Source organism: Streptomyces prunicolor, from assembly GCF_045162825.1.
In the GTDB taxonomy this organism is placed as follows: domain Bacteria; phylum Actinomycetota; class Actinomycetes; order Streptomycetales; family Streptomycetaceae; genus Streptomyces; species Streptomyces prunicolor.
Map to the genome: position 1 here is coordinate 2126537 of NZ_CP108676.1, position 114611 is coordinate 2241147.

Consider the following 114611-nt stretch of genomic DNA (forward strand, 5'->3'; position numbering starts at 1 on the left):
TTGAGGATGCGGGCGGACTTGCCGAGCGAGCGGGCCATGTCCGGAAGCTTCTTCGCGCCGAACAGGAGCACGATGACGACGAGGATGAGAATGATCTCGGGAGCTCCGAGCCTTCCGAACATAAGTCTTTACCTTCTCACCGAGGCGGCTGGGGTGGGGTGCTGTCCGATCGGTCGGACATCTGTCCGACCTTCGTGCTGCCAGCGATCGTAACGCTCAGGGGTAAACGTGAGGCAATCCCCGTGCGTACTCCCGGTCCGCGCTCCGGGCCTCGTTATCCGGACCGCGATCAGCAGACTACCCGCCCCCACGGACAACGTGACAGGGCAAAGTGACGCGAAGCGCATGCGGCGCGCAACTCACACCCCACGCATACGTGACTCACAGTGCGTCGGCGGAACGGGCCGTCGCCACGGCCGCGCGCTCCAGGTCCTCGGCCGCCCGGTTGATGCGGTGCGCGGCGTCCGTGACCTGGAGTCCGAGCCGCCGCGCCTCCAGGAAGACCCGGACGGCGAGCACGCCGAGCACGGCAAGACCCAGAAAACCCACAGCTACCGCGACCATCGCCCAGAACATGGGGCGAGCCTAGACCCTGCTACCCGACGGAGGTCAGCCGCAGGGTCCTGACCCCGCCGCCGGTGAGCAGCTCGACGATCCGCTCGCCCGCGGGCTTGCGTACGGCCGCGCCGCAGTCGGGGCAGGTGAAGGAGTAGAAGGTGGTGCGGCTGGTGGCGCCGATGGCGAGGCGCAGGGCACTCGCCGCCAGTTCGAAGTTGCCCCGGCAGTCCGGGCAGCCCGCTCTGAACATCACGGGGACCACGCTCTTCATCCCGGCGAACGCGGCGGCCACCGTCATCTCCGGACCAGCGGAGACACCCTGGTCACCGGAGACGCCTGGGACACCAGTCATCGTCGACTCGCTCACAGCCCCTGCTCCTGCCTCTCGTCAACACCGTGCACTGCGTCAACAACACCCTGCGGACCGTCGTACGCCGCCAACGCCTCGCGGGCGGCCCGGCGGGCGCTGTCGGCGAGGTCGCTCGGGGAGACGATCCGGCCGTCCCGCCCGAGCCGTAGGGCCAGGCGTCTCAGGGACGTCGGGTCGGGGGTGCGCAAGGTAATACGCAGCCCGCCGTCGGGAAGCTCATCGGCACTGTCGTGCGGGTAGTACTCGGCGACCCAGCGCCCGCCCGGGCCGACCTCCACGACGACCTCGGGGTCCTCGGCGGCGGGCTGCACCAGCGCCTCCGACAGGTCCCGCAGTTCGATCTCGGGGGGTGCGGACGGCTCGTCGAGGATCTTGATCTCGGCGACCCGGTCGAGGCGGAAGGTCCGGCGCGCCTCGGAGCGGCGGCACCAGGCCTCCACGTACGTGTGCCCGACGCTGACCAGGCGGATGGGGTCGATCTCGCGCTCGCTCAACTCGTCGCGGGCGGGCGAGTAGTAGCGGATCCACAGGCGGCGGCGCTCCGAGATCGCGCGGTCGACGTCGGCGAAGACCCCGCCCTCGGACTCGAAGGTCACCGACAGCCGTGCGCTGGCCCCGGCCGCCTCACCGGCCGCCGCCTCCAGCTTGGCGTTGGCCCGCAGCAGCGCCTGCCGGTCGCTCTCGCGCAGACCCGGGAGGGTCGATACGGCGCGGGCGGCCACCAGGAGGGCGGTCGCCTCGTCGGCGGCGAGCCGGAGCGGTTCGGCGACGTCGTCCGGGTTGTGCCACCAGATGCGGTCGCCGTCGGTGTCGATGTCGAGCAGGTCTCCGCCCCGGAAGCTGGTCCCGCACATGGGCAGCACGTCGAGGTCGGAGACCAGCTCGTCCTCGGTGATCCCGAAGGCACGGGCCACGTCCTCGATACGTGCCCCGGGGCGCTCCTTCAGATAGGTCACCAGGGAGAGCATCCGCCGGGTCTGGTCGATGGCGTTGACGGGCCTGACCGGTTTACCTGCCACAGTTCTCTTCCGCTCCCCCTCAGCCCTTGGCCACGGCGCGCAGCCGGTCCACCACGTCGGCCCGCAGCTCGGCGGGCTCCAGGACGACGACGTCGGGCCCGAACTCCACCAGCCAGGCGTCCAGCCCGTGGCCGTACGGAATCTCCAACTCGTCCCAGCCGTCCCCGAGTTCCCGAACCGCCGAGGCTTTCGCCCGCAAGGGGTACCCGGAGCCCGTGCGCAGCCGGATCAGCGCGGAGCGGTCGGCGGTCTCCCCCGCCCAGCTCGCGACGGTCTCGCGCACGGTGACGACGTCGGGGATGTCCGCGGTGAACAGCCCGTTGCGCGAGCGCACCTTGCCGGTGATCCGGGACAGCCGGAAGACCCGCTCGGCCCCGCGGTCCCGGTCCCAGCCGGCGAGGTACCAGTGGCCGCGCCAGCACTCCAGCGCCCACGGCTCGACGCTTCGCGTCTCGGGGCGGGAGGCGGTGGCCTTGCGGTACTCGAAGACGACAGGCCGGCGGTCGCGGCAGGCCAGCATCAGCGGTTCGAACGACGCCTCGTGCACCGGAATGCGCGGTTCCAGGGCGCCATGCGGCTCGTACGGGTCGAGGTCCTCGGGCATCCCGGCCGCGCGCAGCTTCTGCAGCGCGCCGCTGGCCGCGCCGGCGAGCCGGGCCTGCTGCCACACCTTGGCGGCGAGACCGAGCGCGGCCGCCTCTTCGGCGTCGAGGGTGATGGGCGGGAGGCGGTTGCTGTCGCGGCGGGCGAGATAGCCGACCTCGCCGTCCAGGTTCTCCACCGTCTCGATGACGAGCCCGAGTTCGCGCAGATCGTCCTTGTCGCGCTCGAACATCCGGTTGAAGGAGTCGTCGGACCCGGCTTCGAGGTAGGCCTCGATGGATTCCCTCAGCTCACGCTTGCTGAGCGGCCGCCGTGTCCCGAGCAGACACAGCGCGAGGTTCATCAGCCGCTCGGCCTTGGCAATGGCCATCGACGCCCTTCGCCTTTCTGATGATGCTTCCGACCGATGACCGTACCGCTCCGCGGTGCCGTGGCAAAAGCCGGACCAAAAGGTGAAGGCCCATGCGGACAGCATGGGCCCTCGTTCGACCAGGAACGATCAGCGCTTGCCGACGCCCACCAGGTCACACACGAAGATCAGCGTCTCGCCGGGACCGATCCGGCCACCGGCTCCGCGGTCGCCGTAGGCGAGGTGCGCGGGGATGACCAGCTGGCGGCGACCGCCGACCTTCATGCCCTGCACGCCCTGGTCCCAGCCCTGGATGACCTGCTTGACACCGAGCTGGAAGTCCAGCGGGGTACCGCGGTTCCAGGAGGCGTCGAACTCCTCGCCGGTGGAGAACGCCACGCCCACGTAGTGGACCTTGACGAAGTCTCCGGCCTTGGCGACCTCGCCGTCGCCCTCCCAAAGGTCCTTGATCTCGAGGTCCGCCGGGGGCTCGCCGCCCGGGAAGTCGATCTCGGGCTTCTCGATGCTCACGTCTCTAGCTCCTGCTTGTGTACGACAAGGCAACTCGGACAGTCTTGCATCCCGGCCGGGGTGGCGCTCCGGCCAGGCCGACCCCCGCAGGGGTCACATGGCCGCCAGGATGTCCACGGAGAACACCAGGGTGTCGCCCTTCTTGATGGCACCGCCGGTCGGCGGGGTGTCGCCGTAGGCCAGGTCCGCGGGCGCGACGATCATCACGCGGCTGCCGATCTTCTTGCCGACGAGGCCCTGGGCCAGGCCCTTGACGACCGACTCCATGTCCTTGATCGCGAACTGGCTCAACCGGCCCTGGGAGTACGTCGATTCGAACTCCTTGCCGGTGCGCCAGATCACGCCCTTGAACTGGCAGAGGATCGACTGGGCCTCCTTGACGACGGCTCCGTCGCTCTCCAGAACGTAGTTCGACACCAGCTTCTTCGGCGGGTCCGCCTTGGGGATCGTGACCGAGGGGGCCTTGCCGTCGGTGTTCGTGCCGACCTTGGGCAGATCGGCGTCGGACTGCGCGACGACCGTGCCCTTGACGGAGCTCTTGGCGTTGAAGGCGCCCTGGATGTCGATCACGAACACCAGCGTGTCGGTGCCCTTGATGCCCGCCTGGGCGCTGCCCGCCGTGCCGTATCCCCAGGTCGGCGGGATGGCCATCTGGACGCGGCTGCCGACCTTCTTGCCCGCGAGGCCGTAGCGCCAGCCGTCGATGATGCCGCCCTGCGCGAGCTGGATGACCAACGAGGTGTTGCGGTCGTAGGAGTTGTCGAAGACCTTCGCCGTCGACCAGATCTGGCCCAGGTAGTTGACCTGGATGAAGTCGCCCTCCGCCACGGCCTTCCCGCCGCCCGCGATCACCGTCTTCACCGCGAGGTCCTTCGACGGAGTGCCGGTGCCCTTGGCGACGGTCGGCTTCTCGTCGAACTTCGTGCCCGCGGTGATCGCCGGCAGCGGACCGTCCACGAGCTTCGGCGGCGGCACGGCCGAGGCCGAGGAGGACGGCGAGGGCGTGGGCGACGGCGACGCGCTGGCCTTGCTTGAGGAGGAATCGCTGTCACCACACCCCGCGAGCGTCACAAGTCCTGCGGGAACAGCGATGAGAACGGAGCGTCGGCGCACGATGAAGGCCTCGTATCGGTCGATCTTGTTGATGGCGTGCGCGCAACTCTACGGCGTGGCACGGGCCCCGTACGTGAAACGTACGGGGCCCGTGTGGCGTACCGAATATGCATCCGGAGGTGGATATCCGGATACTTTCGCCTACATTCCGGCGATCAGTTTCTCCACCCTGTCGTCCACGGAACGGAACGGGTCCTTGCACAACACCGTGCGCTGGGCCTGGTCGTTGAGCTTGAGATGGACCCAGTCGACGGTGAAGTCCCGCCGCTGTTCCTGGGCCCTGCGGATGAAGTCGCCGCGCAGCCGTGCCCGAGTGGTCTGCGGCGGAACGGACTTGCCCTCGAAGATCTTCAAGTCGTTGCAGATCCGGGCGGCTTGGCCCTTCCTCTCCAGGAGGTAGTAGAGCCCTCGGCGACGGTGGATGTCGTGGTAGGCGAGGTCGATCTGCGCGACCCGCGGGTGGGACATCGTCATGTTGTGCTTGGCCCGGTACCGCTCGATCAGCTGGTACTTCATGACCCAGTCGATCTCGGTGCCGATCCGGTCGAGGTCCTCGGCCTCGATCGAGTCCAGCACCCGGCCCCAGAGTTCGAGGACCTGCTCGACGGTGCCGGTGCGGATGCCGCGGCGCTCGACGAAGTCCACGGCCTTCTCGTAGTACTCGCGCTGCACCTCGATCGCGGAGGCCTCGCGTCCGCTGGCCAGACGCACCTTGCGCCGGCCCGTGAGGTCGTGGCTGACCTCGCGGATCGCCCGGATCGGGTTCTCCAGGGTCAGGTCGCGCATCACCGTGCCCGCCTCGATCATGCGCAGCACCAGGTCGGTGGCGCCGACCTTGAGCAGCATGGTCGTCTCGGACATGTTCGAGTCGCCCACGATGACGTGGAGACGGCGGTAGCGCTCGGCGTCCGCGTGCGGTTCGTCCCGGGTGTTGATGATGGGCCGGGAACGCGTCGTCGCCGAGGAGACGCCCTCCCAGATGTGTTCGGCGCGCTGGCTGACGCAGTACACGGCGCCGCGCGGAGTCTGAAGCACCTTGCCCGCGCCGCACAGAAGCTGACGCGTGACCAGGAACGGGATGAGGATGTCCGCGAGCCGGGAGAACTCGCCGTGCCGTGCCACCAGGTAGTTCTCGTGGCAGCCGTACGAGTTGCCCGCCGAGTCGGTGTTGTTCTTGAAGAGGTAGACGTCGCCCGCGATTCCCTCCTCGTGCAGGCGTCGTTCGGCGTCCACCAGGAGTCCTTCGAGAATGCGCTCGCCGGCTTTGTCGTGGGTGACCAGTTCGGTCACGTTGTCACATTCGGGGGTCGCGTATTCCGGATGTGAGCCCACGTCGAGATAGAGCCGGGCGCCGTTTCGCAGAAAGACATTGCTGCTGCGGCCCCATGACACGACACGGCGGAAGAGGTACCGAGCCACTTCGTCGGGAGACAGACGCCGCTGTCCCCTGAACGTACACGTGACGCCGTACTCGTTCTCCAGCCCGAAAATGCGGCGGTCCATGACTGAACATTACGCCCGATCGCCTGTGCTGAAACGGGGTTCGGCAGCACGGTTTGGATCATTTTCCGATGAAGCCGCAACGACCGCACCCACGGCGGGAGCTGCGAGGACCCGCCCGGTGGTCAGCAGAACCAGCAACGACACGGCCCCCGCGACCCCCGGCACGGCAAACCCCCACAGCGCCCCACCGGCCTCTACGACCGGCCCCGCGACGCCCGTTCCGACCGACGCCCCCACGGTGAACGTGGTCACAAGCCATGAGAAAGCCTCGGTGACCGTCCCCTTGGGCGCGTGTCGGTCGACGATGATGAACGCGCAGGCGAGGGCGGGCGCGAGGAACACCCCGGCGAGCACGGTCAGCAGCACCATGGCGACCGCGCCCGGCATGAGCATCAGCGGCAGGTAACACACCGCCAGCAGCCCCACCAGGACCCGCAGTCGCCGCTCCGGCACCCCGCTCCACTGCCGCGCCCCGTAGACCGTGCCGCCCAGCAGCGCGCCCAACCCGATCGCCGCCATCAGCCAGCCGTAGACCACATCACCGCCGTGCCCGTCGGCGTACGGCACGGACGCGACCGTGATGGACCCGAGCGCCATCCCGACGAACAGGAACGCGCCGAGGAGCGCCAGCAGCCCCTGCGAACGCAACGCGCCCAGCCAGTGCGCCTCGCGCGGCGCAGAGCGCCACGCGCGCGAGGGCGGCGACACGACTACGGAGAGGGCGCCCAGCACCCCGATGACGTTCAGTACGAGCAGCGCCACGGGGGCGGACCACAGCGACACGAACACCGTCACGAGCAGCGGCCCCACGGTGAACATGACTTCCTGGGCGACCGCGTCCATGGCGTACGCCGTGTGCACCTGGTCCTCCCGACGCAGCACCGCCGGCCACAGCGCCCGCAGACCGCCCTCCAGGGGCGGCGCGAACAGCCCGGCGGCCGCTACGGCGACGTAGGCGAGGGGCAGCGGATCGGTGCCCCAGAAGGCGAAGACGGCCATCGAGAGCGCCGACAGGACCGCGGCGGGCAGTTGCACACGCGGCTGTCCGCGGACGTCCACCAACCGTCCCAGGAGGGGCTGTCCGACCGCGTTGGCGATGCCGTAGATGGCCGCCAGCGCCCCCGCGAGGCTGTAGGTGCCGCCCTCCGCGCGGATGAACAGCACGATCGCGATCGCGGCGGTGGCGTTCGGCAACCGCCCCACCAGCGTGCCCACCAGCAGCCGGGTGGCGTGCCTCGCCCTGAGGATCTCCAGATATCCCACGGCCTCGTACCGCCCTCCCCCTCACCGTCGAGCATGAGGTTTTACGTATAACGTCTGCTGTCATACGTACCATGTGCGCTGTTCGCGAGTCCATACCGAGTCCCTACGGGGTCCTCATCAAGGAGTAGTCCGACCGTGGCACCAGCCGGCACCCGCCCCACGAGCCGTGACGTCGCGCAGGCCGCCGGCGTCTCCCAGGCCGCGGTCTCCCTGGTGCTCGGCGACAAGTGGCGCGGCCGGGTCTCGGCCACGACCGCCGAACGCGTCCGCGAGGCCGCCCGCGACCTGGGCTACCGCCCCAACCTCGCCGCCCGCAACCTCCGCCTCGGCCGCACCCGCACCGTCCTGCTCGTGGTCCCGGTGCTGACGACGGAGTTCTTCGCCGGCGTCTACACGGGCGCCGCCCGGGTCGCCGCCGAACACGGCTTCGGCGTCGTCCTCTACCCCTCCCCCGAGGGCATCGGCCCCGCCCGGGACCCCTTCGCCTCCGCCCAGGCCGCTCTGGACGGCGTGATCGCCTCCTCCATGGCCGCCGACGCCCTCACCGCGATCCGCGGCGACCAGCTCCCCCTGGTGATGCTCGACAGCGACCCCGAGGGCAGCCGCGGCGCGGCCACGGTCAACCTGGACATCGCCGACGGCGTCCGCCAGGTCGCCGAGCACCTGCTGGGCCTGGGCCACCGCGACTTCCTGCACCTGGCCGCCGACGTCCCGTCCTGGACCTTCGAGGTACGCGCGCGTGAACTGGCCGCACGGGTGGGCTCCGTGGCAGGCACCTCGGTCCGTACGGCCCGCGCCCCCATCTCGATCGAGGGCGCCCAGGCCGCCGCCGAGGCCGCCCTCGCGGCCCCCGGCTCCCGGCCCACCGCCCTGGTCTGCGACGACGACAAACTCGCCGCCGGCGCCTACAAGGCGGCCCGCCGCCTGGGCCTGCGCATCCCGGACGACCTCTCCATCACCGGCCTCGACGACCTCGCCCTCGCCACCGCCATCGACCCGGAACTGACCACCGTCCGCCTCGACGCCGAACTCTTCGGAGAACACGGCATGCGCGCCCTCCTGGCGGTCCTGGACGGCCGCGTACCGGAGGAGGGGGACATCCCGGTGGAACTGGTCGTACGAGGGTCTACGGGGCCACCAGGCGCCGCCTGAGGCGGCTGCTACGACGTGTGCCCCGGCCGATCACCGGCCGGGGCACACGAGGAACCTGATTGCTGCCGACTCACTTCTCGTCGTCGGGCTCGTCGTCGCCGTCCGACGAGGTGTCCGGGTTCTCGCCCTCCAGCAGGCGGGACAGCTGACGGCCGACGATCCGCTTGAACTTGCGGGCCTGCGGACGCGTACGGTCCAGCACCGCGACCTCAAGGCGCTCGGCGGGGATCTCCCGTTCGCTGCCGTTCGTGTCACGGGACAGGGCCTGCACGGCCAGCTTGAGCGCCTCCGCGAGGGTCATGCCGTCGCGATGGCGCTGGTCCAGATAGCTGCTGATCGTCTCGGCGTTGCCGCCGACCGCGACCGAGCCGTGCTCGTCCACGATCGAACCGTCGTGCGGCAGCCGATAGATCTGGTCGCCGTCCGTCGTGTCCCCGACCTCCGCGACGACCAGCTCCACCTCGTACGGCTTCTCGGCCGCGCTGGAGAAGATCGTGCCGAGCGTCTGGGCGTAGACGTTGGCGAGACCGCGCGCGGTCACATCCGCACGGTCGTAGGTGTAACCGCGCATGTCGGCGTACCTGACGCCGCCGATCCGCAGGTTCTCGTACTCGTTGTATTTTCCGGCGGCCGCGAACCCGATCCGGTCGTAGATCTCGCTGAACTTGTGCAGCGCGCGGGACGGGTTCTCGCCGACGAAGACAATGCCGTCGGCGAACTGCAGCACGACCAGGCTGCGGCCACGGGCGATGCCCTTGCGGGCGTACTCCGCCCGGTCGGCCATCGCCTGCTGGGGTGAGACATAGAACGGCGTCGACACCGGTATCCGTCCCTCTCTTTAAAGTTCCGTCGAAGTCACTGGATCACCTTGGATGAGAACGGGCCCTCGGTCAGAGCAGCGCGGCGCGCGGGCCGTCGGGCTGCTGCAGTCGCCGTTCCAGGATCGAGCGGGCGATCTCGGAGGACTCGTCGTCGGTGAGCCGGCGGAAGCCGTCCTCGGTGATCACGGTGACGATCGGGTAGATCCGGCGGGCGACATCGGGACCACCGGTCGCCGAGTCGTCGTCAGCCGCGTCGTAGAGGGCTTGGACCACGAGGGTCGTGGCCTCGCTCTCGGTCAGTCCGTCGTGGAAGAGCTTCTTCATGGCGCCCCGCGCGAACACCGAACCGGAGCCGGTGGCCGCGTAGCCGAGCTCCTGGGAACGGCCGCCCGTCACGTCGTAGGAGAAGATGCGGCCGATGCCGCGGTCCACGTCGAAGCCGGCGAAGAGCGGGACCACGGCGAGGCCCTGCATGGCCATGCCGAGGTTGGAACGGATCATGGTGGACAGTCGGTTCGCCTTGCCCTCCAGGGAGAGTTGGGCGCCTTCGACCTTCTCGAAGTGCTCCAGCTCCAACTGGAAGAGCTTGACCATCTCGACGGCGAGTCCGGCGGTGCCGGCGATGCCCACAGCCGAGTACTCGTCCGCGGGGAACACCTTCTCGATGTCCCGCTGCGCGATGACATTGCCCATGGTCGCTCGCCGGTCACCGGCGAGCACCACGCCACCGGGGAACGTGACAGCGACGATCGTCGTGCCGTGCGGAGCCTCGATGACGCCCTGGGTGGGCGGCAGTTGCCGGTTGCCCGGGAGCATCTCCGGCTGGTGGTCGGAGAGGAAGTCCATGAAGGACGACGACCCAGGCGTCAGGAAGGCAGCTGGTAGACGCCCGGTGCTACGAGTGTTGGCTTCCACGCGTTTCCTTCCAGGTAGTCGGCAGCTCGGTACACAGCTGCGGGGTCATCCCTCAACAGGCCGATGCCGGAATTGCAGTTGAAGCACGTTACGCCTCGGACCCTACCCGTCTCGTGGCAGTGATCCACATGAACCGCAGGAGCTTTCGAACAGATCGCGCAGAGCCCCATTCGCGAGGCGATCATCTCGCCCCGCTCGGCCAGGGTGATGCCGTACTTGCGCTTGAAGTAACTTTGCTCCGAGTGGGCCTTGATCTCCCCGCACTGAGGACAGCGCTTGTGTCCGCGCGGCGCCGGCACCTTGGCTCGGACCGTCTTGCCCCTCGCCTCCTGGCGCTGCCGGTAGTACTCCGCAGAGCACTCTCGGCAGTACGCCTGAAGACCGTCACGCATAGCCTTGTTCTTGGCGAAGGCCGCCCGCGGCAAGATCCGATTGCAACGCGGGCAGCCTCTCCCGTCCGCCAATTCGAACATTGCGCCCTATTCGCCACCCTTCTGGACAAATGACCTCACGAAGTCCTCGGCGTTCTCCTCGAGGACATCGTCGATCTCGTCCAGAACCGAGTCGACATCGTCGCTCAGCTTCTCGTGGCGCTCCTTGAGGTCGTCGGTCGCCTGTGCTTCTTCGACCTGCTCCTCGACCTCCTCGGTAGAGCGCGTCGCCTTCTGCTGTCCGCCGCCGGTGTCCTTGGTCGCCATAACCCTCACCCCGCTCGGTTCGACGTTCTTGATCAGACCCTACTTGCAGGGACTGACATCGGCCCCGCAGTTCCTACAACGTACGGCGGCCATCTCGATGATTCCCGGCCACCGGACATTCCACCCTGCCCGGCGCCCGGAACCCGAGAGTCCTGTCAGCCGCCCGACAGGACCCTGACCAGGTCTTCCGCGGTTCGACAGCGGTCAAGGAGCTCCTTGACGTGATTACGCGTTCCGCGAAGCGGTTCCAGGGTTGGGACGCGCTGGAGCGAGTCCCGGCCCGGGAGATCGAAGATCACGGAGTCCCAGGAGGCCGCCGCGACGTCGTCGGCGTACTGCTCCAGGCAGCGTCCGCGGAAGTATGCGCGCGTGTCCTCCGGAGGCGTCGTACGCGCCCGCTCGACCGTGTCCTCGTCCAGCAGGCGCTTGATGCGACCGCGGGCCACCAGGCGGTTGTAGAGCCCCTTCTCGGCCCGTACGTCCGCGTACTGGAGGTCGACCAGTTGCAGCCGGGCCGCGTCCCAGTCGAGGCCGTCGCGGCGTCGGTAGCCCTCCATGAGCTCGCGCTTGGCGACCCAGTCCAGTTCGCCGGCCAGGCTCATCGGGTCGTTCTCCAGCCGGTTGAGCGTGTCCTCCCAGCGGGCCAGGACGTCCTTGGTCTGGTCGTCCGCGTCGGAGCCGTAGCGCTCCTCGACGTATTTGCGGGAGAGCTCGAAGTACTCCATCTGGAGCTGGACCGCGGTGAGGGTCCGGCCGCTGCGGAGGGTGACCAGGCGCTTGAGTGTGGGGTCGTGGGAGACCTGGTGGAGGGTGCGGACGGGCTGGTCCACGGCCAGGTCGACGGCGATGAAGCCGTCCTCGATCATGGAGAGGACCAGGGCCGTGGTGCCGAGCTTCAGATACGTCGAGATCTCGGAGAGGTTCGCGTCGCCGATGATCACGTGCAGGCGGCGGTACTTCTCGGCGTCCGCGTGCGGTTCGTCGCGGGTGTTGATGATCGGGCGCTTGAGGGTGGTCTCCAGACCGACCTCGACCTCGAAGTAGTCCGCGCGCTGGCTGAGTTGGAAGCCGTGCTCGTGCCCGTCCTGGCCGATGCCGACGCGGCCCGCTCCGGTGACGACCTGGCGGGAGACGAAGAAGGGCGTCAGGTGGCGCACGATGTCCGAGAAGGGGGTTTCCCGCTTCATCAGGTAGTTCTCGTGCGTGCCGTAGGAGGCGCCCTTGTTGTCGGTGTTGTTCTTGTAGAGGTGGATCGGCTGGGCGCCCGGGAGTTGGGCCGCGCGCTCGGCGGCCTCCGCCATGATGCGCTCGCCGGCCTTGTCCCACAGGACGGCGTCCATGGGGTTGGTGACTTCGGGAGAGCTGTACTCCGGGTGCGCGTGGTCGACGTAGAGCCGTGCGCCGTTGGTGAGGATGACATTGGCCAGGCCGATGTCCTCGTCGGTGAGCTGGCTGGAGTCGGCGGCCTCCCGGGCGAGGTCGAAGCCTCGCGCGTCCCGCAGCGGATTCTCCTCCTCGAAGTCCCAGCGGGCCCGCCTGGCCCGGTGCATCGCCGCCGCGTAGGCGTTGACGATCTGGGACGAGGTGAGCATGGCATTGGCGTTGGGGTGGCCGGGGACGGAGATCCCGTACTCCGTCTCGATGCCCATTACTCGCCGTACGGTCATGCGGCCCTCCTTGCCCGGCGGCGCCCTCGGTCGGGGGCACCGCTCAAGTACCGCTGGCGCTCCGGTGCGTGTGCGGTGCCCGTCCCCGCACTGCGCGACTCGGCGGTACCGAAGAGCCTAGAACGGCTTTGCGCTGGTGGGGAGATCATTTGCGTCATTGCCTCGCGCGCCCCTTGTTCGGTCATGGCCTGAAAAACAGTCGGCTGCGGGTACCCGCCGAGGGCACCCGCAGCCGCCCTGTTCTTACAGGTACTGACCGGTGTTCGCCACCGTGTCGATGGAGCGTCCGGTGTCGGCGCCCTGCTTCCCGGTAATGAGCGTACGGATGTAGACGATCCGTTCGCCCTTCTTTCCGGAGATCCGGGCCCAGTCGTCGGGGTTGGTGGTGTTGGGCAGGTCCTCGTTCTCCTTGAACTCGTCCACGCACGCCTGGAGGAGGTGCGAGACGCGGATGCCCTTCTGCTTCTGGTCGAGGAAGTCCTTGATGGCCATCTTCTTGGCCCGGCCCACGATGTTCTCGATCATGGCGCCGGAGTTGAAGTCCTTGAAGTAGAGGACTTCCTTGTCACCGTTGGCGTAGGTGACCTCCAGGAAGCGGTTTTCCTCGGATTCCGTGTACATGTGCTCCACGGCCGTCTGGATCATGCTCTGGACGGTGGTGGTCTTGTCGCCGCTGTGCTCTCCGACGTCGTCGGGGTGGAGCGGGAGGCGCTCGGTGAGGTACTTGGCGAAGATGTCCTTGGCGGCCTCGGCGTCGGGACGTTCGATCTTGATCTTCACGTCCAGGCGGCCGGGGCGCAGGATGGCGGGGTCGATCATGTCCTCGCGGTTCGAGGCGCCGATGACGACCACGTTCTGCAGGCCCTCCACGCCGTCGATCTCTGCGAGCAGCTGGGGGACGATGGTGTTCTCCACGTCTGAGCTGACACCGGAACCACGGGTGCGGAAGAGGGACTCCATCTCGTCGAAGAAGACGATGACGGGAGTTCCTTCGCTGGCCTTCTCACGTGCACGCTGGAAGACGAGGCGGATCTGCCGCTCGGTCTCACCGACGTACTTGTTGAGGAGCTCGGGGCCCTTGATGTTGAGGAAGAAGCTCTTGCCGGTGGCCTGGCCGGTGACCTCGGCGACCTTTTTGGCCAGCGAGTTGGCGACGGCCTTGGCGATGAGCGTCTTGCCGCATCCAGGAGGCCCGTACAGCAGGACGCCCTTGGGCGGCCGCAGTTCGTGCTCCTTGAAGAGTTCGGGATAGAGGTACGGCAGTTCGACCGCGTCGCGGATCATCTCGATCTGGCCGCCCAGACCGCCGATCTGCTCGTAGCCGATGTCGGGGACCTCTTCGAGGACGAGTTCCTCGACCTCGCTCTTCGGTACGACCTCGTAGACATAGCCGGACCGAGGTTCCAGCAGAAGGGCGTCGCCGGGGCGGATGACGACGTCCAGGAGCGGCTCGGCGAGCCGTACCACCCGTTCCTCGTCGGTGTGCCCCTGCACGAGGGCGCGTTCGCCGTCCTCAAGGATCTCCTTGAGGGTGACGATGTCGCCGACGCGCTCGTATTCCATGGCCTCGACCACGTTGAGCGCTTCGTTGAGCATTACTTCCTGGCCGCGGCGGAGCTCTTCGAGTTCCACGCTTGGGCTGACGTTCACCCGGAGTTTGCGGCCACCGGTGAAGATGTCCGCTGTGCCGTCCTCGTTGGCCACGAGGAAGACACCGAAGCCGGCCGGCGGCTGTGCGAGCCGGTCGACTTCTTCCTTGAGGGCCACGATCTGGTCGCGGGCCTCACGGAGCGTGTTGGCGAGTCGCTCGTTCTGGGCGGACACCCCGGCCAGATTGGTCTGCAGCTCGACGATCCGCTCTTCGAGAATCCTCGTGTGTCGCGGAGAGTCGGCGAGCTTACGTCGCAGGACGGCGATCTCCTGCTCAAGGTAGGCAATCTGCCCGGACGGGTCGTCGGACCCTCGTCCCGGGCGGATGCCGCGGTTCATGTCGTCGTCGTGGGCTGCCACGGTCCTCACCTCCTCCAAGGGGAGCTGGACGCTTCCAGACCCTACCTGGGTGGGTGTCGATTGAAACCCCTAGATCACAAAGACTGTCAAGGTGTGTCGTCGGTCACCCAGCGCTCTCCCTCACGCCGTGTGGATACCCACTCAACGTGATTCAGAAGCGGACTGTTCCAAGGCCGGGTTGGTCAAAAACCTTCACGGCGGACGTGAGTTGCCGTGCGGGCGGGTTCGACGCCCGGTGGAAACCGGCCATGGTGCTCCTGACGGAGAGTGTCCATGCGGACAGTGTCCGTCATGGGGTGGCGTAAAACCTGAGATCGCGGAGAAAGGTCGTTCGGGCGGTCGGAGGTAGGGTCGAAGATGTTCAACACCCGGCGGAAACAGGAGACATCACCGTGCAGGACGAGGCCGCGGCCGACGGCGAGGCGCTGGAGGTCTGGATCGACCAGGACCTCTGTACCGGCGACGGGATCTGCGTCCAGTACGCCCCCGAGGTCTTCGAGCTGGACATCGACGGTCTGGCCTATGTGAAGAGCCCGGACGACGAGCTGTTGCAGGACAAGGGCGCCACCACGCTCGTACCGCTGCCGCTGTTGGTCGATGTCGTGGACTCCGCCAAGGAGTGCCCCGGTGACTGCATCCATGTGCGCCGGGTCGCGGACCGGGTCGAGGTGTACGGGCCCGACGCGGCCTGAGGTTCAGCAGGTCGTCGTCAGACGTTCTGGGCGTTGCCGGGGGTGGAGCGGACGAACTTGCCGCTCTGCCACTGCCACTTGGCGGTTTCTTTCACGTCGGGGCAGCAACTGGGCACGTCCGCCGTCGAGTAGCCGAGCAGTGTCGCGAGGACCGCGCCGTCGCGTACGGCGAAGGTGGTGACGGTCTCGCGGGCCTTCGGGGCGACCAGGGTGGCGACGACGCGCGGCTTGGCGGCTCCGGCCCCCTGGGTGAGGACGTAGACGCCGTCGGGCGGGGTGCCCATGCCCGCGTCGCAGTGGACCACGGCGACCGTCTCCGGCCGGCCGTCGCCGTCGAGGTCTCCGGATGCCTTCTTCTGTACGACGGCCTTCACGGGGCCGCAGTCGAGGGGGAAGGCGACTCCTGTGGTCGCGGGGGCCGCGGCGGCGGGCGCGGACTTGGTCTGCGGGCCGGCGGCCTGGGCGGCGTGCGCGGAGTCGGGCTGCAGGCCCGAGGAGAGAGCCACGACACCGGCGAGAGCCGTGGCGGTGGCGACCCAGTGGATGGGGCGGGTGTTCGTGTGTGCCAGTTCCAGTTCCGGGACGGCGGAGTGCTGCACTAGGAGTGTCTCCTGTGAGGGCTGTGCCGGTGGGGGTGGCCTGCATGTTGCCACACGGCACGGTGCGGGGGAACGGCGGGGTCGACAGTTCGTTCGCCCGGTCACACGGGAGGGTTCGGTGGGGTGTCGGTACGTCAGAACGAAGACGCCGTGGCTGAGTTCCCGAAGACTTTCGGGAACTCAGCCACGGCGTTCGTGCGTTGAGTGCGGCACAGGGCCGCCCTTGCGTGCGGCTCAGCGGCCGGTGGCGCCGCCACCGTCGGCGTTCGGGCCGGTGTAGTCGTCGCCGTAGGCGCCTTTGGAAGGGCGGCGTCGGCGCATCGGCGGCTCGACGCCGTCCGCGAGGCGGCGGGCGGTGAGGAGGAAGCCGGTGTGGCCGATCATCCGGTGGTCGGGGCGGACGGCCAGGCCCTCGACATGCCAGTTGCGGAGCATCGTCTCCCAGGCGGTCGGCTCGTTGAAGGAGCCGATCTCGCGGATGGACTCGACGGTCCGCGCGAGCTGGGTGGTGGTCGCGACGTAGCAGCACAGGATGCCGCCGGGCACGAGCGCCTTGGAGACGGCCTCCAGGCACTCCCAGGGGGCCAGCATGTCGAGGATGACGCGGTCGACGTCCAGGTCGGACAGGTTGTCCTGGAGGTCGCCGACGGTGAGCTGCCAGGCCGGGTGCGGGCCGCCGAAGTAGCGCTCCACGTTCTGCTGGGCGATCTCGGCGAAGTCCTCGCGGCGCTCGTAGGAGTGCAGCATGCCCTGGTCGCCGATGGCGCGCAGCAGGAAGCTGCTGAGCGAGCCGGAGCCCACGCCCGCTTCCACGACGCGGGCGCCGGGGAAGATGTCGGCGAAAGCCAGGATCTGCCCCGCGTCCTTGGGGTAGACCACGGCGGCGCCGCGGGGCATGGACAGGACGTAGTCGGGGAGCAGGGGGCGCAGCGCGAGGTAGGCGACGTTGCCGGTGGTGCGGACAACGCTGCCCTCGGGAGCACCGATCAGTTCGTCGTGCGGGAAGGAACCCTTGTGGGTGTGGAAATTCTTCCCGGCTTCGAGCGTGAACGTGTAGTGGCGGCCCTTGGGGTCGGTCAGCTGAACCTGGTCCCCGACCTTGAAGGGCCCGCGCCTGCGGGCGGCACCGGTCGGTTCGGACATGTGACCAGCCTACCGGCGTTTGCGGGGGCCGCCGACCACGCGCGCGTGCCTCAGTTGGGGCGGGCCATGGCCTTAACGAAGGCGCGCTCGACGTCGGCGGCGGACAGGACGCCGTAGATCTCGCCGGTCTCCTCGACCACGAGGTACTCGGTGGCGGGGGTGGCGCGCAGGGCGTCCAGGAGGTCCTCTCCGGCGAGTTCGGCGGAGACGCGCATGCCGTCCGTGAGGTCCTGGGCGAGGCCGCTGACGACGACCCAGGGGCGCCGGTGTTCGGGGACACCGACGATGGCTGCCTCGCGGACGAGGGAGAGGGGCTGGCCGTCGGCGTCGACGACGACCAGGGCGCGGGCGCCGGCGGCATTGGCGCGGCGCAGGGCCTCGGAGAGCGGGGTGTTGGTCTCGACGGGGACCGCGCGGCGGGTGAGGTTGCGAGCGCGGAGTTCCGGGAGGTGTTCGCGCAGTCGGGCCATACGAAGGCTGTTGCCGGCGCCGGTCCAGATGATCGCGGCGAGGATCGCGGCGAGCAGGGCGTCGGTGACCGTGTCCATGCCGCTGATGTCCTCGGTGTTGGTACCGAGGGCGCCGGTCTGGGTGAGCAGCGGCAGGCCGATCAGGACGGAGACGGCGAGGGCACGGCCGACCCAGGCGGCGGCGATGGTGCCGCTCATGGGCCTGCCGGTGATCTTCCAGACGACCGCGCGGAGCATACGTCCGCCGTCGAGGGGCAGGCCCGGCAGCAGGTTGAAGGCGGCCACGATGAGGTTGGAGACCATCAGGCCGGCCAGCAGGACGCCCGGGACGGTGCCGGGTTCGACGGGCAGCATGGCCAGGTAGAAGATGCCCGAGAGGATCAGCGAGAGCAGCGGGCCGACGAAGGCCAGCACGAACTCCCTGCCGGGGGTCTCGGCCTCCTTCTCGATCTCGGAGACTCCCCCGAAGAACTGCAACTGGATGCGGCGGACCGGGAGTTTGAAGCGGAGCGCGGCGACGGTGTGGGCGAGTTCGTGCACCAGGACCGAGCCGTAGAAGGCGACCGCGAAGAAGAGGGCCACGAGGTAGCGGGCGGCGCCGAGTTCGGGCAGCACGCGGTCGAGTTGGCCGCCGAACACCCAGGTGATGAGCGCGGCTACGAGGAACCAGCTGGGGGCCACGTAGACCGGCACTCCGAAGGGCCGTCCCATCAGCAGGCCGCCGCCGGGCTCCTTGGGGCGCTGCGGGGGGCGGCCCTTGGCGATGGGGCTGGGGGTGGTTTCGGGTCGGGCGTGGGGGTCGGTGTGGGCGTAGGGGAGGTTGGGGTGGCTCGGCTGGTCGGCGCCGTGCTCGTTGCCCGTGGGCGTGCCGTCACGTTTCGGCTCGCCGTTCAGGTGAGCGTGCGGCGTGTTGGGCCGGCTGTGGTCCTGTGCGGTCGCCTCGGGCTCCGTGCGGTGGTGCGTGGTGGAGCCGGTGGACCCTGAGGACGTCGGCGTCTCGGCAGCGCTGTGATCGGCGGACTCGGCGGACTCGGACGGTGATCCCGGCTCCGTACTGGGCCCTGCTGCGGGCGCCGGCGGCGTGATCTGCTCCGAGCTGTCGTCCCGATCGGCGTGCTCGATCGACGTGCTCGCCTCCTCGCGCTCCCCGGACGATGTCTTCGCGTTCCCTTGTTCCTGGCGCGATGTGTCGGGGCTCTGGTGGGCGGAGTCGTCCGGTTTCGGTTCGGGAGTGCCGGGGTCGGTGGTCGGGGTCGTGGCACCCGGGGCGTGTTCGGTCGGCTCGTTGGTGCCGGACCGCGGCTGCCCGCTCCCGCCGCTCTCGTCCACGGTGTCCCCTCGTTCGAAGCATCCTCCGCGCCAGCCGGGCGGAGGGGTCTCGGGTCGATGGTATGCGGCGGTCGCGACGCGTTCCGCCCCGGCACCCCCCGCGTTTCCCCGGCCGTCGCGGGTGCGTCGGCCGGGATCGGGTCACTGTCAGTGGCGGGCCGTAAGGTTCGTGGGCATGGAGACCAGTGCGGAGGGCGTCGCGGGGACAGTCGGCGACGAGGGCGCGGCGGCGGGGCCGACCGCGGCGGTGACGGTGGAGACGGGGACGGTGGGCGTGGTCGAGCGCGTGGCCATAGCGCCCGCCTCGTTGTCGCCCTCGCGTGCCAGTGACTTCATGCAGTGCCCGTTGCTGTACCGATTCCGGGTCATCGACCGGCTGCCCGAGAAGCCCAGCGAGGCGGCGACCAGGGGAACCCTGGTGCACTCGGTGCTGGAGCGGCTCTTCGACGCACCGGCGGCCGAGCGTACGGCGCCGCGGGCCAAGTCGCTGATCCCGGGGCAGTGGGACCGGTTGCGGGAGTCCCGGCCGGAGGTCGTGGAGCTGTTCGCCGATGATCCGGAGGGTGAGCGGCTGGCGCGCTGGCTCGGGGAGGCGGAGCGGCTGGTCGAGCGGTGGTTCTCCCTGGAGGATCCGACACGGCTGGAGCCCGCCGAACGGGAGATGTTCGTCGAGGCCGAGCTGGATTCGGGACTGAAGCTGCGCGGGATCATCGACCGGGTCGATGTGGCGCCCACGGGTGATGTGCGGATCGTCGACTACAAGACGGGCAAGGCGCCGCGGCCGGAGTATGCCGAGGGTGCGTTGTTCCAGATGAAGTTCTACGCCCTGGTGGTCTGGCGGCTGAAGCAGGTCGTCCCGCGGCGGCTCCAGCTGGTGTATCTGGGCAGTGGGGACGTCGTGACGTACGACCCCGTCATCGCCGACCTGGAGCGGGTGGAGCGCAAGCTGCTGGCCCTGTGGGAGGCGATCCGGCTGGCCACGGAGACCGGCGAGTGGCGCCCACGCCCGACCAAGCTGTGCGGCTGGTGCGACCACCAGGCGGTGTGCCCGGAGTTCGGCGGCACTCCCCCGCCTTATCCGTTGCCGGTACGGAGGGCTGATGGGGGTGCGGAGGCGGGTGTTTCCGCTGAGGTTGTGGAGGTGGTCGGCGGTGCTTCCGCTGCGGGTTCGGAGGTGGTGGACGGTGTTTCTGCCGGGGAGCCCAAGGGCGTAGTTGGCGTTCCCGCCAGCGGTCCAGGTGCTGCGGAGAGCCTCTCCGGCACGGGGTCTTAGGCGACGGTCAGACTCCTTCACCAGGTGTCTGTACGGAGGGGACTGCGTCTCGGTCAGAGGCACCCGGCGGTCTCTTCCAGGGGCCGGTGACTGCGGACAATCCCTCAAGGCGCGGGGCTGGTTTGCCAACCGTGTCACCGCCCTGGGCCGGGGAGCCACGGGGCGGACGGGGGGTGCCAGGGCGGCGGGCGGTACTTCCGTTGGAGGTCCGGAGATCGCGGTCGGTATTTCCGGACCTCCGGCACGGGTGTGAAGCGCCAGGGGGTTTCCGCCACGCGTCCAGAGACGCAGGACCGTGTTTCCGCCGGAGGGTCGGAGGCGCCGCGCATATCCCCTGGCGGGGAGCCCGAGGCGTCGCACGCCGTCCCCATCAGGGAGTTGAAGGCTTCGGACGATCTCTCCGCCGGGGAGTCACGGGCGACGGACGAACCTCGCGCCGGGGCCCGCAAAAGGCGCCGGTCCCTCCGCTCACCAACCGCAAGCAGACCGACGCTCCTCCCGGCCGGAACCCAAACGACCGGCACTCCTCCCGCCCAGAGCCCGAAGCCAACCGAACGTCCCTCCCGCCCCAAACCCGAAGCCGGCCGACGCCCCTCCCGCCCCAAACCCAAACGACCGACACCCCTCCCGCCCAGAGCCCGAAGCCAACCGAACGTCCCTCCTACCCCAAACCCGACGCCGACCGAGGCTCTTTCCGCCCCAAACCCAAAGCCAACCGACACCCTTCCCGCCCGCAACCCAAAACCAACCGACACTCCTCCCGCCCTGAACTCCAAGTCGGCCGACGCTCTTTCCAGCGAACGCCCAGGCCAGGCGGCAGACGGCGTTCCCGCCAGCGCCCCGGAGCAGGCGAACGGCGTTCCACCCGGAGAACCGGACGTAGTAGACCGTGTCCCCTTCAGGAGCCCTGACACCGCACACGGCGCTCCATCCCGAGGCCGGCCCCCTCCCCCCACCCCCACCCCCACCACCAGGCCACCCCGTAGCCGCCCGCAAGGCCGGTCGAGTCGGGTGGCGGTGCGCAGGGCAGAATGGGGCCGGGCTAGCGAAGGAGATTCACGTGGCCATCCGCGTCCTACTGGTTGATGACCAGCCGCTGCTGCGAACCGGGTTCCGGATGATTCTGGAGGCGGAGCAGGATCTCGCGGTCGTCGGCGAGGCCGGTGACGGACTGCAAGCGCTCGACCAGGTGCGGGCTCTGCAGCCCGATGTGGTGCTGATGGACATCCGTATGCCGCGGATGGACGGGGTGGAGGCGACCCGGCAGATCACCGGTCCCGGGCGGGACGGTCCGGCGAAGGTGCTGGTGCTGACCACGTTCGACCTCGACGAGTACGTCGTGGAGGCGTTGCGGGCCGGTGCCAGTGGCTTCCTGCTCAAGGACGCGCCGGCGAACGAACTCGTGCAGGCGATCCGGGTGGTGGCCTCCGGCGAGGCCATGCTCGCGCCCAGCATCACGCGGCGGCTGCTCGACAAGTACGCCAGCCATCTGCCGTCGGGTGACGAGCCCGTCCCGGACGCCCTGCACACGTTGACCGAGCGTGAGGTCGAGGTGCTGAAGCTGGTGGCGCGCGGGCTGTCGAACGCCGAGATCGCCGCCGATCTCTTCGTCAGCGAGACCACCGTCAAGACGCATGTGGGGCACGTCCTCACCAAGCTGGGCCTGCGGGACCGGGTGCAGGCCGCGGTGTACGCGTACGAGAGCGGTCTGGTGCGTCCCGGCGCGCAGTAGCCGTCGTAGTCGCAGCAGGCAGCCGTACGACGAAGAGGGCGCCCCTTCCTGACAGGGGCGCCCTCTTCTGTGTGCGGGCTCGGGTCAGCGGCTGCCGTGTCCGGTCCACAGGCCGGTGGCCAGTCCCGCCGGAGTCGGCGGGGCTGGCCACTGGTCGAGCTTGAGTACTGCGTGTGCGGGTCGGAGCGTCAGTTGCCCACGCCTCGGCCCAGCTCCCAGAGCTGGAGGGTCGAGGAGGAGTTGAGCACGTACGCGGTGCCCGTGACGTCGTCGCGGGCGGCGACGTACTGCTTGCCCTGCCACAGCGGGATCAGCGGGACGTCGGTGGCGACGATGTCCTGGATGGCGGTGAGGCTCTTGGAGGCGGCGAGCCGGTCGGCCTCGCGACGGGACTCCGGGATCAGGGTGCTCCTGATCTTGGTGCTGACGTACGGCGAGCCGAGGGTGTTGTCCTTGTCGAGGAACGGCGCGAGGTAGTTGTCGGCGTCGGGGAAGTCCGGGAACCAGCCCATCCCGTAGACGTCGTACTTGCCCTTCTGCTCGGCCGGGCGGAACGTCGCCCAGGGGGTGCCCTTGATGCTGACGTCGAACAGGCCGCTGTCGTTGAGCTGCTTCTGGAGCTGCTCGAACTCTTCCTTGGTGGCCGAGCCGTAGTGGTCGGTCGTGTAGTTCAGGGTCAGCTTCACCGGAGTGGTGATGTTGGCCGCTTCCATCATCAGCTTGGCCTTGGAGACGCTCGGGTCGCCGTACTTGTTGAAGAACGAGTTCGAGTGGCCCGTGATGGTCGCCGGGACCATGGAGTAGAGCGGCTCGGCCTCGGTGCCGTAGACCTTGGAGACGAGTTCGCCGCGGTCGATGATCTGGGCCATCGCCTCGCGTACGGCCTTCGTCTTCACGGTCGGGGCGTTGGTGTTGAAGCCCAGGTAGCGGATTTCGAGGCCGGGCATCTCGACGAGGTCGACGTCGCCGTCCGTGTCGTCGCTGAGCTTCTGGATCTGCTCCGGCGTCATGGTGCGCGTCATGACGTCGATGTCGCCCTTGTTGATGGCGCTGCCCATGGCGTCGGCGTCCGCGAAAGTACGCATCTCGACCTTGGTGTTGTTCACCTTCAAAGCACCCTTGTAATTGGGGTTCTTGGTGAACGTGGCCGTGGTGATCGCGTCGTCCTTCTCGGAGACCGAGAGGGTGTACGGGCCGGAGCCGTCGATACCGAAACCGTCGCGCAGCTTGTCCTTCTGGTAGTCGTCCGGATTCACGATGCCGGCGACGGGAGTGGACAGCTTGTACGGGAACGTGGCGTCGGCCGTCTTCAGGTGGAAGATGACTTCGCGGTCGCCCTGGGTCTCGACGGTGTCGACGGTGGACAGCAGGGCGAACACACCGCTGTCGGCCTTGATGCGCATCGCGCGGTCGATGGAGTACTTCACATCTTCCGCGGTGATCTTGTCGCCGTTGGCGAACTTCAGACCCTCGCGCAGGGTGCAGGCGTAGCGCTCGTTGCCGGTGTCGGTGAAGCCGCACTTCTCGGCGGCCTCGGGCACCGGGTCGCCCTCGCCCTTGGGCTGGATCATCAGGGTCTGCACGGTCTGGCGCAGGATGTTCCAGGTGCCGACGTCGTAGGCGTAGGCGGGGTCGAGCGGCGCCGGAGCGTCCTTCGTCGCCTCGAACCGGTCCGTGGTGCCGACGACTATCGCATCGTCGCTGGAACTCCCGCTGCCGGAGCCGCCACACGCGGCGAGCACCGGCGCGAGCAGGCCGACGACGGCCGACAGCACCAAAGTCTTGCGGTTCATGCTCGAGTTTCTCCAGAGCTGTTCGAGTCCGTGTACCCGGCATACATGGGGTGGCGATGCCGATCACGGGGATTAGGGCGATGTTCTCGCGTTGAGATTAGTCCGGACCCGCACGGGGGTTCGCGGCCACCGTAGTTGAGTTCCCATCACGCAGCGGAACCGGCTGTGGACAGACCGAAAACCCGCCGAGGGAAGGATTAGTGCAGGGTTTCACCAATCGGGACACAAGGGTGCGTGATCGGCCTCAGAAATGGGGTGAACAGCACAGGGTGACCACGATGTCGACCCCCCTGCACGTGGGGAACCTCACACACATCAACTCAGTTGGAGAGCAACGGAATTCGGCCGGTCGGCCGAGTCCGAATTCTTTTCCCATTGGCACCATTGGACTTTGCACGCTCGGTGAACGGCTGACGCATTTCCGTCATCAGTCGACCATCAGCCCGCGGAGAAATGCCAGGTCGACGACTTCCAGCGAGGTCACGACGGTGCGCCGGGCGGCCGGGGCGATGGGCGCCACGGACGGCACGGCCACCACCAGGCAGCCCGCCGCCTCCGCGGCCGCGACACCGGTCGCGGTGTCCTCCACGACGGCGCAGCGGGCCGGGTCGACGCCGAGTCCGGCGGCGGCCAGCAGATACGGGTCGGGGTACGGCTTGGTGCGCGCCACCTCGTCGCCGGCCACCGTCAGCGCGAAGTGCTGGGGGCCGAGCGCGGTCAGGACGCGGTCGATGATGCGCCGGTGCGAGGCGGAGACCAGGGCCGTGGGGATCTCGTACTCCGCCAGCTCGGCCAGGAGTCTGGCGGCGCCCGGCATCAACGGCAGGGCCCGCCCGATGCGGTCCTCGAAGCCCTCGTTGAGCAGGACGGACAGTTCGGCGAGGGTGATGTCGGCGCCGGTGGCCTCGATCAGGAAGCCGGCGCTGCGGGTCATGGGGCCGCCGACCACGACATGGCGCCAGGAGTCGTCGAGGGTGTGCCCGAGGGCGGCGAAGACCTCGACCTCGACGTCCCACCAGAAGCCCTCGGTGTCCACCAGGGTGCCGTCCATGTCGAGGAGTACGGCCTGCAGTGCTGAGCCTTCGGCCGTACGGGTTCCGAGCGCGGGGACCGTGCTGGTCATCCTGGCGCACCTCCTTGAGGGACGATCAGGCCGGCCGCCCCTGATACCAACAAGGGCGACCGGCCTGCGGTGGACCGACCAGTGTACGACTTATCCGATCAGTGCGCTCGTCCGTTCCGGGCGCCTGTGGATTCAGCGCTCGGAGGTCGCTCAGCGCGCGTTGAAGTACTTCGCCTCCGGGTGGTGGATGACGATCGCGTCCGTGGACTGCTCCGGGTGCAGCTGGAACTCCTCCGAGAGGTGGACGCCGATGCGCTCCGGCTCCAGCATGGCGGCGATCTTCGCTCGGTCCTCCAGGTCGGGGCAGGCGCCGTAGCCGAGGGAGAAGCGGGCGCCCCGGTACTTGAGGGCGAACATGTCCTCGACGTCGGTGGGGTCCTCGCCGGCGAAGCCGAGTTCGGACCGCACGCGCGCGTGCCAGTACTCGGCGAGCGCCTCGGCCAACTGGACGGACAGGCCGTGCAGTTCGAGGTAGTCGCGGTAGGAGTTCGCCTCGAAGAGCTTCGCGGTCTCCTCGCCGATGCGGTTGCCCATGGTGACGATCTGGAAGCCGACGACGTCGGTCTCGCCGGACTCCTCCGGGCGGAAGAAGTCGGCCAGGCAGAGACGGCGGCCGCGGCGCTGGCGCGGGAAGCTGAAGCGGGTGCGCTCGTTGCCCTCGTCGTCCAGGATGATCAGGTCGTCGTCCTTGGACACGCAGGGGAAGTAGCCGTAGACGACGGCCGCTTCGAGGAGGTTGTCGGTCTGGAGCTTGTCCAGCAGGCCGCGCAGGCGGGGGCGGCCCTCGGTCTCGACGAGTTCCTCGTACGTCGGTCCGTCGCCCGTGCGGGCCTGCTTGAGGCCCCACTGGCCCTTGAAGAGGGCGCCCTCGTCCAGCCAGGACGCGTACTCCTTGAGCTGGATGCCCTTGATGACCCGGGTGCCGCGGAACGGCGCCTCGGGGATCGGGTTGTCGATGGACACGTCGGAGCGGACGTGGCCCTCCTCGGGGCGCTCCTCGACCTCTGTGACGGCCGCCGTCGCCCGCACCCTGCGCTGCTTGAGCTCGGGCAGCTTCGCGCCGGGCACGCCCCGCTTGACGCCGATCAGGGCGTCCATCAGGCGCAGGCCCTCGAACGCGTCGCGGGCGTAACGGACTTCGCCCTCGTAGATCTCGTGCAGGTCCTGCTCGACGTACGCCCGGGTCAGCGCGGCGCCGCCCAGGATGACCGGGTAGTCGGCGGCCATCTTGCGCTGGTTGAGCTCCTGGAGGTTCTCCTTCATGATCACCGTGGACTTGACCAGGAGGCCGGACATGCCGATGACGTCCGCGCGGTGCTCCTCGGCGGCTTCCAGGATCGCGGAGACCGGCTGCTTGATGCCGAGATTGACGACGTTGTAGCCGTTGTTGGACAGGATGATGTCGACGAGGTTCTTGCCGATGTCGTGGACGTCGCCGCGCACCGTGGCGAGCACGATGGTGCCCTTGCCCTCGGCGTCCGACTTCTCCATGTGCGGTTCGAGATAGGCGACCGCGGTCTTCATGACCTCGGCGGACTGGAGCACGAACGGCAGCTGCATCTGGCCGGAGCCGAACAGTTCGCCGACGACCTTCATGCCGTCCAGGAGTGTCGCGTTGACGATGTCGAGGGCGGGACGGGTCTCCAACGCCTCGGCCAGGTCGGTCTCCAGGCCGTTCTTCTCGCCGTCGATGATCCGCCGCTTGAGCCGCTCGTCCAGCGGGAGGGCGGCCAACTCCTCGGCGCGGCCCGCCGTCCGGGACTTGGTGGTGGCGCCTTCGAAGAGGGCCATCAGCTTCTGGAGCGGGTCGTAGCCCTCCGCGCGGCGGTCGTAGACCAGGTCGAGGGCCGTCTGCACCTCTTCCTCGGTGAACCGGGCGATCGGGAGGATCTTCGAGGCGTGCACGATCGCCGAGTCGAGGCCTGCCTTGACGCATTCGTCGAGGAAGACGGAGTTGAGCAGGACGCGGGCGGCCGGGTTGAGGCCGAAGGAGATGTTGGAGAGGCCCAGCGTGGTCTGGACGTCGGGGTGGCGGGCCTTGAGGCGGCGGATCGCCTCGATGGTGGCGATGCCGTCGCCGCGGGACTCCTCCTGGCCGGTGCAGATGGTGAAGGTCAGGGTGTCGATGAGGATGTCCGACTCGTGGATGCCCCAGTTGCCGGTCAGGTCGTCGATCAGCCGCTCGGCGATGGCGACCTTGTGCTCCGGAGTGCGGGCCTGGCCCTCCTCGTCGATGGTCAGCGCGATGAGGGCGGCGCCGTGTTCCTGCGCCAGCCTGGTGACCTTCGCGAAGCGGGACTCGGGGCCGTCGCCGTCCTCGTAGTTGACGGAGTTGATGACCGCGCGGCCACCGATCTTCTCCAACCCGGCCCGGATGACCGGGACTTCGGTGGAGTCCAGGACGATCGGCAGGGTGGAGGCGGTGGCGAAGCGGCCAGCCAGTTCCTCCATGTCGGCGACGCCGTCGCGGCCGACGTAGTCCACGCAGAGGTCCAACATGTGGGCGCCTTCGCGGATCTGGTCGCGGGCCATCTCCACGCAGTCGTCCCAGCGGCCGTCGAGCATGGCCTCGCGGAACTTCTTCGAGCCGTTGGCGTTCGTACGCTCGCCGATCGCCATGTAGGCGGTGTCCTGGCGGAACGGGACCGTCTGGTAGAGCGAGGCGGCGCCAGGCTCGGGCTGGGGGTGGCGCTCGACGGGCGCCAACTCGCGGACCCGCTCGACGAGTTGACGCAGGTGCTCGGGGGTGGTGCCGCAGCAGCCGCCGACCAGGTTCAGGCCGTAGTCGTGGACGAAGTGGTCCTGCGCGTCGGCCAGGCCCTCGGGGTCGAGCGGGAAGTGGGCGCCGTCCTTGGTGAGGATGGGCAGGCCCGCGTTCGGCATGCAGAGCAGCGGGGTGCGGGAGTGGCGGGCGAGATAGCGCAGGTGCTCGCTCATCTCGGCGGGGCCCGTCGAGCAGTTCAGGCCGATCATGTCGATGCCGAGGGGTTCGAGCGCGGTCAGCGCGGCGCCGATCTCGGAGCCCAGGAGCATGGTGCCGGTGGTCTCGAAGGCCATGGAGACCAGCAGGGGTACGTCGACGCCGGTCGCCTCCATGGCGCGGCGGGCGCCCAGGATCGACGACTTGGTCTGGAGGAGGTCCTGGGTGGTCTCGACGATCAGGGCGTCGGCACCGCCGGCGAGCAGGCCCTCGGCGTTCGCCTGGAAGCCGTCGCGGAGGGTGGCGTAGCCGATGTGGCCGAGGGTGGGCAGCTTGGTGCCGGGGCCGATGGAGCCGAGGACCCAGCGCTGGCGGCCGTCGCGGGCGGTGAAGTCGTCGGCGGTCTCGCGGGCGATGCGGGCGCCGGACTCGGAGAGTTCGTGGACGCGCTCGGGGATGTCGTACTCGGCCATGGCGGAGTGGTTCGCGCCGAAGGTGTTCGTCTCGACGCAGTCCACGCCGACGCCGAAGTACTCCTCGTGGACCGAGCGGACGATGTCCGGGCGGGTGATGTTCAGGATCTCGTTGCAGCCTTCGAGGTTCTCGAAGTCCTCGAGGGTGGGGTCCTGTGCCTGGAGCATGGTGCCCATGGCTCCGTCGGCGACCACCACACGGGTGGCGAGTGCCTCTCGGAGCGCGGACACACGGGTCCGGCTGTCAGCAGAAGGGGTCAGTGGCGACGAGGCCATGAAAGGGGCTCCCTGGAGTGCGACGGCTGTCGGCTTTGCGGCTTCCCTGGGAACCTCTCACGGAACTCCCCGGGGAGCGTGCACGTCGCCAGCGTAACGGGGTCGGGCGGGAGCGTGCTTGAGCCGTCCATGGGACGGACTGGCATGGCAGGGAGGCGGACCGAGGTGACGGGCGGGTCGACGCCGTCTAGGTTCTCGCGACAAGTGGCACAACAGGAGACGTGACCGGAATCGGCCGACCATTAGCGGGAGGTCGGCATGGACCGGTAGTGTTCGACATTGCCGAACGGCGGCAGCGACGTCGCGCGTCGACGGTCGAACGGGACGGAGGCAGTACGGCGATGGCACGGAACATCCAGTCGCTCGAACGGGCGGCCGCGATGCTGCGCCTGCTCGCGGGCGGCGAGCGAAGGCTCGGCCTCTCGGACATCGCCTCGTCGCTCGGTCTCGCCAAGGGCACGGCCCACGGCATCCTGCGCACCCTCCAGCAGGAGGGCTTCGTCGAGCAGGACGACGTCTCCGGGCGCTATCAGCTCGGCGCCGAACTGCTGCGCCTGGGCACCACCTACCTAGACGTCCACGAGCTGCGGGCCCGCGCCCTGGTGTGGACGGACGACCTGGCCCGCTCCAGCGGCGAAAGCGTGCACCTAGGAGTGCTGCATCAGCACGGCGTCCTGATCGTGCACCACGTCTTCCGCCCCGACGACAGCCGGCAGGTCCTGGAGATCGGGGCCATGCAGCCGCTGCACTCGACGGCCCTGGGCAAGGTGCTGTCGGCCTTCGACCCGGTCGCGCACAGCGAGGCCCTGGAGGCCGACCGCAAGCCCTTCACCGACCGTACGGTGTCCGAGCCGGCCGACTTCGAGCACATCCTCGACGTCACGCGCGCGCGTGGGTACGCGGCCGACGTCGAGGAGACCTGGGAGGGCGTCGCGTCCATCGCCGCCCCCATCCACGACCGGCGGCGCATGCCGGTCGGCGCGGTCGGCATCACCGGGGCCGTGGAGCGGCTGTGCCGGTCGGACGAGGAGGGTGCGCTGCGCCCCGAGCTGATCGCCGCGGTACGGGACTGTGCCCGCGCGGTGTCACGGGATCTCGGCGCCGGGCGGTTCTGACCAGCCAGGATCCCTCCCCGATTCACAGCAAAAAAGACCGGAACGCCCTAGGGAGCGTTCCGGTCTTAGTCGTACCCTTGACGACAAAGTCGGCCAAAACGCCAAATCGCCACACACGGTGTCCACCTGACTGCCGTCCGCATCGATCACATGATCGATAGCCCACAGCAATCAATAACGATCGTGTTTTCGATAACAGCACTCTTGACGCGCCTGTAACACCGGAGCAAGACTCCCGTCCATCGGTCGGCATTGTCGAACACCTACCGGCAATACGCGCTAGAGTGTGGCAACGCCAAAGGCCGGCATCGCTCTCACCCCCGAGGGCGCACGAACCCCCGGCGGGACCCGGGGTTCGGCTTCCCTGGACGAAGGACAAAGGAGTCGCGGGTGTCCAGCTCCGACATCTTCATCGGCGAGACCATAGGTACCGCCGTGCTCATCCTGCTGGGCGGTGGCGTCTGCGCCGCCGTCACGCTGAAGGCCTCCAAGGCCCGTAACGCCGGCTGGCTCGCCATCGCCTTCGGGTGGGGTTTCGCCGTCATGACGGCCGTGTACATCTCGGCACCGCTCTCCGGTGCCCACCTCAACCCGGCCGTGACACTCGCACTCGCGATCAAGGACGGTGGCTGGGACAACGTCCCGATCTACTGGGCCGGGCAGCTGCTCGGCGCCATGATCGGCGCGACCCTGGTCTGGGTGGCCTACTACGGCCAGTTCCAGGCCCACCTCACGGACAAGGAGATCGTCGGCGAGCCGACGGCCAAGTCCGTGGAGGCCGAGGAGAAGGGCGCGGGCCCGGTCCTGGGCATCTTCTCCACCGGTCCCGAGGTCCGCAACGTGGTGCAGAACCTCGCCACGGAGATCATCGGCACCGTCGTCCTGATCCTCGCCATCCTGACGCAGGGTCTGAACGACAAGGGCAACGGTCTCGGCACACTGGGCGCCCTGATCACCGCGTTCGTGGTCGTCTCCATCGGTCTGTCGCTCGGCGGCCCGACCGGTTACGCCATCAACCCGGCCCGTGACCTGGGCCCGCGCATCGTGCACGCGCTCCTGCCGCTGCCGAACAAGGGCGGTTCCGACTGGAGCTACGCCTGGATCCCGGTCGTCGGTCCACTGATCGGCGGCGCGATCGCTGCGGGTATCTACAACCTCGCCTTTGCTTAGAACCGGATGAGAACCGGAACTCCGAGCACTGAAGCAGCAGTAGAACCAGTCCTCATGACCACGGAACCCCTCAGGAGCACACAGTGACCGACGCGCACACCGCCGGACCGTTTATCGCGGCCATCGACCAGGGCACGACCTCCAGCCGTTGCATCGTCTTCGACCGGGACGGCCGTATCGTCTCCGTCGACCAGAAGGAGCACGAGCAGATCTTCCCGAAGCCGGGCTGGGTCGAGCACAACGCCACCGAGATCTGGACCAACGTCCAGGAAGTCGTCGCCTCCGCCATCGAGAAGGCCGGCATCACCCGCGACGACATCAAGGCCATCGGCATCACCAACCAGCGTGAGACCACGCTGCTGTGGGACAAGAACACCGGTGAGCCCGTCCACAACGCCATCGTCTGGCAGGACACCCGCACCGACGCGCTCTGCAAGGAGCTGGGCCGCAACGTCGGCCAGGACCGCTTCCGCCGCGAGACCGGCCTGCCGCTGGCGAGCTACTTCGCCGGTCCCAAGGCCCGCTGGCTGCTCGACAACGTCGAGGGCCTGCGCGAGCGCGCCGAGGCGGGAGACATCCTCTTCGGCACCATGGACAGCTGGGTCATCTGGAACCTGACGGGCGGTGTGAACGGCGGCAGGCACGTCACCGACGTCACCAACGCCTCCCGCACCATGCTGATGAACCTGCACACCATGGAGTGGGACGAGAAGATCGCCGAGTCCATCGGCGTCCCGCTGAACATGCTGCCCGAGATCCGCTCCTCCGCCGAGGTCTACGGCGAGGTCACCGGCGGCCGTCTCGGCGACGTGCTCGGCGGCATCCCGGTCGCCTCGGCGCTCGGCGACCAGCAGGCGGCCCTGTTCGGCCAGACCTGTTTCGCCGAGGGCGAGGCCAAGTCGACGTACGGCACCGGCACCTTCCTGCTGATGAACACCGGCGAGAAGCCCGTCAACTCGTACAACGGCCTGCTCACCACGGTCGGTTACCGCATCGGCGAACAGAAGGCGGTCTACGCCCTCGAAGGTTCGATCGCCGTCACCGGTTCGCTGGTGCAGTGGATGCGCGACCAGATGGGCCTCATCTCCACCGCCGCCGAGATCGAGACGCTCGCGCTCACGGTCGAGGACAACGGCGGCGCCTACTTCGTGCCGGCCTTCTCCGGTCTGTTCGCCCCGTACTGGCGCTCCGACGCCCGCGGTGTGATCGCCGGTCTGACCCGGTACGTCACCAAGGCGCACCTCGCGCGCGCCGTCCTGGAGGCCACGGCCTGGCAGACCCGTGAGATCACCGACGCCATGACGAAGGACTCCGGTGTCGAGCTCGCGGCGATCAAGGTCGACGGCGGCATGACCTCCAACAACCTGCTGATGCAGACGCTCTCCGACTTCGTGGACGCCCCCGTGGTGCGCCCGATGGTCGCCGAGACCACCTGCCTCGGCGCCGCCTACGCCGCCGGTCTCGCCGTCGGCTTCTGGACCAGCACCGACGACCTGCGTGCCAACTGGCGCCGGGCCGCCGAGTGGACCCCCAACATGGCCGCGGAGAAGCGCGACCGTGAGTACAAGAGCTGGCTCAAGGCCGTGGAGCGGACCATGGGCTGGCTCGACGACGAGGAGTAAGAACCCCACATGACCAGTCAGTCCACCCTGCAGTCCGTGCCTGCCCTCGGTACGCACCCGGCCTCCGGCTCGAACCCGAGCCGGGCCGAGACCCGGGAGCAGCTCTCCAAGGCGACGTACGACCTCCTCGTCATCGGCGGCGGCATCCTGGGCATCTCCACCGCCTGGCACGCCGCGCAGTCCGGGCTGCGGGTGGCCCTGGTCGACGCCGGCGACTTCGCCGGTGCCACCTCTTCCGCCTCCTCCAAGCTTCTCCACGGCGGTCTGCGCTACCTGCAGACCGGCGCGGTGAAGCTGGTGGCGGAGAACCACTTCGAACGCCGTGCGGTCTCCCGCCAGGTGGCTCCTCACCTGGCGAACCCGCTCACGTTCTACCTGCCCGTCTACAAGGGCGGTCCGCACGGTGCGGCGAAGCTCGGGGCGGGCGTCTTCGCCTACTCCGCGCTCTCCGCGTTCGGCGACGGCGTCGGCCACCTCCTGTCCCCCGCCAAGGCGGCGCAGGACGTGCCCGAGCTGCGCACCCAGAACCTCAAGGCCGTCGCCGTGTACGGCGACGACCAGATGAACGACGCGCGCATGGCGCTGATGACGGTCCGCGCGGCCGTCGAGGCGGGCGCGGTCGTCCTCAACCACGCCCAGGTCACCGGCCTGCGCTTCACCCAGGGCCGGGTGACCGGCGCGGAGCTGCGCGACACCACCTCCGGCGACGAGTTCGGCGTGAGCGCCCGCCTGGTGCTCAACGCGACCGGCCCGTGGGTCGACCACCTGCGCAAGATGGAGGACCCGAACGCGGCGCCCTCCATCCGCCTCTCCAAGGGCGCGCACCTGGTCCTGAAGCGCACGTCCCCGTGGAAGGCCGCGCTGGCGACCCCCATCGACAAGTACCGCATCACCTTCGCCCTCCCCTGGGAGGACATGCTGCTGCTCGGCACGACGGACGAGGAGTTCGAGGGCGACCCGGCGGACGTCTCGGTCACCGAGAAGGACATATCCCAGATCCTGGACGAGGCCGCGTTCTCGGTCCGCGACCAGCAGCTCTCGCGTGACCTGATCACGTACTCCTTCGCCGGTCTGCGCGTGCTGCCCGGTGGCCCCGGCAGCACCGCGAAGGCCAAGCGCGAGACGGTGGTGACCGAGGGCAAGGGCGGCATGCTGTCCGTCGCGGGCGGCAAGTGGACGACCTTCCGGCACATCGGCCGTACGGTCATGCAGAAGCTGGAGGCGCTGCCCGGCCGCCCGCTGGGCGAGGACTTCGAACCGATCTCCTCCCTCCCGAAGAAGCTCCCGCTGCCCGGTGTCGCCAACCCGCGCGCGGTCGCCCACCGTCTCCTGGTCGACAACCCGGCGCCGGGCCCGCGCATGGCGGCCGACACGGCGAAGCACCTGGCCACGCACTACGGCTCGTTGGCCTTCGACATCGCCCGACTCGCCAACGAGAACCCGGAGTTGGGCCAGCGCGTCCACCCCGACGCCCCCGAGATCTGGGCCCAGGTCGTCTACGCCCGCGACCACGAGTGGGCCGAGACCCAGGACGACGTCCTGCGCCGCCGCACGACCCTGACGATCCGGGGCCTGGCGACGGACGAGGTGCGGAGCAAGGTCCAGGACCTGCTCGACAAGAAGTAGGCGCTACGGCTACGACGCCGGTCGCTACGGCGGTTTTCGCTGCGGCGTTTTTCGCTACGCCGCGAAAGGGACGGTTCCCTCTGGAGGGAGCCGCCCCTTTGGCGTGCCCGGTTGTCAGTGCCGGGTGCTTTCATGGGCGTATGAACAACGATCAAGCCTCCGCCGATGAACTCGCCGCGCTACGGGCGGCGTTCGGCGTGGACGACGGCGGGGAGTCGGCGCTCGGCTGGGACGCGGTGCGCGCGTTCGAGGCGGAGCACGGGGTGGTGCTGCCGGAGCCGTACCGGACGTTCGTGGCGGAGATATCCGACGGGTCGTTCCAAGGGCCGCCGGAGTACGGGCTGGTGGGGCTGGCCGAGTTGCCGGACGACTGGGGCGACGGCGAGGAGGACCGGGACCCGGGCAAGCCGTTCCCGCTCGCCGCGGGGTGGCTGTGGGAGGAGGACGACGGGCCCTACGAGGACCCGGACGCGGTCGTCGAGCAGGTCCTCAACCACGGCTCGATCGTGCTCGGGACCGATGGCTGCGCGATGAACTGGCACCTGGTCGTCACCGGCCCCCAGCGGGGGCACGTCTGGCACGTCACCGACGTGGGCGCCATGCCGTTCGGCGCGGAGTTCGGGTTCACGACCTCCGCGCCGGGGTTCGCCGGCTGGGTGGCGCACTGGGCGGCCGGCAAGGACTGGTTCGACGCGGAGGGACGCGCCTCAGTGGAGTGAGGCCTCTCAGCGGAGTGACGCCTCCCGGCGAGGTGACGCCCCTCAGACGAGCGCCCTGATGTGCTCCGGTGACGTCAACTCATCGCGCCGCATGATCAGTTCACGCCCCAACAGCAACGTCCGCCGGGACGCCGGTACCGGATCCGGCAGCGTCGTCAGGTCGGTCAGGTGGGCGAAGCCGATGATGCGGCGGACGATCTCCGTACCGGCGTAGCCGACCGAGTCGGTCCAGACGCGGGAGAGGAAGCGGTCGAGGAAGGCGTCGTCGAAGAAGGTGTCGACACGGGTGGACCAGAGGCGGCGGAACTCGGTCTCGAACGCCTCCCAGGAGAGCCGGAGTTGGTCGCCATGGTCGGTCAACGCGCCCAGCGCGCGGGCCCGTTCCTCCGACACCAGCACGTTGGCCCAGTACAGGCCGAGGTCGTAGCCGATCGGGCCGACGAAGGAGAACTCGGGGTCGAAGACCCGTACCACCGGGGCGCCTTCGCGCTCGCCGACCATGACGCTGCCGGTGTGCAGGTCGCCGTGGAGGAGGGCCTGGGCGCTGGTCATGAAGGTGTACCGGAGATCGGCGACCTCCGTGCGCAGCCGGGTATCCGCGCGGAACTCGGCGGCCAGGTCGGCCAACTCCGGGAGCCAGTGGTTGTGTTCGTGCTCGATGTACGGCTCGGAGAGGACCACGTCCTCGGTGATCTTGCACAGCTCGGGACTCACCGAGGCCGCGATCAGCGCCTTGCGGTCGGCGGAGTCCATGCCGAAGTCACTGGTCGCGAAGGCGAGTTGGGCGACGAACTCGCCGATCCGGGCCGAGGTGTCCGGGCCGTAGGACGCGCCCTCGTTGAGGACCGTGCGCAGGACCTCCAGGTCGGACATGTCCTCCATGACGAGGGCGTAGTTGTCGGCGTCGTAGCCGTGGATCGCCGGGATCTTGTCGGGGGCGACCCGCGCGACCTGCTCGTAGGCCCGGGCCTCGGCGTCGGCGCGCTCGGGGCTCATCGGCCAGGAGGGTCCGGCGACCCGCACCCAGGGCAGCGCCTGCTTGATGGCGAGGCTGTGGCTGCCGTCGGCGTTCGACGCGAGGAACACCCGGTTCATGTTGCCGTCCGACACCTCGCGGACATGGATGTCGGTCACGTCCGCCCAGTGGCCGCGCTCGTGCAGGTAGGCCGGGATGTCGTCGGTCTCCAGGATGCGGTAGCCCATCGTACGAACTCCTCGAACTTCCTTATGCGGTGCGGCGCTTGGACAGGGTGAAGCTGAAGACCAGGGCGAGGATGAGGACCGCGCCCTCGACGACGTCCTGGGTGTAGTACGGCAGGCCCTTGATGGTCAGACCGGTGGTGATGATGCCGATGAGGACGGCGCCGAGGGCTGTGCCCCAGACGTTCGGGCGGCCCCGGCCGAGGACCGAGGTGCCGACCAGCGCTACGGCGACCGCCTCCAGCAGCTGCGAAGTACCGGCGGACACGTCACCCTGCCCGATGCGGGACGCCAGGATCAGGCCGCCGATCGAGGCGAGGACGCCGGAGAGGACGTAGGCGAGGGCCCGGTACGCGCCGACGCGGATGCCGGCCAGACGGGACGCCTCGGGGTTGGCGCCGATGGCGTACAGGACGCGGCCCCAGCGGGTGCGGGCCAGGAAGACCCAGGCGATGACCGTCAGCGCGCCGAAGATCAGTACGGAGATGGGGATGCCGAGCATGGTGCCGCGGTCGATGCGCAGGAAGCCGTCGGTGAACTTGCCGGGGGCGGTGCTGCCGTCGGACTGGGTCATGCCGGCGGAGATGGACTGGCCGTCGACCAGGATGAGTTTGGTGCCCTGGATGACGAACATCGTGCCGAGGGTGGCCAGCATGTCCGGGATCTTCATGACCACGATCAGCAGGGCGTTGAGGAGTCCGGCGAGCGCGCCCGCCGCGATGACGGCGAGGATCGCGACCGTGCCGACCTGGTTGTACGTCACCATCGTCTTCGCGGCGACGGTGACACCGAGCCCGGCGACCGCGCCGACGGACATGTCCATGCCGCCGACGGCCATGGTGACGGTGACGCCGAGGCCGAGGATCGCGGCGACGGAGACGTACCGGAGGGTGTCGAGCATGGTCGCCGACTCGCGGAAGGAGCCCTCGCTCAGTGCGAAGTAGAGGAAGAGCGCGACCGTGACGAAGATGAAGCCGTACTTGATGACGGCGTTCTGGACGAGCACGGCGGTGGAGACGGTGGGCGGGGCCAGTGCCTTCGGCGCGGCCTCGGAGCTCTGGGTGGTGGTCATCGGGTGCTTCCTGAAGGGGCCGGCATCACACGGACGCCGAGATGGTCTGGATCACGCGGTCACGTTCCGCGTCCTCGCCGTACGCGTCGAGATGGACCTCGCCCGCCGCCAGTACGACGACCCGGTCGGCGATCTCCAGGACCTCGTCCACGTCGGCGGAGAGGACGAGTACGGCGGCACCCTCGGCGGCCAGCGCACGCGCCCGGCGGCCGATGTCCCGGCGCGCGCCGATGTCCACCCCTCGGAACGGCTCATCCAGGATGAGGACGCGGGGGGTCTCGGCGAGCCAGCGGCCGACGACGACCTTCTGCTGGTTGCCGCCGGAGAGTTCCTCCACCGTGCTGTGCTCGTCGCGGGCGACGACGCCGAGGGCGTCGATGGTCCCGCGGCCGAGGGCGTCCTCCTTCGCCGTGTTCACGAGTCCGGCCCGGGACAGGGACTTGAGGAACGGCAGCGAGATGTTCTGGGCCACCGACCAGCCGGGGACGAGCGCGTCGGCGTGCCGGTCCTCGGGGACGAGGTGGACGCCGGCGCGGATCGCGTCGGACGGGCGGCGGGGGGCGTAGGGCTTGCCGTCGAGTTCGACCTTGCCGGTGGGGAAGGGCTCGGCGCCGAAGAGGCCGCGGGCGAGTTCCGTCTTGCCGGCGCCCAACAGGCCTACGACACCGGTGACTTCACCGGCACGCAGGTCCAGGTCGAGGGGGGCGCGGCCCTCGAAGAGGTGGACGCCGTGCAGGCCTACGACGACGTCGCCGTGCTCGCCGCTGCGCTGCGGGCGGGCACTCGTCGCCTCGTGAGCCTGGGCGAGCATCGCGCGCAGGGCGCTGTCCCAGTCGAAGGGCTTGACCTGGTCGTCGGTGAGACCGCCGTCTCGCAGGACGACCAGGCGGTCGGCGAGGGCGTCGATCTCGCCGAGACGGTGGGAGACGTAGAGGACCGCGATGCCGTCGTCGCGCATCTTCTCGACGAGGGCGAAGAGCCGCTGCGCCTCGGTGGCGGAGAGCGCGGAGGTCGGTTCGTCGAGGATGAGCAGCCGGGGGCGGGTGGCGAGGGCGCGGGCCAGGATGAGCAGCTGGCGGTCGGAGATGCCGAGTTCGGTGACGTCCCGGCGCAACAGGGCGTCACTCCAGTCCAGTTCGAGACCGGCCTGGATCTCGCGGGCGCGGGCCAGCACGCGGCGGCCGTTCAGGAACGGGTTGCCGCGCTTCTGGGCCAGCTCCTCGAAGACCAGGTTCTCGGCGACCGTGAGGCCGGGCACGATGCCCTCGCCGATCCGCTGGTGGACCGTCTGGATGCCCAACTGCCGGGCGGCAAGCGGCGATTGGAGAGCTGCGAGCTCCCCTGCGACCCGCACCTCCCCGCCGTGGTCCGTGTGCACGCCCGACAGGATCTTGATCAGCGTGGACTTGCCCGCGCCGTTGGCGCCGAGCAGCGCGACCACGCTGCCCGGTGCGATGTCGAGCGAGACGGACTCCAGCACCGTCTTGCCGCCGAAGGCCATGCTGACGTCGCGGAGCGAGACCGCGACGTCGACGGCCGCCGCCTCAACCGCCTTGTCAGTGGGCGACATTGGGGATCCAGTCCGCGGTGCTCACCTTGGAGAGGTTCAGGGCGGGCAGGGCCGCGCGCAGCTGGTCCATGTTCTCGATCTTGTTCTCGCGCAGGAAGTCCTGGGTGATGGCGACGGCCGGGAAGTCGACGGTGGTCTTGTTCAACTGGCCCGCCAGCTCAAGGGCCGCCGTACGGACGACGGCCGCGCCGACCGCCGACGGGTCGGTGCCCGCTGTGGCGACCCAGGGGCTGCCGGCGGCGGTCATGTTCTGGATGTCGGCGTTGGAGACGTCCGCGCCGAAGACCTTCACCTTGCTCTGCAGCTTCTTGTTCTGCACGGCGAGGACGGTGCCCTTGGCCAGCTCATCGTAGGGGGCGAACACCCCGGCCACGTCGGAGTGTTGGGTCAGCGCGGCGGAAACCAGGGGAACGTTGTCGGTGGCCGTGGAGTCGGTGACCTTGCCGACCTTGAACTGCTGCTTCCAGCCGTTGGCGTCGACCGCGGTCTTCCAGACGGAGTTGCGCTTGTCGAGGGCCGCGTAGCCGGCCACGTTGACGTAGCCGACCTTGGCGTTCTTGCCGACCGTCTTGGCCATCACGTCGAGGACGGCCTTCGCCATGCTGGCGTCGTCCTGCTCGGTGCTGATCACGGACTTGTTGGTCTGGTCGACGTCGTAGACGACGACCTTGATGCCCTTCTTCACGGCCTGGTCGATCTCGGGCTGGATCGTCGAGGGGAAGCCGTGGTCGACGATGATCGCCTGCGCGCCGGAGTTGATCGCCGAGGACAGGTCGGTGGCCTGCTTGGCGTTGTCGGCCTGGGCGTCGTACACGGTCAGGTCGATGCCGAGCGCCTTGGCCTGCGCCTTCGCGCCGTTGCCCCACTGCTCGAAGTAGTCGCCGGCGCCGCTCTGCCGCACCAGCGCCACCTTGACCGTGCCCTTGCTGAAGGGGGCCGGCTTCTTGCCCGTGGCGGCCGAGGCCGAGGCGGCGGTGTCGGCGCTGCTCTTCGAGGCGTCCGTGGACTGCGAGCAGCCCGCCAGGAGGAGGGCGGAGACGGAGGCCAGCGAGAGCGCGGCGAGGGGGACGCGGGTACGGGACATGAGGGGCTCCTGGTGCAAGGTGGTGCAGAAGGGGTGAAGCACGGGCGTGCGTGACCCGGAGCGAGGGAAAGGAATCAGCCACCACGGCAGGGTGACGGGCCCACGGCACAAGGGCTCGCGGGGGCTCCGGATGTGGTCAGCGACAGCTGGCTGTGGTCGACCGGAGCAAGTCCACGTACAGCCGCCGCACGAGCAGCAGCGTCTTCATAAACAGATCATGAGAACGTTTTCGGCCATTGGTCAAAGGGATGGAAGCGGTTTCTCAAAGAGTGAGACAACGACTACGTCACACACGGTCCGTTCACCGACGGCGGTTACCATCACGGAACCGGCTCCCGACCCGGCACAGTGAGGCCCCGATGAAGACACCGCGCGCGACAACACCCCCCATGAGCTGCATGTGGTGCTGTCCCGACGCACGCTGTCCGGGCTGACCCGCTGTCCGCCGTCGTCACTCGCCGCCCCCGACTTCGCCTCCCCCACCCGTCCGGTGCTCGTCCCAGTATCCGGACATCCCTCCCACTTTTCGGAGTTGTTCCCATGACGCTGCTCACCACCTGGTCCGAGTCCGGCCCGGAGACCCTCGTGCGCCGCACCGCCGATCCCGTCGAGATCGCCGCCGCGCTCGCCCCGATCGGCGTGCGCTTCGAGCAGTGGCCGATCCGCGAGGACGTCCCGGCCGACGCCGACAGCGACACCGTCTTCGCCGCGTACGGCCCGGAGATCGACAAACTCAACGCCGAAGAGGGCTTCACCACCGTCGACGTGCTCGGCCTGCACCCCAGCGACGACCCGGAGTACCCGGCGAAGGCGGCGGGCGCCCGCGCGAAGTTCCTCCAGGAGCACACGCACGACGACGATGACGAGGTCCGCTTCTTCGTCTCCGGCTCGGGCATCTTCTATCTGCACGTCAACGGCGAAGTGAACGCCGTCTACTGCGAGAAGGGCGACCTGATCGGCGTCCCGCGCGGCACCACCCACTGGTTCGACATGGGCACCAAGCCCGCCTTCACGGCGATCCGCTTCTTCCACGAGGAGGACGGCTGGGTCGGCAACTTCACCGGCTCGACCATCGCCTCGCGCTTCCCCGACTACGACACGATCCACGCGGGCTTCCAGCAGGACAAGGCCGCCGCGTGACCTTGCAGTTCACCGTGGACGCCGTGGTGCTCGACATCGAGGGCACCACGAGCGCCACGGGTTTCGTCGTCGACGTCCTGTACCCGTACTCGCGCTCACGCTTCGCCGAGCTGCTCGCCGAGCGGAGCGACGATCCGGCGGTGGCACGGGCGATCGCGCAGGTAAGCGAGCTGACGGGCGACCCGGACGCCGACGCCGTACAGATCGAGAAAACCCTCAACACCTGGCTGGACGAGGACCGCAAGGCCACACCCCTCAAGACCCTCCAGGGCATCATCTGGTCCGAGGGCTTCGCCCGCGGCGACCTCGTCTCGCACTTCTACGACGACGTCGTACCGGCCCTGCGCGCCTGGCACACGGCGGGCCTGCGGCTGTACGTCTACTCGTCCGGCTCGGTGGCCGCGCAGCGCGCGTGGTTCACGTCGAGCCCGGAGGGCGACCTCCTGCCGCTGGTCTCCGGTCTCTACGACACGGAGAACGCCGGCCCCAAGCAGGAGCCGGAGTCGTACCGCCGTATCGCGGAGGCGACCGGCGTCGAGCCGTCCCGGTTGCTCTTCCTCTCCGACCGGCCGGGGGAGTTGGACGCGGCCGTCGCCGCGGGCTGGCACGCGGTCGGTGTACGGCGGCCCGGGGAACCGTATTTCGAGCAAGGCGTCGGCGACCACGCGCAGGCGGGGGCGTTCGACGAGATCGGCATCACCAGTTCAAGGAGCACCACGTGACCAGCGAGATCAGTGACCTCGACCTGAAGGAGGCGGGGGCTCAACTCGCCGCCGAATCCGCTCGGTTCGCCTCGTTCGGCTGGATGAGGGGGACCTCCGGGAACTTGTCTGTGGTGGTGGGCCGGGATCCGTTGCGGCTGGCTGTGACGGCCAGCGGGCATGACAAGGGTGAACTGACGGCCGCCGACGTGGTGTTGGTGGACGGGGACGGTGCGGCAGTCCGTGGAGGTAAGCCGTCTGCCGAAGCCGAACTGCACGCTCGTGTCGCCGCGTTGACCGGGGCCGGTGCGGTGGTCCACGTGCACACCGTGGCGTCCGTTGCGATGGGGCGGCGTGCGCCGGGCGGAATCGTCTTCAAGGACGTGGAGATGCTCAAGGGTGTGGGTCAGCCCGCGCACGATATCGAGGTGACGCTGCCCGTCATCGTCAACAGCCAGGATATGAAGGTGCTTGGGGATCGCCTGGAGGCGGCTCGGGAACCTCGGATGCCTGCGGTGGTTGTCGCCGGGCATGGGTTGTATGTGTGGGGGGCCGATGCGAGGCAGGCGCGGCATCACACTGAAGTGGTGGAGTGGTTGCTGGAGTTGGAGCTGAGCACTCCGCGGGAAGCGTCGTAGTTAGTCTGCGGGCCCGGTGGGGGCTGGGCGCGCCCCGCGGCGGAGCCGCAAATCGACACAGCCCCGCGCCCCCTAAAAGCAGGGGCGCGCCGGCACTTCAGACTCGCCGCTACTTCAGGTGGTCGGCCGGGAGTTCGCCTGCCGAGACCTCCAACACGCCACGCTCCGTGACCAGTCCGGTCACCAAGCGGCCCGGCGTGACGTCGAAGGCGGGGTTATGGCCCCGCGACTCCGCCGGAGCCGTACGCACTCCCGACCACTCCAACACCTCGGCCTCGCCCCGGAGTTCGATGTGGATGTCGTCGCCGGTCTCCGTGGAGAGATCGACGGTCGTCGTCGGGGCCGCCACCAGGAACGGGATGCCGGCGTCCGCGCAGGCCAGGGCGACGCCCACCGTGCCGACCTTGTTCGCCGTGTCGCCATTGGCCGCGATGCGGTCGGCGCCGACGATGGCCGCGTCGACCTCGCCGCGCAGGATGGTGCCGGCTGCGGCGCCGTCGGCCTGGACGTAGTGCGGGATGCCCTCCTGGACCAACTCCCAGGCGGTCAGGCGTGATCCCTGGAGCAGGGGGCGTGTCTCGTCGGCGTAGACGACCTCCACCAGGCCACGCGCGTGCAGTTCGCGGATGACGCCGAGTGCCGTGCCCCAGCCGGCCGTGGCCAGCGCGCCCGTGTTGCAGTGCGTCAGGAGCCTCAACGGCCGGTCCACGCCCGCCTGTTGGAGCCTTTCGAGCAGCCAGTCCGCGCCGAACGCGCCCATCGCGCGGTTGGCGGCGACGTCCTCGCGCTGGACTGCGGCGGCCTCTTCGAGGACCGCTTCGAGGCCCTCGTCGAAGCGGGTCATGACCCGGTCCACGCACACCATGAGGTTGACCGCGGTGGGGCGGGCCTCGCGGACGCGGGCGACGGCCGCTCGGGTCTCGGCCTCGGTCCAGCCCTTCCGCTCGCCCTCGATGAGCGCGATGGCGACGCCGTACGCGCCGGCCGCGCCGATCGCGGGTGCCCCGCGCACCACGAGGCGCTGGATCGCATCGACCAGGGTGTCCACATCGTGGACAGTCATCGTCTCGTTGCGGTGCGGGAGGAGGGTCTGGTCGATGAGTGCGAGACCGGTACCGGTCCAGTCGACCGCGCGCAGTTCCTGGGGCATAACGGGGCACTCCTGCTGTTCCGATGGTGTCGGACACCGTACATGACCTGGAAGAACCACAGTTCGAGACAGTCGAGCAGGTGTCTCAAAACGAATGTTAAAGTCCAGCTCCCGCAGCCCGAAGGCCGAGACGAAGGAGGACGTGTGCTGCTGACCATGCGCCGTTTCCTCGATCACGGCCGCTGCGCGAGCGACTGCTGTCGACGCTGACCTGTCCCTCTCGCGTCCACCCCTCGTCTCCTCCCGTCTCACCATCTGGTCGCACGCGCTCCCGCCGGAGCGCGCCTTGCCGTACCCCGGAAGGTCCCCATGCTCCGCAGATCACGTCGCACCCTGCAGCTCGTCGCCGCCACCACGCTCATGGTCACCGCCGCCACCGCCTGCAACGCCGCCGCGAAGACCGACGCCTCGGACAGCGCGAGCGGCGGGAGCGGCAAGGCGTTCACGCTGGTCACGCCGGACGCGGTCGGGCAGAACGAGTTCCTGAAGCTCGCCGTCACCGGGGTGAAGGCCGCGGCGAAGACGCACGACGGGACCGAGAAGGTCTACGAGTCGACCGACACCGCGTCCCAGCAGCAGAACGTGCAGGCCGCCGTCGACGCGAGCCCGAGCGTGATCGTGCTGGTCGGCTTCGAGTTCGCGGACCTCGTGGCGCAGCAGGCGAAGGCGCACCCGAAGCAGCAGTTCCTGATGATCGACGCGTGCACGACGAAGACGTATCAGAACGTCACCTGCGCGGTGTTCCGTGAGCACGAGGGTGTCTATCTCGCGGGCGCCGAGGCCGGGTTGCTCAGCAAGAGCGGCAAGGTCGGCGCGGTGGACGTGCTCGACACTCCCCAATTCCGGCGCTACAGCGACCCGTTCGCGGCCGGTGCCAAGAAGGTCGCCGCCAAGACGTCCGCGTCGACGCGCTTCGTCGGCGGCCAGTCCCCGTTCGACGACTCGGCGCGCGCCAAGGAGCAGGCCAACTCCCTGCTCTCCAAGGGCACCGACCAGATCATGGCGGCAGCGGCGGCCGGCAACTACGGCGTCTTCGAGGCCGCGAAGGCCAAGGGCGCGTTCGCGTACGGCGTCGACGTCAACCAGTGCGTCTCCTCTCCCGGCACGGTCGTCGACAACGTGATCAAGAAGACGGACGTCGCCGTGGAGAAGGGCGTCGAGCAGGTCCTCGCGGGCAAGAGCGGCACCTCGGTGTCGTACGGCCTGAAGGAGGGCGGCATCAGCCTCACCGGTCTTGAGGCGGGCGTCGACTCGTCGAAGTGCGTGATCGCCCAGCACAAGGACGTCCTCGCGAAGGTGAAGGCGCTGCGCGACCAGATCGTCTCCGGAAAGCTCAAGGTCGATGACCCGGCCGCCAGTTGACCCAGCCGTCGAGCTCCGGGGAATCACCAAACGCTTCCCCGGCACGCTCGCCAACGACGCCGTCGACCTGACCGTCCACCGCGGCGAGATCCACGCCCTCATGGGCGAGAACGGCGCCGGCAAGTCCACCCTCATGTCGATCCTCTACGGCATGGAGCGCGCCGACGCCGGGTCCATCCGGATCGACGGGCGCGAGGTGGCCTTCGGCGACCCGAGCGCCGCGATGGCCGCCGAGCTCGGCATGGTCCACCAGAGCTTCAAGCTGTTCGACTCGCTGAGCGTCGCCGAGAACGTCGTCTACGCCGCCGAGCCGCGCCGCTTCGGTCTGGTGGACCGGGCCGCGGCCCGCCGCCGGGTGCGTGAGCTGGCGGAGGAGCACGGGCTCGCCGTCGATCCGGACGCCCGGGTCGGCGAGCTGCCGGTCGGCCTGCGCCAGCGCGTGGAGATCCTGAAGCTGCTGCATCGCGGTGCCCGCACGCTGATCCTCGACGAGCCGACCGCCGTGCTCACGCCCGCCGAGGCGGACGCCCTGTTCGCGGTCCTCAAGTCGCTGGCCGCGCAGGGTCGTACGGTGATCCTTGTCACCCACAAGCTGCGCGAGGTCCTCGAAGGCAGCGACAACGTGACCGTGCTGCGGGACGGCCGGGTGGTCGCCCGCCTGGTCACCGCGGACACCTCCGCCGACGAGATCGCGGCCGCGATGACCGGCCGCGCGGTCGAGTTGAACCGCGTCCACGCGCCTGGGACACCGGGTGACGCGGTCTTGGAGGTGACCAGCCTCACCACGGATGCCGTCCACGATGTGGGACTCACCGTCCACGCCGGGGAGATCGTCGGCATCGCGGGCGTCGCGGGCAACGGCCAGAGCGAGCTGATCGAGGCCCTGGCCGGGCTACGGCAGGTCGTCTCCGGCCGGGTGACGCTGAAGGGCCGGAACATCACCCACGTCTCGGCCACCGAACGCCGTACGCAAGGCCTCGCCTACGTCCCGGAGGACCGGCACGCGGTCGGTACGGCACCGGCGGCGTCCGTCGCGGACAACCTCGCGATGGGTCACCACCGAACGTCCTTGTCCAGCAAGGGACTTCTGCCGCCCGCGGCCGTACGCGCCCACGCCGGGCGGCTGATCGAGCGCTTCGGTATCAAGGCAGCCACCCCCGAGGTACCGGCGTCCGCGCTGTCCGGCGGCAATCTGCAGAAGCTGCTGATCGGCCGCGAACTCGCCCACGAGGCACCGCTGTTGCTCGTCGAGCAGCCCACGCGCGGGGTCGACATCGGCGCCATCCAGAACATCCACGACCAGATCGTCGCCTACCGCGACGCCGGTCACGCCGTCCTCCTCGTCTCCGCCGAACTGAGCGAGATCCGAGGCCTCGCGGACCGGGTCCTGGTCATGTACGAGGGCCGGGTCACGGCAACGTACACGAAAGACGAGGCGGACGAACGGGCACTGGGACTCGCCATGGCGGGCGGGGCCGTAGCGCCGACGGAGGCCGTCGACTGACATGACGCACACTCACATACCGCGCATATCAGGGGTGTTGCGCTCCCCCATCACCTTCTCCGTACTCGCGGGCCTGGTCATCGGCGCCCTGTTCCTCGTCGGCACCGGCGCAGACCCGTTCACGGCGTACGGCGCCGTCCTCACCGGCTCGCTCGGCGCGGACGGCATCGGGTCCACGCTGAGCACCGGCACCAGCGTGCTCGGCATGGCGCTCGCGCTGGCGATCCCGTTGCGGGCCGGGCTGATCAACCTCGGCGGCGACGGACAGCTGGTCCTCGGCGGCATCACGGCGGCCGTGACCGGTCTGTACTCGCCGCTGCCCGCGCCCCTCACCGTCGTACTCGCGCTGCTCGCAGGCATGGGAGCAGGCGCCGCATACGCTGCCCTGGCCGCCCTGTGCGAGAACAGCCTCGGCGTTCCGCTCCTGGTCAGCAGCCTGTTGCTGAGCTACCCGGCGGTCTCCCTCGCCTCCTACCTCGCGCGCTACCCGCTCAAGGAGCCCGGCTCCAGCCTCCCGCAGACCCGGGCGATGCCGGACGGCGTGGCACTCCCCGCGTTCGGCGACTCGACGGTCACCATCGGGCTCCTCCTCGTCGTCCTCGCGGCAGCCGCGTACTGGTTCACCGACAAGCGCACGGCCTTCGGCTACGAGATCCGCATGACCGGCCTCAACTCCCGCTTCGCCGCCTACGCCGGTGTCGAACGCCGGGTCCTGACCCTCAAGTTGATGTCCGTCTCGGGCGCGCTGGCCGGACTCGTGGGCGCCATCGGGGTGTTGAGCTTCCCGTACCGCTTCGTGGACGGCTCGCTCACCGCACCCGGTTACACCTGGACGGGACTTACGGCGGCCCTGCTCGCCGCGGCGGCCCCGCTCGGCACGGTCGTCGCTTCCTTCTTCTTCGCCGTCCTCGCGGTCGGCGGGCTGGCGATGGAGCGGACGACCGAGGTGCCGCGCGAGCTGACACAGGTGCTCCAGGCCATCGTGATCGTGTTCCTGGCGGCCCGACTGCGCTACCCCAGTGGGTGGTTCAGGAGACGTGCTCAGGACGACCCGCGCGAAAGCTCTCAGGAAGCCTCTCCGGAAAAGTCTCAGGAAATCGGGGCCGTCTGATGTTCTTCGACTCCGATCTGCTGATGTCGGCGCTGCGCGCGCTGACCCCCATCCTGCTGGCCGCGCTCGGCGGCGCCCTGTGCGAACGTGCGGGCGTCTTCAACATCGGCCTCGAAGGCATGATGCTGATGGGCTGCTTCACGTCGGTGGCCACGAGTTGGTTCACGGGCAGCGCCTGGCTCGGTGTACTCGCGGCGGCGCTCGCCGCAGCCGCCTACTCGCTCATCCTGGCCGTCGGCGCGGTAACTCTGCGCGGGGACGCGGTGGTTCTCGGAATCGCCATGAATCTCCTGGCAGTTGGCCTGACCAGCTTCCTGCTGCGTACGGTCTTCGGTGTGCAGGGCACTTTCGACGATCCGTCACTCGCCGGGCTGCCGTTGATCGGTGGCTTCACCCCGCTCGCGTATCTGGCGTTCGCCGCGGTCGCGGTGGCCGCGCTGATGCTGTCCCGGCATGTGTGGGGGCTGCGGCTGCGCGGGGTCGGCGAGGCGCCGGACGCGGCGGCGACGCTCGGGGTGAGCCCGGCGAAGTACAAGTACGCGGCGGTGCTGATCTCCGGTGTCCTGTGCGGGCTCGCGGGGGCCCAACTCGCGCTCGGCAACGTCACGTTGTTCTCCGAGAACATGACGGCGGGCCGGGGCTGGATCGCCGTCGTCGCGGTGATGCTCGGCCGCGCGGCACCCGTCGGTGTGCTGCTCGCCGCGCTGCTCTTCGGTCTCGCCGAGGCCGCCGGCTTCCGCCTCCAGGGCGTCGGCCTGCCCCAACAGGCCACCGACGCCGCACCCTACGTCGTGACGCTCGTCGCCCTCTTCCTCTCGACGGCCCGTCGCCGTCGCCGTACCGCCAACTCCCCTTCCGGAGCCACCACATGACGCAGGACCTGCTGCCCATCTCCCGCATACCGCGCACCGGGCTTCCGGCCCACGCGGTCGTCGTCGGCGACCCGGCGCGCGCCGCCGCCGTCGCCGCGCTGCTGGACGGTGCCGAGGAGGTGTCGTACCACCGCGAATACCGTGTGTTCAGCGGGAGTTGGAAGGGCCTGCCGGTCACCGTCGCCTCGCACGGGGTGGGCGGACCGGGCGCGATCCTGCTGTTCCAGGAACTGGCGGACGCGGGGGTCCGCACCTTCCTGCGTTTCGGCACGGCGGGCGCGATGAAGCCCGGCATCGGCGACGGGGACCTCGTGATCGCGGAGGCGGCCGTACGCGACGACGGCGTCACACAGCAACTCCTCCCGCCGGAGTACCCGGCCGTCTCCTCCCCCGAGGCCGTCTTCGCCCTCCAGCGCGCGGCCCGCGAGGCCGACGCCCCGCACCACCGGGGCATCGTCTGGACCCGGGCGGCCTTCCAGCCCGGCCTTCTCCCCCTCTTCTCCTACGACGGCGCCGGGCTCGCGGCGATCGAGATGGAGCTGTCGGCGCTGCTGGTGACGGCCTCGCTGCGGGGTCTTGTCGCGGGCGGGGTACTGGTCATCGACGGCGCCAACGCCGATGAGCTCGTCGACGCGGACGCCACGGGCGGGTACGACCCGCATCGGGAGGTCGTCGCGGCCGGTGTCGAGCGCGGCGCGATCGTCTCGCTGGAGGCGCTCCGACTGCTCGCGGAGGCCGAGGAGTTGACGGCGTGAGCACCTTGAGCATCGACCTGTTGGTGCACGGTGGTGACGTCCTCACCGTGGACGAGGCCGGAACTGTCGTGCGGGACGGGGCAGTTGCCGTGCACGAGGGCGAGATCGTCGCCGTAGGACCGGCCGAGGAGCTGACAACTCGGTTCACAGCGGCGGAGTCCATTGACGCTGCAGGCTGTCTCGTCCTGCCGGGGCTGATCAACACGCACACCCATCTCGCGATGACGCTGCTGCGCGGTCGCGCCGACGACGTGACTCTCCAGGGCTTCCTGGAGCGGGTGTTGAAGTGGGAGGCCGAGCTGCTCACGCCGAAGAACGTGGCGGCGGCGGTGCGGCTCGCGGTGGCGGAGAGCGTGCGGGCCGGGGTGACCTCGGCGCTCGACATGTACTGGTTCCACGAAGCGGCCGAGCAGGCGGCCCGTGAGACGGGCTGGCGACTGCACACCGGGCCCACCTTCATGGACGTACCGGAGCCGCCGGACCGTATCGCCTACGAGGACCGACTGGACTGGGCGCGAAGGGACTTGGCGGCCCGGGGCCCGGCACGCCCCGGGCTGCGCCCGATCCTGTTCGCGCACTCGACCTACACCCTCGCCCCGGACCAGCTGGTCGAAATCGCCGCCCTGGCACGCGAGTTCGGCGCGCTGCTGCACATCCACGCGGCGGAGAACCCGACCGAGGTCGCGACCGTCGAGGTCAAGTACGGCAAGCGGCCGGTGGAGTTGCTCGACTCGCTGGGGCTGCTCGGTCCCGATCTGCTGCTCGCGCACGCCGTGGACCTGACCGGCCCGGAGATCGCGGCGCTGGCCCGCACCGGCACGTCGGTCGCCCACTGTCCGGTGTCCAACCTGAAGTTGGGCTGCGGAATCGCGCCGGTGCCACGGCTGTTGAGCGCGGGCGTCACCGTCGGCCTGGGCACGGACGGCGCCGTCAGCTCCAACACGCTGGACGTGCTGGGCGCCGTACGGCAGGCGGCTCTCGTCCACAAGGCGGGCGGCGATCCCACGGCGGTCGGTGCCGAACAGGCCGTACGGATGGCGACGATCGAGGGCGCGCGGGCGCTGGGCCTGGGTGATCACCTGGGGTCGCTGGAGGTCGGGAAGCGGGCCGATCTCGTCGTGCTCGACCTGAACGCGCCGCATCTGCGGCCGCTGCACGACCCGTGGTCGACGCTCGCGTACGCCGCGCACTCGGCGGACGTACGGGACACGGTGGTGGACGGCCGAGTGCTGATGCGGAACCGGACACTGGGCACGCTGGACGAGGAAGCCGTGCTCGCGGAGCTCGAAGCACTTGCCTGAGCTGTGGATATCGCTCCCGTTCAGCCTGCTGAACCCGCATAATGCACCTGATACATCGGACGTCTGAGCAACAGAGAGGCCGGCCATGGCAGTCACCGATGAGGCGATCGAGAAAATCAAGGGAATGATCGTCTCCGGCGCGCTGCGTCCCGGGGACCGGCTGCCCAAGGAGAGCGAACTCGCCGCCGAACTGGGCCTGTCGCGCAACTCCCTGCGGGAGGCGGTGCGCGCCCTCTCACTGATCCGCATCCTGGACGTACGGCAGGGCGACGGCACGTACGTCACCAGTCTCGATCCTCAACTCCTCCTGGAGGCCCTGAGCTTCGTTGTCGACTTCCACCGCGACGACACGGTCCTCGAATTCCTGGCCGTACGGCGGATTCTGGAGCCGGCAGCGACGGGGATGGCGGCGCTGCGGATCAGCGAGCAGCAAGTGGACGCGCTGAGCGCCCAGTTGGACGCGTTGGGCGGGGCTCCCTCGGTGGAGGAACTGGTCGCGTGCGACCTGGAGTTCCACCGGGGCATCGTGCAGAGTTCCGGCAACTCGGTGCTGTGCTCGCTGCTCGACGGTCTGTCCGGGCCGACCACGCGGGCCCGGATCTGGCGCGGGCTGACGCAGGAGGACGCGGTCAGCCGGACGCTGCACGAGCACCGGGCGATCCTGGGCGCGCTGCGGGACCGGGACGCGGAGGCGGCGCGGTCGTGGGCGACGGTGCACATCGCGAGCGTGGAGCAGTGGCTGCGTTCGACCTTGTGATCGAGTGGGTGGGCCCGCTGATCCATCGGAGGAGTGACCGGCCGGGACGGGTCCGCACCGGATGGCGATCTTGTGTGTTCGACCGTCCCGGACGGGGCAGGCATGGGGGCACTCCCCCGTGCAAGGGGGCTGCGGGCGCCCCCGTCGGACGCCGTAAGGTTGGGGCGTACGCGAGGGCAGATCGGAAGGAGGCGCTGGGTGATCGAGCTGGAGGGGGTTCCCGAGCTGATCGACCCAGTGATGGTGGCCGCGTTCGAGGGCTGGAACGACGCCGGCGACGCCGCCTCCACCGCGGTCGCGCACTTGGACAGAGAGTGGAAGGGCGAGGTGTTCGCGGCGCTGGACGCCGAGGACTACTACGACTTCCAGGTCAACCGGCCCACGGTGTGGATGGACGCCGGCGTGCGAAAGATCACATGGCCGACAACACGCCTCTCGGTGGTCCGGGTCGGCGGTGAGAAGCCGCGCGACCTCGTCCTCGTCCGAGGTATCGAACCGTCCATGCGCTGGCGCTCGTTCTGCAACGAGCTGTTGGGCTTCGCGCACGAGCTGGGCGTGGAGCTGGTGGTGATCCTGGGCGCGCTGCTCGGCGACACCCCGCACACGCGTCCGGTGCCGATCAGCGGGACGACGTCGGACTCCGACCTGGCGCAGCGGATGGACCTGGAGGAGACCAAGTACGAGGGTCCCACCGGGATCGTCGGCATCCTCCAGGAGGCGTGCACGCACGCGGGCGTACCGGCCGTCTCGCTGTGGGCGGCGGTGCCGCACTACGTGTCGCAGCCTCCCAACCCGAAGGCCACCCTGGCACTGCTCAACCGCCTGGAGGACCTGATCGACGTGCGCATCCCGCTGGGCGAGCTGCCCGAGGACGCGCGCGCGTGGCAGGTCGGCGTGGACCAACTGGCCGCCGAGGACAGCGAGGTCGCCGAGTACGTGCAGACGCTGGAGGAGGCCCGCGACACCGCGGAGCTGCCGGAGGCGTCGGGCGAGGCGATCGCCCGCGAATTCGAGCGCTACCTCCGGCGCAGGGACGGCGGCGTCGGCCCGTCACCCGGTGGGCATGCCACGGCGGACGGCAGCGACAGCGCGTCGTATCTCCGGGACAACCCCGGCGGCGGCGGCCGTACGAAGCCGCAGAGACCCGCGAAACCGGAGACCGACGCGGAGCCCGAGGCCGGGCCGGATCTCGGGTCCGACTCCGAGGACGGGGACTCCTCCGAGGAGTAAGGCGTACGAGGCGTGAGAGAAGGCGGTGCGCGACACGCGCACCGCCTTCTCCGTGTTCGGCGATCGGACCGCTACAGGGCCACGCCCAACAAGGCGTCCACCGCGCGGGAGACGACGCCGGGGGCGCCCTCGTCGCTGCCGCCCCGGTCCCGCTGGACGGCCGCCCAGCGGTCGACCGCGGCGAGCGCGGCCGGGGCGTCCAGGTCGTTCGCGAGGGCTTCGCGCATCTCCTCGACGAGCTTCAGCGCGGACGGGCCGTCGGGCCGGGAGACGGCGGCACGCCACCGGCCCAGCCTGGCGACGGCGTCCGCCAGCACTCCGTCGGTCCACTCCCAGTCGGAGCGGTAGTGGTGGGCGAGCAGGGCGAGCCGGATCGCGGCCGGGTCGACGCCCTCGCGGCGCAGCGCGGAGACGAAGACGAGGTTGCCCCGGGACTTCGACATCTTCTCGCCGTCGAGGCCGACCATGCCGGCGTGGACGTACGCCTTGGCCATGGGGAACTCGCCGGTCAGCACCTGGGCGTGCGAGGCGCCCATCTCGTGGTGCGGGAAGGCGAGGTCGGAGCCGCCGCCCTGTACGTCGAAGCCCATGCCGAGGTGGTCCAGGGCAATGGCCACGCACTCGATGTGCCAGCCGGGGCGACCGCGGCCGAGCGAGCCGCCGTCCCAGCTGGGTTCGCCCTCGCGGGCGGCGAGCCAGAGCATCGGGTCGAGCGGGTTCTTCTTGCCCGGGCGGTCCGGGTCGCCGCCGCGCTCGGCGGACAGCAGGCGCATCGCGGCCGCGTCGAGGTTGGAGACCCTGCCGAAGTTCGGGTCGGACCCGACGGAGAAGTAGATGTCGCCTTCGAGGTCGTAGGCGGCACCGGCGTCCCTGAGGCGTTCGACGAGCGGCACGATGCCGGGTATCGCCTCGACCGCGCCGATGTACTGCTTCGGGGGCAGCATGCGCAGCGCGGTCATGTCCTCGCGGAAGAGCGCGGTCTCCTTCTCGGCGAGGGCGACCCAGTCGACGCCGTCGCGCTCGGCGCGCTCCAGGAGCGGGTCGTCGACGTCGGTCACGTTCTGGACATAGTGAACCTGCCGCTTGGTGTCGAGCCACACGCGCTGCACGAGGTCGAACGCGTTGTAGGTCGCCGCGTGCCCCATGTGGGTGGCGTCGTACGGCGTGATGCCGCACACGTAGATACGGGCGACGGGACCGGTGTCAGGGGTGACCAGACCGCCGGTCGCGGTGTCGTGGATCCGGAGGTCGCGGCCCTTGCCGGGAAGGGCGGGGACCTCAGAAGCGGGCCAGGCATACATGTCATGAGCGTAACCGGACGGATGTTTCGCATACGAACCGGACCAGGTCGGATGACCGGTAAGGCACTCTTGCGCAACCTTGATCGCCGTGCTCCTACACGGGCGGCCACGGAATGGCCGGCCACTCCCCACTCGGCTCGGGATGCTTCCCGCCCGCGAGCAAGGCGTCGACCCGCGCGCGCGTGGCATCGAGTTCCACGGCGGTGATCAGCTCGGCGAGCTTCGCGGCGAGCCCGCCACCGTCCCTCAGCGCCTCCCTGAGCGCCTGGAGGACCTCGACCGCCTCCGGAGTGAGCTGCTCGCCCGCCCAGCCCCACAGGAGGGTGCGCAGCTTGTTCTCGGCGTTGAACGTGACACCGTGGTCGATGCCGTAAAGCCGCCCCTCGTCGGCGGGCAACAGATGGCCGCCCTTGCGGTCGGCGTTGTTGATGACGGCGTCGAGGACGGCGAGGCGGCGCAGTCGCTCGTCGTCGGCGTGCACCAGGAGGGCCGTTTTCCCCTCGCCGACCTCGGCGAACCCGATGGCCTTCCAGCCCGGCTCGGGCTCCTCGGCGTCGACCAGGGCGAGCAGTTCGGACTCGGCCGCCGTCTCGATCCACAGCTGGCACATGCCCTCGCCGTGCGGCCCGTCGCGCAGCACGGTGGTCGGTACGAGGCCCCAGCCGGTCGCCTCGGAGACCTCGTAGGCGGCGACCTCGCGCTGGGCGAGGTTGCCGTCCGGGAAGTCCCACAACGGCCGCTCCCCGGCGACGGGTTTGTACACGCAGGACGCCTCGCGGCCCTCGTACGTCACGGAGCAGAACAGCACCGCGTTCGAGGCCTCGCGGATGCGTCCGCGTACTTTCAGCTCACCCTTGGCGAGCAGCTCGGCCGTGGTCACGCTCCGCGGCGGTATCCGTTCTGGCGCGGACATACGTGTCCTTCCGGGTCGAGCGGGAGGCTGCACAGCGGGCAGGGCGGACGGCCGGCGTTGACGACGTCGAGGGCCCGCTTGGCGAAGGCCCGGGCCTGGGCGCCGGTGAGGCGGACCCGCAGCATCGGGGGTCCGTTCTCCTCGTCCTGGAGGAGGCGCTCCTCGGCCTCGGCGAGGTCCTCGTCGGTGTCGGCGTCGAGCTCGACGAGGGCCTGCGCCTCGACGATCATGCGCTGTTCGTCACCGTCCCAGGCGAGCGCCATGGTGCCGACGCGGAACTCCTCCTCGACGGGGGTCTCCAGCGGACGGGTGTCGGAGATCTCGGTGGGGGTGACGGCCGGGACGGCCGCGCTGCCGCCACTGCGCCGTACGACCTCGTCCAGAAGCTCGTCCATGCGCTCGGCGAGCGCGGCGACCTGCGTCTTCTCCAGGGCCACGCTGGTCACCCGAGGACCGGAGGCGGCCTGGAGGAAGAACGTACGGCGCCCGGGCAGTCCGACCGTGCCGGCTACGAAGCGGTCCGGCGGGTCGTAGAGGAACACCTGACGGGACACGTCCTGTCTCCATTGGAATCGACTGCTGACAAGTGCGGCGCTACTGCGACCGCTTCACCCTACTGCGGCCGACGATCACGGTGCGCCCGCGCCGCCCCCGACCGTGGCCTCGTCGCCCGGGGGCTCCTCGCGCGGCGCCAGGGAGGCGAGATCGCCGGTGTCCCCGAGCCGTACGAGAAAAGGCCTGAGACGGGTGTAACGGATCGCTGTGATGGAACACGGTTCTACGGAGATCCGCTGGAAGAGGTCGAGATGAAGTCCGAGTGCGTCCGCTACAAGGGACTTGATGATGTCGCCGTGCGAGCACATGAGGTAGACGGCGTCGGCGCCGTGATCGCGCTCCACGCGCGCGTTCCACTCGCGTACGGCCTCGGCCGCGCGGGTCTGCATCGCGCGCATCGACTCGCCGCCGGGGAACGCCGCCGCCGAAGGGTGCGTCTGGACGACCTCCATCAGGGGCTCGTCCATGAGCTCGGCGAGCTTGCGGCCGGACCAGTCGCCGTAGTGGCACTCCCCGATCCGCTCCTCGGTGTGCGGCCGCAGCTCGGGGCGGGCGTCGAGGAGGGGCTGGAGGGTCTCCTGGCAGCGTTGCAGCGGGCTGGTGACGACCTCGGCGATCGGCAGCGCGGCGAGCCGTCCGGGGAGCGCGGCGGCCTGGGCGTTGCCGCGCTCGTCGAGGGCGACACCGGGCGTCCAGCCGGCGAGCACTCCCCCGGTGTTGGCGGTCGAACGTCCGTGCCGGACAAGGATCAACGTGGGCATGGAGCCAAGGGTAGGCGCACGCCACCCGCCGAAGGGCCGCGCCGGTGTCGAGGGGCCGAGCGCGCGGAGGCCCGAAGGGTCGAGCACGGTCGGCCCCTCGACACCGGCTTGGGCGGCCCGGAGGCGAAAATGTCAACGTGCGGCTTCGGGCGGACGGCGGGAGAATACGCACCGTGATCGTCGACTACGCCATCTACCGTGACGGACGCCGGACGGAGGGGCCCGGCGACTTCTCCGACGGCCTGGACCACTGTCGTCGTGTGGGGGGCGCCTTCGTCTGGATCGGCCTCTACGAGCCCACGGAGAAGGAGTTCGACAAGGTCACCCAGGAGTTCGGACTCCACCCGCTGGCCGTCGAGGACGCCCTGACCGCGCATCAGCGGCCCAAACTGGAGGTCTACGACGACTCGCTCTTCGTGGTCCTCAAGCCGGTGGGCTACGAGGCGGACGACGACGTCGTCAGCTCCGGCGAGGTCATGGTCTTCGTGGGCGACTCCTTCGTAGTGACGGTTCGGCACGGGGAGGAGGCTCCTCTGGCGGCCGTACGGCACCGACTTGAGGAGGAGCCGGAGATGCTGCGGCATGGTCCCACGGCGGTGCTGTACTCCATCGCGGACGCCGTGGTCGACCACTACGTGGACGTCGCGGGCGAGTTGCAGACCGACCTGGAGGAGCTGGAGGCGGCGGTGTTCTCGCCGACCGGCGGCGGCTCGCGGACCACGGCGTCGCGCATCTACACCTTCAAGCGGCAGATCCTCGAGTTCCGCCGGGCCACCGGGCCGCTGGCGATGCCACTGGCCCGGCTCGCGGGCGTCGGTCTCGCCGGGGACCGGGTGCCGTTCGTGAACGACAAGTCGCGGCCGTTCTTCCGTGACGTGAACGACCACCTGATGAAGGTCAACGAGTCCGTGGAGGGCCTGGACCGGCTGGTCTCGGACGTCCTGTCGGCGCATCTCGCGCAGACCAGCGTGCGGCAGAACGACGACATGCGGAAGATCTCCGGGTGGGCCGCCATGGCCGCCGTCCCCACGATGATCGCGGGGATCTACGGCATGAACTTCGACCACATGCCCGAGCTGCACTGGCTGTGGGGGTATCCGGCGGTGATCCTGCTGATGGCCGCCCTGGAGGTGCTGCTGTACCGGACGTTCAAGCGGCGCGGCTGGCTGTAGGGCGACGTTAGGGCTCAGGCGAACTCGGGTGCCGCGGTGGCCGGTCCGCCGAGCGCGTCGCGTCGTTCCGGCATCCTCAGGGACACCATCCGCCGCCAGCCGCCGAGTCGTTCGTACGCGTACACGGCGTGGATGCCCGCTGCCAAGGCCGCCGACTTGGCGCGCGGCCAGCCGAGGACACGTCCCATGTGGGCCATCACCGCGAGGCTGACGTCCCGGTAGATCCGGATCTCCGCCAACGCGCACTCGCGCAGCGTCCGTTGGATGGCGCGGCCGTGTCCGGCGGCGGCGAAGCGCAGCAACTCCTCGTGGCAGTAGGCGAGATGGTTGTCCTCGTCGTTCGAGATCATCCGTACCGCGCGGCCGAGGTCGGGGTGGTCGGCGAAGTGTTCGCGCAGCAGGTCCATCTGCTCGGAAGCGCGCTGTTCGGTGACCCGGCTGTGCGCGAAGTAGGTGACGACGTCCTGGACGGTCAGCGCGCTCTCGCCCTTGAGCTTCTCGTGCGCGAGGCCGATGCCGTTCCGCTCCAGGAGCGTCGTGTAGTCGGTGTCTGCGGGCACCGGGACGGGTTCGAGGCCGCGCTTCTTTAGAAGGGCGTTGAAAATGCGCCCGTGCTTGTCCTCGTCGGCGCCGTGCCGGCTGATCTTGGGGGCGAGGTCGCGTTCGGCCGGCGGGACGAGCACGGCGATGCGCCCGTTCTCCCAGCCGCCCTGGGACTCGCCGCTGGCCGCGATGGAGCAGAACAGCCGGAAGGACTCGTCGTTGTCGAGGATCTCCTGGAACAGGCTCTTGGCCGAAAGCATCTGAAGGCACCTCCACACAGGATTCCGCCGCATTCCGCAAAGAACGAGTCAAATGCGACGAGAAAGGTGCCGCAACAGCACTGTCGGACAACTCCGCCAAAAGGAGGACTACGGATGTCCCGTCGGAGGCGTAACCGCACGGGCTGCCGCGCGTTGTTCCCCGTGACGGCCGTGGCGGGGAAGACCCCCCGAGCCCCCACCACGGCCGTAGAAAACTTCCGTACGGCAGCGTCCCGTCACGCGAGACCCGCGCGCTCCAGTGCCTCGGTTCCGGCGCGGAGCGCGGCGATCCGTTCCTCCAGGGTCCAGCCCGCCGGGGCTAGCGTCAGGGTGGTGACACCGGCCGCCGCGTACTCCTTCATCCGGTCCGCGATGCGGTCCACGGAGCCCAGCAGCGTCGTCTTGTCGATCAGGTCGTGCGGGATGGCGGCCGCGGCGCCTTCCTTGTCGCCTGCCAGGTACTTGTCCTGGATCTCGGCGGCGGCCGCCTCGAAGCCCATGCGCTGGGCCAGCTTGTTGTAGAAGTTCTGCTGCCGGCTGCCCATGCCGCCGACGTACAGCGCGGTGTACGGGCGGAAGGTGTCGGCGAGCGTCGTCACGTCCTTGTCCTCGCCGAAGGCGAGCGGGACAGTCGGGACGATGTCGAAGCCCTCCAGGGTCTTGCCTGCCTTCTCGCGCCCGGCCCGCAGGTGCCTGATGGCGGTGTCCTCCAGGTGCTCGGCGGACGGGAAGATGAGCAGCGCGCCGTCGGCGATCTCGCCGGTCTGCTCCAGGTTCTTCGGGCCGATCGCCGCGATGTAGAGCGGGATGTGCTCGCGCTCCGGGTGCACGGTCAGCTTGAGAGGCTTGCCCGGGCCGCCGGGCAGCGGGAGCGTCCAGTGCTCGCCGTCGTAGGACAGGCGCTCGCGGGTCATCGCCTTGCGGACGATCTCGACGTACTCACGCGTGCGTGCCAGCGGCTTGTCGAACTTGACGCCGTACCAGCCCTCGGAGACCTGCGGGCCCGAGACGCCGATACCGAGGCGGAAGCGGCCGCCGGAGAGCGAGTCGAGGGTCGCGGCGGTCATCGCGGTCATCGCGGGCTGGCGGGCCGGGATCTGGAAGATGGCCGAGCCGACGTCGATGCGCTCGGTCTGCGCGGCGACCCAGGTGAGCACGGTGGCCGCGTCGGAGCCGTAGGCCTCGGCGGCCCAGCACACCGAGTAGCCGAGGCGGTCGGCCTCCTGCGCCACGGCGAGATTGTCGCCGTCCATTCCGGCACCCCAGTAGCCGAGGTTGATCCCGAGCTGCATGGCAGACCCCTTACCGATCAGTAACGTCGCTGTTGTGCCGACCCTAGCGCGAGGTGCTCCGGGCGGACAGGACGGGTGCCGGTGAGTGATCACGGAGCGTGCCGTGGGACGGACTGTGGATCATCGTGGAAATCGGTTATCCACAGGCCACCACACCGCAGGTTCAGGCCAGTAATCTCGGCGTTCATGGAGCAGAGGCATCTCGGCCGTACCGGCCTTCGTGTGTCCCGGATCGGACTCGGCACCCTCACATGGGGGCGCGACACCGACGAGCACGACGCCGCGGACCTGTTGAAGGCGTTCTGGGAGGCCGGCGGCACCCTCGTCGACACGGCGGACGTGTACGGCGACGGGGAGGCCGAGTATCTGCTCGGACAGCTCATAGAAGGGCTCGTGCCGCGCCGGGACCTGGTCATCTCGACGAAGGCGGGGAGCGTACCCGACCCCGACCGCCGCTTCGACGGCTCGCGCGGCCATCTGCTCGCCGCGCTGGACGCCTCGCTGGCCCGCCTCGGCACGGACTACGTCGACGTGTGGCACATCCACGCCTTCGACCCGTTCACGCCGCTGGAGGAGACCCTCCAGGCCCTCGACCTGGCCGTCAGCAGCGGACGGGCGCGCTACGCGGGCGTCTCGAACTACTGCGGCTGGCAGCTGGCCAAGGCGGCGACCTGGCAGCTGGCGGCGCCGGGCACGCGGACACGGTTGGCGAGCACGCAGCTGGAGTACTCGCTGCTCCAGCGGGGCGTGGAGCGTGAGGTGTTGCCGGCCGCGCTCGATCTGGGCATCGGGCTGCTGCCCTCCTCACCGCTCGGGCGCGGGGTCCTCACCGGCAAGTACCGGCACGCGACCCCGGCCGACTCGCGCGGCGCCTCGGAGCACATGGCGCCGTTCGTCGCCCCGTACCTCGACGACACGGCGACGCGCATCGTGGACGCGGTGACCATCGCCGCTGACGGGCTCGCCGTGACGCCGCTCCAGGTCGCCCTCGCCTGGGTCCGCGACCGGCCCGGGGTGGCCGCCCCGATCGTCGGCGCGCGCAACGCGCACCAGCTCACGGCCGCATTGTCAGTGGAGGCGCTTAGTCTTCCTGACGAGATCTGCCGAGCGCTCGACGATGTGTCGGCGCCTCTGCACCGCTATCCCGATCACGACTGGAGCACGCTGTGAGCACGGACCCGGAGACCACGGAGACCTCGCCGGCCGAGGACACGGGCACGGACGCCGTGGAAGGCGCCGAAGGCACAGGTGAGCATGCGGCTGCGGAGAGCACCGCGGACGCCGTGGAAGGCGGCGAGGGCACGGCCGCCGAGGACGCCGAGGGCACCGGTGAGGCCAAGGCCGAGGCCGCCGCCCCCGAACTGTCCGAGGCCGCCGCCGAGTTGCTGGCCCAGAAGCTGGAGCGGGAGCGGATCGAGCGGCGGAAGGCGGAGAAGGCCGGGCCCATCGTGGCCGGGGCCAAGCTCAGTGGGACGGCCGCCGAACTACTCGCGGCGGTACGGGCGGTGGAGAGCGGCGAGAAGCCCGTGGCCATCCCCTCAGCCAAGCCGGAGCCCGCCCCACGCCCGTCCGCCGCCCCCGAGGCGGTGCGGCGGCCCCAGCCCGTCGCGACCGAGCCCGGCGCCCCCGCGACCGAGACCGTCGAGTCCGTACGGCGGGTGCTGGCCGAGGGCGGCGCGCCCGAGACGCTGGCGGCACAGGTCGCGGCGGCGCTCGGCGAGGGCGCGGACGACCAACTCCGCGAGGATCCCTGGCAGTTGCTGCGCGTCCCGGGGGTGCGGCCCGAACAGGCCGACGGGTTCGCGCGGGCGCTGCTCGGCGCCGAGTGCGCGCCGGACGACGAGCGGCGGGGCCGCGCGGTCATCGGCTGGCTCTTGGAGCAGGCGGCCCTGGCCGGTCATACGGCCCTGGAGGCATCGGCGTTGACGGCCGCGCTGGCCAAGCAGGGCGTGCCCGACCCGGACGCGGCGACGCAGAGCGCCATCGCCGAGGGTGAAGTGCTGGTCTTCCAGGACGCATTGGACGAGCCCGCGGTCCCGGTGCAGCGCACGGCCGATGCGTCCGATGCGTCCGATGCGTCCGACGAGGACGCTGAGGAGGTCGAGGAGCGTCCGGTCCGCGTCCTGATCGGCCTGGAGCGGTACGCGCTCGCCGAGGAGAGCCTCGCCGACGGACTCGCCAAGCTGATCAACTCGGTGCCGAAGGAGGACGGTTCGGCGGCGGAGTGGGAGCAGGCCGGTGCCGCCAAGGGGTCCACCGGCGAGCTGATCCGCGCGGTCGCGGGCCACGGGCTGGTGCTCCACACCGGCGGGGAGGCGTCCCTGGCGGAACCGGCGGCGCTGCTCCGCGCGGCGGCGGGTTTCGGCTTGCGCGCCTGGGCCGCCACCCATGGTCCGGTCGGGCGGGATCGGTTCGCCGCGTTGCTGGCCCAGGCCGGTGAGCCGGAGAGGGATGCGCCGGAAGGGGGTGAGCCGGACAGCCCCGCCCCGGGTGACGGCCCTCGCGCGACCACCGTCGCCGGGCTGCTGTCCGGTGCCGAAGGCCCCGGGCGGGACGTGGACGGCGCCCTCGACCTGGATCTCCTCGTCGTGCTGGACGCGCCTCAACTGGACGTGGAGACGGCGGCGTTGCTCACCGAGTCGCTGCCGGACGGGGCCCGGCTGGTGCTGGCCGGAGACCCGGCGGTGTTGTGGTCGGCAGGTGCCGGGCGCGTCTTCGCCGATCTGCTCGCGTCGAAGGCCTGCCCCCAGGTCGTCTCGCGGCGCCCTGACCTCGGTCCCGTGGGCGAACTCGTCTCGGGCATCGGCATCGGCGAGCTCAACCAGGTGGAGGCACCCGGCAAGGAGGTCGTGATCGTGCCGGTGCGCGACGCCGGTGAGGCAGTGCACCGGACCGTGCAGCTCGTCGCCGACTCGGTGCCGCGCGTGATCGGCGTCCCGGCCGAGCAGACGGTGGTGATCACGCCGGGCCATGGCGGTGCGGCCGGCACCCGTGCCCTCAACGTGGCGCTGAAGGAGCGGCTCAACCCCGGCCCCGGCCGCTTCGGCGGCTTCGACCCCGGGGACCGGATCGCGTACTCCCCCACCCCGGGGCGTACGGTTCCCGGCCGGGTGGTGAACGCCGACGCCGAGGGGCTGCACCTTGAGTGCGCCGGCAGCCCCGTCGTCGTACCGAAGGAGCGGGTCGAGCAGTCCGTGCGGCACGGGTGGGCGCTGACCGCGCACCAAGCCGTGGGGGTGCGGTGGCCCGCGGTGGTCGTGGTGCTGCCCGGGGACGCGGCGCAGGCGCTCAGCAGGCCCTGGGTGTACACGGCGTTCAGCCGCGCCGACCGGCATCTGTCCGTGGTGCACGGTGTGGACCAGGCGCTGCCCCGGGCCGTTGCCGAGGTCCCGGCCAAGCCGCGGACGACGCGGTTGCCGGTGCTGCTGCGACCGCAGGTCCCGGCGGAGGTCTGAGCCCGGACCGCAGTGGACGACAGACGGCGGCGGTCACCGAGGGAATCAATTCCTCGGTCACCGCCGCCGTCGTTGTCGCAACAGCCGGACGCGGCGCGGCTCAGCGGTCCGCTTCCAGCGCCTCCAGGTCCTCGTCCTCGTCGAGATCGGCGTCGAGGTCGGGATCGAGTTCGTCCTCGATCTCCTCCTCGGCCTCGTCCACCTCGTCGATGTCGTCCAGCTCGTCGTTGATCTCGTCGTCGAAGACCGCGCTGACGTCGAAGCGGCACACCACCCGCTGCGGATCGACACCCTCGAAGGGGGCCTCCAGCCAGGCACCGGGTTCGGCCGTCTCGTCGGCGGCGGTCACCCACAGCGTGGAGTCGCCCTCCTCCAGCCCGAACTCCTTGGGCCGGGAGGCGATCTCGTCCGCCTCGAACTCGTCGAAAAGAATGCCGAGCGCACCGTGGATCGTGCCGGAGGCCTCCGTGCCCATGCCGTCGCCGACCGCCGCCTCGACCCGCTGCGCCTGGGCCAGCAGCCGCTGCGGCTCCGCCACCGCGTAGTCGCGGCGGATCAGCACGCTCACCGCGTTCGGCTCCTCGGGGCCGGTGTACGGCGGCAGGGAGTCGTCGGTACCGGGGATCTCGAAAGGCGTGACCTCGTCATAACGGTCGTAGAGCAGCTCGTCGTAGACCTCGGCGGCCGCGGCGAGCTGGTTGAACGCCTCGTAGACGGCCGGGTCGTCCTCCCCCGACCGGCCTTCGACCGCGGCCAGGTGGCGGTCGAGCGCGGTCTTGACCGCCTCGGCGGCGGCGCGTACCTCGGCAGCGGTGGGCTGCGCAGCATCAGACATAGTGCAGACGCTATCCGTACCGGGGCTCTGCCCGCACAATAGATGCGATGCCGGAATACGAATTTGTCGACGTGTACGTACCGCGCGGGGTCTCCCGCAAGGACGCCACACGTCTGCTGACGGACCATGCCGAGTACGGACACTGGGAATTGGACCGACTGAGCCTGCTGCGCGACGGCAGTCGCAGGGTGCGGCTGCGCCGGCGGATCATCCGCCAGGTGCGCGCCACGTGGTGAGCTGAGCCGGGCGAAACGGAGCGGGCCCCGACAGTGCGGGGCCCCTCCGTCGCGCAGATCACATGGTCCCGGGAGCTACAGGGACGCCCGCGCCTTGCGGTACAGCACCGCGCCCGCGAGCAGCGCGCCCGCGCCGACCGGCAACGCGAGGCCCAGCGGCAGTTCGCTACCGGTGTGCGCGAGCTGCGCACCGCCCGGGGTCTGGACGGCGGACTGCGCGCCGGGCTGGGTCACGTGCGCGGAACCGGTCGGCGTGTGAACGCCCTTGATCGGCGAGGTGCCTGGTGAGGTGGGGTGGGTGGGCGTACCCGGGTGACTCGGCGTTCCGGGGTGACTCGGGGTCCCCGGCGGAGTCGTACCGTGGCCGCCGCCCGGGTGGTGACCGTGATGGCCCTCGCCCGGAGGGGTCCCGTGGTGACCGCCGCCGTGATGACCGCCGCCGCCAGGAGGCGTCCCGTGGTCATGGCCGCCGCCGTGATGTCCGCCCCCTCCCGGAGGCGTCCCGTGATGACCACCCCCGTGGTGCCCGCCGCCGCCAGGAGGCGTCCCGTGGTCATGGCCGCCGCCGTTCCAACTCCCCCCGTTGGCACAGTCGTTGCCGGTGACGCCGTTGCCGACACCGATGACGTCGACGCTGTTGCCGCACACGTTCACCGGTACGTCGATCGGTACCTGGACGTGGTTGCCGGAGCCGACGCCGGGTGAGCCGGAGGCGTGTCCGCCGGTGTGCGAGCCCCCTGAGCCGCCGTGCGCGCCGTGTCCGCCGGAGCCACCATGCCCACCGGAGCCGCCCGAGTCGCCGTAACCACCGGACGAGCCGTGACCCCCCGAACCCCCATGGCCGGTACCACTGCCCCCGCCCTGGTTGGCGCACTTGTTGCCGACCGCCGGGTTCAGGATCCCGACCACGTTCACGGTGTTGCCGCAGACGTTGACCGGCACATGCACCGGTGCCTGCACGGTGTTGCCGGACAGTACGCCGGCCGAGTCCGAACTGGAGCCGCTCGCGCCCGAGTCGGCGTGGGCGACACCGCCCGCGGCGGCGATCACCCCGGTCGCGGCCGCCACGGTCAGCAAGCTCTTTCGAGTGACCTGTCGCATTACTGAATTCCCCCCTGCCTTCAATCCTGACTGAATTCGTCGCGCGATTTCTCGCACAAAGACCGTCGGCCCCGGAGCGCATGGCGCGCGCTCCGGGGCCGAGGATGTGGTCACCCCTCAGAGGGACGACGTCACTTGTTGACGCAGGTGTTGCCGAAGGCGGGGTTCAGCAGACCGATCACCGAGATCGTGTTGCCGCACACGTTCACCGGGACGTGCACGGGAACCTGGATGACGTTGCCGGAAACAACACCCGGGGAGTGCACAGCGGCACCCTGAGCGCCCGAGTCGGCGACGGCCAGACCCGCACCCGCGAGAACCAGGCCACCGGTGGCAGCCGCAGCGGCGACGACCTTCTTGATCATTATTCCTCCTTGTTGGCAAAAGCGATCTCGTGTTGCCGATCGCATCACCTGTAACGAGGAGGGAGTAATGGAGCTACGAGCTTATGAGCACATTCACCCGTCCCAGTGGATTCCGTACGCGCGGCCGAATTCCGGCGTCAACCGACGTCGACCGGTGTTTCCGGACGCACCTTCAGGACGCGCCTTCAGGACGCGTCGATGAACCGGTCCAGCACCCGCACCCCGAACTTCAGCCCCTCCACCGGCACCCGCTCGTCGACCCCGTGGAACATCCCCGCGAAGTCCAGCTCCGGCGGCAGCTTGAGGGGCGCGAAGCCGAAGCCGCGGATACCCAGGTCGTCGAAGGACTTCGCGTCCGTACCGCCGGAGAGCATGTACGGGATCGCCTTCGCGGTCGGGTCCTCGGCGAGCAGCGAGGACTGCATGGCCTCGACCAGTGGCCCGTCGAAGGAGGTCTCCAGGGCCTTGTCGGAGTGCGTGCCCTCACGCTTCACGTTCGGCCCGAGGATCCGGTCGAGGTCGGCGAAGAACTCCTCCTTGTACCCGGGCAGGAACCGCCCGTCGACGTGCGCGGTGGCCTCGCCGGGGATGACGTTGACCTTGTAACCGGCGTTCAGCTGCGTCGGGTTGGCGGTGTTGCTGAGGGTCGCGCCGATGAGCTTGGCGATGCCGCCGAGCCGCTTGAGCGTGGCCTCCATGTCCTCGGGGTCGAGCTGGGTGCCGAGCGCGTCGCCCAGTTCGTCGAGGAAGGCGCGCGTCGTCTTCGTGACCCGTACCGGGAACTTGTGCCGGCCGATCCGGGCGACCGCCTCCGACAGCTCGGTGATCGCGTTGTCCCGGTGGATCATCGACCCGTGCCCGGCGGTACCGGCCACGGTCAGCTTCATCCAGTGCATGCCCTTCTCGGCCGTCTGGATCAGGTAGAGCCGCCGCTCCTCGCTCACCGTGAACGAGAACCCGCCGACCTCGCTGATGCCCTCGGTGACGCCGTCGAACAGCTCGCGGTGGTTGTCGACGAGGTGCCGCGCACCGTACGTACCGCCCGCCTCCTCGTCCGCGAGGAAGGCGACCACGATGTCGCGCGGGGGCCGGCGCCCGCTGCGCAGCCGGTCACGGACGACCGCCAGGGTCATCGCGTCCATGTCCTTCATGTCGACCGCGCCGCGCCCCCACACACACCCGTCCGCGACCTCGCCGGAGAAGGGGGGGTGGTGGGTCCAGTCCGCCGCGTTCGCCGGTACGACGTCCAGGTGGCCGTGGATGAGGAGCGCGGGCCGGGACGGGTCCGTGCCCTCGATCCGGGCCACCGTGGAGGCGCGTCCCGGGTGCGACTCGAAGATCTTCGGTTCGAGGCCCACCTCGGCGAGCTGCTCGGCGACGTACTCGGCCGCCTTGCGCTCACCCGGGCCCGAGTGGTCGCCGTAGTTGCTGGTGTCGATCCGGATCAGCTCGCGGCAGAGGTCCACGACCTCGTCCTCACCGGTGACGCCCTTGGCCGTGTCCGTGTCGCTCACGCTGCTTCCTCCCACTGTCACTGCTGGTGGTCCTCCCCCATCCTCTCTCTCCGTCGCACCTCACCCCAAGGGCGGTCCCGGCCCGTCACACGCCGTTCACGCGGGACGCGAGTGGGAACAGGGGGTGATCGGCCACCCCTGGAAGCCTGGTAATGTTTCCTTCGTCGTCGCGGGGGAAACCACGCGCGACAGACACCTTGTCCGGGTGGCGGAATGGCAGACGCGCTAGCTTGAGGTGCTAGTGCCCTTTATCGGGCGTGGGGGTTCAAGTCCCCCCTCGGACACATCGCAGGCGAGGGCCGCGACCACCAAGGTCGCGGCCCTCGCCGCATTTGTGGGGGATGTCTCCTTCGCTCGAAGATCACCAGGTCAGAGCGTTGCCGGACGCTCACGGAGCGCCCCCGTTCGGCTCCCCCGAGTGGCCGTCGGCAGGCCAGGAGCCTAGCGTCGTACTAAAATTTCCGGCTTGTTACGGAACGGAGCTGGAGCTGGACAACCCCAGGCATACCTGCGGGCCCGCCAGCACCCCGGAAGTTACCGGGTTCGAGACGCGAGGACCGATGGCAGCCATACACGAGAGCAGTGCTCTCGGGCTCGACGAAGAGATCCGCACACAGTTCGGCGATACGGCACGTTTCTCCGCGGCGCCCGCCGCCTCGGCCCGCACCCTTGTCGACATCCTCGACGCGTCGGTGCGGTCGTATCCCGACGAGCTCGCCCTGGACGACGGCACCGTCCGCCTCACCTACCGTGCGCTGGCCGTCGAGGTGGAGACCCTGCGCCGCACCCTGGCCGCGGCCGGTGTCGGCCTCGGCGACCGGGTCGGCGTGCGCGTCCCGTCCGGGACGAACGACCTCTACATCGCGATCCTCGCCGTACTCGCCGCCGGTGCCGCCTACGTCCCCGTGGACGCCGAGGACCCGGACGAGCGGGCCGAGCTGGTGTTCGGCGAGGCCGACGTACGGGCCGTCATCGGCGCCGAGCACGCGCTGACCGTCCTCGGGCACAGTGACGCCCCGGCCGCCCGGCCCGGTGTCGAGCAGGACGCGTGGATCATCTTCACCTCCGGCTCCACCGGCAAGCCCAAGGGCGTCGCCGTCACCCACCGCAGCGCGGCGGCCTTCGTCGACGCCGAGGCGGCACTGTTCCTCACCGAGGACCCCATCGGTCCGGGTGACAGGGTCATGGCGGGGCTGTCCGTCGCCTTCGACGCGTCCTGCGAGGAGATGTGGCTGGCCTGGCGCTACGGCGCCTGCCTGGTGCCCGTGCCGCGCTCCCAGGTCCGCAGCGGCGCCGACCTCGGCCCCTGGCTGGTCGACCAGGACATCAGCGTCGTCTCGACCGTGCCGACCCTGGCCTCCCTCTGGGAGCCGGAGGCGCTCAACGACGTACGCCTGCTGATCTTCGGTGGTGAGGCCTGCCCGCCCGAGCTGGTGCAGCGGCTGGTCACCGAGGGCCGCGAGGTCTGGAACACGTACGGACCGACCGAGGCGACCGTCGTGGCCTGCGCCTCCCTGATGACCGGCGACGAGCCGATCCGTATCGGACTCCCCCTGAACGGCTGGGAGTTGGCCGTCGTCGACGAGGCCGGGGTGCCCGTACCGATGGGCAGCAGTGGGCAGTTGGTGATCGGCGGGGTCGGCCTCGCCCGCTACCTCGACCCCGAGAAGGACGCGGAGAAGTACGCGCCGCTTGAGTCCCTCGGCTGGGAACGGGCCTACCGCAGCGGTGACTTGGTCAAGGCCGAGCCCGAGGGTCTGATCTTCCTCGGCCGCGCCGACGAGCAGATCAAGCTCGGCGGACGCCGGATCGAACTCGGCGAGGTCGACGCGGCCCTCCAGGCACTGCCCGGAGTCGCGGGTGCGGCTGCCGCCGTACGGACCGCGCGCAGCGGCAACCAACTCCTCGTCGGCTACGTCGTCACCCAGGAAGGGTGGGACCAGGCCGCCGCCGTCGAAAAGCTGCGGGCCGAACTGCCCGCCGCCCTCGTGCCGTTGATCGCCCCGGTCGAGGACCTCCCGACCCGCACCTCCGGCAAGGTCGACCGCAACGCACTGCCCTGGCCGCTCGAAGGCCTGGAGACCGACGGCGCCAAGGAGCAGCTCTACGGCACGGAGGCCTGGCTCGCGGAGCAGTGGGCCGAGGTGCTCGGCATCCCCGTGAGCAGCGCGGCCGACGACTTCTTCGCGATCGGCGGAAGCAGCCTGGCCGCCGCCCAGTTGACGACACGGCTGCGCACCCGGTACCCGAGCGCGGCCGTCCTCGACATCTACCAGCAGCCGACCCTGCGCAAGTTGGCCCGCCACCTCGAAGACTCGGCGCAGGGCGACGGCACCGCGCGCGTGATCGCGCCGGTCCCGACCCGCGCCAAGGTGATCCAACTCCTCGCGCTCGTCCCCCTGTTCACGCTCGTCGGCCTGCGCTGGACGGTGGCACTGGCCGCGCTCGGCAATGTGCTGTCCGGCTACGCGTGGCTGCCGACCGCCTCCTGGTGGCTGGTCGGCGCCGGTGCGCTGCTGCTCTTCAGCCCGCCCGGGCGGCTCGCGATCGCCGCGGGCGGTGCGCGACTGCTGCTGCGTGGCGTGAAGCCGGGTCGCTACGACCGTGGTGGCAGCGTGCACCTGCGGCTGTGGGCGGCGGAGCGGCTGGCCGAGTTCAGCGGGGCGACCTCGCTGACGGGCTCGTGGCTGGAGCGGTACGCACGCGCCCTCGGCGCCAAGATCGGGCCGGACGTCGACCTGCACTCCCTCCCGCCGGTCACCGGCATGCTCAAGCTGGGCCGCGGTGCCGCGGTCGAGTCGGAGGTGGACCTGTCCGGCTACTGGCTGGACGGCGACCGCCTGGAGATCGGCCCGGTCAAGGTCGGCGCGCATGCCGTCGTCGGCACGCGCAGCATGCTGTTCCCCGGTGCCCGGGTGGGCAAGCGGGCCGAGGTGGCGCCGGGTTCGGCCGTCACCGGCACGGTCCCGACCGGCCAGCGCTGGGCGGGCGCGCCCGCGGTCAAGCTCGGCAAGGCCAAGCGCAACTGGCCCAAGCAGCGCCCGCAGCGGGGCACGTACTGGCGGGTGATGTACGGCGTGACGGGCTTCGCGCTCACCATGCTCCCCGTGGTCTCCGGGGCCGTAGCACTGCTGATGGCGAGCGCGTTCATCGCGCCCGGTGACGGTCTCGGCGAGGCCCTGCGGGGCGCGGCGATCGCCTTGGTCCCGGCGACGCTCGCCTTCGGGCTGACGTACGCGCTGCTGATTCTGATCGGTGTACGGCTGCTCAGCCTGAGGCTGCGCGAGGGTACGCACCCGACGCACAGCCGGATCGGCTGGCAGGCGTGGACCGTGACACAACTGATGGACCTCTCGCGCGAGACCCTTTTCCCGCTGTACGCCGGGCTGGTCACGCCGGTGTGGCTGCGGCTGCTCGGGATGCGGATCGGGCGGGGCGCCGAGGTGTCGACCGTGCTCGCGCTGCCGAGCCTGACGACCGTCGGTGAGGGTGCGTTCCTGGCCGACGACACGTTGACCGCGCCGTACGAACTCGGTGGCGGCTGGGTGCACATCGGGCGGGCCGAGATCGGGCGGCGGGCGTTCCTCGGGAACTCCGGGATGACCGCGCCCGGGCGGAGCGTGCCGGACGGCGGGCTCGTCGGGGTGTTGTCGGCGACGCCGAAGAAGGCGAAGAAGGGCACGTCGTACCTGGGGCTGCCGCCGGTGAAGCTGCCGCGCAGCACGAGCGGCGGCGACCAGAGCCGGACCTACGACCCGCCGGCCAAGCTGCTGTGGGCGCGCGGTCTGGTCGAGCTGTGCCGGATCGTGCCGGTGTTCTGCTCGGCCGGTCTTGCCGTGCTGACGGTGGCCGCACTGTGTGCGCTGGGGGTGTGGGCGCCGCTGCTGTCGGGGCTCGTGCTGCTGGCCGTGGGTGCGCTGGCCGGGCTGATCTCGATCATCGCCAAGTGGACCCTCGTGGGGCGGCACCGCGGTGCCGAGCACCCACTGTGGAGCGGTTACGTGTGGCGCAACGAGCTGGCGGACACCTTCGTCGAGGTCGTGGCGGTGCCGTGGCTGGCCGGTTCGGTGCCGGGTACTCCGGTGCTGACGGCCTGGCTGCGCGGGCTCGGCGCGCACATCGGCAAGGGTGTCTGGGTGGAGAGCTACTGGCTGCCGGAGACCGACCTGGTGACCCTGGAGGACGCCACGACGGTGAACCGCGGCTGTGTGCTCCAGACCCACCTCTTCCACGACCGGATCTTGCGGACGGATACTGTGGTCCTCCGTGAGGGCGCGACGCTGGGTCCTGGCGGAATCGTCCTGCCCGGCAGCGAGGTCGGGGCGCGCACCACTCTGGGCCCCGCATCGCTCGTGATGGCGGCGGAGTCCGTCCCGGACGACACCCGCTGGCTGGGCAATCCGATCGAGTCATGGCGACCCTGAACACAGGTCACGCGGCGTCGGCTTCGGAGGGCGGTGCACGGGTACGAGATACGAGCACAGCGCAGGGAGCAGACGCAGCAGTGACCGTTCAGCAGGCGGCGGGTCCGGACCCGTATTTCCCGGCAAACGGCGATGCCCGCTACCGGGTGCACCGCTATGAGCTCGCGCTGGACTACCGTCCCGGCCCCAACCGTCTCTCCGGCACGGCCCGTATCAACGCCATAGCGGGCCGTGCGCCGCTGCCCGAATTCCAGCTGAACCTGGGCGACTTCAAGATCGGCCGGATCCGGGTGGACGGCCGCCAGCCGCACTACACGCACCGCGGCGGCCGACTCCGCGTCCGACCGGCGAAGCCGCTGCGGGCCGGTGCCGCGTTCACGGTGGAGGTCCACTGGTCGGGCAACCCCAAGCCGGTCGCCAGCCCCTGGGGCGGGCTCGGCTGGGAGGAGCTGACCGACGGCGCGCTGGTGGCGAGCCAGCCGATCGGGGCGCCGTCCTGGTACCCGTGCAACGACCGCCCCGCGGACAAGGCGTCGTACCAGATCTCGATCACCACGCCGTCGGCGTACGCGGTGGTGGCGGGCGGTCGCCTCCTCACCCGAACTACCAAGGCTTCGACGACCACTTGGGTGTACGAGCAGTCGGCGCCGACGTCGAGTTATCTGGTCGGGCTGTCGATCGGGAAGTACCAGACGGTGCTGCTGGGCGACCCGGGTCTGGGCGGTGTGCCGCAGCACGGGCACATCCCGTCGGACCTACTCCCGGAGTTCTCAAGGGACTTCGCGCGACAGCCCGCGATGATGGAGCTGTTCCAGGACCTGTTCGGGCCCTACCCCTTCGACGAGTACGCGGTCGTCGTGACGGAGGAGGAACTCGATGTCCCCGTCGAGGCACAGGGGTTGTCGCTGTTCGGCGCCAACCACGTTGACGGGGCCCGGGGTTCGGAACGGCTCGTCGCGCACGAACTCGCGCACCAGTGGTTCGGCAACAGTGTCTCCATCGCCGACTGGCGGCACATCTGGCTGAACGAGGGCTTCGCCAAGTACGCGGAGTGGCTGTGGTCCGAGCGCTCGGGCGGCCGTACGGCCCATCAACACGCCGCCGCCGCGCACCGGTTGCTCTCCACGCTCCCCCAGGACCTACGGCTCGCCGACCCCGGCCGCAAGTCGATGTTCGACGACCGCCTCTACGAACGCGGCGGGGTCACCGTCCACGCGGTGCGCTGCGCGCTGGGTGACATCGCGTTCTTCCGGATGCTGCGGGGCTGGGCGAGCCTGCATCGCAACGGGACGGTGACTACGGCTACGTTCACGTCTCACGCGTCCCGGTTCACGTCCGAGTCGTTGGACCAGCTTTTCGATGCGTGGGTGTACGGGACGCGGTTGCCGCCGATGCCTTCGGCCGAGACGGGGATCGCGGTCTGAGTTGTCAGCCCCGTTGCGGGTGGGGAACTGACGGAGTATCAAGTGCTTTCACGGGGGTGAGGTCATGGCAGCCGCATGGGCCCGAGGGCGCGCGGAGACGGGTGAATGGCTGGAGGTCTACGGGGAGACCGAGCCGCAATCCGTCCCGCTGGAGCAGATGTTCGCCACGGGATCGGACAGGGCGACCCCTTTCACGGGGTATCTCTACGTCTGGACGCTCGGGTACACGGAGCACGCGCCGGACGCGAAGGTCACGCTGCTGTTCCCCGCCATGGGCGGTTGGCGGGTGAAGGACGTCCAGGCCATCGTGTACCACCTGCCGCCGGTGGCGGACGAGCGGGCGTGGCGGACCACTCTGGCCAGGGATCTACGGGCGGCCGGCCCGGTACTGGAGACCGCCGGCAAGCTCACGGCCGACCTGGTCGGTTTCCCCGAACTCAACGCGATCACGTCCGCCGCGGCCCACTTGAGGGCACGCAGCGCGCCCCAGATGCCGGACGAGGAGTGGTACGTCAAGAGAGTGCACCGCAGCCTCGCCGGGATCCTGCACCAGGGAGTCGAGTGGACGCTCCCGGCGAACTTCGTGAAACAGATCGGGACCCGGGTCACCGGCGCCCTCCTCGTCCAGTTCGTCGGTGCGGCACCCGCGCACGAGGAGAGTGATCCTCCTGGCGGCGAGCCGTTGCCCCTCCTGGCCTGCGCGACTCTCACGCGCGACAAGGAGATGAGGCTGCCCGAGGACGCCTACGTCCGGCTGCCACTCCGCGTCACCCCCGAACGCCCGCGAACGTAGCCCCGGCACAATATGCCCATGACCCCACGCACCAACTGCCCCTGCGGCCTCCCCCAGCCCTACGAAGAGTGCTGCGGCCGCTACCACTCAGGCCCCGCCACCGCCCCCACCGCCGAGGCGCTGATGCGCTCGCGCTACACCGCCTTCGTGCGGCTGAACGCGCCCTATCTGCTGCGCAGTTGGCATCCTCGGACGCGCCCCGCCGACCCCCTCGATCTCGACCCGGGGATGCGGTGGACCGGGCTGGAGATCCTGGAGACGGGTGGCGGGACGGCGTTCCACTCGGCGGGGACCGTGACGTTCCGGGCGTCCTACAAGGGCGGCGCGATCCATGAGCGCAGCCGGTTCGAGCGGGTCGACGGGGCCTGGGTGTACCTCGACGGGGAGTTCATCGACGACTGAGCAGCTGCGGAGACCGAGGCTCTACGGCGCCAGGATGTCCAGTTCCTGAAGCGCCCCGACCGTGATCTCGCGGGTCAGGGTCTCCGCGCGGAGGGCGTCGCCCTCGCGGACCGCCTCCGCGACCTGGACGTGCAGGGTGACGGCGGCCGGGTCGGGGTCCTCGAACATGACCTCGTGGTGGGTGCGGCCGGCCAGGACCTCGGTGACGACGTCGCCGAGCCGGGCGAACATCTCATTGCCGGAGGCGGCCAGGATCACCCGGTGGAAGGCCACGTCGTGGACGAGGTAGGCCTCCAGTTTGTGGCCGCGGGAGTTGGCGACCATGCCGATCGCGCACTCGGTGAGTTCCGCGCACTGTTCCGCCGTGGCGAACTTGGCGGCCAGGCCGGCCGCGATCGGCTCGACCGCTGAGCGCAGCACCGTGAGTGAGCGCAGTTGCTGCGGGCGGTCGGCGCCGGCCAGGCGCCAGCGGATGACCTGCGGGTCGTAGACGTTCCACGCGGCCTTGGGCCGTACGGTGACGCCCACGCGGCGGCGGGACTCGACCAGGTGCATGGATTCGAGAACGCGGACCGCCTCGCGCATCACGGAGCGGGACACCTCGAAGTCCTTGGCGAGCTCGTCCGTGCGCAGGACACTGCCCGGCGGGTACTCGCCCGCGGTGATGGCGGGGCCGAGGGAGTCGAGTACACGGCCGTGCAAGCCGCGGCCCGGAGTGGTCATGCACTCAGCGTACGGTGCACATCACGGAACCAAAAAGTCAGACTTATATGTCACAGACTCTTGAATTCGTCGTACCTAATCGGTTTCAGTGGGATCGACATCAGGTGTCGACGGAGACAGTGAGGCAGCGATGCGTACCCCCCATGTCGTCGTGGTCATGGGCGTCGCGGGCACCGGGAAGACCACCATCGGTCCCCTGCTCGCGGCCCGGCTCGGCGTTCCGTACGCCGAGGGCGACGACTTCCACCCGCAGGCCAACATCGCCAAGATGTCGGCCGGCGTCCCGCTGACCGACGAGGACCGCTGGCCGTGGCTGGACGCCATCGGCGGCTGGGCACACGGGCGCGCGGGGCTCGGCGGCGTCGTCAGCAGCTCAGCGCTGAAGCGGTCGTACCGCGACCGGCTGCGGGCCGCCGCTCCCGGGGTCGTCTTCGTGCACCTCACCGGCGACCGCACCCTCATCGAGGACCGGATGGCGCACCGGCACGGGCACTTCATGCCGACCGCGCTGCTCGACTCGCAGTTCGCCACGCTCCAGCCGCTGGAGGCCGACGAGGCCGGAGTCGCCGTGGATGTCGGCGGCAGTCCGGAGCAGATCGCCGAGCGGGCGACGGCCGCGCTCGCACAGGTTCCCGAGCCGACCTCCTAGAACCGCCCGTCACTCCACGTTCCAGTACCGCCTGTCACCCCAACTCCCCGTATCCGCAAGGAATCCACCGTGACCAGACTCAGCGTCGAGATGCTGGCAGCGGACCCCGTCGAGCCCATCACCTCGGCCGGCCACGCTCAGCTGGGCATCGCCGTACTGGCGGGCATCGCCGTCATCGTCCTGCTCATCACCAAGTTCAAGATGCACGCCTTCCTGGCGCTGACCATCGGCTCGCTCGCGCTCGGCGCGTTCGCCGGGGCGCCGCTGGACAAGGCCATCACCAGCTTCACCACCGGGCTCGGCTCGACCGTCGCCGGTGTGGGCGTGCTGATCGCGCTGGGCGCGATCCTCGGCAAGCTGCTCTCCGACTCGGGCGGCGCCGACCAGATCGTCGACACGATCCTCGCGAAGGCCAGTCCCCGGTCGATGCCGTGGGCGATGGTCCTGATCGCCTCGGTGATCGGGCTGCCGCTGTTCTTCGAGGTCGGCATCGTGCTGCTGATCCCGGTCGTGCTGATGGTCGCCAAGCGCGGCAACTACTCGCTCATGCGGATCGGCATCCCGGCGCTCGCGGGCCTGTCGGTCATGCACGGCCTCATTCCGCCGCACCCCGGGCCGCTGGTCGCCGTCGACGCGCTCAAGGCCAACCTCGGTCTGACCCTCGCGCTCGGCGTGCTGGTCGCGATCCCGACCGTGATCATCGCGGGGCCGCTGTTCTCGAAGGTCGCCGCCCGCTGGGTGGACGTACAGGCTCCTGAGCGCATGATCCCCGCCCGACCCTCCGAGGACCTGGAGAACCGTCCCGGCTTCGGCGCGACCCTCGCCACGATCCTGCTGCCGGTCGTGCTGATGCTTTCCAAGGCGCTGGTCGACATCGTCGTGGACGACCCCGAGCACACCGTCCAACGCGTCTTCGACGTCATCGGCTCGCCGCTGATCGCGCTGCTCGCGGCCGTCATCGTCGGCATGTTCACGCTGGGCCGCCCGGCCGGCTTCACCAAAGAGCGGCTGTCCTCGACCGTCGAGAAAGGGCTGATGCCGATCGCGGGCATCCTCCTCATCGTCGGCGCGGGCGGCGGCTTCAAGCAGACGCTGATCGACTCCGGTGTCGGCCAGATGATCCTGGACATCTCCAAGGACTGGTCGATCCCGGCGCTGCTGCTGGCCTGGCTGATCGCGGTGGCGATCCGGCTGGCGACCGGTTCGGCGACGGTGGCCACCATCTCGGCGGCCGGTCTGGTCGCCCCGCTGGCCGCCGACATGTCGAGCGCCCACACCGCTCTGCTGGTGCTGGCGATCGGCGCGGGCTCGCTCTTCTTCAGCCATGTCAACGACGCCGGTTTCTGGCTGGTGAAGGAGTACTTCGGCCTGAGCGTCGGCCAGACCCTCAAGACCTGGTCCGTCATGGAGACGATCATCTCGGTCGTCGCCGGCGGACTGGTCCTCCTCCTCTCACTGATCATCTAGGGGTACGGGAATGAGTCATCCACTTTTCGACATCAGTGGCCGTACGGCCCTGGTCACCGGTTCCAGCCGGGGCATCGGACTCGCCCTGGCGCAGGGCCTGTTGGAGGCCGGCTGCACGGTCGTCCTGAACGGCCGGGACGGCGAACGCCTCACCAAGGCCGCCGCCGGACTGCCCGGCGAGGTCCACACGGCCGCCTTCGACGTGACCGACGGTCCGTCAGTAGCCGCCGGTATCGCGGACGTCGAGGACCGGGTCGGCCCGCTCGACATCCTGGTGAACAACGCGGGCATGCAACTGCGCGCCCCGCTCCTGGAGTTCACCGACTCCGACTGGCACCGCATCATCGACACCAACCTCACCAGCGCGTTCCTGGTCGGCCGTGAGACGGCCCGCCGGATGACGGAACGCGGGCACGGGAAGATCATCAACATCTGCTCGCTCCAGAGCGAGGTGGTCCGCCCCGGCATCGCGCCCTACGCGGCCACCAAGGGCGCCCTGAAGATGCTCACCAAGGGCATGTGCGCGGACTGGGGCCCGAGCGGCGTGCAGGTCAACGGTCTCGGCCCCGGCTACATCGAGACGGAACTGACCCAACCCCTGGTCCAGGACGAGGAGTTCAGCGCCTGGGTGCGCAAGCGGACCCCGGCCGGCCGCTGGGGCACCACGGACGACCTGGTCGGCGGGGTGCTGTTCCTGGCGTCGCCCGCCGCGGACTTCGTGAGCGGACAGATCCTTTACGTCGACGGCGGCATGACGAGCGTGCTGTAGAGAAAGAGAGTCCGGACATGCTGGGTTGTGTGATTCATGGTCAGGACGACCTGCGGGTCGACGAGTTGACGGTCCCGGAGCCCGGCCCCGGCCAGGCCCTGGTCGCCGTCCGCTACGGCGGCGTCTGCGGCTCCGACCTCCACTACTGGCGCCACGGCGGCGTCGGCGACTTCCGCCTCAAGGAACCGATGCTGCTCGGCCACGAAGTGGTCGGCACGGTCGTCTCCTACGGCCCCGGTGCCACAGGTCCCGTTCCTGGTACGGCGGTTGCGGTGCACCCGGCGACTCCGTGCGGGGTGTGCCCCGAGTGCGTGGACGGTCGCCGGAACGTGTGCCGGGACACCGCGTACCTGGGCAGCGCGGCCCGCTTCCCGCACGTACAGGGCGGATTCGCGGCCCAAGTCACCGTCCCCGCGGACCAGTTGAGGGCGATCCCGGCGGGCCTTGAGCTGCGCCGGGCCGCCCTCGCCGAGCCGCTCTCCGTCGCGCTGCACGCCGTACGACGGGCCGGGGACGTGACCGGACGCCATGTACTGGTCACCGGCGCGGGCCCGATCGGCTGCCTGGTCGTCGCGGCGGCGAAGGCGGCCGGCGCGGCCCGGGTGACGGTGACCGACCTGCTCCCGGCGGCACTTCGGTACGCCACGGCGGCCGGCGCCGACACCGTCGTACGGGCCGATGACCTGGACGACTCCGGGTGGCCGTCCGAGGTGGACGTCGCGATCGAGGCGTCCGGAGTGGCGGCCGGCCTCGACACCTGTCTGCGGCTCGTGCGGCGGGGCGGGGTGGTCGTGCAGCTCGGGATGCTGCCGCCGGGGCAGAGTCCCTTCGCGGGGAACCTGGTCGTCAGCCGGGAGATAGAGCTGCGGGGTGCTTTCCGCTTCGACGAGGAGTTCAACGACGCGCTCCAACTCCTTGCCGTGGAGCCCGCGTTCGACGCCCTGGTCAGTGCGGTGGTGCCGGTCCGGGACGCGGAGTCGGCGTTCGCCCTGGCGGCCGATCGGAGCCGGTCGTGCAAGGTACTGCTGGATTTCAGGGGCTGACCAGCGCGCCCCAAAGGGGTGCGGGGCTGTATCGATATGCGGCTCCGCCACGTGGGCGCGACCAGCCACGACGCCGCCGCAGACAAAAAACGGCCTCTCAGCGGAGCGCTACGGCTTCCAGAGCGGGTGTTCCCGCTTCGCCCACTCCCTGCTCACCGACCCCGTGCGCAAGCCCGCCCTCGCCTCCGGGTCGCCAAGGGCCATGCCGATGTGTCCGCCCAGCACGATGCCGATCGTCAGGGCGAGCCAGTCGTGGACGAAGGTCGCGCTGGTGCGCCACATGATCGGGGTGAGGTGGGTGAACCACATCATCAGGCCCGTGCCGAGCATGACCAGCGTGGCACCGGCGATCCAGTTGGCGTAGATCTTCTGGCCGGCGTTGAACTTGCCCGCGGGGCGCGCCGATCGGCGTTTGTCGCGCATCAGGGCGCCGCGCAGCCAGACCCGGTCGTGCGGGCCGAAACGGTTGAGGAAGCCGAGGTTGACGCGGAAGCCGCGGGAGAACAGGCCGAAGAGGACGGGGACGGGGAGGGCAATTCCGGCCAACTCGTGGATGCGGACGACGAGTTCACGGCGGCCGACGAGTTCGGCGAACTCCGGGATGTACAGGCAGGCCGCCGTGGCCACGCAGATGCCCATCAGCGCGGCCGTCGTCCGGTGCACCCAGCGTTCGGTGCCGCCGAAGCGGCGGACGCGGGCCGAGGGTTCCGTCTGCGGGGCGTGGGCTTCAGTTCGTAGGGGCATCGTCGCGTCCGTTCGACTTGCCGACCCAGGCGTCGACGTCGTAGCCCCGATCCTCCCAGTAGCCGGGCTTCACATGCTCGGTGACCGTGATGCCGGAGAGCCACTTGGCGGACTTGTAGAAGTACATGGGCGCGACGTAGAGGCGGACCGGGCCGCCGTGGTCGTGGCTCAGGGGCTTGTCCTGCATACGCAGCGCGACCAGGATGTCGGAGCGCCGGGCCTGGTCGAGGGTGAGGCTCTCCGTGTAGGCGCCGTCGAAGCAGGTGAAGCGCACCGCCCCGGCCTTGGCACGCACTCCCGCCGCGTCCAGGAGCCGGGACAGGCGCACCCCCTCGAAGGGGGTCCCGGGGACCCGCCAGCCGGTGACGCACTGGACGTCCTTGACCAGCCGGGTCTGCGGCAGCGCGCGCAGGTCGGCCAGCGTGTAGGACGTCGGCTTGTCGACCAGGCCGTCGATGGTCAGCCGGTAGTTCTCGGCGTTCTTGTTCGGCACGGACGCGGTGACCGAGTAGTAGCGGAAGCCGCCGCCGTTCGGGAGCAGTCCGGTCAGGCCGGTGGGGTCCTTGCCGGAGACGGCACCGAGGAAGCCGTCCATGGCGTTCTGGAGGGCGGGCGCGGTGACGACGCCGAGGGCGCCCAGGCCGAGGGTGCCCAGGAGGACCCGGCGGCCGAACGGCCGGCCTTCCGCTTTCTCGGCACCCTCGGGCTCGGGCTCGGGTTGTTCAGGTTTCACGCAGTCATTCGAACACCCGCGACCCCGGCGGGGCCAGGGATAGCGGGTGCCCGTCAGACTTCCGTAACCACTTCTTACGTGCTTCTCAGAGAACCGCCCGAAGACTTCTCGGAGAACCGCTCGAAGAACGGGGACGCGCTACGACGCCTCGCCCGCCGCCTTCTCCAGCTGGAACGCCTCGTTGCCGAGCCCGATCCGGGCGTGCGCCTCGGGGTTGCGGGAGCGCAGGAGCAGGCCCTGGGCCAGGCCGACGAGCAGGGCCAGGACGATGATGCCGGGCAGGATCCAGCTCAGGGAGGAGCCGGGGCCCGCGCCGACCAGGACGTCGAAGTCCTTGACCGTGTAGACGGCGATGACGACGAGGGCGATGCCGGACAGCGCGGAGGTGACCAGCCGCCAGGCCTGGGCGCGGGCGGAGCCGCGGCGGGCGAAGAAGACGATCACCGAGAGGGAGGCGGTGGCCATCAGCAGGATCACGCCGAGGGCGCCGATGTTGCCGAACCAGGTGAACAGGTGCAGGACGGGTTCGGTGGGGTCGCCGGTGGGCTTGTCGTCGGCGATCGCGAAGGCGATCACGATCACGGCGGACACGGCGGTCTGGAGCAGCGAACCGGTGGCCGGGGCGCCGCTCGCGCTCGTCGTACGGCCGAAGGCGGACGGCAGCAGGCCCTCGCGGCCCATGGCGAAGGCGTAGCGGGCGACGACGTTGTGGAAGCTGAGCATGGCCGCGAACATGCCGGTGACGAACAGGATGTGGAGCACGTCGGTGAAGGTGCCGCCGAGGCGGGAATCGGTGAGGTAGAAGAGCAGTCCGGCGCTCTGCTTCTGGGAGACGCCGATGATCTGGGAGGGCCCCGTCGCGACGGTGAGCGCCCAGCAGGTGAGCGCGAAGAACACGGCGACGCCGCTGACCGCGAGGAACATCACGCGCGGCACCAGGATGTGCGGGCGGCTGGTCTCCTCGGCGTACACCGGGGCCTGTTCGAAGCCGAGGAACGCGGCGATGCAGAAGCACAGGGCGGTGCCGACGCCGGCGCCGCTGAGGGTGTCCGGGTTGAAGGCGTGCAGGGACAGGCCCTCCTTGGCGGGGTCGCCGACGGCCGCGATGTCGAAGATGACGACGAGCGCGACCTCGATGATCAGCAGGACGCCGAGTACGCGCGCGTTGACGTCGATCTTCAGCCAGCCGAGCGCGCCGACGGCGAGCACGGCCACCAACGCCGGTATCCACCAGGCGACTTGGAGGTCGGCGTAGGTGGAGAACAGTCCGGAGACCTCGAAGCCGAAGATGCCGTAGATGCCGACCTGGAGGGCGTTGTACGCGACGAGCGCCACCAGGGCCGCACTCGCGCCCGCGGTGCCGCCGAGGCCGCGGGAGATGTACGCGTAGAAGGCGCCCGCGTTGTGGACGTGCCGGCTCATCTCGGCGTAGCCGACGCTGAAGAGGACCAGGACGACGCCGAGAAGGACGAAGAGGAGCGGCTGTCCTTCGATGCCCATCACCGCGAATGTGGTGGGCATGACACCCGCGACCACCATGAGGGGCGCGGTCGCCGCGAGCACGGAGAGCAGCAGGCCCCCGGTGCCGAGACGGTCGGCGCGCAGGGCGCGCTCCTGCCCCCTGAACGTGCTGATACCGCTACTGGTGCCGCCACCGTCCGAGGTGGCGCTGCTCGTGCTGGAACTGCCCGTCGTCATGGCGGGGAACGTCCTTTCGGGGTCGCTACGGGGGCGTTGCTACGGTCGCGTTACTTCGCTACGGCAGCGTTGCTACGGGTGCGTTTCATCGCTGCCGAATCGTTGGTACGGGGGCGTTACGACGTCCCGAGCGCGCAGTCGCGTGCGGCACGGAAGGCGGTGAGCGGGTCGCGGTCCGGGTAGGACCACGGGGCCGGGGTCGGGTGTTCCCCGATGCGGTGGAACAGGGCGGCGGCCTCGGCGCCGCGCCCCTCGCAGGACTTGGCGTGGGCGAGGAAGTTGAGGTCGACCAGTCGGCGCGGATGCCCTTCGTGCTCCCACTCCAGCCACCAGTCGAAGGCGGCCTTCATCACCTGCCGGGCCCGGCGTCCGGTCCAGTGCCCGGAGGCGGCCGGGTCGGCGGGTTCCAGACCGGCGGCGGCCAGTACGCGGTAGCGCTCGGCGTGCGCGACGACCGGCAGGATCGCGAGCGGGGAGTCGGCGGGAGCCTGTTCGGCGGCCCAGTAGGCGAAGTCGTAGACCTCGTGCAGCGGGTCGACGCCCGCGGCCGCACGGCGCTCCGCGAGCCGGGCCACCATCAGATGGTGGGCGTGGTGATGGTCGGCGTACCGATGGCGGACCTCGTCGAAGAGCTGGACGACACCCTCATCCGTACCGAGGGTGTGCTCCAGAAGGAGCAGTCCGAGCCACGGCGTCGGATCGTCGGGCAGCCGGGCAGCCGCAGTACGGCAGGCCTCGCGGGCGCGGACCGGCTTCTCCTTGCCCGCGAGCACACGGTGCACCAGGGCCACGGCGAGCAGGACGGAGGCGTCGGCGGACTCGGGTTCGGCGAGCAGCCAGTCGCGGGCCCAGGCGGCGGTGGAGGACTCCAGGGCGAGGACGGTGACCCGGTGGGCGCGCAGGTCCCAGTCGTCGCCCGTCTGGGCGAGCAGTCCGCGCGCCACCTGCCAGCGCCCCTGGGCCAACGCGGCCCGTGCGGCGACGAGTTGATCGTCGTCGAGCGCGGCGTCGAAAGCCTGGGACGCACGCTTGTGGCGGCGTCCGAGGGGTGGCGGGGGTGGGGACACCCGGGTATTCCTCACGTTCTTGACGCGACGCAGCGGGACATCGGCATGCCATCGGCCGATCACGCACAGCAAACCTTCCACCAATCCTTCACGTCAAGTGCTGTACTGCCGTTACACCTGTCAACTTCCGTTGCGCGTGCGGCACTTGTGGCTGAAGTGGCTGAATCCGCCCCCTGGGGAGCAGTACGCTCGCCGACGTTCGCGGGTCACCGATGTGGCGTAGGCCATGGCGCTCGGGCGCGCGGCGGCGGACCATGGCAGCACGGTCCCGCCGCAGCCTCCGATCGTGCCCACGGTCGTCAGAGCATCGTGACCGGAGCAACCGCCCGCTTCCGGGTACTCCCAGGGGCAAGCCGGGCCCTGGGGCGCTACAGTCGCCCAAACGCATCCCGTAGCCCGGCCTGACGATCGAGGTACGCGCGTGTCCCTTCTGGTTCTGATGCTCTCCGTGAGCGCGGCCTGTTGCCTCGGCTTCGGGTTCGTGCTCCAGCAGAACGTGGCCCAGCAGGCACCCCTGAGCGACTTCCTCTCCCCCAGGCTGCTCCTCGACCTGATGCGGGTACCACGCTGGTTGGGCGGCATCGGCCTGATGATCGCGGGCATGGTGCTCGGCGCGATAGCACTCAGCAAGGGCGAGGTCTCCCTCGTGGAACCCCTCCTCGCGACGAACCTCCTCTTCGCCCTGACCCTCTCCCGCAAGCAGACCCGACAGCCCCTGGGCCGCCAGGGCTGGGCGGGCCTCGCGCTCCTGGCGGGCGGCGTCACGACCTTCATCGTCGCGGGCGAACCACGCAGCGGCACAGCCGTCACCGACCCGTTCCGCCACTGGCTGATCATCGGCGTCATGGTGGGCCTCGCCCTCCTCCTCACGACGTACGCCAAACGCTCCCGCCTCAGCTCGGCCCCGGTCCTCCTGGCCCTGGCGGCCGGCCTCCTCTACGGCGTCCAGGACGCGCTCACCCGGGTCAGCGGCCAACGCTTCACCGAGGGCGGCCTCACCGAACTCCTCACGGGCTGGCAGCCGTACGGCGTACTCGCACTCGGCGTGACCGGCCTGGTCCTCGTACAGAGCGCGTTCGAAACAGCTCCCCTGCGCATGTCCCTGCCGGCCCTCACCGCGGCCCAGCCCCTCGCCGGGATCATCTGCGGAGTGGGCTTCCTGGGCGACCGCCTGCGCGCCGACACGGGAGCGCTGGCCTGGGAGGCGGTGGGCCTCGCCGGAATCGTCGTAGGCATCCTGCTCCTGGGCATGCACCCCGCGATGCCCCGCGGCACGACAAAGCCAAAACCGGCACCGGCCCTACAGCCGCACTGACCACCACACCACACCGCGCCACACCCCCTGTTTGATGGGGGCATGAACCCAGCTGACGAAATCCTCGACATAGTCGACGAACACGACCAGGTCATCGGCCAGTCCCCACGAGGCGAGGCCTACGCACAGGGCCTCCGCCACCGCGCGGTCTTCATCCAGGCCCGAGACGCACACGGCCACGTCTTCGTCCACCGCCGCACCCCCACCAAACTCGTCTTCCCCTCCCTCTACGACATGTTCGTCGGCGGAGTGGTGGGCGCGGGCGAGTCCTACGACGAGGCGGCCCTGCGCGAGGCGGAGGAGGAACTGGGCGTCGAGGGCCTCCCCCACCCCACCCCCCTCTTCAAGTTCCTGTACGACGACGGTGCCGGGCAGACCTGGTGGTCGGCGGTGTACGAGGTCCACTGCGAGCTGCCGGTCAGCCCACAGGTCGAGGAGGTCGCCTGGCACGACTTCCTGGAGGAGAAGGAGATCGAACAACGGCTGAACGACTGGGAGTGGGTACCGGACGGCATGACGGCCTACGCCCGCCTCAAGGAGCACCGGAAAGACCAGACAGAAACGGCCGGATAGGGTCCTGCCCGTGATCGATTTTGCACGGAACGTCCGGCTGTGGTTCGAGCCCCACCACATCAGCGACGAGGGCACGACACCCGACTACCGATTCTCGCTGGCCAACGAGCGCACCTTCCTGGCCTGGCTGCGCACCGCGCTCGCGCTGATCGGCGGGGGCTTCGCGGTGGACCAGTTCCTGCCACACCTGCGCTGGGCCTGGCGGGTCGGGCTGGCTCTGGCGCTCCTGGCGGCGGGCGTCCTGTGCTCCCTCCGCGCGGTCAACCACTGGGTGCGCTGCGAACGGGCGATGCGCCGGGGCGAGGACCTGCCGGTGTCCCGCTTCCCGGCACTGCTGAGCATCGCCGTGGCGATCGTGGCCGTGGCGATGGTCGTCGTAGTCCTGGCGGGCTGGGCCGGATGACCCGCCCCCCGGCCCCGGACCGCGACCCGGGCCTCCAGCCCGAACGCACCCGACTGGCCTGGCGCCGTACGACCCTGTCGAGCACGGTGGCCGCCGTCCTGGCCGCGAAGGCAGCACTGCACGGCGGCATCCGGGCCGAGGGCGTCATCATCTGCGCCCTGTGCTGCGCACTCTGGCTGGCCTTCCTGACCGTGGCCCACCACCGCATCAACACCCTCGCGGCAGGCGGAACACCCCCACCCCTGACCCCACGGCACGCCACCACGGCAGTGCTGTGCACGGTGGCCGTAGCGGCGTGCGCGGCGGTGCTCGTGTACTGAGGACCAGATCCGGAACCGTACGAGCCGGAACCCGGAATGGACCACAGGCCCGCAGCCGCCGACGAAACGGGAGCGGGTCGTGGCGGTACGGCGCAGCCCGCCGCGTACCCGGCACCAACCCGTCCAACTCTGACAACACCAGAGGGGCCCGACCAGCGGCGGGCTCGCCGTACCGCCACGACCCCGACCCACCCACACACCCACGCGGGCCCACCCACACACCTGCACGACGCCCACCCACCACCCCCCGCGGGCGAAACGCACCCCGGATCACCCGATATGGGCGATTCCCGTGGCAGCCTGTCCGTCGTCACAGTCACAGCCCGCACTTCCGAAGGTGAGCACCATGACCACCCTTCACCTGGAGCACTCCGCCCACACCCACGCGCACGGCCCGGACTGCGGCCACGCCACGGTGCCGCACGGGGACCACGTCGACTACGCGCACGACGGCCACCTGCACCGCGAGCACGGCGGCCACTGGGACGAGTGCGAGCCCGGCGGCCACATCGCCCACCAGGAGCACACACACCAGCACGGCCAGGACTGCGGACACGAGAGCGTCCTGCACGGCGACCACGTCGACTACGTGCACGACGGCCACCGCCACGCCCAGCACGACGGCCACTGGGACGACCACTGAGCCAACACCCGTGGCCCGCAACGGCCCGGAACCACCGACCCACACAGCTCCCCGTCGCCCGGCGCGGGGAGCTGTCGGCATATCGTGGCCCCGGTCACGTTTCACTCACCCACTGGACGACATACCGACCGGTCGGCATGATGGGTGGAGACCCGTTCCTCTGCTCGCAGGAGTGATGTATGAGCCCCGACCACCCGCCCGGACTCGATCTCGACCGGCTGCGCGGTCTGCTCGACCGCGAGCGGCCCGGCCTGGTGACCGGTGCCCTGTCCGGCCGGCTGATCGAGGGCGGACGGTCGAACCTCACCTACGCGGTCACCGACGACACCGCGCAGTGGGTCGTACGGCGCCCCCCGCTCGGCCATGTACTGGCCACCGCGCACGACATGAAGCGCGAGCACCGCGTGATCAGCGCCCTGCACCCGACGAACGTGCCGGTGCCGGGACCCATCCTCCTGTGCGACGACGACGAGGTGCTCGGGGCGCCGTTCTACGTCATGGAGTTCGTCGAGGGCACCCCGTACCGCACGGCAGACGACCTCGCCCCGCTCGGCGCGGACCGCACCCGGGGCGCGGTGCTCGAACTGGTCGACACCCTGGTCGAGTTGCACGCGGTGGACCCCGCCGAGGTCGGCCTCGCGGACTTCGGCCGCCCCGAGGGCTTCCTGGACCGCCAACTCCGCCGCTGGGGCAAGCAGTTGGATGCTTCACGCAACCGGGACCTGGCCGGCGTCGAGGAGTTGCACGCGGCCCTCGGCCGCCGCCTCCCCAACTCCCCCGCACCAGCGGTGGTCCACGGCGACTACCGCCTCGACAACGTCCTGATCGGCGAGGACGACAAGATCAAGGCGATCCTCGACTGGGAGATGTCCACCCTCGGCGACCCGCTCACCGACCTGGGCCTGCTGGTGATGTACAGCATCCCGCTGGACCTCCCCAACTCCCCCATTTCCACGACGGCTTCGGCCCCCGGCCACCCCACCCCGGCCGAGCTGATCGAGCGATACGCCGCGCGCTCGGGGCGCGACGTGTCGTCGGTCGCCTGGTACACGGCGTTCGCGTGGTTCAAGCTCGCCGTGATCCTGGAGGGCATCCACTACCGCTACACCCTGGGCCAGACGGTCGGCCGCGGCTTCGACCGCATCGGCGAGTTGGTTCCCGTCTTCATCGAGCACGGCCTGACCACCCTTCAGGAGGGCTGATCCACCATGGACTTCGCGTTCGACGCACACACCGAGGAACTGCGCGCCAAGCTCCTGGCCTTCATGGACGAGTACGTCTACCCGGCCGAGCCGGTCGCCGAGGAGCAGCGCGCACAACTCGCCTCCCCCTGGGACACCCCTGCGATCGTTGGGGAGTTGAAGGCGGAGGCCCGCAGGCAGGGCCTGTGGAACCTCTTCCTCCCGGACTCCGAGTACGGCGCGGGCCTGACCAACCTCCAGTACGCCCCCCTCGCCGAAATCACCGGCCGCTCCCCGCACTTGGGGCCCACCGCGCTGAACTGCGCGGCGCCGGACACCGGCAACATGGAAGTCCTCTACCAGTTCGGCGACGAGCAGCAGAAGAAACAATGGCTGGAGCCACTGCTCGCAGGTGAGATCCGCTCGGCGTTCGCGATGACGGAGCCGGAGGTGGCTTCTTCGGACGCCACGAACATCACCACGCTGATCGAACGCGACGGCGACGACTACGTCATCACGGGCCGCAAGTGGTACATCTCCGGGGCGATGAACCCGGACTGCAAGATCTTTATCGTGATGGGCAAGACCGACCCGGACGGCGCGGACATCCGCCGCCAGCAGTCGATGATCCTGGTCCCGCGGGACACCCCGGGCGTCACGGTCAAGCGCGCGATGCAGGTCTTCGGCTACGAGGACCACTCGCACGGCGGCCACGCCGAGGTGATCTTCGACCACGCGCGCGTGCCGGCGACGAACCTGATCGGCGAGGAGGGCGGCGGCTTCGCCATCGCCCAGGCGCGCCTCGGCCCGGGCCGTATCCACCACTGCATGCGGCTGATCGGCATGGCCGAGCGGGCGATCGAGCTGATGTGTCAACGCGCCGTCTCCCGCGTCGCGTTCGGCAAGGCGCTGGCCCAACAGGGCGTCGTCCACAACTGGATCGCGGACGCGCGGGTGGCCGTGGAGCAACTGCGGCTGCTGGTCCTGAAGACGGCCTGGATGATGGACACGGTCGGCAACAAGGGCGCCCACGCGGAGATCCAGGCGATCAAGATCGCCACCCCGCGTACGGTCGTCGGCATCCTCGACAAGGCGATCCAGCTGCACGGCGCGGGCGGCGTGAGCCAGGACTTCCCGCTGGCCGAGCTGTACGCGAGCGCCCGCACCCTGATGCTGGCCGACGGCCCGGACGAGGTGCACCAACGGTCGCTGGCCCGCCGGGAGTTGAAGAAGTACCTGTAGCACGCGAGGAGTTGGAGGGGCGCGCACCCGGTATGTGTATCCGGTGTGCGCACCCTTCCAGCCCCGTTCCTTCGTGGCGGCCCCGTTCCCCCGAGGCGGATGGCCAGTTGGGCGTGCTCGCCTTCAGAGTCCAGCCCCGCCGGCAGGTGTGGCCGAAGGTACCGATGGGCGTCACCGACCGCGCGCAGGCGGCGGCCTGGGCCCGGGAGGCGGGGCTCACCCACCCACCGGAAGCGTGAGGGCGTACTCGTGCGGGCGTACTACGGCCGCAGCGCCCGCATCAGCAGGTCCGCCAGGTGGTCGGCGACCTCCTGGGGCGTCAGGGGGCCGCCGGGGCGGTACCAGGTCGACAGGTGGTGGACCGAGCCGAAGTGGTAGTCCACGACGAGGTCCGCCGGGGTCGCCGTGGAGAAGACGCCCGCGCGCTGGCCCTCCTCGACGAGGCCGCGGAAGCGCTCGTGGTAGCGCCGGCGCTCGGCACGCACCTGCTTGTTCTTCTCCGGGCTGAGGTGGTGCATGGAGCGGAAGAAGATCGACGCGTCGTCGAGGTTGTCGATCGTCGTCACGACGACGTCCGCGGCCGCGGCCCGCAGCCGTTTCTCGATCGGCTCGTCGGCGTTCGCAAACACCTCAAGGCGCTCCTGCTGGACGCGCAGCACGCGCGCGTACACCTCGTGCAGGAGGTCGTCCTTGGAGCCGAAGTAGTGGTACAGCGCCCCCTTGGTGACGCCTGCGGCCTCGACGATCTCCTGCACCGAGGTGCGGTCGTAGCCTTGTTCGGCGAAAAGCCGGGTGGCGGCGGCGAGGAGCCGCTGCGGGACAGGAGCCCCGTCTCCGTCGGTCGTCCTGGGCACTGCCGCCACCTGCCTTTTCTGGCTGTTCACTCGCTGTCGTGCGACCGGGAACGCAGTTCCCGCCGGAGGATCTTCCCACTTGCCGTCTTCGGCAGCTCGGGCAGGATCTCCACCTGGCGGGGGTACTTGTAGGCGGCCAGTCTCTCCTTGCAGTACACGGCGAATTCATCGGGGTCGGTTTCGGCGCCCGGACGGAGACTGATGTACGCCTTCACGGTCTCGCCCCGATACCCGTCAGGGACGCCGACGACAGCGGCCTCGCGCACCGCCGGGTGGGTGTACAGCACGTCCTCGACCTCACGCGGCCACACCTTGAACCCGGACGCGTTGATCATGTCCTTCTTGCGGTCGACGACGTACAGCCAGCCCTGCGGGTCCATGAACCCGATGTCACCGGTGCGCAGCTCACCGTCCGGGAAGGTCTCGGCGGTGGCGTCGGGCCGCTGCCAGTATCCGGGCACGACCTGCGGCCCGCGTACGAGGATCTCGCCCTGCTCGCCGAACGGCACCTCCTCGCCCTGGGCGTCGACGATCCGTACGACGGTGTTCGGCCCCGGCGCTCCGACGGCCAGTGTCCCGGAGACGGGGTCGACGGGCGCCTCCAGATCCTGCGGCACGGACGCGCAGGGCGCGGTGCACTCGGTGAGGCCGTAGCCGTTGCGGATGTACGGCCCGAAGCCCGCCCGGAACTTCTCCACCAGGGCGGGCGGCAGGGGCGCGCCGCCGGAGGAGATGTTCACGAAGGACGAGAAGTGATCGGGTGTGACCGCCGGGTGCGCGGCGAGCGCCATGAAGGCCGTCGAGGGGCCGACGGTGTAGGCGGGCCGGTGTTCGGCGAACGCGTCGAGGACGACGCCCGACTCGAAGCGGTACGCGAGGACGAGCAGGCCCGCGCTGTTGAGACACGCGGCGAGTTCGCAGACCATCCCGGTGATGTGGAACAGCGGAGCCATCGCGAAGTAGACGGGAGCCTCGGGCAGTCGCAGGCCCGTCCGCTGCCGTTCCGCGTTGGCCATGATGTTGCCGTGAGTGTTGGTGGCCCCCTTGGGGGCGCCGCTGGTACCCGAGGTGTAACTGATGAGCGCGATGTCGGACGGACCGAAGTCGCGGCCCTCGGGCGCCGGGTTCCGCTGCCGCGCGACGGCCACCAGGTCCTCGGCGTCCTGAGCCTGCGGGAGCCGCTCGAAGGTGAGCACGCGCGCGTCGTTGCGGGTTTGGAAATCCAACTCGCACCCGGTGAGCACGATCGGCACCGGCGAGCCGCTCTCCGCGACCCCGGCCACCGTCTCGCGCAGATACGACTCCCAGGCCCGGTCGGAGCAGATCAGCGCGGTCACCTCGCCGTCCCGCAGGACATGGGTGACCTCCCCCGACTTGTACATCGGGTTGACCGGCACGACGATCGCGCCGGCCTTCCAGGCACCGAGCAGTGCGAGCACGAAGTGCGGCGAGTTCTGCAGCAGGATCGCCGCCCGGTCGCCGCGCTCCAGACCACGGGCGGCGAGATACCCGGCGACGGAGTCGCTCAGCTCGTCGACCTCGCGGTAGCCGAGCCGCCCGTCGAAGTAGGCGAGCGCGGCACGGTCCGGGTGCTCGGCGGCGACCGCGCGGAACGCGTGCACCAGGGAGTCGGGAGGGCTGATCGGCGCCTTCTGCGCCTCGTTGAGCAGCCCCAGCCAGGGCTTGGCGGCATACAGGGAGGCGGTCACTCTACGGCCTCCCACTTCTGCTGAATGTGGTTCATGGTGGTCAGCCAACGATCCGGCTCGGTGGCCCGGGCCTGGTAGTACCCGGCGACCTCAGGATGCGGCAGGACCAGGAACCGATCCTCCGCGATCCCCTTCATCAGCGCATCGGCGACAGCATCGGGCTCAATCGCGGTCGGCTGAAGCACCAGGTCACCCGCACTGCCAGTGGCGGCCAGCATGTCGGTACGCACACCCTGCGGACAGATCGCGTGGACCTTGATCCCCCGGTGCCGATACGTCAGCGACAGCCACTCGGCGAAGGCGTACGCACCGTGCTTGGTGACGCTGTAGGGCGCGGCCCCGATCATGGTGAGCAGCCCGGCCGCGGACACGGTGGACACGAACCGCCCGCCACCCCGCTCCAGCCATCCCGGGATCAAGGCCTCAGCGGCCCGCACATGAGCCATGACGTTCACGTCCCAGGCCAGCGCCCAGACGTCTTCCCCGGCCGCTTCCGACCCACCGGAGCCGACCCCGGCGTTGGCACAGTAGATGTCGACGGTCCCACCGAGAGCGTCCCGGGCCGCACCGACGACGGCAGAGGCATCCCCGGGTACGGCGATCGCCCCGATCTCATCGGCGACGGCTTTCGCACGGTCGGCATCCAGGTCGTTCACCACGACCCGGGCCCCTTCGGCAGCGAACCGCCGCGCAAGCGCAGCCCCGATGCCACCCCCGGCCCCCGTGACGACTACCCCGGCACCCTGAACGGCTTCCACCATCGGTCTCCTTCGACTGCGGCTCCACTGCAAGCCCAGACTAACCGGTCGGTATGTAACACCGGAAGGGCAGTTTCCCTTAAGGGGCGCGGGGAACTGCGCGAGCAACCACGACCGAGTCGCACCCTACGAACGACCGGCGGCAGCCCATACCGTGCCCGCATGCCCCTCACAAGACGAACCCTCCTGGCAGCAACCCCGGCGGCAACCCTCACCCCACCCACCATGAAGCCCCAGAACCTCCGCACCGGCTTCGAACAACTCGCCGCACACGACTACGCCCAGCTCAGCGGCCAGCGAATCGGCATCGTCACCAACCCCACCGGCATCACAAGAGACGCCCACCACATCGTCGACGTCATGCACGCAAGCCCCCACGTGAACCTCACCGCGGTCTTCGGCCCAGAACACGGCTTCCGAGGCACCGCACAAGCAGGCGGCTCCGAGGGCTACTACGTCGACCCGGCAACCAAACTCCCGGTCTACGACACGTACTTGAAGAGCGGCCAACCACTCGCCGACATCTTCAAGACCGCCGCCGTGGACACCGTCGTCTTCGACATCCAGGACGTGGGCGCCCGCTTCTACACCTACATCTGGACCCTCTACGACTGCATGGAGGCAGCCCAACTGGCCGGCAAACGCTTCGTCGTCCTCGACCGCCCCAACCCGGTGACCGGAAGATCGGCCCAAGGCCCGGTCCTGCACAGGGAGTTCGCGACCTTCGTGGGCCGACAACCGATCGCGCAGGCACACGGCATGACGGTCGCCGAGCTGGCGCGGCTGTTCAACGGGGAGTTCCTGCCAAAGCCCGTCCCCCTGGAGACCGTCCTGATGACGGGCTGGAAGCGTTCGGAGTTCTACGACGCCTGGTCGCTCCCCTGGGTACCGCCGAGCCCCAACATGCCGACGCCGGACACCGCGCTCGTGTACTCGGGGACCTGTCTCTTCGAGGGCACGAACCTCTCCGAGGGCCGCGGCACCACCCGCCCCTTCGAACTGCTCGGCGCGGAGGGCATCGACGGGCATTGGGCGGCTGCGGCGAATCAACTCGGCCTGCCCGGCGTGCACTTCAGGGAGGCCTACTTCGCGCCCACCTTCTCCAAGTTCCAGGGCAAGACGGTCGGCGGGGTCCAGATCCACATCCACGACCGGGCCGCGTACGACCCCGTGCGCACCGGCATCGCGCTGCTGGTGACCGCCAAGAAGGTCTGGAGTGGGTTCAGTTGGCGCTCGGACAACTGGATCGACAAGCTCACCGGGTCCGCCCGCGTGCGCACGGCGATCGACGCTGGGGCCGGTACCGACGAGGTGGTGGCGGGCTGGCAGGCGGAGTTGAAGGCCTTTCGGCGGGTTCGAACTGAATACCTCCTCTACAAGTGAGTCGCGACGTATGGCCAATCTTCACCGGTAGCGGGACGATGCGCCCACATCGCACCACTACGGGGAACAAGGAGGCCGGTCATGGCGGATCCGGCGATGAGTGTGAGCCCTTACTGGGAGTTGACCTTCGACGCCGACGGGGACGTCGACCAGGGAGAACGCGACCGGCTGCTGAGCGAGGTACGGCAGCGCGGGGTGAGTGACCTGATCGTCTTCTCGCACGGGTGGAACAGCCAGCGCGCCGGCGCGACCCAGCTCTACAGCCGCTTCTTCGCCCCGATTCCGCGCCTCGCGCCGAAGGCGCGGATCGGGTATGTGGGCGTCATCTGGCCATCCATGGAGTTCCCGGATCAGCCGATTCCGGATTTCCCGCGATCGACCGTGGCCGCGACCGAAGCCACCGCGTCTCCGGCGCTCGACGCCGCCACCCGGCACGCGCTCCTCGACACCTTCCCCGGCAAGGCGCCGGTGATCGACCAGATCGCCCGGATGCTGGACCAACAGCCGCCACAGGACACCGAGTTGGAGGAGTACGGGCGGCTGGTGCGCACGCTGGTGGAGACGATGCCGCCGGGGCCGCAGGCGTTGTTCGGCGCTGACACGCTGGCGGAGGGGGTGCCGCAGTGCGAGCCGCGGATGTTCGCGGTCGGGTGTACGGCCGAGGTGTGCGAGCAGTTCGCGCAGGCGCTGGCCCACCTTGCGGCGCCCCAATCCCCGGGACCCGTAACGGAGTTCGCACTGCCGAACCCGTGGAAGGGCGCGCGGGAGCTGCTGCGGCAGGCGGCGTACTTCGCGATGAAGAGGCGCGCGGGCACGGTCGGTGAGCGGGGGCTCGGTCCGGCGATCGGGCGGCTCGCGGCGGTGGCGCCGGAGGTGCGGGTGCATCTCGTGGGGCACAGTTTCGGCGGGCGTCTGGTGTCGTTCGCGCTACGGGGTCTGCCCGAGGGAGTGCACTCGGTGAAGTCGGTGACGTTGCTCCAAGGGGCCTTCTCCCACTACGCGTTCGCGGCCCGGCTACCGGACGACCCGCGTACCGGGGGTGTGTTGCAGGGCCAGCAGAACCGCGTCGACGGGCCCCTCGTGTGCTGCTACTCGCACTGCGACTCGGCGCTCGGCACGATCTATCCGCTGGCCTCTCGGATGGCGGACGACGACTGCTCGTTCGCCGCCGTCGACATCGTCCGGGTGCTGGGCGACAAGTGGGGCGCGATGGGCCACGACGGGGTGCAGGCGGTGCCCGGCACCCGCTCGCTGAGTCTGGCCGAGGCCCTCAACTCGCCGCTGCCCGCGTCGGGTTGCGTGAACGTCGATGCCTGCGCGGTGGTGTGCCACGGCGAGCCGCCGACCGGGGCGCACAGCGACATCGTGCACCCCGAACTCGCCCGGGTGGTGCTGGCGGCGGGCCGGATCGACCGGCCCGCCGCCGCTCAGGCGTCACCGGTGTGAGGTGAACTCCACCACTTGCTGGAAGGTGGGCCGGTTCTGCCAACTGATGTTGTAGTGCTTGATGCCGCCGAGCGTCCGCTGGACGATCGAGTCGGCACACCACTGGTCACCCGCCGAGCACAGGGTGTCCCCGGGGTAGACCGTGGCCGCGGTGGCACCGGCCGCCGTCTTCAACGTGCTGATCAGGATGTCCCGGCAGGCGCTGAGGCTGCCGCCGCCGCAGTACTGCTGGGCCAGCGGACCGGACACGGTCTGTCCGAGCACCGAACGGAGGTCCTTGTCGACGTAGCTCCACCAGCCGTACTGGAAGGAGCTTCCGGCATGGGACCCGGTCGGGCCGTGCGCGGCCGAGGGGGTCTCGTCGATGTACAGGTTGTTGGTGAGCGCGGTGTACAGGGTGTCACCGAGGCCGGGTTGGAACTCGGCCTTCACCAGTGCGGGCCACCAGGCGTCCAGGATCCGGATGGCGTCGGCGTTGGCGTAGGTCTTGGAGCCTGCCGAGGTCTCGGTGCGTTTGCCGCCGGCGGTGAGCCAGGTCTGCAGCTTGGTGACGGCCGCGGCGGCGGTGGTGTCGGTGACCGTACTGCTGTTGATCACCTTCAGCATGTCGGGCAGGACGTCCTCGGCGCGCAGGTCGGTGAGCGAGGCGTCGGACATGGCCTTCACCAGCGCGGATCTGGTGACCCCGCCGGCCGCGACGAGTTTCTTCACCCGGTCGTCGATGAGATTGCCACGGTGGACGGACCCGTCGCCCCAACTCGCCGTCGTGTAGTTGAGGGCCTGTTTGTTGTTCCAGGAGACGTAGTAGTCCTGGTCGATGGAGTTGGGGTGCGCCGAGGCCGGGGTGTAGTCGGACGTGTTGGTGGTCGGGTCCCAGTTCTGCCACTCGTAGGCGGCCTGGCCCCAGATCGGGAACTCGGGGTCGACACCGCTGGCCCGCACCGGGTTGTTGCCGCTGTTGTAGTACGCGGTGTGCGAGGAGTCGGCGTAGAACCAGTTGAACGTGAAGTTGATGTGCTGCGCGGCGCTCTGGAAGGTCTGCGGACTCTTCACGTAGTCCGGGTCGTTGAGCATCTGGAAGCCGATGATCGAGTCGGCCTCATGCATGTAGGACGAGCGCAGGGTGGTGTAGGCGACCTTCTTCCCGCCGACGGTCGCCCGGTACTCGACGGGTCCGTACTCGGTCTTCCACACTCTCATCGTGTACGACCCCGCGGCGGTGCCGTCGGCCGTGGTGGGCGTCCAGGAGTTCTTCTGCTCGATCTCCTCCATCGGCGTGCAGGTGCCGTGGAAGAGGTAGTGGTAGTCGTCCTGGCAGAGCTCGACGGCGTAGGTGTCGATGATGTCCTGGCCGGAGGTCGTGGCGGACCACGAGTAGTCCTGGCCGCGGCCGAGTTCGACGTACATGCTCAGTCCCGCGAAGGAGGCGCCGCGGGCGCTGATGCCCGGGCCCTGGATCTCCTGGAGCATGAGCAACTGGGGTGCGAAGTAACCGGTCTGGGGTCCGAAGACGGCGATCGGGTGGCCGCTCGCCGTGTATTTGCCGCTCACCACAAGGGCGTTGGACATACCGCGTTTGGCGGAGCTGAGGGCGGTCGCGGTCGCCGCGGCGGAGGCGGCGTCGGCGCTCTGGTTGGCGCCGGTGCCCGTGGCGTCGTAGATGAGTGGCTCGGTCGTCACCGAACCGGCGTCAGGGAGTGCCTCGCCCTGGGCGGTGGTGGGCTTGGTGCCGTACGGGAAGCTCTCGCCGTTGTGGAGGGTGAGCGCGGCTTCGGGGTCGTTGCGTTCGCGGAAGGACTCCCAGACCTTGGTGCCCTGCTCCACGCCGTACTTCTCCTGCGCGGCGAGCAGGGAGATCGCGTTGTTGACCTCGCCGCCGCCGCCGGAGCCGAAGAGGGTTCCGATGACGGAGGCCAGCGCGACCAGGTCGGTGATCTTGAAGTGGTCGATCGTGCCGGCGTTGGTGATCGAGTCCTTGTGGCCGGTGAGGACGTACTCGCCGGGGAAGTAACGACCGCTGTCCGAGGCGTCGATGTAGGCGTTGATGCCGGCCAGATAGGCGTTGGCGTCGGTGAGCGCCTGCTGGCCGCGGGTGCCGTTGTTGGCGACGGCGTTGTCGATCTGGGACTGCAACTCGGCCTCGGTGTACGGGGCGTTGCGGTAGAACTCCTGCTCAAGTCCCTGGTTGGAGGCCGCGCCGCCGGCGAAGGTCGTCAGCTGGCCGCGTCCCACGTGCCGGAAGACGTCCATCAGCCACAGCCGGTCCTCGGCCGCCGCGTAACCGGCGCCGTACTCGGTGCCGTAGCGCGTCGTGCCTGTGATGTGCGGCACACCGGTCGCCTTGTCGCGGACGATCGTCACGTCGGTGCGGCCGCTGGGGTTCTCGGTCGAGGCGACGTTGGCGGCGGGGACCCCGAACGACGCGTCGTTGAAGAAGGTGTTGATCTTCGCGTCGGTCAGCGTGGAGGCGCCCGTGGCCAGGTTGGCATAGGGCCCGAGCTGGTCTTCGGCATGGCTGGGCTGGGAGCCGAAGACCTGGTTGAGGAGGATCTGGGCGAGGGTGGCGTTGCCGTTCTCACCGGCCGGGAGGATGTCCGAGCACTGGCCGCCGCAGTAGTCGTTCGAGGCGGTCGCCGCCACGGCCGTCCCCTGAGCAAGGGGAGACAAAAGGGCGGCAATGAGGGCGCATACGGATGCGGCCTTCAGGAACCCGGGGAATCCCCCGGGAGTTCTCAGTCTGACGAGCAAGTTACGCGGGGTGCGCCGTGGCATCGCAGCTCCTACCGACGGGGGTGGTGCGGGACGTTACCGCCGGTATCCCCGAGATTGAAGATGAACATGCGTCAAGTTTTGGATCCGGGCAAGTGGCTTATGGAGGCCATCGGAAATCGGATGGAGCCAAATCGCTTGTCGATACGTCTATTCGGCGACGTCCGTTCGACGACGCCGAGGTGACCGAAGTACAGGTGCAGGTGTGACGGAGGTGCAGGGCGATGGCCGGTTTCCGGAGTCTGGCGAGACAGGTGCGAGACCCTCGATGCGATCTGGCGCTACGGCGCTACTCGCTGCGCAAGTGCCTTGAGCGGTTCGCCCCTTATGGGCACAGGGCTACCTGGGACCACTTGAGCTCCCGGGCCGGGTTCGGACCCGAGGACCGCTCCCCCGACCCGGCGCGGCTCGTGGCCGCACTGGACGAGCTGGAGGAAGCGCGCAAGGTCTGGCTCGCCTACGAGGTCGGGTTCGCCGAACGCCGCAAGAAGGAGAAGCACGACGGGCTCCGCCGCCCGGGCACCGTGGACGACTGGCACCGGCTGACCTGGGGCGGCTTCGGTGTCGCCTGGTGCGACGACCCACGACTCCATCCCCATGAACCACTGGCCGAGGTGCTGCGACGGCTGATCGCCGCCCTGGAGCGCGAACCGGGTTCCGTGTGCCCGGTGTGCGCCGGGGAGCGCCTCCTGTGGAAGTACGACCTGGCCCACGAACCCTCCTCGGGCCCGGTCTGCACGGACTGCGGCATCGTCGTACCGCGTCCGGTGCTCACGCCCGAGGCCCTGGCGTACGCCAGGCGGGGACGGCTGCTCATGTCAGCCTGAACCGGGCGAACCGAAGAAGGGCGCCAGGGGTGCGCCGGGGATGCCGCACCCCCTTTTTGACCGAGCCGATTTGCGCTTGCCGGTGCAACGGCCGAGGCTGCCGACGGTGTTCCGTCGACAGCCCTCAAGCGGTGCGCAACAGGTGTGCCGCAGGCGTCAGTTGGCCTTCCAGGCGTCGGAGAAGCTGCCGCCGGAGATCGAGCCCGGCTGGGCCCGTACGGCCGAGCTGCTGCTCTTCGTCATGACGATCTCGTTCGGCGAGTACGTGTCCAGGTTGCTGCCGTTGGCCTTGGCGCCGGTGAAGGTCACGGTGCCGAAGTTGGCGAGGCTCGCGACCGAGCCGCCGACCTCGGGGGCCTCGGCGATGACCTCGGCGGAGGCGTTCTTGAAGCCGGACGAGCCCGCGTGCGTGGTCGTCTTCGTCCAGCCCTGGGTGGAGTCGGCGAGGGTCATGGTGAAGGTGGAGCCGGTGTAGGTCACGGTCGCGGTGAACTTGTCGCCGCCCTTGACGGTGACACCGGAGTACGCGCTCTCGGAGGCGGGCAGCACCTCCCACCAGGCGCCGTAGGTGGCCTTGCCGCCGATGCAGTCGGCCTCCGTACCGGTCTGCTCCAGCGCGGAGTTGCTGTAGCCGTCGAGGCCTACCCAGAACGAGGAGTACGTGGTGGCCGAGGAGCAGGTGACGCTCGGCTGGGTCCAGGACGAGGTGACCGAGGTGTACGCGCCGGTCGAGCCGGTGGCCGCGTAGCCGGACCAGTTGGTGGACGAGACGGTGGCGTTGACCTTGCCGGGCTGCGCGAGCCCGTGCAGCGTGTGACTCTCGTGGCTCGCTATGGCCTGGGTGAGCTGGGCCGGGGTGTGCGCGGTGGCGCTCGGAGCCGCGGCGAGCGCGGGGGTGGCGAGCGCCGCGGTGAGGGCGGCGGCGGTGACGAGAACGAACCCGGCGGAAGATCTCGGGGACATGACTCTCCGTCATTCGAGAGGAGTGGGGGGCTGCCGTGACGGCAGTGGACAGCAGCTTCCGCGAGGCTGCATGGGCATGGCAAGACAGACAAGTGCGTTCAGTCTTGCGGGAATTGACGGCGGGGCGCCGCACGCCGACAACTGGCTAATCTGACAGGTTCATTCAAATTTGATCAACCGCCGGGCAAGACTGACCAAACTTCAGGGCAACGGTCTTCCGCCCCACGGCAGCCCTGACTTGAGCTGGAGTACGTGACTTCCAGACCGGGGTACCTGACGTCCGGCACCGAGTCGATGCCGTTCCACGAGGCGCTGCGCGCGGCCATCGCGGCCAGCGGGCTGAGCCTGGACCGACTCCAGGACCGGCTGCTCCGACGGGGCACCCCGGTGGCGTCGGCGACGCTCAGCTCCTGGCAGTCCGGGCGCTACCAGCCCGAGCGGCAACGGTCATTGGCCGCCCTCGCCGTACTGGAGGACGTCCTACGGCTGCCGCCCGGCGCGCTGACCGGACTGCTCGGGCCGCCCCGGCCGCGCGGTCGCTGGCTGCCGCCGGACGGGGACCACCCCGATCTCGCCCGGGCCTGGTCGGACCACCACGACCTCACCGCCGCGCTCGCCGTGCTCGACACCCGCTGGGACGACAGCCTGACCCGGCTCAGCTGCCACAACCGCCTGGACGTGGACGCCGACCGCCGCGTCCGCTCGATGACCAGCCGGCGCCTGCTGCGCGCCGAGGCGGACGGCGCGGACCGCTGGATCGCCCTGTACCGCCTCGACGCGCCCGGGCCGTTGCCGCGCTTCCGCCCGGCGGCACCGGCCCGGCTCGGCACGGTCGTCGAACTCCCCGAAGAGGGGCTGGTGGCGGCCGAGTTGCTCTTCGACAGCCCCTTGGCGCGCGGCGGGACGGTGATCGTCGACTACACGGTCGAGCATCGCGATCCACACCCGTACTCCCAGCGCGTGGAGACCACGATCCACGTCCCGATGCGCGAGCACCTCCTGGAGGTCCGCTTCGCGAAGTCGTGTCTGCCGCGCGCGTGTTACTCGTTCCGCGCGAACGGGCTCGACGCCTTTCCGGATGCCGTGCGCCCCAGGGAACAACGGCTTCGGATGGACGCCTCGGGGGCGGTGCACGCGGTGGCGTTGGGGGCCGGGCCCGGTCGGGTCGGGATCAGGTGGGTGTGGGGATGAGGAGGCTGGGATCGAGGGCGGTTGTCAGTGGCGGGTGACACCATCGAGGCATGGTGCAGGTCTGTCTCAACGGGGGCCGTGGGGTCGCCGACGGCTGGATGGTGCCGGTCTCGCCCGGGGCGTTGGCCGATGCCGCTGTCGAGGCTGTCGCGGCGGGGGCCACGGATGTCCACCTCCATCCCAAGTCCCCTTGCGGGCACGACACGTTGTCGCCGCGCGTCCTCGCGGTGACGCTGGAGGCGATACGGGCGCGGGTGTCCGTGCCGGTCGGCGTGACCACGGGCGCCTGGGCGGAACCGGATCCGGCGGCGCGGGTCGAGCGGGTGCGTGGGTGGACGGTACTGCCCGACCACGCCTCGGTGAACTGGCACGAGCCCGGTGCCGAGGAGGTCGCGGCGGCGTTGCTGGACCGGGGCGTGGGGGTGGAGGCGGGCATCTGGTCGGGGACGGACGGGGCGGCCCGGTTCGCCGTCTCGCCGCTCCGCGCCAAGGTGCTGCGCGTCCTGGCGGAGGTGACGGACCCGGACGCGGACACCGCCGAGGCGACCGCGCGTGCCCTGCTTTCCGACCTCGGCGATGCGCACGACCGCCCTGTGCTGCTGCACGGCGAGGACGGCGGCGCCTGGCCGGTGCTCCGGCTGGCGGGGCGGCTGGGGCTCGCGACACGCATCGGCCTGGAGGACACGTTGCTCCTGCCGGATGGGGAACGGGCTTTGTCCAACGCTCAGTTGGTCGCCGAGGGGCTGGTCCAGTACGGGTGCGCCCAGCGCTCGTCGTAGGGCAGGGCGAGGAGTTCGGCGCGGGCGGCGAGGTCGGGGTGGCCGTGCGTGCGGAGGCGGGCGGAACCGGGGCCGGCCAGCCAGGCGCACAGGTCCGCCACGCCGGTGTCCTCGGTGTCGTCGTACCACCAGGTGAACGGGGAGGAGTCGGACACGAGGTAGTAGAGCCAATGGTCAGCACAGTGGGCCAAGTGGGCGTCGGCGACCGGGCCTTGGGCCCACCCGTCCAGGAACGGGGTCACGCTCCTGGCGATGGTGGCGCAGGTCTCGAAGACGTCCTGGATGCCGTACGGCGACTCGGGCGTCGTGAGGGCGTCCTGCCACCAGGCGTGGAGAAAGGCCTCGATCGCGGCGGCCTGGTCGGTCGGCCAGGAACGCCAGTCGGTCCGGCTCAGCCCGTGTGCGCCCCAGCCGATCCCGTCCAGACCGCCCTCCGCCATCGCCCGCGCGGTCTGCGGCAGCAGGCGCCGCAGCACGGCGGCGTAGTCCTCGAAGTGCGTGGGGTCCTTGAACACGAACCTGCTCACCAGCTCGCCGGGCACGCGCGTGTACGGCGTGCGCAGGAACGCGGTCTCCGCCGGCCCGAAGCACCGCTCACAGCCGGTCTCCCCCGGACTCGCGAAGCCGTTGAAGACCGTGTCGATATCCGCGAGGGCGGCGGTGAGCGCTGGCGACAGGGGCATGGATCCCGAAGCTAGCAGCCGCATAATCGGTCGCTCCACCCCTTTCCGTTCAGGACAGTTGAGGGCGATGAAACCCAACTGAGGAACCCGAGGAGTCCCGATGTCGACGCTGCGCGTCACCGCCGAAGTGCTGACCGTCCATGAACACCCGAACGCCGACGCCCTCGAACTGGCCCAGGTCGGCCTGTACCGAGCCGTTGTCGCCAAGGGCGCGTACCGCACCAGTGAGACCGCCGTCTACATCCCCGAGCAGTCCGTGCTCCCGGCCGACCTGATCGAGGAGTTGGGGCTCACCGGACGACTCGCGGGGAGCAAGGCGGACCGGGTCAGGGCGGTGCGGCTGCGCGGTGAGCTGTCGCAGGGCATCGTGTGCCGGCCGAAGGCCCTCGCCGGCGTGGATCTGGCGCGGGCCGCCCTGGACGGCACCGACTTCGCGGAGCGACTCGGCATCGTCAAGTGGGTGCCGCCGATCCCGCCCACGATGAACGGTGACGTCGAGTCCGCGCCCGATCTGCTGCCCTGGGTCGACATCGAGAACATCCAGCGGTTTCCCGGGATATTCGAACCGGGCGAGGCTGTGGTCCTGACCGAGAAACTCCACGGCTCCGCCTGCCTGTTGACCTACTTCACGGAGGAGGAGGGCGAGGACAGGGGCGGTCGCGTACAGGTCTCCTCCAAGGGCTTCGGCGCCAAGTCCCTTGCCCTGAAAGAGGATCCTCGCAATCTGTACTGGCGAGCCGTCCGCGGCCACGGCGTCCCCGAGGCCGCCGCCCGCCTCGCCGAACGGCTCGGTGCGCGCCGAGTGGGCATCTTCGGCGAGGTGTTCGGCGCGGGTGTACAGGACCTGACGTACGGCGCCGACGGGCGGCGCGAGACGCTCGGGTACGCCGTGTTCGACGTGTCCGCCGAGATCGACGGGACCGTGCGGTGGCTGGACCCGGCCGAACTGCTCGACGGGGAACTGCCGTTGGTGCCACGGCTGTACGAGGGGCCGTACGACATCGAGCGGGTGCTGGAGGTCGCGATCGGGCGGGAGACCGTGTCCGGGCGGGGGATGCATCTGCGCGAGGGGGTCGTGATCCGTCCGGCGACGGAGCGGTACAGCGCGGTGACCGGTGGACGGGCGATCGCCAAGGCCGTCAGCCCGGCGTATCTGACGCGGAAGGGCGGCACCGAGTACGAGTGAACAGGCTGTCCGGCGGCAGCGGCACGTGTGCCGCCGGACGGGCCGGCTAGTCCTGTCCCTGTCCCTGCCCCTGTCCCTTTCGGTCTCCGCCCCGTTCGACCATCAGGCGTGAACCCGCGCCCCGTTCGCCGACCACGTCATCGGGGTTGGACAGGACGCAGGTCGCCAGGGACAGGCAGCCGCAGCCGATGCAGTCGGTGAGGTGGTCGCGGAGCCGGTTGAGCTGCTTGATGCGCTCGTCGAGTTCGGAGCGCCAGGCCTCGGAGAGGCGGGCCCAGTCCTCGCGGGTCGGGGTGCGCTCCTCGGGGAGTTCGGCGAGCGCCTCGCGGATGGTGGCCAGCGGGATGCCGACGCGCTGGGCGGCCCGCACGAAGGCGACCCGGCGCAGGGTGTCACGGGTGTACCGGCGCTGGTTGCCCGTGGTGCGGCTGCTGCTGATCAGGCCCTTGGTCTCGTAGAAGTGCAGGGCGGAGACGGCGGCGCCGCTGCGTGCGGAGAGTTGGCCGACGGTCAGCTCGTGGATCTTCTCGGGGATCTGAGGCACCCGTCAGAGCCTACCCATCGCGTCACACCCGCGGTCCGTTGACAGCGGCCCCGCATCCGACCATGCTAAGCAGTTGCTTAGGTATGCGATGACGCTGGATGACGTGAGAGGCCGGGACAGGACATGGCAGAGCCGAGGATCTTCACCTCCGTCGACGACCTGCGGGCGGCGGTCGGTGAGCAGTTGGGGCACACCGACTGGCTGGAGATCGACCAGAAGCGGATCGATCTGTTCGCGGACGCGACGGGCGACCACCAGTGGATCCACATCGACCCGGAGAAGGCGGCGGCCGGTCCCTTCAAGACGACCATCGCGCACGGCTACCTCACCCTGTCGCTGCTCCCGCTCTTCGGACCGCAGCTGATCAAGGTCGAGGGTGTGAAGATGGGCGTCAACTACGGGACGAACAAGGTCCGTTTCCCCGCGCCGGTGCCGGTCGACTCCCGGCTGCGCGCCACCGCGAGGATCACCGGCGTCGACGACGTACCGGGCGGTGTCCAGGTGACCGTCGCGTTCACCGTGGAGCGCGAGGGCGGCGACAAGCCGGTGTGCGTGGCCGAGTCGGTGTCCCGCTACTACCTCTGACCAACACCCTTGGCAGGGCGGCTACTTGGACCCCACCATCCGCAGCACGAGGTCGGCGTACAGCGCGCCGACCTCGTCGGGCGTCCGGGGGCCGTCGAGGCTGAACCAGCGGGCCACGTCGATGCACAGCGACAGGATCGCGAGGGTCGTGCCCTTCACGTCCGGCACGTCGAAGGAGCCGTCGGCGACCCCGTCCTCGACGATCCCGCGCACCTCCGCGTCGACCTGTCGGCGCAGCGCGAGGATCTCGGCGCGGGCGTCCGGGCCGAGCGAGTCGAGTTCGTACTGCACGACCCGCGCCGTGGTGCGCCCGCCCGCGTGCCAGCGCACGAAGGAGCTCACGGCGTCGGCGAGCCGCTCGGCCGCGCTGCCCTCGCGCCCCGCCGCCGTACGCAGGATGTCGAGGGCCTTCTCGTGGCCGATCCTGCTGATGCGGTGGAGCAGTTCTTCCTTGGTCTTGTAGTGGATGTAGAGCGCGGCCGGGCTCATCCCGGCGCGGCCTGCGATGTCCCGGGTGGTCGTCGCGTGGTAGCCGCGCTCGGCGAAGGCCTCCACGGCGGCGACCAGCAGCCGCCGGGCCGCGTCGGGCGTGACCTCTGCCCAGGCCTGCGGATCGCCCGCGGTCGTCTCCTCCGCCGTACTCATCGCTCGTGAACCCCTCTCGATGACCCTCGATGACAAGGGCTCCACCATACCGCCGAACCTGAGCGAGCGCTTAGTCTGCCCGCTCAGAGCTTTTCGAACGGGTTGTAGGTGGTGCGCGCCGCGTCCTGCCGGTCCCGGATCACCTTGGCGAGGGTGAAGGAGGAGGTGACCAGGTACAGGACGGCGATCGCGAGGAAGGCCCGTACCCAGGCGTCGGCGTGCAGCTTGAAGATGCCGATGGCGGTCGCCGCGATGGCGACGGAGAAGGAGGCGACTGCCTGACCGTAGAAGGCGGCCGTGTTCTGCGGTTTGCCCGATGCTTCGCTCATGGGTCAAGCGTCGGCGGCCACGGCCCGCAGAACATCCGCTCAGATACTCAACTCACGTACTCAGAACGCCGAAACGCCGGTCAGCGCACGCCCGATGAGCAGTTTCTGGATCTGGCTCGTGCCCTCGTAGAGCGTCATCACGCGGGCGTCGCGCAGCAGCTTTCCGGCCGGGTACTCGTCGATGTAGCCGTAGCCGCCGAAGACCTGGAGCGCGTTGTTCGCGGCGCGGACGGCCGCCTCCGAGGCGAAGAGCTTGGCCTTGGAGGACTCGGTGGCGAAGGGCAGGCCCCGGTCGATCAGGTCGGCGACCCGCCAGGTCAGCAGCCGGGCCGCGTCCACGTCGACGGCGATGTCGCTGATCAGTTCCTGGACGAGCTGGTGCTGCGCGATGGGCTTGCCGAACTGCTCGCGCTCACCGGCGTAGCGGAGCGCCACGTCCAGTGCGGCCTGGGCGATGCCGACGCAGCCCGCCGCGACCGACATGCGCCCCTTCGCCAGCGCCGACATGGCGACCGAGAAGCCCTTGCCCTCGGGGGCGAGCATCGTGGAGGCGGGAACGCGGACGTCTTCGAGGACGAGTTCGGCGGTGGCCTGGCCGCGCAGGCCGAGCTTGCCGTGGATGGTGCGGCGGGTGAGGCCGGGGGTGTCGGTCGGCACGAGGAAGGCGGAGACGCCCTTGTGTCCCGGGGCGTCGGTCGAGCGCGCGAAGAGGAGTACGACGTCGGCCCAAGTCCCGTTCGTGATGAACATCTTGGTGCCGTTGATGACGTAGTCGTCGCCGTCCCGGACCGCGCGGGTCGTGAGGTTGCCCGCGTCCGATCCCGTGCCGGGTTCGGTGAGGCCGAAGCAGCCGACGTACTCGCCGGAGGTGAGCCCCGGCAGCCAGCGCCGCTTCTGCTCCTCGCTCCCCCAGCCCGCGATCGACTTGGCGACGAGGCCCAGCGACACGGAGACGATCCCGCGCACGGAGGAGTCGCCGCGGCCGAGTTCCTCGGTGACCAGGCAGTACGCGAGGTGGTCGCCGCCCGAGCCGCCGTACTCCTCGTCGATCGTCAGTCCCAGGAAGCCGACGCCGCCGAGCTTCTTGACGATCGAGCGGTCGACCTCCTCGGCGCGGTCCCAGGCGATGACGTGCGGGGCGATCTCGCGGTCCACGAAGTCCTTGGCGAGCCGCCGTACGGCCTCCTGCTCCTCGCTGAGCTCCAGGTTCATTGCGCGTCACCCCAAGTGGAAGGCCGTACATCGACTGCTGCACATTTAAATTAGCACTGCTAGTTTGGCTCTCGCAGCCCTACTATGTGCGCCATGGCCCGACCGCGCAAGCCCCTCCTCAGCACCGACCGGATCGTCGAGACGGCGCGGGTGCTGGTGGACGCGGAGGGGTTGGCGGCGGCCTCCACGCGTCGGCTCGCCGCGGAGCTGGGGGTGAGTGGGCCCTCGCTGTACAACCACTTCCGCACGAAGGACCAGATTCTGGAGGCGGTCGCCGACTCGGTGAGCGCGCAGGTCGATCTGTCGATGTTCTCGGACGGGCGGGACTGGCGTACGGCGCTGCGTGACTGGGCCGTGTCGTACCGGTCCGCGCTGCGGGATCATCCGAACATCGTGCCGGTGCTCGCCACCGGGCCGGGGCGGCGGCCGGCGGGGTTGCGGCTTGCTGACGCGGTGTATGGGGGGATGGTCGATGCGGGGTGGCCTCCGGCGCAGGCCACGTCCATCGGGGCGTTGATGCGGTACTTCATCATGGGGTCTGCGTTGGGGTCGTTCGCTGGGGGGTTTGTGGACGACGAGAGTGCGTACGACCCTGCGGACTATCCGCATCTTGGGCAGGCTCATCTTCTTGCCGAGCAGCAGGAGAAGGTGGATGAGCGGGCTTTTGAGGTGGGGCTTGCTGCGTTGCTGGATGGGTTGGCCGGGCAGTTCTCGGAGGCGACCGGTCGGTAGGGGCGGCTGTGGGGGTGGGGGCTCTGTGGTTTGCCGGGTGCGGGTGCGTCGTGGCTGGGTGCGCAGTTCCCCGCGCCCCTGAAAGAGCAGCGCCTCCCTTGGTTCATCGTGCCCGGAGGATTGCCTTGGGTAGGTGGGCGGAGACTATCCAGTTGGGGGCGTCCACCACCTCTGTGATCCGTAGGTCCACGGCGACGCTGCACAGGACGTAGGCGTCGATCGGGGCTAGGCCGTAGCGGGTGCCCAGGTGGTCGATCATGGCTCGGGTGGCGTCCTGGGCCGCGTGCATGAGGTCGGGGGCTACGCCCATCGTGGCGTAGTGGCCGGCTCGGGCGGTGTCCGTGTGGAGGGGGCCCGTCGTCTCGAATTGGGGGGCCGGGATGCGGCGGCCCTTGTGCAGGCGGATGCGGGCCGTGCCCGACAGGGACGCCTCGATCGCGCTGACGCACAACTCGCCGTCGCCCTGGGCCGCGTGGGGGTCACCGAGGCCGAGGCGGGCGCCGGGGACCTGGACCGGGAGGTAGAGCTTGGTGCCGACCACCAGGTCCTTGCAGTCGACGTTGCCGCCGAAGTGGCCCGGCGGGAGGACGCTTTGGGGTTCGGTGACGTCCGGGCAGACTCCAACTACCCCACAGAAAGGGCGGATTGGGATGTCGGCCACGTCGAGGAAGTTGGCCGTGTCTCCGGTGGTCAGGTCCCAGAGGTGGAGGTGTGCGTCGGGGAAGTCCTCGGTGAGCAGGCCGAGTCCGGGGAGTACGGCCGTCCAGCCCCAGTCGACCGACCTCAGCTCCAGGAACTCCACCTCCAGGACGTCGCCCGGCTCGGCGTCCTTGACCAGGATGGGTCCGGCGAGCGGATAGACCCGGTCCCAGTCGAAACCGGCCACCGCCTCGACCGTCGACGTCGGGTCGAACTGTCCGTCCGTGGCCTCGGTGAGGTCGAACGACACCGTGTCGCCGTCCTCGACCTCCAGCACGGGCTCGTGGTCCGGCGACCACAGGCGATGCACTTTCTTCGGTACGGAGTGATGGCTCATCGGACCCGTCCTCACCTGTCGGTACGTGTCGGCGCGTAGCGGCGCGTAGCGGCGACACGTAGGGCGCATGTTTCGGACTCTGCCCGTCGGCCGGGTCCGTCGTCAAGCCTCATAGGCAATAAAATCGACCTCATAGGCATCGCACACATCCCCCGACGATCACGTCCGATTTCCGCCAGCGGTGTGGTCCTGTCGCCGCCTAGTCTCGGACGCATGACCACACCCCCGCGCCGTACCGAACGGGCAGCCGCCGCGGCCGCTGTCGTCACCGTCGTGCTGTGGGCCTCCGCCTTCGTGTCCATCCGGAGCGCGGGGTCCGCCTACTCACCGGGCGCGCTGGCGCTGGGGCGGCTGGCGAGCGGGGCGTTGGCGCTGGGGGTGATCTCTCTCGTACGGCGGGAAGGGGTGCCGCCGCGGTCCGCGTGGCGGGGGATCGCGATCTCGGGCGTGCTGTGGTTCGGGTTCTACATGGTCGTCCTGAACTGGGGCGAGCAGCAGGTCGACGCCGGTACCGCCGCCCTCGTCGTGAACATCGGGCCGATCCTCATCGCCCTGCTCGGCTCGCGGCTGCTCGGTGACGCGATGCCGCCGCGGCTGCTGGCGGGGATGGCGGTGTCGTTCGCGGGTGCGGTGACCGTGGGTCTTTCGATGTCGGGCGACGGGGGTTCGTCCGTGCTCGGTGTGGTGCTGTGTCTGTTCGCCGCGGTCGCGTACGCCGGTGGGGTCGTCGCCCAGAAGCCGGCCCTGGCCCGGGCGAGCGCGCTCCAGGTGACGACGTTCGGGTGTCTCGTCGGGGCCGTGATGTGTCTGCCGTTCGCCGGGCAGCTTGTCGGGCAGGCCGGCGACGCGCCCCTCTCCGCCACCCTCAACATGGTCTACCTGGGCGTCTTCCCGACCGCCCTCGCCTTCACCACCTGGGCGTACGCCCTCGCCCGTACGACCGCCAGCAAGATGGGCGCGACCACGTACGCGGTGCCCGCGCTGGTCGTCCTGATGTCGTGGCTGGCGCTCGGCGAGGTGCCGGGGCTGCTCACGCTGGGGGGTGGCGTGCTGTGTCTGGCGGGCGTGGCGGTGTCGCGGTCGCGGCCGGGCGCGAAGGCGAGGGCCAGGGCGAAGCGGGCTGCGGCCACGGATGAGCCACAGCCCGAACAGGTGCCGTAGGCAAGGGTGTTCGGCCTGAGCCGACGGTGCTGCGGGCAAGGCGCCGGTCAGAAGATGACCAGCGCCCGTCCGCCCTTCCCCGCCACCATGTTCTCGAACGCCGCCGGGATCCCCTCCAGCGCGATCCGTTCCGTCACCAGCGCGCCCAGGTCCAGGCGTCCGGCCCGGACGTGTTCGGCGAGTACCGGGACGTCCTTCGCCGGGTCGGAGTTGCCGTAGACGCAGCCGCTCAACGTCCGTCCCCAGTGGAAGAGTTCGAGGGCGTTGAAGGTGACCTGTTGGTCCTTGCCGCCGATGCCTACGACTGTCGTACGTCCACCTCTGCGGGTGGACTCCCAGGCGGTGCGGATGGTGACCGCGCGGCCCACGCACTCCACGGCGACGTCGACGCCCTGTTTGCCCGTGAGCGCGCGGATCTCGCGGGCCGTGTTCTCGGAGGCGACCACATACTGCGTCGCTCCGGCCGCGCGCGCCAACTCCTCCTTCTCCGGGGAGACATCGACGGCGACGATCGTCGTGGCGCCCGCGATCCGGGCCGACTGGAGGGTCGACAGGCCCACCCCGCCGACGCCGAAGACCGCCACCGTCTCGCCCTCCCGGACCCGCGCCGAGTGGTGGATCGCGCCGTAGCCGGTGAGGACCGCGCAGCCGAGGAGGGCCGCGTCGGTGAGGGGGATGCCCTCCGGGAGCGGCAGGACACAGGACGCCGATACGACCGTCTCCTCGGCGAAGGCGGCCACGTTCAGGCCGGGGTGCAGGTCGCCGCCGTCGGAGCTGCGGTGGGCGTAGACGTCGGCGGCGCCGTTGAGGGCGTTGGCACAGAGCCAGACCTCACCGAGGGTGCAGGCATGGCACGTGCCGCAGGACGGGGCCCAGTTGAGGATGACCGGGGCGCCGGGTGAGACGTGCGTGACGCCCTCCCCCACGGCTACGACCGTGCCGGCACCCTCGTGGCCCAGGACCGCCGGGACCGGCACGCGCATGGTGCCGTTGGTCAGGGACAGGTCGGAGTGGCAGACCCCGGCGGCTGCGAGGCGAATGCGGACCTGGCCGGGGCCGGGGCCCGGGAGGTCGATCTCGGCGATCTCCAACGGAGCGCCCACGGCGGGCAGTACGGCGGCGCGGACCATGTGAGGCCTCCTAAGGGGTCTAGAACTGCAGGGACTTGGTCTGGAGGTACTCGGACAGCCCGTGCGCCCCGAGTTCCCTGCCGACACCCGACTGCTTGTAACCCCCGAACGGGGCACGGGGGTTGAAGCGCCCGCCGTTGATGTCCACCTGCCCGGTCTCCAACCTCCGCGCGAACGCGACCGCTTCGGCCTCCTCCCCGGCCCACACCGCGCCCGCGAGGCCGTAGACCGTGCCGTTGGCGATGCGCACGGCGTCGTCCTCGTCGTCGTAGCGGAGGATGGAGAGGACCGGGCCGAAGATCTCCTCCTGGGCGATCGTCATGTCGGGGGTGACGTCGGCGAAGACGGTCGGGCTGATGAAATAGCCCTGCGGGGACGGGGATTCGGGGCCACCCGCCACCAGTCGCGCGCCCTCCGCCACGCCCTTCTCGATGTAACTCCGCACCCTGGCCTGCTGCTTGGCGTTCACCACCGGGCCGATGCGGGAGCCGTACTTGGCGGCGGCCGTCACGGCCAGTTCCACGGCCTCGTCGTACTGGTCGCGGTGGACCAGCATGCGGGTCCAAGCGCTGCATGTCTGGCCGGAGTTGGACATCACGTTGGCGACGCCGACGTTGACGGCCTTGGCGAGGTCGGCGCTCGGGAGGATGACGTTGGCGGACTTGCCGCCGAGTTCGAGGGCGACCTTCTTCACCGCGGCACCCGCCGTCGCGCCGATCCGGCGGCCCACCGCCGTCGAGCCGGTGAAGGAGACCAGGTCGACGCCCGGGTGCTCGGCGAGGGCCTGTCCGGCGATCGGGCCGAGGCCGGTGACGAGGTTGAAGACACCGGCCGGGATGCCCGCCTCGTCGACCGCCTCGGCGAACAACTGGGCGGTGAGCGGGGTGTCTTCGGCGGGCTTGAGCACCACCGTGCAGCCTGCGGCGAGGGCCGGGGCGACCTTGGCGACGATCTGGTGCAGGGGGTAGTTCCAGGGGGTGATCGCGCCGACCACGCCGATGGGTTCCTGGTAGACCGTCGAGTTGCCGACCTTCTCCTCGAAGGCGTGGGTCGCGGCGAGTTCGGCGTAGGAGCCCGCCACCGCGATCGGCACGCCCGCGTGGACGGCCTGCGAGAAGGCGAGCGGTGAGCCCAGTTCGGCGGTGACCGTCTCGGCGATCTCGTCCTTGCGGGTCACCAACACATCCCGCAGTGCGGCGAGTTGGGCGGCGCGTTCGGCGGGCAAGGTCGCGGCCCAGCCCGGGAGCGCGGCACGGGCGGCCCGTACGGCGGTGTCGACATCGGCAGCGGTACCGGCCGGGACGCGGTCGATCACCTGCTCGTCGACCGGGTTCACCACGTCGATGGCCTCCCCGCTCGCGGCAGGGCGCCAGGCGCCGTCGATGTACATGCCGTCGTGTGCCTTCATCGTGCTGCCTCCCGGGCGTGACGTCGTCGTCCGCCTCACAAACTAGCGGCGTTAGTTTTCCGGCGCCAGAGACCCGGGGCACAAGCGCCCCGCCGCATCAAGCCATAGCCGCCGATCACCTCAGAAGTCGGCCCGGGTCCGGTCGTCCACCCGACCCACCGCCTCCTGCGCGAACGCCTTCTCATACGCCCGCCGGACCCCCTCGATCTTCCGGTCGTTCGCACCGGCCGCCGTCACCGGATACAGCAGGATCAGCTCGTACGACCGCTCCTTCTCGATCTTCCCGTTGGCGTCCCGCCACTGCCCGCGCCCGTTCTGCACGGTGAGCCCGTTCGGGAAGTCGGGCGTGACCTCCTTGTCGACGAAGGCCATGAACTGCCGGTCGGTGACGGCCGGTCCACCGTCCGGCCGCTCGGTACCGAAGAAGAGCTGCGTCTCGACGTACGGCGTTCCGCGCGTCGGCGCGGGAACGGTCTCCGTGTCGAGGCCGGCGTAGGCGGTGGGGGCCGCGGCGGCGAGGAGGAGGCCGGCGGTCGCGAGGGCTGCCCGGTTTCGGGTGAAGTGCAGGGTCATGCGCCTATCCGTACCGGGCGTCACTCGTCCAGGTCGGGCAGCCGTGCCGGGGCCGGGGAGATCCGTTCGCCGTGCTGGTCGAAGACGAACAGGTGGGCGATGTCGACGAGGAGCGGGACCTGCATACCGTGCCGGAGTTCGATGTCCGGAGTGGTGCGGACGACGAGGTCGCCGGGGAGACGACCCTCGGGCGGCACGAGGTCGGGCTCGGCGTCGGCCGCGTGGTCCAGGGTGACGACCGGTCCGGCGCGCAGGACGCCCGCGCGTTCCCGCAGCCGGCCGATGACACCGCCCTCGCGTCGGCGGCGCCTGGCCGGGCGGGCGGGGCGCGGGGCCTCCAACTCCGGTACGACGGCGGGCCGGGAACCGGTGTTGAAGTGGACGAGGACCTCGTGGCCCTGGAACTCCACGTGCTCTACGAGGCCGCTGATCACCACCTCGCCGGGGCGGGCGGCGGCCGGCTTGGCGATGCGGATGGCCTCGGAGCGCAGGCCGACGATGACCTCGCGGCCCTGCTGGACGCGGAGCAACTGGTGGTCCAGGCACAGGGGTTCGGGCAGCCGTAGGTACTGCTTGCCGAGGCTGATGGTCATCGCGCCGTCCAACGGGGCCCGGACCAGGCCGCGCAGGAGGTTGATGCGCGGGGTGCCGATGAAGGCGGCGACGAAGACGTTGCGGGGCAGGGCGTACACCGAGCGCGGGGTGCCGACCTGCTGGAGGACCCCGCCGCGCAGGACGGCGACCCGGTCGCCGAGGGACATGGCCTCGGCCTGGTCGTGGGTGACGTAGACCGTGGTGACGCCCAACTTGCGGGTGAGGGAGGAGATTTCGGCGCGCAGGTGGTTGCGGAGTTTGGCGTCGAGGTTGGAGAGCGGCTCGTCCATCAGGAACGCGGAAGGGTGGCGGGCTATGGCCCGGCCCATGGCGACACGCTGGCGTTCGCCGCCGGAGAGCTGGCTGGGGAAGCGTTCCAGGAGGTCCTCGATGCCCAGCATGCGGGCGGTGGCGTCCACGCGGGCGCGGGGGTCCTCGCCGGGGGTCTCGATGCGCAGCGGGAAGCCGATGTTGTCGCGGCTGGTCATGCTCGGGTAGAGGGCGAAGTTCTGGAAGACCATCGCCATGTCCCGTTCGGAGGGGGCGAGTTCGTTGGCGTACTCGCCGTCGAGTCTTAATTCTCCCTCGGTGATCTGCTCCAGGCCGGCGATCATTCTCAGCACGGTCGACTTGCCGCACCCGGACGGCCCGAGCAGGACGAGGAACTCCCCCGGCGCGATGTCCAGCGACAACCGGTCCACCACGCGGGGGCCTCGCGCGTAGGCCTTGCTCACGTCGTGCAGGGAGATGGCGCGTGTCATGACGAGTGCCCCCGGGGGCTCACTTGGGCGACGGTGCTCCGCGGTCCGGACACCTCGCACGGGTCGTACGAGGCTTGTGAGTCACGGAAGCTAACGGAATGTGCGCACCCGGGGGAAGAGACGGGACGGGATCGGGCGGTTCGGTCCGGGTGGTGAGAAAACGGACGGTCATCTTCAGCCAGTTCGGGCGCGCTCCCGGATCGCGGTGAGATGCGCGAAGACGACGGTGTTGCTCGCGTAGCCGGTCCTGCGGTCGTAGCTGCCACCGCAGGTGATGAGCCGCAACTCGGGGCGGCCCCGGGCCCCGTACACCTCCCGGTCGGGGAAGTGCGCCTTCTCGTACGTCTTCACCGCGTCGACCGCGTAGACGGCGGTCCTGCCGTCGGCACGCCGGACCTCGATCAGGCGGCCGGGCTTCAGTTCGTCGAGGCCGGCGAAGACGGCGGGACCGGTCATGGTGTCGAGATGACCGACGGCGACGGCGGTGCCCTGCTCGCCCGGGGCGGGTCCGTCCGCGTACCAGCCCACCCGCTTCGGGTCGTCGTCCGGCGGCGCGGACATCCGGCGGTCGTGGCCGAGGCGGAGGGGCATGACCGGGGCGTCGACATCGAGGTAGGGGATGGCGAGGGCGGTCGCGCGGGAGCCCGGGAGGGGGCGGGGCGAGGGTGCCGGGCGGGCGGGGCGGGCCACGGGGTGTGCGGGGCGGCCGGGGGGAACCACGGGGCGTGCGGGGGACGGCTGTTGGCCGCCGCGCGCGTCCGTACGGTTGTCCGGGGTCGCCGGAGCCGTCCGGGTCGGACCGGAGGTGCCTTTGTCCGACGGAGCCGCCCGGGTCGAACCGGAAGTGTCCTTGGCCGACGGAGCCGCCCGGACCAGGTCGGAAGTGTCCGCGCCGCCGGCGCAGCGGGCACCGCCGACCATCACCACGACGGCCAGCACGAGGGTCCGGATGAGCCGGTAGGCGCGCGTCCGGTACCAGGGCGGGCGGCGCCGCACCGTGCGCGTGATGGTGCGGCCGGGTGCCTCGCGGGAGGTGCGACCGGCGGGCCGCCGACCGTCCGTGACCGGTCGCGGCCCGTGGCGCGGGCGCGTGGGGTCAGCGCTCCGCGCCCCGGTGGGGCGCGGAGCGGCGCTGGAGTTCATCGCATCCGCTCAGGACGCGCCGTGGGGGCGGCGGCGCAGCCGGAACCAGACCACCCCGCCGACCGCGGTCAGGCCCACCGCGGCGGCACCGGCGAGCGGGGACAGGGCCGCGTCCCGGGCCAGCCCGCCACCACCTGCGGGCGGACCGCCATTGGGACCGCCCGTACCGCCGCCGGTACCACCGGTGCCGCCCCCGGTGG

Annotated in this window: 107 protein-coding genes and 1 tRNA gene (2 of these 108 running past the window's edge); 50 read left to right on the top strand and 58 right to left on the bottom strand. The window is 69.9% G+C overall.

The features are described 5' to 3' along the window. The 9 genes from tatA to OG588_RS09570 form a co-directional block, all read right to left on the bottom strand. On the bottom strand, positions 1-122 hold the beginning of the coding sequence (gene tatA / locus OG588_RS09530; RefSeq protein ID WP_019059097.1) for a Sec-independent protein translocase subunit TatA. It extends 160 nt beyond the left edge of the window; 122 of the gene's 282 nt are visible here — the first part of the coding sequence; the start codon lies at positions 120-122; the stop codon falls past the left edge of the window. A gap of 259 nt (positions 123-381) precedes the next feature. Further along, a complete protein-coding gene (locus OG588_RS09535) occupies positions 382-576 on the bottom strand; it encodes a hypothetical protein (RefSeq protein WP_019059098.1) in 195 nt (64 codons plus the stop codon). Positions 577-595: 19 nt separating this feature from the next. Next, positions 596-910, bottom strand: coding sequence for a hypothetical protein (locus OG588_RS09540; RefSeq protein WP_366097023.1), 315 nt, complete (start codon positions 908-910; stop codon positions 596-598). A gap of 11 nt (positions 911-921) precedes the next feature. Then, on the bottom strand, positions 922-1947 hold the full coding sequence (locus OG588_RS09545) for a WYL domain-containing protein (RefSeq protein WP_329246391.1): 1026 nt from the start codon (positions 1945-1947) through the stop codon (positions 922-924). A gap of 19 nt (positions 1948-1966) precedes the next feature. Then, the gene (locus OG588_RS09550; RefSeq protein WP_405946898.1) at positions 1967-2920 is read right to left on the bottom strand and encodes a helix-turn-helix transcriptional regulator; all 954 of its coding nucleotides are present in this window, start codon (positions 2918-2920) and stop codon (positions 1967-1969) included. Positions 2921-3049: 129 nt separating this feature from the next. Next, positions 3050-3430, bottom strand: a complete 381-nt coding sequence (locus OG588_RS09555) for an FKBP-type peptidyl-prolyl cis-trans isomerase (protein WP_405946899.1) — start codon at positions 3428-3430, stop codon at positions 3050-3052. 93 nt (positions 3431-3523) lie between these two features. After that, positions 3524-4543, bottom strand: a complete 1020-nt coding sequence (locus OG588_RS09560) for an FKBP-type peptidyl-prolyl cis-trans isomerase (protein WP_405946900.1) — start codon at positions 4541-4543, stop codon at positions 3524-3526. A gap of 141 nt (positions 4544-4684) precedes the next feature. Beyond that, complete coding sequence (gene pafA / locus OG588_RS09565; RefSeq protein ID WP_019059104.1) at positions 4685-6046, bottom strand: Pup--protein ligase; 1362 nt, start codon at positions 6044-6046, stop codon at positions 4685-4687. A 9-nt stretch (positions 6047-6055) separates the two neighbouring features. Beyond that, the gene (locus OG588_RS09570) at positions 6056-7309 is read right to left on the bottom strand and encodes an MFS transporter (RefSeq protein ID WP_405946901.1); all 1254 of its coding nucleotides are present in this window, start codon (positions 7307-7309) and stop codon (positions 6056-6058) included. 135 nt (positions 7310-7444) lie between these two features. Between OG588_RS09570 and OG588_RS09575 the strand changes: the two genes are divergently transcribed. Further along, positions 7445-8461: a LacI family DNA-binding transcriptional regulator gene (locus OG588_RS09575; RefSeq protein WP_405946902.1), complete on the top strand. Its 1017-nt coding sequence runs from the start codon at positions 7445-7447 to the stop codon at positions 8459-8461. Between the two features lie 70 nt (positions 8462-8531). Here the strand turns inward: OG588_RS09575 and prcA are convergent, their stop codons facing one another. From prcA to arc, 6 genes are all read right to left on the bottom strand, one after another. Then, positions 8532-9281 carry a proteasome subunit alpha gene (gene prcA, locus OG588_RS09580; RefSeq protein ID WP_405946903.1) on the bottom strand — a complete coding sequence of 250 codons (750 nt, stop codon included), beginning with the start codon at positions 9279-9281 and terminating at the stop codon, positions 8532-8534. Between the two features lie 70 nt (positions 9282-9351). Next, complete coding sequence (prcB, locus tag OG588_RS09585; RefSeq protein WP_366097017.1) at positions 9352-10197, bottom strand: proteasome subunit beta; 846 nt, start codon at positions 10195-10197, stop codon at positions 9352-9354. After that, entirely contained in the window at positions 10149-10670 is a 522-nt protein-coding gene (locus OG588_RS09590; RefSeq protein WP_405946904.1) for an endonuclease VII domain-containing protein, read from the bottom strand. Before OG588_RS09590 ends, prcB begins: the two co-directional genes overlap by 49 nt. A gap of 6 nt (positions 10671-10676) precedes the next feature. Next, positions 10677-10895 (bottom strand): ubiquitin-like protein Pup, encoded by a 219-nt coding sequence (locus OG588_RS09595; RefSeq protein ID WP_399001160.1) that lies wholly within the window; start codon positions 10893-10895, stop codon positions 10677-10679. 155 nt (positions 10896-11050) lie between these two features. Continuing rightward, positions 11051-12562 carry a depupylase/deamidase Dop gene (dop, locus tag OG588_RS09600; protein ID WP_174447560.1) on the bottom strand — a complete coding sequence of 504 codons (1512 nt, stop codon included), beginning with the start codon at positions 12560-12562 and terminating at the stop codon, positions 11051-11053. A gap of 243 nt (positions 12563-12805) precedes the next feature. Continuing rightward, positions 12806-14572, bottom strand: a complete 1767-nt coding sequence (gene arc, locus OG588_RS09605) for a proteasome ATPase (protein ID WP_405946905.1) — start codon at positions 14570-14572, stop codon at positions 12806-12808. Positions 14573-14958: 386 nt separating this feature from the next. Between arc and OG588_RS09610 the strand changes: the two genes are divergently transcribed. Next, on the top strand, positions 14959-15264 hold the full coding sequence (locus OG588_RS09610) for a ferredoxin (protein WP_026150758.1): 306 nt from the start codon (positions 14959-14961) through the stop codon (positions 15262-15264). Positions 15265-15281: 17 nt separating this feature from the next. Here the strand turns inward: OG588_RS09610 and OG588_RS09615 are convergent, their stop codons facing one another. From OG588_RS09615 to OG588_RS09625, 3 genes are all read right to left on the bottom strand, one after another. Further along, on the bottom strand, positions 15282-15863 hold the full coding sequence (locus OG588_RS09615; RefSeq protein WP_398853015.1) for a hypothetical protein: 582 nt from the start codon (positions 15861-15863) through the stop codon (positions 15282-15284). Positions 15864-16097: 234 nt separating this feature from the next. Beyond that, positions 16098-17006 carry a tRNA (adenine-N1)-methyltransferase gene (locus OG588_RS09620; RefSeq protein WP_405946906.1) on the bottom strand — a complete coding sequence of 303 codons (909 nt, stop codon included), beginning with the start codon at positions 17004-17006 and terminating at the stop codon, positions 16098-16100. Positions 17007-17056: 50 nt separating this feature from the next. Then, the gene (locus tag OG588_RS09625) at positions 17057-18805 is read right to left on the bottom strand and encodes a site-2 protease family protein (protein ID WP_405946907.1); all 1749 of its coding nucleotides are present in this window, start codon (positions 18803-18805) and stop codon (positions 17057-17059) included. 175 nt (positions 18806-18980) lie between these two features. Here OG588_RS09625 and OG588_RS09630 point away from each other — a divergent pair, with 175 nt between their 5' ends. Continuing rightward, entirely contained in the window at positions 18981-20078 is a 1098-nt protein-coding gene (locus OG588_RS09630; protein ID WP_405946908.1) for a RecB family exonuclease, read from the top strand. A 1060-nt stretch (positions 20079-21138) separates the two neighbouring features. Next, positions 21139-21810: a response regulator transcription factor gene (locus OG588_RS09635; RefSeq protein ID WP_019059117.1), complete on the top strand. Its 672-nt coding sequence runs from the start codon at positions 21139-21141 to the stop codon at positions 21808-21810. A gap of 188 nt (positions 21811-21998) precedes the next feature. Here OG588_RS09635 and OG588_RS09640 read toward each other — a convergent pair whose 3' ends face one another. The 3 genes from OG588_RS09640 to metH form a co-directional block, all read right to left on the bottom strand. Beyond that, positions 21999-23603 carry an ABC transporter substrate-binding protein gene (locus tag OG588_RS09640; RefSeq protein WP_405946909.1) on the bottom strand — a complete coding sequence of 535 codons (1605 nt, stop codon included), beginning with the start codon at positions 23601-23603 and terminating at the stop codon, positions 21999-22001. Between the two features lie 427 nt (positions 23604-24030). After that, positions 24031-24726 carry an HAD family hydrolase gene (locus OG588_RS09645; protein WP_405946910.1) on the bottom strand — a complete coding sequence of 232 codons (696 nt, stop codon included), beginning with the start codon at positions 24724-24726 and terminating at the stop codon, positions 24031-24033. Between the two features lie 150 nt (positions 24727-24876). Further along, the gene (metH, locus tag OG588_RS09650; protein ID WP_405946911.1) at positions 24877-28395 is read right to left on the bottom strand and encodes a methionine synthase; all 3519 of its coding nucleotides are present in this window, start codon (positions 28393-28395) and stop codon (positions 24877-24879) included. A 341-nt stretch (positions 28396-28736) separates the two neighbouring features. Here metH and OG588_RS09655 point away from each other — a divergent pair, with 341 nt between their 5' ends. The 5 genes from OG588_RS09655 to OG588_RS09675 all read left to right on the top strand — a co-directional run bounded on the left by OG588_RS09655 (position 28737) and on the right by OG588_RS09675 (position 34647). Beyond that, a complete protein-coding gene (locus tag OG588_RS09655; RefSeq protein ID WP_405946912.1) occupies positions 28737-29510 on the top strand; it encodes an IclR family transcriptional regulator in 774 nt (257 codons plus the stop codon). A gap of 390 nt (positions 29511-29900) precedes the next feature. Then, positions 29901-30680 (top strand): MIP/aquaporin family protein, encoded by a 780-nt coding sequence (locus OG588_RS09660; protein ID WP_317770018.1) that lies wholly within the window; start codon positions 29901-29903, stop codon positions 30678-30680. An 83-nt stretch (positions 30681-30763) separates the two neighbouring features. Then, positions 30764-32302: a glycerol kinase GlpK gene (glpK, locus tag OG588_RS09665; RefSeq protein WP_405946913.1), complete on the top strand. Its 1539-nt coding sequence runs from the start codon at positions 30764-30766 to the stop codon at positions 32300-32302. A gap of 9 nt (positions 32303-32311) precedes the next feature. Continuing rightward, the gene (locus tag OG588_RS09670) at positions 32312-33928 is read left to right on the top strand and encodes an FAD-dependent oxidoreductase (protein ID WP_405946914.1); all 1617 of its coding nucleotides are present in this window, start codon (positions 32312-32314) and stop codon (positions 33926-33928) included. A gap of 140 nt (positions 33929-34068) precedes the next feature. Further along, positions 34069-34647: an SMI1/KNR4 family protein gene (locus OG588_RS09675; protein ID WP_405946915.1), complete on the top strand. Its 579-nt coding sequence runs from the start codon at positions 34069-34071 to the stop codon at positions 34645-34647. A gap of 42 nt (positions 34648-34689) precedes the next feature. Here OG588_RS09675 and mtnK read toward each other — a convergent pair whose 3' ends face one another. From mtnK to OG588_RS09695, 4 genes are read right to left on the bottom strand one after another with little or no spacing between them, the layout of a single operon-like run. Next, positions 34690-35850 (bottom strand): S-methyl-5-thioribose kinase, encoded by a 1161-nt coding sequence (mtnK, locus tag OG588_RS09680; RefSeq protein WP_405946916.1) that lies wholly within the window; start codon positions 35848-35850, stop codon positions 34690-34692. Between the two features lie 22 nt (positions 35851-35872). After that, positions 35873-36919 (bottom strand): ABC transporter permease, encoded by a 1047-nt coding sequence (locus OG588_RS09685; protein WP_405946917.1) that lies wholly within the window; start codon positions 36917-36919, stop codon positions 35873-35875. Positions 36920-36944: 25 nt separating this feature from the next. Further along, on the bottom strand, positions 36945-38489 hold the full coding sequence (locus OG588_RS09690) for a sugar ABC transporter ATP-binding protein (RefSeq protein WP_405946918.1): 1545 nt from the start codon (positions 38487-38489) through the stop codon (positions 36945-36947). Next, positions 38476-39573 carry a substrate-binding domain-containing protein gene (locus OG588_RS09695; protein ID WP_405946919.1) on the bottom strand — a complete coding sequence of 366 codons (1098 nt, stop codon included), beginning with the start codon at positions 39571-39573 and terminating at the stop codon, positions 38476-38478. The genes OG588_RS09690 and OG588_RS09695 overlap by 14 nt, the downstream gene beginning before the upstream one ends. A gap of 540 nt (positions 39574-40113) precedes the next feature. Here OG588_RS09695 and OG588_RS09700 point away from each other — a divergent pair. Genes OG588_RS09700 through mtnB form a run of 3 tightly spaced genes read left to right on the top strand, consistent with a single transcriptional unit; the run spans position 40114 to position 42052 of the window. Next, a complete protein-coding gene (locus tag OG588_RS09700) occupies positions 40114-40713 on the top strand; it encodes a 1,2-dihydroxy-3-keto-5-methylthiopentene dioxygenase (protein ID WP_405946920.1) in 600 nt (199 codons plus the stop codon). Further along, a complete protein-coding gene (gene mtnC / locus OG588_RS09705) occupies positions 40710-41435 on the top strand; it encodes an acireductone synthase (protein WP_405946921.1) in 726 nt (241 codons plus the stop codon). The genes OG588_RS09700 and mtnC overlap by 4 nt, the downstream gene beginning before the upstream one ends. Continuing rightward, on the top strand, positions 41432-42052 hold the full coding sequence (gene mtnB, locus OG588_RS09710) for a methylthioribulose 1-phosphate dehydratase (protein ID WP_405946922.1): 621 nt from the start codon (positions 41432-41434) through the stop codon (positions 42050-42052). The genes mtnC and mtnB overlap by 4 nt, the downstream gene beginning before the upstream one ends. A 109-nt stretch (positions 42053-42161) precedes the next feature. Here the strand turns inward: mtnB and mtnA are convergent, their stop codons facing one another. Beyond that, the gene (gene mtnA / locus OG588_RS09715; RefSeq protein WP_405946923.1) at positions 42162-43202 is read right to left on the bottom strand and encodes an S-methyl-5-thioribose-1-phosphate isomerase; all 1041 of its coding nucleotides are present in this window, start codon (positions 43200-43202) and stop codon (positions 42162-42164) included. Between the two features lie 309 nt (positions 43203-43511). Here mtnA and OG588_RS09720 point away from each other — a divergent pair, with 309 nt between their 5' ends. From OG588_RS09720 to OG588_RS09755, 8 genes are all read left to right on the top strand, one after another. Next, a complete protein-coding gene (locus OG588_RS09720) occupies positions 43512-44564 on the top strand; it encodes a BMP family ABC transporter substrate-binding protein (RefSeq protein ID WP_405946924.1) in 1053 nt (350 codons plus the stop codon). Continuing rightward, positions 44545-46068: an ABC transporter ATP-binding protein gene (locus OG588_RS09725; protein WP_405946925.1), complete on the top strand. Its 1524-nt coding sequence runs from the start codon at positions 44545-44547 to the stop codon at positions 46066-46068. The genes OG588_RS09720 and OG588_RS09725 overlap by 20 nt, the downstream gene beginning before the upstream one ends. A 1-nt stretch (position 46069) precedes the next feature. Then, the gene (locus OG588_RS09730; RefSeq protein ID WP_405946926.1) at positions 46070-47179 is read left to right on the top strand and encodes an ABC transporter permease; all 1110 of its coding nucleotides are present in this window, start codon (positions 46070-46072) and stop codon (positions 47177-47179) included. Continuing rightward, a complete protein-coding gene (locus OG588_RS09735) occupies positions 47179-48051 on the top strand; it encodes an ABC transporter permease (protein ID WP_405946927.1) in 873 nt (290 codons plus the stop codon). The genes OG588_RS09730 and OG588_RS09735 overlap by 1 nt, the downstream gene beginning before the upstream one ends. Next, positions 48048-48806 (top strand): nucleoside phosphorylase, encoded by a 759-nt coding sequence (locus OG588_RS09740; protein ID WP_405946928.1) that lies wholly within the window; start codon positions 48048-48050, stop codon positions 48804-48806. The genes OG588_RS09735 and OG588_RS09740 overlap by 4 nt, the downstream gene beginning before the upstream one ends. A 5-nt stretch (positions 48807-48811) precedes the next feature. Then, a complete protein-coding gene (locus OG588_RS09745; protein ID WP_405953081.1) occupies positions 48812-50107 on the top strand; it encodes an amidohydrolase in 1296 nt (431 codons plus the stop codon). Positions 50108-50192: 85 nt separating this feature from the next. Continuing rightward, positions 50193-50864, top strand: coding sequence for a FadR/GntR family transcriptional regulator (locus OG588_RS09750; RefSeq protein WP_365987663.1), 672 nt, complete (start codon positions 50193-50195; stop codon positions 50862-50864). Positions 50865-51062: 198 nt separating this feature from the next. After that, a complete protein-coding gene (locus tag OG588_RS09755) occupies positions 51063-52094 on the top strand; it encodes a PAC2 family protein (protein WP_405946929.1) in 1032 nt (343 codons plus the stop codon). A 71-nt stretch (positions 52095-52165) separates the two neighbouring features. On the opposite strand, the gene mshC is transcribed toward OG588_RS09755, so the two are convergent. The 4 genes from mshC to OG588_RS09775 all read right to left on the bottom strand — a co-directional run bounded on the left by mshC (position 52166) and on the right by OG588_RS09775 (position 55624). Next, positions 52166-53395 (bottom strand): cysteine--1-D-myo-inosityl 2-amino-2-deoxy-alpha-D-glucopyranoside ligase, encoded by a 1230-nt coding sequence (mshC, locus tag OG588_RS09760; RefSeq protein WP_405946930.1) that lies wholly within the window; start codon positions 53393-53395, stop codon positions 52166-52168. A 94-nt stretch (positions 53396-53489) separates the two neighbouring features. Beyond that, positions 53490-54308, bottom strand: a complete 819-nt coding sequence (locus OG588_RS09765) for an SCO1664 family protein (protein WP_405946931.1) — start codon at positions 54306-54308, stop codon at positions 53490-53492. After that, positions 54272-54862, bottom strand: coding sequence for a DUF3090 domain-containing protein (locus OG588_RS09770; RefSeq protein ID WP_405946932.1), 591 nt, complete (start codon positions 54860-54862; stop codon positions 54272-54274). Before OG588_RS09770 ends, OG588_RS09765 begins: the two co-directional genes overlap by 37 nt. Before the next feature lie 75 nt (positions 54863-54937). Then, entirely contained in the window at positions 54938-55624 is a 687-nt protein-coding gene (locus OG588_RS09775) for a histidine phosphatase family protein (RefSeq protein WP_405946933.1), read from the bottom strand. Positions 55625-55797: 173 nt separating this feature from the next. Between OG588_RS09775 and corA the strand changes: the two genes are divergently transcribed. Continuing rightward, entirely contained in the window at positions 55798-56796 is a 999-nt protein-coding gene (corA, locus tag OG588_RS09780) for a magnesium/cobalt transporter CorA (RefSeq protein ID WP_405946934.1), read from the top strand. A gap of 14 nt (positions 56797-56810) precedes the next feature. On the opposite strand, the gene OG588_RS09785 is transcribed toward corA, so the two are convergent. Together OG588_RS09785 and OG588_RS09790 are read right to left on the bottom strand one after the other, a co-directional pair. Next, entirely contained in the window at positions 56811-57599 is a 789-nt protein-coding gene (locus tag OG588_RS09785) for a ferritin-like domain-containing protein (protein ID WP_405946935.1), read from the bottom strand. A gap of 236 nt (positions 57600-57835) precedes the next feature. Next, the gene (locus OG588_RS09790; RefSeq protein ID WP_405946936.1) at positions 57836-58891 is read right to left on the bottom strand and encodes an LLM class F420-dependent oxidoreductase; all 1056 of its coding nucleotides are present in this window, start codon (positions 58889-58891) and stop codon (positions 57836-57838) included. Between the two features lie 186 nt (positions 58892-59077). On the opposite strand from OG588_RS09790, the gene OG588_RS09795 reads away from it, so the two are divergent. Together OG588_RS09795 and OG588_RS09800 are read left to right on the top strand one after the other, a co-directional pair. After that, positions 59078-60061, top strand: coding sequence for an aldo/keto reductase (locus OG588_RS09795; RefSeq protein ID WP_026150762.1), 984 nt, complete (start codon positions 59078-59080; stop codon positions 60059-60061). Beyond that, positions 60058-62346 carry a helix-hairpin-helix domain-containing protein gene (locus OG588_RS09800; protein WP_405946937.1) on the top strand — a complete coding sequence of 763 codons (2289 nt, stop codon included), beginning with the start codon at positions 60058-60060 and terminating at the stop codon, positions 62344-62346. Before OG588_RS09795 ends, OG588_RS09800 begins: the two co-directional genes overlap by 4 nt. A 100-nt stretch (positions 62347-62446) precedes the next feature. Here the strand turns inward: OG588_RS09800 and OG588_RS09805 are convergent, their stop codons facing one another. After that, on the bottom strand, positions 62447-63181 hold the full coding sequence (locus OG588_RS09805; protein ID WP_405946938.1) for a hypothetical protein: 735 nt from the start codon (positions 63179-63181) through the stop codon (positions 62447-62449). Between the two features lie 47 nt (positions 63182-63228). On the opposite strand from OG588_RS09805, the gene OG588_RS09810 reads away from it, so the two are divergent. Further along, positions 63229-63417 (top strand): DUF5703 family protein, encoded by a 189-nt coding sequence (locus tag OG588_RS09810; RefSeq protein WP_005485166.1) that lies wholly within the window; start codon positions 63229-63231, stop codon positions 63415-63417. Between the two features lie 75 nt (positions 63418-63492). On the opposite strand, the gene OG588_RS09815 is transcribed toward OG588_RS09810, so the two are convergent. The 3 genes from OG588_RS09815 to OG588_RS09825 all read right to left on the bottom strand — a co-directional run bounded on the left by OG588_RS09815 (position 63493) and on the right by OG588_RS09825 (position 66397). Further along, a complete protein-coding gene (locus OG588_RS09815; RefSeq protein WP_405946939.1) occupies positions 63493-64518 on the bottom strand; it encodes a chaplin in 1026 nt (341 codons plus the stop codon). 131 nt (positions 64519-64649) lie between these two features. Next, positions 64650-64883, bottom strand: coding sequence for a chaplin ChpH (gene chpH / locus OG588_RS09820; protein WP_019059153.1), 234 nt, complete (start codon positions 64881-64883; stop codon positions 64650-64652). Between the two features lie 185 nt (positions 64884-65068). Further along, positions 65069-66397, bottom strand: coding sequence for a M20/M25/M40 family metallo-hydrolase (locus tag OG588_RS09825; protein WP_405946940.1), 1329 nt, complete (start codon positions 66395-66397; stop codon positions 65069-65071). Positions 66398-66596: 199 nt separating this feature from the next. Between OG588_RS09825 and OG588_RS09830 the strand changes: the two genes are divergently transcribed. The 5 genes from OG588_RS09830 to OG588_RS09850 all read left to right on the top strand — a co-directional run bounded on the left by OG588_RS09830 (position 66597) and on the right by OG588_RS09850 (position 73440). Beyond that, positions 66597-66681: transfer RNA gene (locus tag OG588_RS09830), tRNA-Leu, on the top strand. Between the two features lie 276 nt (positions 66682-66957). After that, positions 66958-70821 (top strand): Pls/PosA family non-ribosomal peptide synthetase, encoded by a 3864-nt coding sequence (locus tag OG588_RS09835; RefSeq protein WP_405946941.1) that lies wholly within the window; start codon positions 66958-66960, stop codon positions 70819-70821. A gap of 80 nt (positions 70822-70901) precedes the next feature. After that, positions 70902-72245, top strand: coding sequence for a M1 family metallopeptidase (locus tag OG588_RS09840; protein ID WP_405946942.1), 1344 nt, complete (start codon positions 70902-70904; stop codon positions 72243-72245). 64 nt (positions 72246-72309) lie between these two features. Next, complete coding sequence (locus OG588_RS09845; RefSeq protein ID WP_405946943.1) at positions 72310-73038, top strand: hypothetical protein; 729 nt, start codon at positions 72310-72312, stop codon at positions 73036-73038. Positions 73039-73056: 18 nt separating this feature from the next. Then, a complete protein-coding gene (locus tag OG588_RS09850) occupies positions 73057-73440 on the top strand; it encodes a YchJ family protein (RefSeq protein ID WP_405946944.1) in 384 nt (127 codons plus the stop codon). A gap of 21 nt (positions 73441-73461) precedes the next feature. Here OG588_RS09850 and OG588_RS09855 read toward each other — a convergent pair whose 3' ends face one another. After that, positions 73462-74163, bottom strand: coding sequence for a FadR/GntR family transcriptional regulator (locus tag OG588_RS09855; protein ID WP_019059159.1), 702 nt, complete (start codon positions 74161-74163; stop codon positions 73462-73464). 130 nt (positions 74164-74293) lie between these two features. On the opposite strand from OG588_RS09855, the gene OG588_RS09860 reads away from it, so the two are divergent. The 4 genes from OG588_RS09860 (at position 74294) to OG588_RS09875 (ending at position 78091) form a co-directional block, all read left to right on the top strand. Further along, entirely contained in the window at positions 74294-74812 is a 519-nt protein-coding gene (locus OG588_RS09860) for a gluconokinase (protein WP_405946945.1), read from the top strand. 69 nt (positions 74813-74881) lie between these two features. Beyond that, entirely contained in the window at positions 74882-76279 is a 1398-nt protein-coding gene (locus OG588_RS09865) for a gluconate:H+ symporter (protein WP_405946946.1), read from the top strand. 10 nt (positions 76280-76289) lie between these two features. Then, entirely contained in the window at positions 76290-77048 is a 759-nt protein-coding gene (locus OG588_RS09870) for an SDR family oxidoreductase (protein WP_360078991.1), read from the top strand. 17 nt (positions 77049-77065) lie between these two features. Then, a complete protein-coding gene (locus OG588_RS09875) occupies positions 77066-78091 on the top strand; it encodes an L-idonate 5-dehydrogenase (RefSeq protein WP_405946947.1) in 1026 nt (341 codons plus the stop codon). A gap of 108 nt (positions 78092-78199) precedes the next feature. Here the strand turns inward: OG588_RS09875 and OG588_RS09880 are convergent, their stop codons facing one another. From OG588_RS09880 to OG588_RS09895, 4 genes are all read right to left on the bottom strand, one after another. Beyond that, entirely contained in the window at positions 78200-78835 is a 636-nt protein-coding gene (locus tag OG588_RS09880; RefSeq protein ID WP_405946948.1) for a cytochrome b/b6 domain-containing protein, read from the bottom strand. Next, on the bottom strand, positions 78819-79568 hold the full coding sequence (locus OG588_RS09885; RefSeq protein ID WP_405946949.1) for a molybdopterin-dependent oxidoreductase: 750 nt from the start codon (positions 79566-79568) through the stop codon (positions 78819-78821). The genes OG588_RS09880 and OG588_RS09885 overlap by 17 nt, the downstream gene beginning before the upstream one ends. 138 nt (positions 79569-79706) lie before the next feature. Continuing rightward, positions 79707-81266: an APC family permease gene (locus OG588_RS09890; protein ID WP_405946950.1), complete on the bottom strand. Its 1560-nt coding sequence runs from the start codon at positions 81264-81266 to the stop codon at positions 79707-79709. A gap of 116 nt (positions 81267-81382) precedes the next feature. Further along, positions 81383-82333 carry a hypothetical protein gene (locus OG588_RS09895; RefSeq protein WP_405946951.1) on the bottom strand — a complete coding sequence of 317 codons (951 nt, stop codon included), beginning with the start codon at positions 82331-82333 and terminating at the stop codon, positions 81383-81385. A 421-nt stretch (positions 82334-82754) separates the two neighbouring features. Here OG588_RS09895 and OG588_RS09900 point away from each other — a divergent pair, with 421 nt between their 5' ends. From OG588_RS09900 to OG588_RS09935, 8 genes are all read left to right on the top strand, one after another. Continuing rightward, positions 82755-83648 carry a DMT family transporter gene (locus OG588_RS09900; RefSeq protein WP_405946952.1) on the top strand — a complete coding sequence of 298 codons (894 nt, stop codon included), beginning with the start codon at positions 82755-82757 and terminating at the stop codon, positions 83646-83648. Positions 83649-83690: 42 nt separating this feature from the next. After that, positions 83691-84221, top strand: coding sequence for an NUDIX hydrolase (locus tag OG588_RS09905; RefSeq protein ID WP_405946953.1), 531 nt, complete (start codon positions 83691-83693; stop codon positions 84219-84221). 10 nt (positions 84222-84231) lie between these two features. Next, positions 84232-84624 (top strand): YidH family protein, encoded by a 393-nt coding sequence (locus OG588_RS09910; RefSeq protein WP_398853092.1) that lies wholly within the window; start codon positions 84232-84234, stop codon positions 84622-84624. After that, positions 84621-84944 (top strand): DUF202 domain-containing protein, encoded by a 324-nt coding sequence (locus tag OG588_RS09915; protein WP_405946954.1) that lies wholly within the window; start codon positions 84621-84623, stop codon positions 84942-84944. The genes OG588_RS09910 and OG588_RS09915 overlap by 4 nt, the downstream gene beginning before the upstream one ends. A 346-nt stretch (positions 84945-85290) precedes the next feature. Beyond that, positions 85291-85587, top strand: coding sequence for a hypothetical protein (locus OG588_RS09920; protein ID WP_405946955.1), 297 nt, complete (start codon positions 85291-85293; stop codon positions 85585-85587). A 179-nt stretch (positions 85588-85766) separates the two neighbouring features. Next, the gene (locus OG588_RS09925) at positions 85767-86789 is read left to right on the top strand and encodes a phosphotransferase family protein (protein ID WP_405946956.1); all 1023 of its coding nucleotides are present in this window, start codon (positions 85767-85769) and stop codon (positions 86787-86789) included. 6 nt (positions 86790-86795) lie between these two features. Continuing rightward, entirely contained in the window at positions 86796-88010 is a 1215-nt protein-coding gene (locus tag OG588_RS09930; protein WP_366097739.1) for an acyl-CoA dehydrogenase family protein, read from the top strand. Positions 88011-88123: 113 nt separating this feature from the next. Further along, positions 88124-88249 (top strand): hypothetical protein, encoded by a 126-nt coding sequence (locus OG588_RS09935; RefSeq protein WP_405946957.1) that lies wholly within the window; start codon positions 88124-88126, stop codon positions 88247-88249. Between the two features lie 21 nt (positions 88250-88270). On the opposite strand, the gene OG588_RS09940 is transcribed toward OG588_RS09935, so the two are convergent. Genes OG588_RS09940 through OG588_RS09950 form a run of 3 tightly spaced genes read right to left on the bottom strand, consistent with a single transcriptional unit; the run spans position 88271 to position 91334 of the window. Continuing rightward, positions 88271-88864: a TetR/AcrR family transcriptional regulator gene (locus OG588_RS09940; protein WP_327405218.1), complete on the bottom strand. Its 594-nt coding sequence runs from the start codon at positions 88862-88864 to the stop codon at positions 88271-88273. Positions 88865-88890: 26 nt separating this feature from the next. Further along, positions 88891-90573 carry a class I adenylate-forming enzyme family protein gene (locus OG588_RS09945; protein ID WP_405946958.1) on the bottom strand — a complete coding sequence of 561 codons (1683 nt, stop codon included), beginning with the start codon at positions 90571-90573 and terminating at the stop codon, positions 88891-88893. After that, positions 90570-91334 carry an SDR family oxidoreductase gene (locus tag OG588_RS09950; RefSeq protein ID WP_405946959.1) on the bottom strand — a complete coding sequence of 255 codons (765 nt, stop codon included), beginning with the start codon at positions 91332-91334 and terminating at the stop codon, positions 90570-90572. Before OG588_RS09950 ends, OG588_RS09945 begins: the two co-directional genes overlap by 4 nt. A gap of 159 nt (positions 91335-91493) precedes the next feature. On the opposite strand from OG588_RS09950, the gene OG588_RS09955 reads away from it, so the two are divergent. Then, positions 91494-92714 (top strand): exo-beta-N-acetylmuramidase NamZ domain-containing protein, encoded by a 1221-nt coding sequence (locus tag OG588_RS09955; protein WP_405946960.1) that lies wholly within the window; start codon positions 91494-91496, stop codon positions 92712-92714. An 81-nt stretch (positions 92715-92795) separates the two neighbouring features. Continuing rightward, a complete protein-coding gene (locus OG588_RS09960) occupies positions 92796-94160 on the top strand; it encodes a serine-threonine protein kinase (protein ID WP_405946961.1) in 1365 nt (454 codons plus the stop codon). Here the strand turns inward: OG588_RS09960 and OG588_RS09965 are convergent. Then, complete coding sequence (locus OG588_RS09965) at positions 94149-96932, bottom strand: penicillin acylase family protein (protein WP_405946962.1); 2784 nt, start codon at positions 96930-96932, stop codon at positions 94149-94151. The genes OG588_RS09960 and OG588_RS09965 overlap by 12 nt on opposite strands. A 221-nt stretch (positions 96933-97153) precedes the next feature. Here OG588_RS09965 and OG588_RS09970 point away from each other — a divergent pair, with 221 nt between their 5' ends. Continuing rightward, positions 97154-97756, top strand: a complete 603-nt coding sequence (locus tag OG588_RS09970; RefSeq protein WP_020684195.1) for a hypothetical protein — start codon at positions 97154-97156, stop codon at positions 97754-97756. 156 nt (positions 97757-97912) lie between these two features. On the opposite strand, the gene OG588_RS09975 is transcribed toward OG588_RS09970, so the two are convergent. Further along, positions 97913-98719, bottom strand: coding sequence for a G1 family glutamic endopeptidase (locus OG588_RS09975; RefSeq protein ID WP_405946963.1), 807 nt, complete (start codon positions 98717-98719; stop codon positions 97913-97915). Positions 98720-98971: 252 nt separating this feature from the next. On the opposite strand from OG588_RS09975, the gene OG588_RS09980 reads away from it, so the two are divergent. Beyond that, a complete protein-coding gene (locus OG588_RS09980) occupies positions 98972-99910 on the top strand; it encodes a hypothetical protein (RefSeq protein ID WP_405946964.1) in 939 nt (312 codons plus the stop codon). A gap of 50 nt (positions 99911-99960) precedes the next feature. Beyond that, positions 99961-100689, top strand: coding sequence for a 3-keto-5-aminohexanoate cleavage protein (locus OG588_RS09985; protein WP_405946965.1), 729 nt, complete (start codon positions 99961-99963; stop codon positions 100687-100689). On the opposite strand, the gene OG588_RS09990 is transcribed toward OG588_RS09985, so the two are convergent. Next, entirely contained in the window at positions 100635-101372 is a 738-nt protein-coding gene (locus OG588_RS09990; protein WP_405946966.1) for a hypothetical protein, read from the bottom strand. The two genes, OG588_RS09985 and OG588_RS09990, sit on opposite strands and share 55 nt — an antisense overlap. A gap of 100 nt (positions 101373-101472) precedes the next feature. On the opposite strand from OG588_RS09990, the gene OG588_RS09995 reads away from it, so the two are divergent. Continuing rightward, positions 101473-102558 carry an RNA ligase (ATP) gene (locus OG588_RS09995; RefSeq protein WP_405946967.1) on the top strand — a complete coding sequence of 362 codons (1086 nt, stop codon included), beginning with the start codon at positions 101473-101475 and terminating at the stop codon, positions 102556-102558. Between the two features lie 46 nt (positions 102559-102604). On the opposite strand, the gene soxR is transcribed toward OG588_RS09995, so the two are convergent. Continuing rightward, positions 102605-103102 carry a redox-sensitive transcriptional activator SoxR gene (soxR, locus tag OG588_RS10000; RefSeq protein ID WP_405946968.1) on the bottom strand — a complete coding sequence of 166 codons (498 nt, stop codon included), beginning with the start codon at positions 103100-103102 and terminating at the stop codon, positions 102605-102607. Positions 103103-103225: 123 nt separating this feature from the next. On the opposite strand from soxR, the gene OG588_RS10005 reads away from it, so the two are divergent. Next, the gene (locus OG588_RS10005; RefSeq protein ID WP_365989021.1) at positions 103226-103687 is read left to right on the top strand and encodes a MaoC family dehydratase; all 462 of its coding nucleotides are present in this window, start codon (positions 103226-103228) and stop codon (positions 103685-103687) included. A 21-nt stretch (positions 103688-103708) separates the two neighbouring features. Here the strand turns inward: OG588_RS10005 and OG588_RS10010 are convergent, their stop codons facing one another. The 3 genes from OG588_RS10010 to OG588_RS10020 all read right to left on the bottom strand — a co-directional run bounded on the left by OG588_RS10010 (position 103709) and on the right by OG588_RS10020 (position 105873). Beyond that, entirely contained in the window at positions 103709-104332 is a 624-nt protein-coding gene (locus tag OG588_RS10010; RefSeq protein WP_405946969.1) for a TetR/AcrR family transcriptional regulator, read from the bottom strand. Between the two features lie 83 nt (positions 104333-104415). Next, on the bottom strand, positions 104416-104661 hold the full coding sequence (locus tag OG588_RS10015; RefSeq protein ID WP_019059193.1) for a YiaA/YiaB family inner membrane protein: 246 nt from the start codon (positions 104659-104661) through the stop codon (positions 104416-104418). A 60-nt stretch (positions 104662-104721) separates the two neighbouring features. After that, entirely contained in the window at positions 104722-105873 is a 1152-nt protein-coding gene (locus tag OG588_RS10020; RefSeq protein WP_405946970.1) for an acyl-CoA dehydrogenase family protein, read from the bottom strand. Positions 105874-105966: 93 nt separating this feature from the next. Here OG588_RS10020 and OG588_RS10025 point away from each other — a divergent pair, with 93 nt between their 5' ends. Then, positions 105967-106605 (top strand): TetR/AcrR family transcriptional regulator, encoded by a 639-nt coding sequence (locus tag OG588_RS10025; protein ID WP_405946971.1) that lies wholly within the window; start codon positions 105967-105969, stop codon positions 106603-106605. A gap of 103 nt (positions 106606-106708) precedes the next feature. Here the strand turns inward: OG588_RS10025 and OG588_RS10030 are convergent, their stop codons facing one another. Then, positions 106709-107641, bottom strand: coding sequence for an acetamidase/formamidase family protein (locus OG588_RS10030; protein ID WP_405946972.1), 933 nt, complete (start codon positions 107639-107641; stop codon positions 106709-106711). Between the two features lie 213 nt (positions 107642-107854). Between OG588_RS10030 and OG588_RS10035 the strand changes: the two genes are divergently transcribed. Then, entirely contained in the window at positions 107855-108802 is a 948-nt protein-coding gene (locus OG588_RS10035; RefSeq protein ID WP_405946973.1) for a DMT family transporter, read from the top strand. Positions 108803-108849: 47 nt separating this feature from the next. Here OG588_RS10035 and OG588_RS10040 read toward each other — a convergent pair whose 3' ends face one another. The 6 genes from OG588_RS10040 to OG588_RS10065 all read right to left on the bottom strand — a co-directional run. Then, the gene (locus OG588_RS10040) at positions 108850-109932 is read right to left on the bottom strand and encodes a Zn-dependent alcohol dehydrogenase (RefSeq protein WP_405946974.1); all 1083 of its coding nucleotides are present in this window, start codon (positions 109930-109932) and stop codon (positions 108850-108852) included. A gap of 19 nt (positions 109933-109951) precedes the next feature. Beyond that, on the bottom strand, positions 109952-111340 hold the full coding sequence (locus tag OG588_RS10045) for an aldehyde dehydrogenase family protein (protein ID WP_405946975.1): 1389 nt from the start codon (positions 111338-111340) through the stop codon (positions 109952-109954). 120 nt (positions 111341-111460) lie between these two features. Then, entirely contained in the window at positions 111461-111913 is a 453-nt protein-coding gene (locus tag OG588_RS10050; protein WP_405946976.1) for a DUF3574 domain-containing protein, read from the bottom strand. A 20-nt stretch (positions 111914-111933) separates the two neighbouring features. Beyond that, positions 111934-113268 carry an ABC transporter ATP-binding protein gene (locus OG588_RS10055; RefSeq protein ID WP_405946977.1) on the bottom strand — a complete coding sequence of 445 codons (1335 nt, stop codon included), beginning with the start codon at positions 113266-113268 and terminating at the stop codon, positions 111934-111936. 174 nt (positions 113269-113442) lie between these two features. Beyond that, positions 113443-114411, bottom strand: a complete 969-nt coding sequence (locus OG588_RS10060) for a class F sortase (protein WP_405946978.1) — start codon at positions 114409-114411, stop codon at positions 113443-113445. A 9-nt stretch (positions 114412-114420) separates the two neighbouring features. After that, positions 114421-114611: the 3' end of a hypothetical protein gene (locus tag OG588_RS10065; RefSeq protein ID WP_405946979.1), read on the bottom strand. It continues 439 nt past the right edge of the window; only the last 191 of its 630 coding nucleotides appear in the window; its start codon lies off the right edge, out of view — the gene reads right to left on this strand; its stop codon occupies positions 114421-114423.

Bases quoted from the DNA above. Each gene is read 5' to 3' on its own strand.
- OG588_RS09685 (WP_405946917.1), bottom strand. From the start codon at position 36,919: ATGACCACCACCCAGAGCTCCGAGGCCGCGCCGAAGGCACTGGCCCCG.
- OG588_RS10015 (WP_019059193.1), bottom strand. From the start codon at position 104,661: ATGAGCGAAGCATCGGGCAAACCGCAGAACACGGCCGCCTTCTACGGT.
- OG588_RS09880 (WP_405946948.1), bottom strand. From the start codon at position 78,835: ATGCCCCTACGAACTGAAGCCCACGCCCCGCAGACGGAACCCTCGGCC.
- OG588_RS09675 (WP_405946915.1), top strand. From the start codon at position 34,069: ATGAACAACGATCAAGCCTCCGCCGATGAACTCGCCGCGCTACGGGCG.
- OG588_RS10010 (WP_405946969.1), bottom strand. From the start codon at position 104,332: ATGAGTACGGCGGAGGAGACGACCGCGGGCGATCCGCAGGCCTGGGCA.
- mtnA (WP_405946923.1), bottom strand. From the start codon at position 43,202: ATGCCCCAGGAACTGCGCGCGGTCGACTGGACCGGTACCGGTCTCGCA.
- OG588_RS10005 (WP_365989021.1), top strand. From the start codon at position 103,226: ATGGCAGAGCCGAGGATCTTCACCTCCGTCGACGACCTGCGGGCGGCG.
- OG588_RS09990 (WP_405946966.1), bottom strand. From the start codon at position 101,372: ATGCCCCTGTCGCCAGCGCTCACCGCCGCCCTCGCGGATATCGACACG.
- OG588_RS10025 (WP_405946971.1), top strand. From the start codon at position 105,967: ATGGCCCGACCGCGCAAGCCCCTCCTCAGCACCGACCGGATCGTCGAG.
- OG588_RS09655 (WP_405946912.1), top strand. From the start codon at position 28,737: ATGGCACGGAACATCCAGTCGCTCGAACGGGCGGCCGCGATGCTGCGC.
- OG588_RS09805 (WP_405946938.1), bottom strand. From the start codon at position 63,181: ATGTCTGATGCTGCGCAGCCCACCGCTGCCGAGGTACGCGCCGCCGCC.
- OG588_RS10060 (WP_405946978.1), bottom strand. From the start codon at position 114,411: ATGAACTCCAGCGCCGCTCCGCGCCCCACCGGGGCGCGGAGCGCTGAC.
- OG588_RS09955 (WP_405946960.1), top strand. From the start codon at position 91,494: ATGCCCCTCACAAGACGAACCCTCCTGGCAGCAACCCCGGCGGCAACC.
- OG588_RS09790 (WP_405946936.1), bottom strand. From the start codon at position 58,891: ATGCAGCTCGGGATCAACCTCGGCTACTGGGGTGCCGGAATGGACGGC.
- OG588_RS09795 (WP_026150762.1), top strand. From the start codon at position 59,078: ATGGAGCAGAGGCATCTCGGCCGTACCGGCCTTCGTGTGTCCCGGATC.
- mshC (WP_405946930.1), bottom strand. From the start codon at position 53,395: ATGTATGCCTGGCCCGCTTCTGAGGTCCCCGCCCTTCCCGGCAAGGGC.
- OG588_RS10020 (WP_405946970.1), bottom strand. From the start codon at position 105,873: ATGAACCTGGAGCTCAGCGAGGAGCAGGAGGCCGTACGGCGGCTCGCC.
- OG588_RS09835 (WP_405946941.1), top strand. From the start codon at position 66,958: ATGGCAGCCATACACGAGAGCAGTGCTCTCGGGCTCGACGAAGAGATC.
- metH (WP_405946911.1), bottom strand. From the start codon at position 28,395: ATGGCCTCGTCGCCACTGACCCCTTCTGCTGACAGCCGGACCCGTGTG.
- OG588_RS09870 (WP_360078991.1), top strand. From the start codon at position 76,290: ATGAGTCATCCACTTTTCGACATCAGTGGCCGTACGGCCCTGGTCACC.
- OG588_RS09725 (WP_405946925.1), top strand. From the start codon at position 44,545: ATGACCCGGCCGCCAGTTGACCCAGCCGTCGAGCTCCGGGGAATCACC.
- OG588_RS09620 (WP_405946906.1), bottom strand. From the start codon at position 17,006: ATGTCCGAACCGACCGGTGCCGCCCGCAGGCGCGGGCCCTTCAAGGTC.
- pafA (WP_019059104.1), bottom strand. From the start codon at position 6,046: ATGGACCGCCGCATTTTCGGGCTGGAGAACGAGTACGGCGTCACGTGT.
- OG588_RS09550 (WP_405946898.1), bottom strand. From the start codon at position 2,920: ATGGCCATTGCCAAGGCCGAGCGGCTGATGAACCTCGCGCTGTGTCTG.
- OG588_RS09950 (WP_405946959.1), bottom strand. From the start codon at position 91,334: ATGGTGGAAGCCGTTCAGGGTGCCGGGGTAGTCGTCACGGGGGCCGGG.
- OG588_RS09750 (WP_365987663.1), top strand. From the start codon at position 50,193: ATGGCAGTCACCGATGAGGCGATCGAGAAAATCAAGGGAATGATCGTC.
- OG588_RS09995 (WP_405946967.1), top strand. From the start codon at position 101,473: ATGTCGACGCTGCGCGTCACCGCCGAAGTGCTGACCGTCCATGAACAC.
- OG588_RS10045 (WP_405946975.1), bottom strand. From the start codon at position 111,340: ATGAAGGCACACGACGGCATGTACATCGACGGCGCCTGGCGCCCTGCC.
- OG588_RS09640 (WP_405946909.1), bottom strand. From the start codon at position 23,603: ATGAACCGCAAGACTTTGGTGCTGTCGGCCGTCGTCGGCCTGCTCGCG.
- OG588_RS09720 (WP_405946924.1), top strand. From the start codon at position 43,512: ATGCTCCGCAGATCACGTCGCACCCTGCAGCTCGTCGCCGCCACCACG.
- OG588_RS09765 (WP_405946931.1), bottom strand. From the start codon at position 54,308: ATGTCCGCGCCAGAACGGATACCGCCGCGGAGCGTGACCACGGCCGAG.
- OG588_RS09975 (WP_405946963.1), bottom strand. From the start codon at position 98,719: ATGTCCCCGAGATCTTCCGCCGGGTTCGTTCTCGTCACCGCCGCCGCC.
- OG588_RS09690 (WP_405946918.1), bottom strand. From the start codon at position 38,489: ATGTCGCCCACTGACAAGGCGGTTGAGGCGGCGGCCGTCGACGTCGCG.
- OG588_RS09695 (WP_405946919.1), bottom strand. From the start codon at position 39,573: ATGTCCCGTACCCGCGTCCCCCTCGCCGCGCTCTCGCTGGCCTCCGTC.
- OG588_RS09595 (WP_399001160.1), bottom strand. From the start codon at position 10,895: ATGGCGACCAAGGACACCGGCGGCGGACAGCAGAAGGCGACGCGCTCT.
- OG588_RS09905 (WP_405946953.1), top strand. From the start codon at position 83,691: ATGAACCCAGCTGACGAAATCCTCGACATAGTCGACGAACACGACCAG.
- OG588_RS09730 (WP_405946926.1), top strand. From the start codon at position 46,070: ATGACGCACACTCACATACCGCGCATATCAGGGGTGTTGCGCTCCCCC.
- OG588_RS10050 (WP_405946976.1), bottom strand. From the start codon at position 111,913: ATGACCCTGCACTTCACCCGAAACCGGGCAGCCCTCGCGACCGCCGGC.
- OG588_RS09540 (WP_366097023.1), bottom strand. From the start codon at position 910: ATGACTGGTGTCCCAGGCGTCTCCGGTGACCAGGGTGTCTCCGCTGGT.
- OG588_RS09810 (WP_005485166.1), top strand. From the start codon at position 63,229: ATGCCGGAATACGAATTTGTCGACGTGTACGTACCGCGCGGGGTCTCC.
- OG588_RS09535 (WP_019059098.1), bottom strand. From the start codon at position 576: ATGTTCTGGGCGATGGTCGCGGTAGCTGTGGGTTTTCTGGGTCTTGCC.
- dop (WP_174447560.1), bottom strand. From the start codon at position 12,562: ATGACCGTACGGCGAGTAATGGGCATCGAGACGGAGTACGGGATCTCC.
- OG588_RS09985 (WP_405946965.1), top strand. From the start codon at position 99,961: ATGGTGCAGGTCTGTCTCAACGGGGGCCGTGGGGTCGCCGACGGCTGG.
- OG588_RS09965 (WP_405946962.1), bottom strand. From the start codon at position 96,932: ATGCCACGGCGCACCCCGCGTAACTTGCTCGTCAGACTGAGAACTCCC.
- OG588_RS09670 (WP_405946914.1), top strand. From the start codon at position 32,312: ATGACCAGTCAGTCCACCCTGCAGTCCGTGCCTGCCCTCGGTACGCAC.
- mtnK (WP_405946916.1), bottom strand. From the start codon at position 35,850: ATGGGCTACCGCATCCTGGAGACCGACGACATCCCGGCCTACCTGCAC.
- chpH (WP_019059153.1), bottom strand. From the start codon at position 64,883: ATGATCAAGAAGGTCGTCGCCGCTGCGGCTGCCACCGGTGGCCTGGTT.
- OG588_RS09930 (WP_366097739.1), top strand. From the start codon at position 86,796: ATGGACTTCGCGTTCGACGCACACACCGAGGAACTGCGCGCCAAGCTC.
- OG588_RS09915 (WP_405946954.1), top strand. From the start codon at position 84,621: ATGACCCGCCCCCCGGCCCCGGACCGCGACCCGGGCCTCCAGCCCGAA.
- OG588_RS10030 (WP_405946972.1), bottom strand. From the start codon at position 107,641: ATGAGCCATCACTCCGTACCGAAGAAAGTGCATCGCCTGTGGTCGCCG.
- OG588_RS09845 (WP_405946943.1), top strand. From the start codon at position 72,310: ATGGCAGCCGCATGGGCCCGAGGGCGCGCGGAGACGGGTGAATGGCTG.
- OG588_RS09785 (WP_405946935.1), bottom strand. From the start codon at position 57,599: ATGCTTTCGGCCAAGAGCCTGTTCCAGGAGATCCTCGACAACGACGAG.
- OG588_RS09855 (WP_019059159.1), bottom strand. From the start codon at position 74,163: ATGACCACTCCGGGCCGCGGCTTGCACGGCCGTGTACTCGACTCCCTC.
- OG588_RS09875 (WP_405946947.1), top strand. From the start codon at position 77,066: ATGCTGGGTTGTGTGATTCATGGTCAGGACGACCTGCGGGTCGACGAG.
- OG588_RS09925 (WP_405946956.1), top strand. From the start codon at position 85,767: ATGAGCCCCGACCACCCGCCCGGACTCGATCTCGACCGGCTGCGCGGT.
- OG588_RS09645 (WP_405946910.1), bottom strand. From the start codon at position 24,726: ATGACCAGCACGGTCCCCGCGCTCGGAACCCGTACGGCCGAAGGCTCA.
- OG588_RS09815 (WP_405946939.1), bottom strand. From the start codon at position 64,518: ATGCGACAGGTCACTCGAAAGAGCTTGCTGACCGTGGCGGCCGCGACC.
- OG588_RS09960 (WP_405946961.1), top strand. From the start codon at position 92,796: ATGGCGGATCCGGCGATGAGTGTGAGCCCTTACTGGGAGTTGACCTTC.
- OG588_RS09920 (WP_405946955.1), top strand. From the start codon at position 85,291: ATGACCACCCTTCACCTGGAGCACTCCGCCCACACCCACGCGCACGGC.
- OG588_RS10035 (WP_405946973.1), top strand. From the start codon at position 107,855: ATGACCACACCCCCGCGCCGTACCGAACGGGCAGCCGCCGCGGCCGCT.
- OG588_RS10055 (WP_405946977.1), bottom strand. From the start codon at position 113,268: ATGACACGCGCCATCTCCCTGCACGACGTGAGCAAGGCCTACGCGCGA.
- OG588_RS09740 (WP_405946928.1), top strand. From the start codon at position 48,048: ATGACGCAGGACCTGCTGCCCATCTCCCGCATACCGCGCACCGGGCTT.
- OG588_RS09700 (WP_405946920.1), top strand. From the start codon at position 40,114: ATGACGCTGCTCACCACCTGGTCCGAGTCCGGCCCGGAGACCCTCGTG.
- OG588_RS10040 (WP_405946974.1), bottom strand. From the start codon at position 109,932: ATGGTCCGCGCCGCCGTACTGCCCGCCGTGGGCGCTCCGTTGGAGATC.
- OG588_RS09775 (WP_405946933.1), bottom strand. From the start codon at position 55,624: ATGCCCACGTTGATCCTTGTCCGGCACGGACGTTCGACCGCCAACACC.
- OG588_RS09970 (WP_020684195.1), top strand. From the start codon at position 97,154: ATGGCCGGTTTCCGGAGTCTGGCGAGACAGGTGCGAGACCCTCGATGC.
- OG588_RS09735 (WP_405946927.1), top strand. From the start codon at position 47,179: ATGTTCTTCGACTCCGATCTGCTGATGTCGGCGCTGCGCGCGCTGACC.
- OG588_RS09860 (WP_405946945.1), top strand. From the start codon at position 74,294: ATGCGTACCCCCCATGTCGTCGTGGTCATGGGCGTCGCGGGCACCGGG.
- OG588_RS09630 (WP_405946908.1), top strand. From the start codon at position 18,981: ATGGAGACCAGTGCGGAGGGCGTCGCGGGGACAGTCGGCGACGAGGGC.
- OG588_RS09890 (WP_405946950.1), bottom strand. From the start codon at position 81,266: ATGACGACGGGCAGTTCCAGCACGAGCAGCGCCACCTCGGACGGTGGC.
- OG588_RS09590 (WP_405946904.1), bottom strand. From the start codon at position 10,670: ATGTTCGAATTGGCGGACGGGAGAGGCTGCCCGCGTTGCAATCGGATC.
- OG588_RS09850 (WP_405946944.1), top strand. From the start codon at position 73,057: ATGACCCCACGCACCAACTGCCCCTGCGGCCTCCCCCAGCCCTACGAA.